This window comes from Zunongwangia sp. HRR-M8, assembly GCF_027594405.1.
Classification (GTDB): Bacteria; Bacteroidota; Bacteroidia; order Flavobacteriales; family Flavobacteriaceae; genus Zunongwangia.
Genome location: NZ_CP115161.1, coordinates 1,680,350 through 1,795,692, shown reverse-complemented (window position 1 = coordinate 1,795,692; position 115,343 = coordinate 1,680,350). Strand labels below are relative to the sequence as shown.

The window sequence follows — 115,343 nt, the reverse complement described above, 5'->3', positions numbered from 1 at the left end:
TAGTGATTCTGTTTCTATATTAGAACTCCAAATTCAGCATAATAGAGAACTTATCATTAATATAGCGGATAATTTATCTAAAACTTATAATGTCAAAAAAGTAATAAAGTATAATGATTCAGTAATATATTTTAATCGTATTTTAACTGGAAGTGAGAAAGAAAAAATAGTTAGCGACTCAATACAAAAGCTTTGGTTAAATTATAAAAAGGATAAATTTAATTTGACCTTATTAGATAAAAAATTATCCTCAGCTAATGAATATTTAAATGAGCAGAAAGATTTGAAAGAGTCTTACATTAAAAATTACTCATATTCGGGAATTATCGGTGGTATATTTTTCTTTTTAGGTATATTACTTTGGATGATTGACGGCGAAAGCAATTCTTCTGTTAGAAAAAAGCAACACGAAAAAATATATGGTTTTTGCCAAAGTTGCGGTGAAAACTTTTCTTCTATGAAAACTTATGGATCAAATAAAGATAAGTCATTCAATTATGCATTTTGTATAAAATGTTATAAAAAAGGTAAATTTAGAGAACCTGATTTAACAAAAGAAGAGGCAAAAAAAAGACTTTGTGATTCAAAAAAGCAAAAAAGTTGGTTAGTGAAAAAGTTATATAAAATTAGATTTTCCAGACTTGAAAGATGGAAATAAAACATTTGCCAACACCGTATATAACAAATAGCTAAGGTTTTTCTTAACCGGAAATTTTGGTATATTTGGTTAGTCGCCAAATCTTTTGATTTGGCTTTTTGAACTAAAATTAAAAATCAAAATGCAAAAGTTTTGGCTTGTCACGAATCGAAAATTAACTCCAATTTGCTCGCTACTTGCCATATACAATCTCGTTGTGCTTAATTTTCAAAATGAGTTATAAGAAAAACATATTACTACTTATCCTAATCTTTTTGTCTGTTAATACATTTGGACAAAAACTAAATGATTTTTACACATCATTCTCAGAAAATGGAATAAAACATAATTTGAATTTCGATGAAAATGGAATAGTTGAAATTGGAAGTATTCGTCGCCATATGTCACCATTTTACGACATTGTTGGAACTTACCACAAAAGAGGCGACTCTATTTATATAGAAATGGAAAAAATCAATTCTCTTGAATTATCAAAAGCGAAAAAATTTGGACTTGAGTCATTTAGTGAAATGAAATTAGTGCTTTATCAAAATGGTTCGGAATTAATTGACATAAAAAACCAAACTGTTTATGTAACATCAAAACGATTAAATAATAAAAAAATAAAACGGAAATCCATAGCTTTTATCGACAACCAAAAATATACTTATGAAAGAATTGTAACAGATGGTTATGGACTAATTAGAAGAGTACCAAGAAAAAACAAGAGATTTGATAAAGCATTAGCTGGGGTCCTGGAAAACCCAGAAAATTATGAAATAAAAGTAATTCGTGGATTAGCAGCTTATGAAAAGTACGGATTGATTGGAATAAATGGAGTTTCAATTATGAATAAAAAAAACTAAGCACAACAACGTATAACAACAATTGCGGCTTTGTGTCCTGCGGACACAACCGCGCAAGCATAAAAGTCGGAGATTTTAGCTATCTTAGTTTCCAAACAATCCGCAACTGATTGTTATACAAAAACGTTAGCCAAAATAACTCCTGACATAAACACCTCCTGAAAACTGAGCTGACCGTAGAATAATAAAAACTCAAAATTCAATAAAAAAAAGAATATTTTTAAAAGGAAAAACGGAAAAACTTGCTGATAAAACCGATCTGGCAGCAAAAAAATTATAATTAAAATTCGATAAAATCGGACTCTATTTTTAAAGACTTCAAGAATAAAAAACAAAATAAATAAAAGCTAATATTGGATAAAATTGACTGTTATTTTTAGAGAATAAAACTGACTTTAAGCGGACAAGCACGAGAAAAATTTCTGAAAATTTGAACTTTTAAATGAAATCTGAACTCTAGAATCTTCAGCGATACGAAAATCATCACGCAGAACCAATCTCTCCCTAAATTCGAATTTAAAATTCAGCTAAAATTGAAAAGCAACACTGGAAAAACTTCAAATTGTAAAATTTCGCTTTAAATTTTAAACTTCAAAACTCCTCTCCCACTCTGAAAACCATTAAAATTTAATCTAAGCCGATATTAGATAAATCTGATAACATTTTCTAAAAGAATAAGAACTAAAAACAAAATTTGGCGTGTCGTTACATTGGCTAACAACGTATAATAGCAATTGCGGCTTTGTGTCCTGCGGACACAACCGCGCAAGCATAAAAGTCGGAGATTTTAGCTATCTTAGTTTCCAAACAATCCGCAACTGATTGTTATACAAAAACGTTGGCAGTAATGTTTTACAGAAACTTATGAGATTAGAAGATTTAGAAAAAAGAGTTAATCAGTTGATCGAATTAGCCGATAAGGTTCTAAAATCAAGACATAATAAATATCCTGAATTATTAAACTCAGAGATGTTTTTTGAGTATCGAACTTCTTCACTTTCATTTACTAAAAGTGTCGTTGGTGAAAATCATCCTTATTATCAAGAATTTGATTATCTAGTAAAAGACATTGAACATTCCGATGCAGAAGAAGGACGTGGAGTTTTAAAATCGATAAAAAAAGAAATTTGAAGAAGGGTATTTGATAACCATAAAAGGAATTATTTCAGCAGAAATTTTTACTGATTTTTTAGAAATGGCAGAACATCTTTTAGAAGAGAATTATAAAGATCCTGCTGCTGTAATGATTGGAAGTGTCCTAGAAGAACATCTTAAACAATTATGTCAAAAAGAATCGATAGAAACTTTTATTATTAAAAACGACAAAAAAATTCCGAAAAAAGCCGATAGATTAAACTCTGAATTAGCCTCTAATAATTGTTATAACAAACTAGATCAAAAATCCATCACAAGTTGGTTAGATTTAAGAAATAAAGCTGCTCACGGGCATTACAGTGAATATTCAATTGAACAAGTAAACTTAATGTATCAAGGAGTTTTAAATTTTATATCAAGAAACTCGTTATAAAACACTACAGCCAACACCGTGTAACGCAAATGGCGGGTTTTTCGACGAAATTCGATATTTTAGAGACCAATTAAAAAACAACTAAGCTGACAAGTCCGCTTCCCTAATCCGCGCCACTTGTCGTTACACAAGACAGTTGCCAAAAATAGCTCCGAAACCAAGTCAGAAGTTTTAATCATTGAATTTACTGAAACTTATCAATCTTTCGGGAAAAGCAGAAATGAAAAAACGGAATGGCTAAAAGTAACGTAAGCAATACGCGGACTTAAACTCACTCGAATAGAAAAAGAAAAAGGATGAATTGTTGCGGATAAAATTTTATCAGCACTACTCTATTTTCTAATCTTTGCGGATTAAAGTCCAATTTATAATTCATTTTCAAAATAATAATTTAATCTAAAAGGACTAAAAAGCTCAGGGACGATAAACAGGAATCGCTTAGCAGTTCGTAATCAGCAGAACGTGTCGCTACATTAGGCAACAACGTATACCAGCAATTGCGGGTTTGTGTCCTGCGGACACAATATCGAATGCGTAAAATTCGTGGATTTTTTCTATCTTAGTTTTCTAAACACCGCAACTGACGGGTATACAATACCGTTGGCAACCATAGATATGAATATTCGAAGATATTTAGAAAATCTTTCACCTGAAGAGATAGAAAAAAACAATTTGGAACATATTGAAGAAACTGATAAAATCTTCGAAGAATTCCAAGATGCTTATTCTAAATCTTGTTGTTCTTTATGTGGAAATAAAATAGATAAATTCATTTCTGACGAACATTGCTTTCATTGGTTTACAATACCGAATGGAATAAGAAAAAAGGATTTTAAAGAATATTTATCTAATCCTATAGGATATTTCAAATTAGAAAGTTATTTCAGATGGATGGCTACAATCGAAAAACCTTTAGCTAACATCAACGACTTGCCAGAAGAGAATTCAAGTAAACTTAAAGAAATAACAATACGATGGAAAAATTTAGAATGGTCTTTAAATTATGGAGAAACTGATTTAAACGGTCATCAAAATTCAAAAAATGCTGATTTTCCTCATTTTCATATTCAGGTTCTTTTGGATGGCAGACCATTTATCAGATTTAATGATTTTCACGTTCCATTTTCAAAAGAAGATCTTTTTACCTTTAAAATGATGAAGGAGGCTGGAGATTTAGTAAACTTTAATGAAGGCATAGGTAGAGGAATGTCGGCAATAAAGGATCCAAAATACTTAGAAGAATTAGATAAAGCAATGAAAATAGCTTATGATGAAAGTAAAGCCACTTTTGACACTTCTTCTATGATTAGTTTACCTGACGGTAAAAAAATGCCAGGAAAAATTTTACAGGAAGCATTCAAAGAAAGTAGAGAAACAGGTACACCAATTAGGCATATAATCCATAAATATTTACCAGATGCTAATATATATACTGAGATAAATCCAGGTAAAGGAGTTCCAGATATCAAAGGAAGGAATAAGCGATAATCTACGGATTGCCAACAATGCGTATAGCCAATTGCGGCTAATTACTTATTCGATATTCAATGTTTTTAGCTATATTTATTTTTAAGTGAGCAACACCTTGCAAACCAATCCACAACTGGCCATACTCAAAACCGTTGTGCCCAATTAAAAAATTCCGTTTCGATTTAAATTCATAAATAAATGATTGTATCTTTGATAATATCAAATGATAGTATCAAAATGAATCCTCCTTACGAAATAACTCCAGAAATTTTAAAACTAATAACTTCAATCTCAGAAAAAATTGGAGAAATTAATGCTACATATCTTAACAAACCTTCTCCTAAGTTAAGAAAGCAGAACAAAATAAAAACAATTCATTCTTCATTAAAAATAGAAGGAAACAGTTTGACAGAAGAACAAATAACTGCTCTTCTTGAAAAGAAAAGAGTTATCGGACCAAAAAAAGATGTTCTAGAAGTTTTAAACGCAATAGAAATCTATGAAAATTTAAATCAGTATAATCCAAATAGTGAAAAATCATTTTTAAAAGCACATCAACATTTGATGAAAAACTTAATTGATGATGCCGGAAAATACAGAAAACAAGGAGTTGGAATTGTAAAAGGCTCAAAAGTAGAACATTTAGCTCCACCATTTGAAAACGTAGCTTTTCTAATGAAAGATCTTTTCAAATATTTAAAAAATTCAGAAGAAATCGAATTAATTAAAAGTTGCGTCTTTCATTATGAGATGGAGTTTATTCATCCATTTTTAGATGGTAATGGCAGGATGGGAAGATTATGGCAGACTTTAATTTTAATGGAAAAATATCCAATCTTTGAGTTTTTACCATTTGAAACGATGATCAGTAATGACCAAGAAAAGTATTATAAAGCATTAGCTCAAAGTGATAAATCGGGAAAATCAACTAAGTTTATAGAATATATGCTAAACGTTATTGATGCCTCAATCAATAAATTATTAGACTTTAATAATCGAACCTTAACTGAAAATGATAGACTGGAATATTTTATTTCATTAAATAAAAATGAGTTTTCTAGAAAAGACTATATGGATATCTTTAAAGATATTTCTTCCTCTACTGCAAGTAGGGATTTAAAAAGAGGATTAGAATTAAACTTTTTCGAGAAACTCGGAGAAAAAAATAAAACGAAGTACAAAATAATAACTGGGCACAACAAAGAACTGAGGTAAAAACCAAGTTTTTCTACATTAAATTTGAGACATAAATGATCCACGCTAAAACCTGTATCATCAGATCTTAACTGTTTCATTTTTTGTTTTTTCTTGACCTATACTTTTGCTAAAACAGACACATGGTTTTCATCGTAGGGTAAACCTGATTTAGCAATAGCAAAGGCTTGTTTTAAAAGCTTATTGGCCACGGCGATCAAAGCAAGTTTCTTGCTCTTGCCCTTGGCTACAATACGATCATAAAGAGCCTTACACGCCCTATTGTGCTTGCAAGCATTGAAGGCACACAAAAACAGAAGATTCCGGAGCTTCTGGTTACCTACTTTACTAATCCTGCTTTTGCCTCTTACACTACTCCCTGATTCACGGATCGTTGGGGTAATTCCTACATAACTACAGAGTTCTGATGCCTTCTCAAACTTAGTGAAGCCATCGGTAATCACTACTAAAAATAAAGCAGTCTTGATTCCTATTCCAGGGATACTGGTAAGTAAACTCAGTTGCTGTTGCTGCTCCTGTTTGACAAGCGCAAGTAGACGCTCTTCAATACCCTTGACCTCTTTGTTTAAATGCTTGAGATCTCGCTGTAAAGACCTATAAACATATTTAGAGGGAATACCCAATGATTCTTCTCCGTGAAGTTTATTCTTGGTAGCCGTACGCTTCTTAAGATAACTATCCATAAGTCTGAAGAGTTGCAAGCATTCTGCCTGTACCTCTGTAAGAGAATTATACAGTGGAACTTCAATGGACAACCCATAATGACAGATAGCCTTGGCATCGCTTTTATCTGTCTTTACTTTGGCCAGTTTCATCTGGAGAAAACGCTTGACTGACAAAGGGTTTACTACCGATACCGGTATACTGCTTTTGTAAAGAAACTGTGCAAGTCGATAGTGGTAATAACCTGTGGCTTCCATCACTACAAGGCTATCTTGAGATAATGACTTTAGAAATAAATTAAAGCCGGAAGTGTCATTCTTAAATTGAGAATAACCACAAACACTACCATTAACATCAAAGACATCCTTACTGATGTCAACTCCAAAAGTTTCTTTATATTTATTCATAAGAACTGATTTATGAAAGAGCATACTACCTTTTGCACAACAACTTGAAAACGAGGTCTGGCCTCATAGAACTGAACGTGTTTGAAGTAGTTAAAGAGAGGGGATTATCATTGTTGACGAAGTCTAACGCTTCCACGTATATCTTAACCTTAATCCTCTCTTTGTTCTTTCTGATTTATACTATAAAATTAATGAGAATCAAACTTAAGACGTATAACAACAATTGCGGCTTTGTATTCTGCGGACACAACAGCGCAAGCATAAAAGTCAGGGATTTTAGCTATCTTAGTTTTTAAACAACCCGCAACTGATTGTTATACAAACGAGTTGGCAACAAGCAAAATTGAAAATATTATGAAGACAACAAATTTTATTCTACTCTTTCTTATCCCTATAATTTCTCAAAGCCAAAATTTTAATCTTAAAGGTGAATTTTCAGGAGAAAATACTGATCAAATTGTTTTGTTTTATACCGGTATTAACGGAAAAGTAGTGACTGATACTTTACAAGTTAAAAATAATAAATTTCAAACATCTGGAAAGATAAAAGGAATTCAAAGAATATCTGTAGTTGGAAATATGAAGACCAACAGAATGGAAGACCCTAATTTAGGTCATTTCTTTATGGAGCCAGGAAATATAAAAGTTAATTTAAAAGAAAATCAATTTAAAGATTTGATTGTGATCGGTTCAAATTCTCAAAATGAATTTGAGAAAGTTCAAAGCAAAACTAAATCAATCCGCTTGGAATTAGACAGTATCGCTAAAAATAGATCTCAAAATTCTACAAATTTACTTACCTCGGGGAATTATAAAATTCAAAAAATAGAATTGAATTATGCTATTAAAAATCCTGAATCCAGCATAAGCCCATATTTCCTTCATCATTACCAAAGAAGAATTCCCCTCGATTCGGTAAAAACTATATTCAATTCATTCTCTGATCAAAATAAAAATTCAATATATGGAAAGATTATTTATGATCTTATTGATAAAAAAATTCCGCAGGTAAATGATAATGCTCCTGATTTTAAAGCAAAAGATATAAAAGGAAATGAAATTTCACTTGCTAACTACAGAGGTAAATATTTACTAATAGATTTTTGGGCAGATTGGTGCAAGCCGTGTACTGCAAAATTTCCTGAAGTAAAATCATTAATTGAAAAGTATAAAGCCCAAGATTTGAAAGTACTTTTTGTTTCATTTGACAAAACCGAAGAAGAATGGAGAAAAAGTGTTGAAAAACGTAATATAAAGAATTGGGATAATACTTACATTGGATTACGCAACCTAAGTAATAAAGAATCTATTAGTTATAAGTACGATATTCAACCTATTCCTGCGTATATCTTAATAAACAAAAATGGAAAAATAGTTGGTAGATATGATGGTACTTCTAAAACAAACAAAGGTTTTGATGATTTAAAAAATAAGCTCCAAGAATTAATGAAAAGATAGGTAGTATTTGCCAGTTGCCAACAATGCGTATGGTCAATTGCGACTAAATACTCAATCGATATTGGATATTTTTAGCTATATTTATTTTAAGCGGACAAAACCTGGCTAATCAACCCGCAACAGTCCATACTCAAAACCGTTGGCAACAAGCTGAAAATGAAACACGGAATCAAGATTTTATATGGAATTTTAATAATTGGAATATTAGTTTCAATTTTTCACATTTCAAATGACCAAGGTGGTTCGGCTTTAGGAAATATAATAGACGCTTTAACTATTACTTCAATAATTCTATTTCTTTCAACAATCATTTTCATTTTTCTTTCATTTAAAAAAAATATCAGAAAAATAAGCGTTTGGATTTTTCTAATTTTAAGTTGTCCACTTGCACTGATGTCTATGACTCATATGACAAAAGAACTTTCTTTAAAAATGACTGTAACTACAACACCAGATGAGTTTGTATATAGTGTAAGTGTTTCGAAAGATAAATACGAACGAGATAAAATCAGACTTGAAAATCTTGTTGATAGCCTAATAAAAGTTAAGACTGTTCAAAGAACATCAGAATTGACTTTAAGATATTTTAGTGGGAAAACTTATAATGATACAATAGAAAGAGATTTGGCAATTGATTTACCAACAAAACTTAAATATAAAAAATCAATTATCGACACACTATTTTACTCAAAGAATGGAAATGAAATTGTCGCAGGATTACTTATAAACAAAGTGTTAAATGAATATATGGACTATCCAAATGGCGGAATCGAATATTTTGGAAAAGGATTTGAATTTGATAGAAACAATTGGAAACCATTTAAAATGCTGAAATATTCAGTGTCAGGATATGACAATTATAAAGCTTGTTCGGAAAATTTGAGATATTATTACCTCAAAAAAATCGGAACATACGAGAATGAATTTAATATGAACGATATTAGATTTTTAAATCGAACAGAATAGAAAAGCCAGTTGCCAACAATGCGTATAGCCAATTGCGGCTAAATACTTAGTCGATATTCGATGTTTTTAGCTATATTTATTTTAAGCGGACAAAATCTGGAAATCCAGCCCACAACTGTCCATACTCAAGACCGTTAGCAAACAGCAGCAAAAACAAATCACTTGGAGAGAATCAAAAAATTATATATTCAAATAAGAGAGATAGCTAAAAGTAAGGAATTTCTTGAATTGAGATATATTAATCATTTAAAATTGATTTATCCATTGCAAAATTTAAAGTATACAGAATGGGAAAAATTAAATAGAATTATTCCTGATTTGACTCAAAATGAAATGCAAGTTATTGCTGATTCAATAATGGAAATAAAAAACAATAAAAAATCGAACTTCGATACGACCACAATTTATGCACAAATATTTACTCTTTCGGATGATTTAATAGCTGAATATATGCTCGAAAATTTTGATTTTATTGACAATGATTTGCCAAAAAGGATAGAGTTAATCGATGGACTTGCAAATAGATTGAAAATGTTGGAAGGAAAAACAAAGGCGCATACGGAATTTACTAAACAATATGCACTGATTAACAAACTGTATGATAAAGCCGTTTGCTAACAACATATATAACAAATAGCTAAGCTTTTTCTAAACCGGAAATTTTGGTATATTTGGTTAGTCGCCAAATCTTTTGATTTGGCTTTTTGAACTAAAATTAAAAATCAAAACGCAAAAGTTTTGGCTTGTCACGAATCGAAAATTAACTCATTTTTGCTCGCTACTTGCCATATATAATCCCGTTGGCAAACATTATGAAAAAGATTCTGCAAATAACTATACTTCTAATTTCTATATTGACTTTTTCTCAAGAGAAGCTAAGTGGAAAATATTGCTCAATTCCAATTGGAGAGTCAGATGTTGCTTGCATAGACTTTAAAGAAAATAATCAGTTTGAATATTCTGTTGCTGGTTGTTTAGGAACTTCTCATATTGGAACCGGAATTTTTGAATTAAAAAACAAAACTCTAAGATTGACATTTGATAAAAAAGAACAGCCGACAAGAAATATAGTTAATATCAAAGAGGTTAAATCAAATTCTGAAAACATAAAATTTAAATTTGTAATAAAAGATGAAAATGGATTTTCTCTTTACGCAAACGTAGTTGAACAACCTAACATCAAAGGATTTGAAATTTACAAAGAGAAGAATACGATTGAGGTTGAGAAAAAAGATTCTAAAGTCAAATATCATATATTTTCATTGGGCTATGAAATCGTTGAATTGGAATTGGAACATAATTCAAGTAAGTTAATTGAAATTACTATGTTTCCAGTTCAAGCAAAAGTAATTTCAGAAAAAGTGTTTGAATGGAATTTGACAGAAATCAATGATGGTGAATTTAAAACTGGACCAAAAATTTGGAATACATATCGAAAAATAAAAAGATAACGATTTGCCAACAACGTATAACAACAATTGCGGCTTTGTGTCCTGCGGAAACAACCGCGCAAGCATAAAAGTCGGTAATTTTAGCTATCTTAGTTTCCAAACAATCCGCAACTGATTGTTATACAAAACCGTTAGCAACAAGCTAAAACTTAATAGATGAGAAAGAAAATTGGAGAAATTTTAGTACAAATAATACCCGTTATGATTGGCGTTTATTTGGGGTTTCTTTTATCAAATTGGTCGGAAACGAATAAAAGGAAATCTCAAACAAAACTCTTAAGAAAAAATATTAGAACTGAAATGAAATCAAACAAATCAAAAATTTCCGAGGTATTAGATTATCACATAATGCTTAGAGATAGTTCACGAATTATTCAAAATTCAGATAATATTGAAATGGTAACATTGCCGCCGTTTTTTAAGGGAACTCGGACCGTTATTTTAGGTAATGGTGCTTTTGACACAGGAATTCAAACTGGGCTTATCAACAATTTAAAATTTGAAGAAATTCAGGATATTAACGAGGTCTACACTATGCAATCAGCATATAAAGATTTTACTCAACTCATACTGTCAAGTTTGATGATGAAAATTGATTTTAAAGAAAACGATAATGGTGATAGAAAATTTTACGGTTTTTTAGCTGTAACAATGTCAGACATTGTAACTCAAGAAAAGAGACTAATAGAGAATTATAAAAAATTATTGGAAGAGATTGATACGGAATAAAGCCAGTTGCCAACAATGCTAACAACAATTGCGGCTTTGTGTCCGTCGAATAATTTACTAATGATCATAGAAATAAAAAATGAAGAATAAAATCGGTTTCAATATAATTTTTGCAATTTTGGCTTTGCCAATAGGAATGGCATTGCTTCGTGAATTTGATTTCCAAACATTTAGGTTTAGAAAGACGGTTTTAGGTATTATTTACTTAGTTACATTTATTGCCTGTATTTTTTTAATGCTTAAGAAAAAGAAAACAAATAAAAATAATTAGAGAAAAGCCAGTTGCCAACAACGTATAATAGCAATTGCGGCATTTTGCCCTGAGGACAAAACCGCGCAAGCATAATATTCAGTAATTTTAGCTATCTTAGTTTTAAGCAACCCGCAACTGACAATTATACGAAGCCGTTGTACACAATACCCGAAAAATGCCAAGAATAGAACTTCAAACCGAAATAAAAGCTGATAGAAATATCGTGTTTGATCTATCTCGAAGTATTGAGTTACACAAAATATCGACCGGACATACGAATGAAGAAGCAATTGCTGGAAAAATAAGCGGATTAATTGGGATGAATGAAAGTGTGACTTGGCGAGCAAAACACTTTGGAATTTATCAAAAACTGACTTCAAAAATAACGGAATTTGATAAACCGAATTACTTTGAGGACAAAATGGTTAAAGGAGCGTTTGCGGAATTTAAACACGAACATCACTTCGCGGAATCAAATGGAGGAACTTTGATGACCGACTTTTTTGATTATAAATCGCCCTTGGGAATTTTAGGAAAGTTGGCTGACAAGCTCTTTCTCAAAAAATATATGACTGAATTACTGACCGAAAGAAATCGAATTGTAAAAGAGTTTGCGGAATCTGACAAATGGAAAGAGGTGATAAACGAAAAAAGTACTATATGAAAAGAATCAAATCAGATATCCTTTTAGTTCTATTAACAATGTTTACAATCATTAATTGTGGAACTGCAAATGATTTCACTCACAAAAATGGAAATCAAAAAGTCGTACTTGAATTCGAAAACGGAAAAAAGTATTTGGAATATGGAAAATCCACAAAAATTGACTTTACTCTAACGAATATAAAAATTGCAGATTTCAAAGTTATTGGAGTTGGTGTGAGAATTATTGGAATGATGAAAGTACACTAAAAACTGAAATCAAAGTTGCTGAGAAAGAAAGAAAAGATAACATCCTGAATGAACGAATAATGTATGGAGAAAATAAAAAAGAACACAATTTTAAAATTCCAATTAAGTAATTATCAATAAAGTACTGTGTACAACAATGCGTATAGCCAATTGCGGCTAAATACTTATTCGATATTCGATGTTTTTAGCTATATTTATTTTAAACATACAAACCTGGCAAACCAAACCGCAACTGGCCATACTCAAAACCGTTACCACACATTCTCCACAAAAGAAAAACCTGTTAATTTCTTGAACTAACGACAAAAGAAAAAGATTAAAAATGTTAAAGAGAACAGAGAAGTTCAAAAAAATTAACTAATTGATAATCAATAACTAAATTTGACGTTAGTCAGAATTTGAAAACCGCTACTTGAGAATAACTATTTATATATCGATTTTGACATTTTTACTACTTGGATGTTCAAACCCAAAACAAAATTTAATTTTTGTAGAAAATGATTATGAAATTGACCTAACCGACTTGGATTCTGTGCGTGAAAATTTAAATGGATTTTGGATACCTAATAACAATATAAACGGGGAAGAAATTTTATGGTTGAATTTTCATAGAACTAAGAACTTTTCGGAATGGGAAACAATACCCTATACGGAAGAAATTGAACAGACCGAAGAACTTTTTATGGGATCTTGTCCGACATTAGCTGGATTGATAAAACTGAATGGTAAAATCCAAATAGAATTTGTAAGCTTAGGAGGTTCGGATACAACAGAAATTGAATCTTTGAGTAAAACGAAATTCAAAATAGACGGAACAACATATTTAAGACATAAAGGTTATGATTTTTTAAAAACTTGGAATGTTCACGAATATGATTCTGAAAAATAAAAAACGTGTGGTAACAACGCGTATGGTCAATTGCGGCTAAATACTTAATCGATATTCAATGTTTTTAGCTATATTTATTTTAAGCAGACAAAATCTAGCTAATCAAACCGCAACTGGCCATACTCGGAGCCTTTAGCCAAAATAACTTCGGACAAAAACACTCCCTGAAGACTGAACTGACCGCAGAAAAATCCAACACTCGAAATTCGATAAAAACGAAGAATATTTTTAAAAAGAAAAGCGGAAAAAAATCGCTGATAAAACCGATCTGGCCGCAAAAAATTAAAATCAAAATTCGATAAAATCGAACACTATTTTTAATAATCTCTAAAAGTAAAAAATGATTAATTGAAATCCGATATTGTATAAAATTGACTGTTATTTTTAGAGAATAAAGCGGACAAGCACGAGAAAAAATTCTGAAAATTTGAACTTTTAAATGAAATCTGAACTCTAGAATCATCAGCGATACGAAAATCATCACGCAGAACATATCTCTCCCTAAATTTGAATTTAAAATTCAGCTAAAATTGAAAAGCAACACTGGAAAAACTTCAAATTGTAAAATTTCGCTTTAAATTTTAAACTTCAAAACTTCTCTCCCACTCTGAAAACCATTAAAATTTAATCTAAGCCGATATTCGATAAATCTGATAACATTTTCTAAAAGAATAAGAACTAAAAACAAAATTTGGCGTGTCGTTACATTGGCTAACAACGTATAATAGCAATTGCGGCATTTTGTCCTGCGGACAAAACCGCGCAGGCATAATATTCAGTAATTTTAGCTATCTTAGTTTTAAGCAACCCGCAACTGACGATTATACGAAGCCGTTGTAGTGCATTATAAAAAATTGAAAAAAGAATAATAATGAAGAAAAAGAAAATATATTTTGCCGGACCACTTTTTAGTCAAGCAGAAAGAAATTTTAATATTGAACTTACTAAAAAAATTGAAAAATTTAATTTCGAAATATTTCTGCCTCAAAGAGATGGTGCGGAATTAGATAAGCCTCCATTTATAAACATGACTCAGAATGAAAGAAATAATAAAATTTTTGAACTCGATATAAAACAAGTATCAGAATGTGAAATTTTCCTGTTCATATTAGATGGTAGAGTTCCAGATGAAGGTGCTTGTTTTGAATTGGGAATTGCTTATAATCAAAATAAAAAAATAATTGGTCTTCATACAGATATGAGAGCCTCCTTTATTGACTCAAAATTAAATGCAATGATAGAAGGTGCTTTTTATAAAATCTTTACTTCAGAAAAAGAATTATTAAATCATATTATCGAGTTACAAGAAAATGAAACTGAACATTGTTCTAATCAATATTAATACGAGAGATTTTACGTAAAACGCACTACAACAAAGAACTGAGGTAAAAACCAAGTTTTTCTACATTAAATTTGAGACATAAATGATCCACGCTAAAACCTGTATCATCAGATCTTAACTGTTTCATTTTTTGTTTTTTCTTGACCTATACTTTTGCTAAAACAGACACATGGTTTTCATCGTAGGGTAAACCTGATTTAGCAATAGCAAAGGCTTGTTTTAAAAGCTTATTGGCCACGGCGATCAAAGCAAGTTTCTTGCTCTTGCCCTTGGCTACAATACGATCATAAAGAGCCTTACACGCCCTATTGTGCTTGCAAGCATTGAAGGCACACAAAAACAGAAGATTCCGGAGCTTCTGGTTACCTACTTTACTAATCCTGCTTTTGCCTCTTACACTACTCCCTGATTCACGGATCGTTGGGGTAATTCCTACATAACTACAGAGTTCTGATGCCTTCTCAAACTTAGTGAAGCCATCGGTAATCACTACTAAAAATAAAGCAGTCTTGATTCCTATTCCAGGGATACTGGTAAGTAAACTCAGTTGCTGTTGCTGCTCCTGTTTGACAAGCGCAAGTAGACGCTCTTCAATACCCTTGACCTCTTTGTTTAAATGCTTGAGATCTCGCTGTAAAGACCTATAAACATATTTAGAGGGAATACCCAATGATTCTTCTCCGTGAAGTTTATTCTTGGTAGCCGTACGCTTCTTAAGATAACTATCCATAAGTCTGAAGAGTTGCAAGCATTCTGCCTGTACCTCTGTAAGAGAATTATACAGTGGAACTTCAATGGACAACCCATAATGACAGATAGCCTTGGCATCGCTTTTATCTGTCTTTACTTTGGCCAGTTTCATCTGGAGAAAACGCTTGACTGACAAAGGGTTTACTACCGATACCGGTATACTGCTTTTGTAAAGAAACTGTGCAAGTCGATAGTGGTAATAACCTGTGGCTTCCATCACTACAAGGCTATCTTGAGATAATGACTTTAGAAATAAATTAAAGCCGGAAGTGTCATTCTTAAATTGAGAATAACCACAAACACTACCATTAACATCAAAGACATCCTTACTGATGTCAACTCCAAAAGTTTCTTTATATTTATTCATAAGAACTGATTTATGAAAGAGCATACTACCTTTTGCACAACAACTTGAAAACGAGGTCTGGCCTCATAGAACTGAACGTGTTTGAAGTAGTTAAAGAGAGGGGATTATCATTGTTGACGAAGTCTAACGCTTCCACGTATATCTTAACCTTAATCCTCTCTTTGTTCTTTCTGATTTATACTATAAAATTAATGAGAATCAAACTTAAGACGTATAACCGCAATTACGGCGGATTCGACTACGTCCGAATCCACTCGGAATTGCTAACGTCAGTGCTTAACCGAAAAATTTGCGTACTTTAACCCGTAACTGACGGTTATACAAGCCCGTTGCAAAGCATTGCTCTTAACAAGATTATATACTTTAAATTGCCAAAAAAACGCTTTTCAATAAATTTTAAATTATTTTAAAAAAAGAAATGGACAAAAAAACTAAAATAACATTAATAATAATTGGGATTCTGAGTGTATTAGCAGGGATTGGTTTTTATTTCGAAAAACAAGAAAGTATTAATGCTCTTTTTGCTATTTTTATCGGATTTGCTTTAATTGGAACAGTTTTTTTTATAAAGAAGGAGAAATGATGAATAGTTGCAAAGATTGCAATTTAGTTATGGAAGGCAATTTTTGTCCTAATTGTGGAAAACCTAATGAATTAAAAAGAATAAACAAAGAGTACATTTTAAATGAAATTAAAAGTGTATTAAATTTTGACAAAGGTTTTTTTTATTCAATTAGAGAGTTACTCGTAAGACCCGGAAAAACAATTAGAAAATTTATTTTAGAAGATAGAAATCGACTAGTAAAACCCATTGTTTTCATTATAATTTGCTCACTAATTTATACAATTTTGCAACAAGTTTTTCAATTTGAGGATGGATATGTAAATTATAACAATTTGGAGAAAAACACAGTAACAGTAATTATTGATTGGGTTCAAAATAATTACGGCTATGCAAATATTATTATGGGAATTTTTATTGCATTTTGGACAAAAATTTTATTCAGGAAATATCATTATAACTTCTATGAAATTTTAATTCTTTTGTGTTTCGTTATGGGAATGGGAATGCTCATATATTCAATATTTGGAGTTTTAGAAGGATTAACCAGTCTAAAAATTTTACACATAGCAGGAATTATTGGTTTTATCTATATCACTTGGGCAATAGCACAATTTTTTGATAAGAGAAAGAAAATGAATTATCTCAAAGCTTGTTTAGGCTATCTTGTAGGAATGACAACATTCACTGTTTCTGTGGTAGGTTTAGGCTTATTTATTGATTTTATAGCAAATTGAAGGTGAAAATATTCAAGAATTTAAAATATTTAGAACTATCGCAACGCTATGCAACATCGGTTATAGCAAATAGCGGGTTTTTCCGAAAAATTGTAATTTAGGAAATCAAGAAACAAAAGATTAAGCCGACAAATTTGCGTACCAATTCCCGCTACTTGTCCATAACCGTAGCCGACGTCAGGCACAAGCTAAAACAATACGAACAGAAATGACACCGAAACAACAATTAGAATCAATCCTTTCTAACAAATACGAATCGGAAGACGGAGATTTTTATAAGGTAGAATTGTTGGACGGAATGACTGAAAGCAAAATAGAAAACCTGAAAGGTCAGCTTCCGAAAAACAACCTACCCACTGAAATTGAAGAACTACTGAAATTTAGCAAAGGTTTTGAATTTTATGGACTCGAAGAAATCCGTTTTGATGCTTACGGACATTTTGGGTTCGAAGAAATGTTTCCTAACTCAATTCAACTTGCAGGTGATGGATTTGGCAATTTTTGGATTTTAGACATAGACTCCGATGGAAATTGGAATTCAGTTTATTATGTCTGTCACGACCCAACTGTAATTGTAAAACACTCTGAAAATTTAGCTGAATTTATAAAACACGTTGATGAGTTCGGACAAAAAGGAAATGAATCCACCTTAGACATTATTCACGAACAGACCGTAATGGACATTTGGAGCGAAAAAGTTGGAATAATGGAAAAAAATGAAAAGGACTATAACTTTGAAAACAGACAAGTTGAATTGCCAGAAATGTTTTTAGTAGCAGACTTGACTGATAAACCAATAAAAACGGGATTTCCGTGGGGCAAATCAGGACCGAATACAAAAATTATAAGACCGAATGACGAACCGATTTGGATAGTTGAGAAACGAGTAAAACAAAGTTTTCTATCGAGACTTTTCGGTGGAAAGAAATAAAAAGCCAGTGCCTAACACCGTATAACAACAATTGCGGCTTTGTGTCCGGCGGACACAACCGTGCAAGCATAAAAGTCGGTAATTTTAGCTATCTTAGTTTTTAACCAATCCGCAACTGATTGTTATACAAGACCGTTACAAGCAATATAGACAAACTTTATGGTAGAAAAGGAACTTAACGAATTTGACTTTGAAAAAAAATCTGTTCAAGAAATTGAGAAGTTCTTTTCTGAAAAAATTTTAGGACATAGTCGTCCGACAATCAATATTTCTCCAGACGGATTATTTAGAGCAAGAATAATTACTAATACAAAACAAGAAGATTTAGCCACAGTTAAATCTATTTGGTATCCTGACTTTAATGAAATCGATGAAAAATATCATCGCCTGAATAGATGTAGCAATATTGGACAAAACTTTTTTTATTCATCAAATTATTTAGGAGCGACAATTAAAGAATTAAATCCAAATAATGATGATTTGATAATGATTGGCATTTTCCATAAAAAATTTGACGACACCAAAATTCGTTCTCAATACGCAGGGATTGAGGCTTTAAAAACAAATGATAATAGAAATTCTGAATTGAATAAATACAAGTATCCGAGTAAAAAGGATGAACTGATTGAAAAATTTATTTCTTCAAAGTTTCAAGAGAGAGTTAAGAAAGGAGAAGAATTTAAATACAAAGCAAGTATTGCGTTTAGTAATATACTTCTAAAAAATGACGGAATTGATTGTATTATTTACCCAAGTGTTGCATCAGATCTAAAATTTGAAAATTATGGAATAAAAGCAAAATTTGTAGATGATCATTTATATTGTGACAAAGTTTATATTTATCGTGTAATTAAGAACTCAACAGGATTTGAATTAATTCCAATTAGATTTGGAAAAAGAATTTTAGTTGACCGTGAAACACCAAAAAAATCTGTTATTGAGTGGCAAGAAAATTCGGATTTAGATAGAGACAGAAAAATAAAATACTGCTTGTAACAATGTATAACCGCAATTACGGCGGATTCGACTACGTCCGAATCCACTCGGAATTGCGAGCGTCAGTGCTTAATCGAAAAACAGTAACTTAAAACCCGTAACTGACGGTTATACGAGACCGTTAGCCAAAATAACTCCTGACATAAACACCTCCTGAAAACTGAGCTGACCGTAGAATAATAAAAACTCAAAATTCAATAAAAAAAAGAATATTTTTAAAAGGAAAAACGGAAAAACTTGCTGATAAAACCGATCTGGCAGCAAAAAAAATTATAATTAAAATTCGATAAAATCGGACTCTATTTTTAAAGACTTCAAGAATAAAAAACAAAATAAATAAAAGCTAATATTGGATAAAATTGACTGTTATTTTTAGAGAATAAAACTGACTTTAAGCGGACAAGCACGAGAAAAATTTCTGAAAATTTGAACTTTTAAATGAAATCTGAACTCTAGAATCATCAGCGATACGAAAATCATCACGCAGAACATATCTCTCCCTAAATTTGAATTTAAAATTCAGCTAAAATTGAAAAGCAACACTGGAAAAACTTCAAATTGTAAAATTTCGCTTTAAATTTTAAACTTCAAAACTTCTCTCCCACTCTGAAAAGCATTAAAATTTAATCTAAGCCGATATTCGATAAATCTGATAACATTTTCTAAAAGAATAAGAACTAAAAACAAAATTTGGCGTGTCGTTACATTGGCTAACAACGTATAATAGCAATTGCGGCATTTTGTCCTGCGGACAAAACCGCGCAAGCATAATATCCAGTAATTTTAGCTATCTTAGTTTTAAGCAACCCGCAACTGACGATTATACGAAGCCGTTAGCAAAAATTAAAATCGAACTAAATGAGAAAAATTATTCCTATTACATTATTGATTTTATTACCTATTATTTCTTATTCTCAAAAAAAGATGGGAGTTTTAATTGGATTAAATAATTCATCTATATCAGAGGGAGTTTTAGGGCAAGTTTCAATAACAGATAATATGGGGTTTCATTTAGGTGGATTTTATGAATTTGACTTAAATGAAAAGATAAAGTTTAGACCTAAATTAGTGTATTCTCAGCAAGGAAATCGTGATGGAGGTTCTAGTAGTATTGAACATATCGATTATAAATCTAATTATTTTAATATTCCTCTAAATTTTAAATTCTATGAATCAATATATATTCTTGCTGGACCTCAAATTGGAATTTTAGTATCTGAAGAAAAATATTCCCCCTTTATCGAGGGAGAAACTTTTGATTTAGGAATAAACCTAGGGATTGGACACAAAATTAAAGACTTTTTTCTAGAACTAAATTTATATCAAGGATTAACAAAGGCAATTGACAAACCAAATTATGATGGTGAGTTAGTAAAAGGAACAAATACGTTAATTCAAGCTAGTATCGGATATTATATATTTTAAAAATAACTTTTGCTAACAACGTATAATAGCAATTGCGGCATTTAGCCCTGTGGAGAAATTCAAGCAAGCATAAAAATCCGGAATTTTAGCTATCTTAGTTTTCAAACAATCCGCAACTGACGATTATACGAAGACGTTGTAAAAAATAGCTCCGGAACCAATCTCCCGTCAAAAAAAGAACTAATAGCAGATGACTAAAATTCGATAAAATCGTATAAGATTTTTAAAATAAAAATAACAAAATCACGCTCTGAAAAACGATGTGAAAGCAGAATAATAATACTCGAAAATTGATGAAATTTGACTATTTTTTTTAAATCATAAATCGACAAAATCGCTCTCTTAAATTTCAGCAAAACAAATTTCTAACTTAATAAATGAGCAACTCCGCAGATCAGAAATTAGAAAAAATAGTAGTGAAATTGTACAAAATAAGCTACCATTTTATTAGTTTCAGCAGCAACGAATAAAGCTTCTTCCTGCAAACAGAATTAAAAAAGATAATTGAAAATTAAAAAGCCAATAATTACGCTGAAACCGATCGCTCTCAAAAATTATAATTAAAAAATTAAAAAGCAACGCTGAAAAACTTTCAAAAGCTTCTATCCCACTCTGTAAAATACTAAATACATCAAAACTCCTGAAAGCGCATATTCAATAAATCTGAATATAATTTTTAGTTTATTAGAAAAGCAGAAAATAAATATCAGAACGTGTCGCTACATTTTACAACAACGTATAATAGCAATTGCGGCATTTCGTCCTGCGGACAAAACCGCGTTAGCATAATATTCAGTAATTTTAGTTATCTTAGTTTTCAAACAATCCGCAACTGACGATTATACGAAGCCGTTAGGCACAATACGAAAAAATGTACTTTCCTGAAATAGGTTGACTAAAAATTAAACCTTTTAGTACTATACCTAATGAAAGAACAAAATCAACACTGTCGAAAAAATTCCTACAAAAAAGTAGGTTATGATCTCAAGCTACTGATCATTGATCAGATTCAAAATGCACAGATTTCGATCAATCATGCTGCACATAAATATCAAGTTTCCAGAGCTTCTATCTATTATTGGTTAAAAAAATACAGTACATTAGAACAAAAGAAACATGCCATGAGTAAAAAAGAGGAGATTAAAAAACTTAAAGAAAAAATAGAAGAATTAGAGTTTGTAAAAGACTTTCAACAAGACATTATTGCTGATATGGAACTTATCACTGGGGTTGATATGGCAAAAAAGTCTTTACCCAAAACATTAGCAGACGAGATCGAAAAAAAGAAACTAAACCGTTCAAAAGAAAATGGTTGATCCAATGTTTTGGGATTTCTAAACAAGCTTTTTATAAACGATTAAGATCTCACAAAACCAAACAATCGCAACAACAGTTGATCATTCGGCTTATAAAAGAGTACCGAAGTAAGTATGGAATACGTACCGGTGGGATTAAGCTCTATAAGGAATTAAAGGATGATATGAACCGACTCGGTATTAAAATAGGAAGGGATAAATTCTATCACGTAATGCGTATCAACAATCTTTTAGTACCTAAAACAAAGCGATTCCATATCACAACCGATTCAAAACATCGATTCTTTAAATATAAAAACATGATAAAGAATAAAGTACCTAGTAGACCTGAACAACTTTGGGTAAGTGATATCACCTATATCAAAACACAGAGTGGCCATAGTTACCTGGCTCTGGTCACAGACGCCTATTCAAAGCGAATTATGGGGTACAAACTAGCAAGCCATATGAAAACCTCCCTGTGTGTAGATGCACTTAAAATGGCGCTTAAAAATAGAAAATACAAGAATCAGAAACTCATCCATCATTCCGATCGCGGAATCCAGTATTGTAATCCACTATATACCGGTTTCGCTGAGCAAGAAGGAATACTTATGAGTATGACCGAAAAGTATGATCCCTATGAAAATGCGATAGCAGAACGCATTAACAGAACACTCAAATATGAATACGATCTAAAACGTACCTTAAAAAACACTAAATTAGCCAAGAAGATGGTCAAACGAGCAGTGGAAATTTATAATAACAAAAGACCACATTTTAGTCTCAAATTGAACACCCCTAACTTTGTTCATTTGAATAAAAATGTAGACTATCATTCCTACAAAAGAAACAAACAAAATTTAGAAGTATTGACCATTTAAACTGTCAAAAATTAAAGCAAAAATGGTCAACCTATTTCAGTATAATTCACAAAATATGGAAAACAAAGCACACATTGATGGAAATGGGAATATTGTCATTCAAGGAGTAGACGGTGCTACTATAACTATTAATCCAGATAATTCAAAAGAGCTACGTCAATTGATTATGGACTTGGGTTCAAGATTAACTGATTTACCAAAAGATATATTAGAAATGATTCAAGAAAATCAAGATGTAAATTCTGAAGTTGAAAACGGAGCCAATATGTACTTAACTGTCTTGGCGGAAATGCATATGTCAGGTTATAAAAGATTAAAGTTTGGATTAACAATAACAAACTTGACTAAAGAAAATAGATATTTTGGCCAACCTTTTTTTAAAATATACCCAAAATATGAGTTTTCAGAAGGGTTTGAACACGATACCTTTATTATGATTCCCGAAGCCAATAATAATTTTCCTAAAAAACTGGAATATGGAGAGCAAGTATCATATAGTTACGAAATTAAAGATGGAGCATATGATATGTATCAAAGCATTTTAGACAAAGATGATTCTGCCAACATTCAGGCTTTTTCAAATACGACTGTAGGAGAATTATATGAATCAAATCAATTTAGTATAAAAAAACTCTTCGAATATAAAAACTAATAATCTATGATAGAATACGAAGAAATAGCAAGAGAAGCCATTTCTACAATAGCGCCTTATTTGGCTGTTGGTGGTACAGAGATAATAAAGGATGTTTCATCAGATTTATGGAAATCTATAAAAGGTGTTTTCAAGAAAAAAGACGAAGAAAAGTTATTGTCGGAATTTGAGAAAAACCCAACTGACATTTCAACAAAAGCTAAAATAGAATATGTTTTAGAAAGTGAATTAAAAGAAAATAAAGAATTAGCTGACAAAATATCGGAATTGACTAAATCTGTTCAAAGTACAGAGGAATATAAAAATTATGTTTCGCAAGTTGGAGACAATAATATTTCCATTCAAGGAAAAATATCTGGTTCAAAAATTAACATAAAGAAATAACTGTGCCTAACAATGGCTATAAGTAATTGCTTGTTCTCGCCCACTTCTGAAAATCCTCACGGATTTTCAATTTGGTGTGTACTTGCAAAGTTAAGTACTAACCCACGCAACTACTCATAGCCGAGACATTACCCAAAATAGCTCAAGACAAAACTGACCGAAGAAAATTTAGAATCAAAATTCGTTAAATTCAGAGTAAATTATTTTAGAAGATCAAGAAATATCAAGCAATAAAATCGCGCACTTAAAATCCTTTAAATCAAAATTCTAACTTAAAAGGATTAGCAACATCGCGCACAAATAATTAGAAAAATACATGGAAAACTATCAAATCTGCGCGGTAATTTTTGGGATTTAAAGCAATGCGGAAAACCAATTTTAAAAAACTTCAATTTAAATTCGGACTTAAAAAGCTAATGTTACGCGGAATCAATCTTTCTTAAAATTAAATTAGAAAAATTCAACTTAAATTTCATCGCAAAGCTGGAGAAACTTCAAATTGTAGAATTCTATCATCAATTTTGAAGCTCAAATCCTTCTCTTCCACTCTGAAAAACTTAAAAAGTCAAATCACATTTAAACCAATATTCGCTAAATCTTACCACAATTTTAGAAAAGGATAAGAACAAAAAACAAATCAAAGCGTATCGCTACATTGGGTAACATCGGTTATAATTCATTGCGGCGGAATTTTCTGCCGAAAATTCCAGGAATATTTGCTAAATTTCAGCCGTAACCGAAAAGTCCTAGCGGACTTTTCCGCAACAAATCATAACCGGAGCCGTTGGCACACATATAAAAAACACTTTTTAAAATTGAAAAATAAGGTAATTTTAATATTTCTACTACTAATTTCATTTAGCGGATTTACTCAAAATCTGACTGAAAAAGAATTCGTGATTCTGACTTTTGAAATGGACAGAAATAAAGATTCTCACGGAACTTTTATTTACTATTGGGTTGCGGAATTAAAAAAATATGAAAAAGTGGACGAATATAAAGAACCGAAAATTTATTCTCTTTTTTTACACGAATTTTACGGAAGTGAACAATTAGAATCTTGTTGTTTAGGAAATGTTTCTTACCCATACACAATGACAACGGCAACGGCAACGGAATTTAATTTTCCAGAAAACCATAGTGAATATCTGACTGAACTACGTGAATTAGTTAAGAAAAACAGAGAGAAAATACAAGTAATCAAGAAAGAATGGAAAAATGGCTACAAAGAAAAGGTAACCGTTTACGCAACATCAATTCGAGGAAAATTATGTGAGTGCGAATTTGGTGGCGACACTTATTTGACAAAAGGCGACCGAATTAGTTTTCCAAAAGGAGATTATGAAATAATAAAAGACTATTTGACTAAAGAAAAACGGATTTTACTTTTTAAAGACTTTTCCGATTTTGACTATTCAAATACCGACTATAGAACTGGAAAATGAAAAAAATACGTGTGCCAACACCGTGTAAAATTAATTGCTTGGTACAAGCCTACTTACGAAAATCCTCGAGGATTTTCTATTCGGTTTGTATTTGCTAAATTAGGTGCTTAAACTACGCAACTAATCTTACACAAACCCGTTGGCAGCAATACGGAAAAAATTGTGAAATTCATATTTTGTACATATATTTGTACTTAAATAAGTATTGAATTATGCAAATCACAACTGTTTCTGACTTTAGAAAAGATATCAAAACATACCTGGACAGAGTTATCAAAAACTTTGAAACCTTAATAATTAACCGCGGAAAAGATTCTGGAATTGTTGTTATGTCTCTAGAAGAATACAATTCTCTAATGGCTACCAATCACGAATTATCTTCCCGAAAAAATGAATTACGTTTAGATTCTGCTATTGACAAACTAAAAAATGGTAAATCATTTTCAAGAGACTTAATCGAAGACTAATATGAAATATACATTTGTTGACGAATCTTGGGAAGATTATTTATATTGGCAAAAAACAGATAAGAAAAAACTCAAAAAAATAAACGAACTTTTAAAGGATATATCAAGAAATCCATTTGATGGAATTGGAAAACCAGAACCTTTAAAACATAAATACGCTGGATTTTGGTCAAGAAGAATTGACAGTGAACATAGATTGATTTATCAATATAAAGAGGGGGAAATTTTAATTGCAAAATGCAGATTTCATTATGACTAGAAAAGTACAGCTGCCAACAATGCGTATAGCCAATTGCGGCTGAATACTTATTCGATATTCAATGTTTTTAGCTATAATTTATTTTAAGCTGAGAAAACCTTGCAAACCTAATCGCAACTGGCCATACTCAAGCCCGTTACCTGCAAGCTGAATGAACAACACGCTGAAAAAAATAACGCCATTTCTGATTTTAGCATTATCGTCTATAATTTATGCGATATTCATTGTAATTAAGGAAAGAAATTTAGGTTGGGGATTATTTGCCGTTATTGCTCTAATTGTAATTGGAATTTTACTTGTTGGAATTGACTTTGGATTAAAAAAATGTCTTAAGAATTACAAAAAGATATTTCTGACTGAATTAGCTTTAGTGCTATTAGTAATTACGCTTTACGGCTATAAGTTTAATCGGACAAAAACACTCATTATACCAACCGAATTTGACAAAGGTTATGTGACCATAATTTATGGAGTTGAAAACTCAAAAGATTTGTCAATATCAGCTTTGACTTGGAACAAAAGTATAGAAATCCCAATAAGCGGAATTTTGTTAACGTCTTCTGACTATAATGAAAATCTACGTGAAACTGGTATGAAAATGGGTTCTGGAATATATTTAAACTCTGACGAAACCGAAAAAGGATTTACTCAAATGGCGGAATCTGAATTTGAATCTAATGGTCAAGTTTATAAATTCAGAACTTGGAAAATACAAGACGGATTTTGTTGCGGATATTCGACAAAAGAAGTTGAGAAATATAAAGTAGAATTGAAAAACGAATTTGAAAAAATAAAAGCCAGCAGGTAACACCGTGTATAATTAATTGCTTAGTTCTAGCCTGCTTGCGAAAATTCCTGCGGAATTTTAACGGGTTCGTAAATGTTTGCTAACTTAGTTGCCTAACCATGCAACTAATCATACACAAACACGTTACCCAACATTCCCTACACAAGAAAAGCCTGTTAATTTCTTGAGCTAACGACAAAATAATAGGATAAAAAAGTTGATCGGAATGAAAAAATTAAAAAAATATAAATACCTAATAATCAACAACTAATTTGACGTTAGTCAGTATTAAAAAACAAATGACCGAATTTAAGCCTCCAATGTCGGACAGAGAAACCGAAGAATTAATTGAAATAGCAAATTGTTCGGACGAGGATATTTGGCAGCGTGAAGCAACGTTGCAAGCCAAAAAAGAATTGATAAAAAGAAATATATCACAAGAACAACAGAATGAAGTAATAGAAAAGTGGAATAAAGAAGCCGAAGAATACCTCAAAAAAGAAGCGGAGAGATTAGAAAGAAACAAAACCGAGAGTTATGGAAAATGCCAAATGGTTGTACTCTTTTTATTCGGACCGATTTTATTTATTAAACCATATTTATTTAACTCTCATACATTATTTACGTTAAGAGGAGAAAACTATTATTTAAAATTTAAGCAACGAATTATAATATTTGGATTAAGTTTTATCGCCTGGTTTTTCTATGTAAATTTGTCTTTCCAACAATCGGAAAAGAAAAGACTTGAGGAAATTGATAAGATTGACATTTCTGACTGGAAAAAGAAACACGGATATGAATAAAAAACGTTGGGTAACAACGTATAAGCGCAATAACGGCTGAATTTCCTAATCGGAAATTCCTCCCATTTTGCTATCTTTAGTGCGTTAGCGGAAAATACTCGCGCATTTTCCCGTTACTGACGCTTATACAAAACCGTTGTACCAAATTATTTTAAAGAAAATTCTCCTATGCAAGCTCCAAAATTCATAACTCTTCTTTCAATTTTACTTTTAACTTCAAATAACTATGCTCAAAGTAATTCAGTAGAAGAAAAAATAGACTCATTTCTAAATGAATTAACAGCTGATGAGTTTTCAGGAACTATACTGGTAGCCAAAAATGATAATATAATTCAAAAGAGAGCTTATGGGCTTGCTAGTAAAGAGTTAAATGTTGAAAATGAAATTGACACTAAATTCAACATTGCTTCAATTACCAAAACATTTACGGCAGTTGCTATACTACAATTATTCGAAGAAGAAAAAATTGATTTAAATAAACCAATAGGCCTGTATTTAGAAAATTATCCCAATAAGAAAATTAAAGAGTCGGCAACTATTTCTCAATTATTAACTCATACAGCCGGACTACCTAACTTTTATGTAACCAACTTTTTAGATAGATGTAAGTTTGACTTTAAAGAAGTTAAGGACTTTTTACCACTTTTTGAGAATGATACATTGCTCTCAGAACCAGGAGAAGAATATAATTATGACGCCGCAGGCTATGTATTACTTGGTTTAATTATAGAAAAAGTAACAGGGTCAAGTTATTATGATTACTTAGAAAAAAATATATTCCAAAAAGCAAAAATGCCAAATACTGCGGCCTATGATGTTGATGCTATCATTGAGAATAAAGCCGATGGATACACTTTTGCAGGTGACACAACTAAACCATTAAAGAATAATGTTTTCTACTTGTCAAAAGCTTCTCCAGGAGGATTTCATTATTCTACAGTTGAAGACCTTTTTAATTTCAACCAAGCTCTTTTCGATAATAAATTGATTAACCAGAAAACATTAGACTTAATGATCAAACCTAGGGTCAAAGGTTACAATACTCATTTAGGATATGGGATTGATGTAGATCAAAGATATAATGAAAAAAATCCTTGGCCATAGTGGAGGCTGGTATGGGATAAGTGGTGAGATAATTTATCTTCCAAAATCAGATTATACCATAACTATTCTATCCAACGTAGATTCAAATATGGATTCAGGTAAAGCAATGGTATCTGATTTCTTTAAATCCCTACTGGCAGGAAATATTTAGAAAAATAAACTTCAAGCTTTAAATATGCTACACTTTAGAATAATCTTTTTTACCCTTAGCTTAATACTCATATTACCTAATTCCTATTCCCAGAATAATCATAATCTTGATTCGGAAATTGTTTCATTTTTAGACACATTAAAGCCAGAAATATTTTCAGGAATAATCTTAGTAGGAAAGAATGATAGTATCATCCAAGAAAGAACATACGGATACTCCAATATCGAAAATAAGACCAAAATTGATAAAAACACTAAGTTTCATATAGCTTCCATTACTAAATCGTTTACAGCTGTTGGAATTCTCAAACTCTATGAACAAGGAAAAGTTGATTTAAATAAACCAATTGGGAATTATATAGAAAACTATCCAAACCAACGGGTTCTAGATTCGGTTACAATTAACCAATTACTTACCCATACAGCTGGAACAAAAGCAATCTATGGGGAAGAATACCAAAAGTCAAATAAAAACAGATACAGAGAACTTGAAGATTACTTACCTCTATTTGCTAATGATTCTTTAAACTTTCCCCCAGGAAGTAAATATGAATATAATGGTGGAGGTTTTGTTTTATTAGGATTAATCATTCAAAACGTAACGGGAGAAAATTATTATGATTACCTAAAAAAGAACATTTTTGATCCTTTGGGGATGGATCAAACAAAAGCATTAGAAATAGATGGTGTAAACTATAACACCGCAGATGGTTATTCTATTTATTTACGTGAAGATAAGTCTATAGCTAAAAATGATTACTTAATATCGAAAGCTTCAGGAGCATCAGGTTATTATTCAACAGCCGAAGATCTTTTTAAATTCTCCAAAGCTTTAAAAGAATTTAAATTACTAAATAAGGAAACTACTGAACTAATGCTTGAGCCTAAAGTTAAAGGTTATAATACACATTTAGGATATGGAATTGATATTGATCAAAGATATGAAGAAACAATTATCGGACATAGTGGTGGCTGGTATGGTATAAGGTGTGAATGGATGGATTTTAAAGATTCAAATTATACTGTAATCATTTTATCCAACTTTGATAATGACGGTCAACAAGATGTTTCTGATTTTTTTAAATCTAAGATTTCAAGAAAATTAGAGGTAAAATAACTTGGTACAACAATGGCTCATCGCAAATAACGGGTATTGCCGAAAAAGTGTAATTTTAGAAACCATGAAAGAAAACAATTAAGCCGACAACTCCGCGTCCAAACTCCCGCAACTTGCGATAGCCGAGACCGTTAGCAGAAAACTGAAAATAATGAAATCTAGAATAAATTTAATTTTGACAGTTTTATTTTTTTGTAACTTCAGTTTCTCACAACCAAAAAACACTTCAAATTCAAAAGAATTTTTTTACAATATTAGTATAGGTGCTGTAATCGGTACTGTTGGTGCAATTATAAATAAAGAACCTAAACAACAATTTGGCAAAACTTTTTTTAAAGGTTTTTATCAGGGTGCATTGGGCGGTTACATAACTTTTGAAAGTAAACGATTAATTAGAACAGCAATGGAAAATAAATCTTGGGAAATCTTTTGGGCTGCTAAAGTTGTAAATGCTGGTGGAGTATCAATAAAAGAGAATGCTGCATTAAACAAAAATTTTTGGGAAAAATGGCATATCAATATTGGCTTCAATAGAATAGAATTTGAAACAAAAGATAATTTTAAGGTTAATTATAAAGTTATGCCGATAGCATTAGTTCATACAATAGGGATTTCGGTTCAAACTAAATTTGAATTGGAAAAAACATTAAAAACAGGAGAATTTATATTTTCTAGTAACACAAGTAGATTTCCCGAAACAAATTCAATAGGTAGAGCATTTCCTGGTAATATAGTTCTTTATACTCCATATAAAAATGATTTCGAAGTAATTTCTCACGAAATAATTCATCTCTATCAGTCTAATGATTTTTCCCAACTAGAAACTTTTTTGAACAAACCTATAAATCACCTAAATGCAAAAAGTGATTTTTTAAACTCTATAAACAATTATATTCATTATGACTTTCGCTATATACCAGAAAAAACCTTAAATATTATTGAAAATAATAATGCATATTTTTATTACGATAATTTTTTTGAAAGAGAAGCTGGGTTTTATTCAGGTAGTTTTAACAATTATTATTTAAGATAGAAAGTCTTCTGCTAACATCGTATATAACAAATAGCTGTGTCTATTTTAAACCGAAAATTTTAGTATATTTGGTAAGATCGCCAAATCTTTAAATTTGGCTTTTTGAAAAATAAGATAAAAACAAAATACAAAAGATTTGGCTTGTGCTTGGCGGAAAGTTACTCGTGTATTTGTCCGCTACTTGTCATATACAAACACGTTGTGCAACATAATGAGACAAACTTTTTTCTACATACTAATTTTAGTTTCAACCTTTGGATATTCTCAAGAATTCTATGATTCAGATATGAAAAGAGAAAAACCGAATCTGAAAAATTACTACCTGAAAACAACTGTCTTAATCGACTCAACGAACCAAATACCTTTTACCTCTTTAATTGAGATTTATGATCAAAAAGGTAGACATAAAGTCCAATATGAACTGAATAGACAAGGAGACACAATTGAAACAATAGAATCGACTTATCCGGATAAGTGGACAGAAATAGAAGTTCATAGCTACGTTAAAGAAAAAAGTGATACAGCCATTTTTCACTACAACAAAAGGAATTTACAAACTGTAGAAATATGGAAATGGGGTGAAGATTCTACAATTGACACAACGAAGTTTTTTTACGACAAAAAAGACCGACTTATAACTTCAGCTGACATTTATGATTTTGGCTCAGCAATAGATAGTTTGTTCTATCAAAAAAACAGATTATCCTACTCAAAAAGTTATGAAACAAATCAGAGAGAACGAGATTCTGTAATTTACATTTACGATAGAATTGGATTTGTAGAATTAAAGAAATATGATAAAAACAATGTTTTAAAATCAGAGTATGAAATTGAAATTGGAAAATTTAAAAATCCTAAAAGAATAGTAAATAGTTATAAAACATTTGCTTCAAAAGAATTTGACAGAAAGACTATAACCGAAATAGAGTATTTCAACAAAACCACTTTGAAATGCAAAAAAATATATTGGTTTTCAAATGGAAAACTTGAAAAAATAACGGAAAAATTCTATTCAAAAAAAGGTTTTTTAGAACGGAATATCGTCAAAGACGGGAATGGAAAAACGACCTATGAAAATAAAATTACGTTGCACAACAAAGAACTGAGGTAAAAACCAAGTTTTTTCTACATTAAATTTGAGACATAAATGATCCACGCTAAAACCTGTATCATCAGATCTTAACTGTTTCATTTTTTGTTTTTTCTTGACCTATACTTTTGCTAAAACAGACACATGGTTTTCATCGTAGGGTAAACCTGATTTAGCAATAGCAAAGGCTTGTTTTAAAAGCTTATTGGCCACGGCGATCAAAGCAAGTTTCTTGCTCTTGCCCTTGGCTACAATACGATCATAAAGAGCCTTACACGCCCTATTGTGCTTGCAAGCATTGAAGGCACACAAAAACAGAAGATTCCGGAGCTTCTGGTTACCTACTTTACTAATCCTGCTTTTGCCTCTTACACTACTCCCTGATTCACGGATCGTTGGGGTAATTCCTACATAACTACAGAGTTCTGATGCCTTCTCAAACTTAGTGAAGCCATCGGTAATCACTACTAAAAATAAAGCAGTCTTGATTCCTATTCCAGGGATACTGGTAAGTAAACTCAGTTGCTGTTGCTGCTCCTGTTTGACAAGCGCAAGTAGACGCTCTTCAATACCCTTGACCTCTTTGTTTAAATGCTTGAGATCTCGCTGTAAAGACCTATAAACATATTTAGAGGGAATACCCAATGATTCTTCTCCGTGAAGTTTATTCTTGGTAGCCGTACGCTTCTTAAGATAACTATCCATAAGTCTGAAGAGTTGCAAGCATTCTGCCTGTACCTCTGTAAGAGAATTATACAGTGGAACTTCAATGGACAACCCATAATGACAGATAGCCTTGGCATCGCTTTTATCTGTCTTTACTTTGGCCAGTTTCATCTGGAGAAAACGCTTGACTGACAAAGGGTTTACTACCGATACCGGTATACTGCTTTTGTAAAGAAACTGTGCAAGTCGATAGTGGTAATAACCTGTGGCTTCCATCACTACAAGACTATCTTGAGATAATGACTTTAGAAATAAATTAAAGCCGGAAGTGTCATTCTTAAATTGAGAATAACCACAAACACTACCATTAACATCAAAGACATCCTTACTGATGTCAACTCCAAAAGTTTCTTTATATTTATTCATAAGAACTGATTTATGAAAGAGCATACTACCTTTTGCACAACAACTTGAAAACGAGGTCTGGCCTCATAGAACTGAACGTGTTTGAAGTAGTTAAAGAGAGGGGATTATCATTGTTGACGAAGTCTAACGCTTCCACGTATATCTTAACCTTAATCCTCTCTTTGTTCTTTCTGATTTATACTATAAAATTAATGAGAATCAAACTTAAGATGTATAACCGCAATTACGGCGGATTCGACTACGTCCGAATCCACTCGGAATTGCTAAAGTCAGTGCTAAACCGAAAATTAATATATATTAACCCGTAACTGACGGTTATACGAGACAGTTGTGCCCAATATTTCAGATAAATGAATAATTCAAAACAGAGTTTTGACTATCTATTAAAGGATTTTAAACCAAACATAAATTACAAAGATATCTTGGTAGAAAATTACCATGGTGGCCATACATTAACAAGATATCCAGTCGAGATTCCCGAAAAATTGAAAATTCAATTTCCATTCATGGTATATTTAATTTTCGTTGAAATTCTGAAATATCCAATACTTCCATTATTTGAAAAAGTAAAATGGGAAATCCCTATTTTATATAAAGGTTTTCCGTTCGTTTTAGCTCACCGTAAATTTGGTTTTGACATGACTACCCAAACTCCCAAAAAGAATTATAAAAAACTTGCAATTGAGGCAATTGAAAAAATTTCAAAAGCTATTCCTCACGCTGAACCGCAGTTAAGTAATCTCATTCAATGTAGAGTTTCCGAAGGAAAAATTACAATTGAAAGTCAATATCAAGAAATAAGAAATAGATACATTTTCTTTAAGGAAAAGTTCTTTGAAATTAATGAAACAGATCAAAAGAAATTACACAATTCTATTGAGAATTTTAATCCGAAAAAACACCAAGATAAAGACACTTTCTTAGAAAATTATAAAAGGATACAACGGTTAAAATCTGCTAAAATTTACTATATTTTTTCTATGGTTGACGCTTATTTCAGCCTATTAGAACATGTTTCTGTTTTATTACTTCCATTCATATCTCATATAAATATCAAGAAGATAGATATTGAGAGTTTTATGAGAAAAACCTGGAAAGATAAATTGAAAATTGTCATCAATCATCCTTCTGATCAATAAACAACTGATTTTCTTAATTTATTAGACCAAATTAAAGAACAAGTCAGAAATCCGATTGCTCACGGCCATTTTCTAAAAGAAGGAAATTCTTTGTATGTACAAATTGATGGGCTAGGTTCAATTCCATACACTTTGATTAAATCCCAATATAAGTTCAGCAATGGATATTCAAATCCGCCAATTGTTCCTTTATCAAAAATAATTAGAACGTTTGATGAATTCGATTCCTTTTTAGAAAGAACACATACAAGATTCGGGATGGAATATATAAAACGTGATTTACCAGTTGGATTTGACAAGAAATCCTCAGCAGAATATAGAAGAAGAATGAGAACAGAAAAATCAACAAAATGTTATATTGACGAAACAATAAGAGATTTAGAGAATCAAATAAATATGGATTGGTGAGAAATACTGGGCACAACAACGGTTAATCGCCAATAGGCAGCACCGTTAGAAAGAAAATAATTAACTTGACCAAAAAATCAATACCAAGCCGACAAATACGCGTCCCGCACTCCGCCAACTGGCGATAACCGAGACCGTTGTACTGCATTTAGGAAATGAGAAAACCAATTAACATTTTAGACAAAAACAACAATTGGAATTACCTGTTGGAATCTACAGTCTAAAAGTTTTGGGTGGCTGGAAAGTAATTACAAATAACTTTTCAGTAGTTCTACGAGAAGTAAATGGAGAAATTATAATAAAACCAAAAGAAACGTTTTGGAAAATTCAATCCTTTGCTTTTGGAAAAAGAGCAAAAAAGATATCTTCAATTGACATTCCTAGAAGAGCAATATACGAAATTGAATTTTTAAATCCATCGGACTTAAAAGTCAAAAAATCAAACCTTATTACATTAGGTTTTTTCCAAAATTTTCTACCAACCAATGAAATTCAAGTTTGTATCGAGTGAAAAAGACTTACGACGTAAAATTAAACGGAGTAAAATAGGAACGACTGATTTTGAGTTTGCGGATACACCAATGGGAGTTGTCTTTGGCAAAGTCAAATTTGAAAATATTAGCTCACCTTACGAGTTGATTAAAGAACATTGCTTAAAAAATGGAATTGCAATTAATGATGATTATCCAGAAGACAAGTTCATCAATACAATGATAATTCCCGAATTAAAAGTTTTCGACAACAAGCAAACTGAATTGAAAGGTTGGGGAGCATATTTTATTGGAATGGACAGCGACGGATTTGAAATACAATTTGGTGGAATAACATCTGACTTAATGCAATCTGAATTTAAACATCATTATGACGAATATTACAAAACTGAATAAAAAACGCAGTACAACACCGTGTATAGCTCATTGCGGCTGAATTCCTAATCGGAATTCATTGCAATTTGCTATCTTTCGGTTACGGCGGAAAATCATAGCTGATTTTCCGCAACGAGCCATACACAAACCGTTCTACGCAATTTAAAAAAAATGACGACCGAAAAATTAAATATCACATTCTCGGAATTAAGGCGAATTTACTCGGCGGTAATTTTATTTACGGAAAAGCGAGCTTCTTGGTATAAAAAACCGAATAGCAAAACGCGAATAGAAGAGGATTTAGGATTTTACGGAATGGATAACGAACAATTCCTATTAGATTTCTCAAAGGAGTTTAACGTGGACTTTGAAAATCTAGAATATTCTGAGTATCTAACATCTGAATGGGAAGTTGCAAATCCGAAGTATTTAATTTATTTGCCAATCGTAGTACCTTATAATCTGATTAAAATTCTATTACGAATTATAATATGGTCTTTAGATAATAAACTAAGCGGAAAAATAAAAAAAAATAAACTGCCAATTAAGGATTTGAAACCGAAAAAAGATATTACAATTGGAGATTTGATTTCAACGATTGCGAAAAAGGAATTTACCGAACGAAAAACAATACATTACGAAATAAAAACTGCGTAGAACAACGTATACAACTCATATCTAGTCAGTTGATTAACCGAAATTAAGGTGTATTTGTGAGTCCGCCAAATTTTTAAATTTAGCTTATTAAGTAAAAAGGTAATAAGAAAAATTTAAAAATTCGGCTCGTGCTTCATCCGAAAATAATTGTTTAATTTGCACGCTACGAGCCATATACAAAATCGTTACCCAAAATAGCTCCTGACAAAACTGAGCGAAGAAGATTTAGAATCAAAATTCGTTAAATTGAGAGTAAATTATTTTAGAAACTTAAGAAATAATCAAGCAATAAAATCGCGCGCTCAAAATCCTTTGAATCAAAATTCTAACTTAAAAGGATTAGCAACATCGAGGACGCGTAATTAGAAAGATATAAACAAAAATTGTAAAATCTGGACGGTACTTTTTGGGATTTAAGCAATACCTAGAACCAATTTTAAAATAACTTCAATTAAAATTTAAACTTAAAAAGCTAATATTACGTGGAACCAATCGCTCTCAAAATTAAATTAGAAAAATTCAACTTAAAATTTAATTGCAACGCTTGAGAAACTTTAAATTAGAGAATTCTATAATCAATTTTGATGCTCAAATCCTTATCTCCCACTCCCGAAAACTTAAAAAGTCAAATTACACTTAAATTAATATTCGATAAATTTGAAAACATTTTAAAAAAGGATTAGAACAAAAAATAATCAAAGCGTGTCGCTACATTGGGTAACATCGGTTATAATTCATTGCGGCGGAATTTTCTACCGAAAATTCCAGGAATATTTGCTAAATTACAGCCGTAACCGAAAAGTCCTAGCGGACTTTTCCGCAACAAATCATAACCGGAGCCGTTAGCACCAATTTGATGAAAAACCTGACTGTATTTTTAATTTTCATTTTAGTTCTAAGTTGTAACAGCAAAAAGTCGAATAAGACTGATTTAAAATCTGAAATCGAAAAAACGATCAAAGAAAAATCTTTGAAAAACAAGATTACTTTGGACTCTTTTCAAATTCAGGTAACTGAACCAAAAAATGAACCTTTTTTATTTGCAGACGTATTAATAAAATTCAATAATAGTAATGAATACTACATCACACTGAGTTTTGAAAATCAATATTCAGATTCAATTGCTAACATAATTCAAAACTCTTTTGGAAAGACAGTTTTTAAAAATGAACTAGAATCAAGAGTCGAAATACCCGAGAATATTGCCCAAAAATATTTTTCTACAGCCGGCCTTGATAAGCTTATTGTAATTAACAAAGAACAAATCGTAATAGACACGATTTATAGAAAAAACTATGAGTTCTACGACGCTTCAATGGAATCTTCTTATGTTGCAACCTATGAATCCCCGAATCAATTAGGTGATTCAATAATGGTTATATCAATCAACTCAAGTTACTATTTAAATTTAACTAAAGTTCCTGAACCGCATTCTGATTTAGTCAAAAAAGAAAAGTTGCTTAAAAGTGTTCAGCAGCACTACGATGAAATATTTTCGCGAAATTCTATGATATATAAATCCGATACAATTTCTATTCTATCTTTTGGAAAATACGCAAAACCTGAAAACTATTTATATTTATACAAAAATGGCAATTTGACAGATTCAATAATAAACGATTACTTGGCTGTTTACTCGTTGACTGGTATTCCATTGGGAACTGAAAACGAATTAACGTATATCTATGAAGGATTCAAACCCGATACCGATTTATTTTGGATCGGTTTAATAGGAATTGATTTAGAGAATTGGAAATTCAAAATTTATGAGAGAAATAGAATAAAAAGATAAAACTGGTGCTAACAATGCGTATAGCCAATTGCGGCTAAATACTTAATCGATATTCAATGTTTTTAGCTATATTTATTTTAAGCGGACAAAATCTGGCAAATCAACCCACAACTGGCCATACTCAAAACCGTTAGCCACAAGCTGAAAAAAAACGATGGACAAAGAAAAAGCCGGACTTCCAATATTGACGGAAGAAGGAAAAGGTTATTATATTATGGAAGGTTTAATTGTTAATCAATGGTCGAAAATATTTGAAATGGAACTGAATAGAACCTATGATGCAGACTTTGAAATTTTCGGAGAAAAAGCACAAAATCCATCAAATGCCGAAGTGGATTTTTATGTAGGTATAAAAAAAGAAATGAATGGGTAAACTAACCTTAAAGACAGACCCAAGAGTAAATGAAGTTTTTGCGAATTATCCCGAATTTGTTCGAGATAAATTGCAACATCTTCGGGAGTTGGTAATAGAAACAGCTGAAGAAACCGAAGGAGTGACTGTTTTGGAAGAAACATTGAAATGGGGAGAACCCAGTTTTGTCACTAAAAACGGTAGTACTTTACGAATGGATTGGAAAGAAAAAACACCTGACCAATATGCAATGTATTTCCAATGTACAAGTAGATTAGTTGATACCTTCAGGTTGGTTTTTGACCACAAATTTCAATACGAGGGAAAACGAGCAATCGTTTTTCAGTTAAACCAAAAAATCCCTGAATTGGAACTAAAAGAATGCATAAAAGCATCTTTGATTTATCACAATGTAAAGGAACATTTTACATTGGGAATTTGAGGAATGAATAAAAAAGCCAGTGGCTAACAAAGAACTGAGGTAAAAACCAAGTTTTTTCTACATTAAATTTGAGACATAAATGATCCATGCTAAAACCTGTATCATCAGATCTTAACTGTTTCATTTTTTGTTTTTTCTTGACCCTATCCTTTTGCTAAAACAGACACATGCTTTTCATCGTAGGGTAAACCTGATTTAGCAATAGCAAAGGATTGTTTTAAAAGCTTATTGGCCACGGCGATCAAAGCAAGTTTCTTGCTCTTGCCCTTGGCTACAATACGATCATAAAGAGCCTTACACGCCCTATTGTGCTTGCAAGCATTGAAGGCACACAAAAACAGAAGGTTCCGAAGCTTCTGGTTACCTACTTTACTAATCCTGCTTTTTCCTCTTACACTACTCCCTGATTTACGGATCGTTGGGGTAATTCCTACATAACTGCAGAGTTCTGATGCTTTCTCAAACTTAGTGAAGCCATCGGTAATCACTACTAAAAATAAAGCAGTCTTGATTCCTATTCCAGGGATACTGGTAAGTAAACTTAGTTGCTGTTGCTGCTCCTGTTTGACAAGCGCGAGTAGACGCTCTTCAATACCCTTGACCTCTTTGTTTAAGTGCTTGAGATCGCGCTGTAAAGACCTATAAACATACTTAGAGGGAATACCCAATGATTCTTCTCCGTGAAGTTTATTCTTGGTAGCCATACGCTTCTTAAGATAACTATCCATTAGTCCGAAGAGTTGCAAGCATTCTGCCTGTACCTCTGTAAGAGAATTATACAGTGGAACTTCATTAGATAACCCATAATCACAGATAGCCTTGGCATCGCTTTTATCTGTCTTTACTTTGGCCAGTTTCATTTGGAGAAAACGCTTGACTGACAAAGGGTTTACTACCGATACCGGTATACTGCTTTTGTAAAGAAACTGTGCAAGTCGATAGTGGTAATAACCTGTGGCTTCCATCACTACAAGGCTGTCTTGAGATAATGACTTTAGAAATAAATTAAAGCCGGAAGTGTCATTCTTAAGTTGAGAATAACCACAAACACTACCATAAACATCAAAGACATCCTTACTGATGTCAACTCCAAAAGTTTCTTTATATTTATTCATAAGAAATGATTTATGAAAGAGCATACTACCTTTTGCACAACAACTTGAAAACGAGGTCTGGCCTCATAGAACTGAACGTGTTTGAAGTAGTTAAAGAGAGGGGATTATCATTGTTGACGAAGTCTAACGCTTCCACGTATATCTTAACATTAATCCTCTCTTTGTTCTTTCTGATTTATACTATAAAATTAATGAGAATCAAACTTAAGATGTATAACAACAATTGCGGCTCTTTTTACTGTGGACACTACCGAACAGACATAAAAGTCGGTAATTTTAGCTATCTTAGTTTCTAAACAATCCGCAACTGATTGTTATACAAAACCGTTGGCAAACATTTAAACCAAACCGAAAATGGGATTAGATTCTGTAGAATTATTGATGTCAGTTGAGGACAAATTTGGAATACAAATTGAGGATTCCGAAACGGAAAAAATTTATACCGTTCAAAATTTTGTGGATTCTGTTTACGACAAAATTATTACCGATCCGAATGAAAAATGCTTAACTCAAATCGTATTTTATAAAATTAGAAAAGCATTTCAGAATCTAAAATTGACCGATAAAGAAATTAAACCCGAAAGAAAAATATCGGAATTGCTTACTCAAACGAAACTGAAAGAAAAATGGTACCTTTTGAAAACAGAAATAGAACTTGAATTACCCGAAATGGTTGCTCTTGACTTTAATCCAAATTTAGGTTCTCACGTCAAAATTTTCGGAATTAAAACCATAAAGCGGACAACACCTGTTTCGAGCGGAACGATTCGTGACTTAATTGATTGGACAATTGCATTGAATCAAGAAAAACTCATTCACATCGAAAATGTAACAAGTAAATATGAAGTTGAGCGTATAATAATTGGAATTATAAACAGAAATATGGGAATACCAATTAGTGAGATTAAATTGGAACACTCAATAACAAATGATTTAGGAATTGACTAAAAAAAACGTTTGCCAACAACGGCTATAGTTCATTGCTTCTGACTTTCCTCACGGAAAGTCCATGCAAATTTGCTATCTTCGGTTTACGGCGGAAAATCCTAGCGGATTTTCTCGCAACGAAACCATAGCCAAACCCGTTGGCACTAATTTAAAAAAAATGACCCGGATTCAATAACTCAACGCAACAAATCATATCCTTAGATTTGTTCAAATGAAGACCAAAAAATACAAACGATTATCTTTCAAAGAAAGAGTCATTATCCAGACACTGATCGATGAAGAAAAAACGAAGGCCTGTATCGCCAAAAAGCTGAACAGAGCTAGATCTACCATATCCAGAGAAATCAATAAGCTTGTCGTTAATAAAGATGATAAATACGATGCGACATTAGCCAATTGGTTAGCAAAAGACGACTATCTCAACAAAAGAAACCTTGATAAAATTAATACGCATATAAAACTTAAGTTCTTTGTTTATAAAGGATTATTACAAGGTTGGTCACCAGATCAGATATCGGGTAGACTCAAAGATAAATACCCAAACGATCCCGTGATGTCCATTTCTTATGAAGCTATCTATATGCATATCTACAGGCATAGACAGGCCAGTTTAAACAAAAAACTAATCAAACTACTACCCTATCAAAAATCACAACGCAGAAGAGCTAATGCAAAGACCAAAAGAGGTTCGAAAATAAAAGGTATCATTAACATCAAAGACCGACCTAAACACATTGAAAATAGACTAGAGATAGGACATTGGGAAGGTGATCTGGTTATCGGTAAAGGACAAAAAAGTGCCATAGGAACTATCGTTGAAAGAAAATCAAGATTCGTATGTATCATAAAGCTAAAAGACAGAAAATCAGCAACAGTAACAAAGCAATTTGCTAAAGTATTACAGGGCTTTAATCAACATTTAATTAAAACAATGACCTACGATAATGGAGTTGAAATGGCTAAACATAAAGACTTTACCAAACAAACAGGAATCAAAGTTTATTTTGCAGATCCATACGCTTCATGGCAAAGAGGTACCAACGAAAACACCAATGGACTTATCAGAAGATACTTCCCTAAACGAACTGATTTTAATAAAGTTACAGCTAAGCAACTAAAGTATGTTCAGGATAAACTCAACAACAGACCCCGAAAAATTATTAACTATAAAACTCCCAATGAGATTTTTAAACAAAATGCCGCATAAATTTTGATATTTATACTAAATTGTCCTAAACCAAAAATAGCAACAGTTGTTGCGTTAGAACCTTGAATACGCCCTAGCTTATAAATAAAAATTATGAGAAAATCAATCAGTCTGTTCATAATAATCTTCACACTTATTTTAATATCTTGTGATAAGGATGATCTATCAGATAATATAATTGAAGAAGAAGTTATAAAGGTTCCTGAAATTAAAACTTATGAGGTATCTGATATAAATGTGTTTTCAATAAAAATGGGATGTGAAATTATTGACCAAGGTGATTCTGAAATAACGGAAGTTGGATTAGTTATAGGTACGTCTACTCAAGCTACTGTTAAAAATAATTTTAACAAATTCACTTTTACCATTAATGATTCAGGAGAATATATAACTACTGTAACGAGCCTACCTGAAGCGAAAACAACGTTTTACATTAGAGCTTATGCAATTAATAACCAAGGAATTGGATATGGTAATGAAGTACAATTTTCTTCTTTAGGAAATAAAACATTTCATGGTAGCATAACTCTTTCTACTCAAGAAGAAGTAATTGAATTTGGCTCGAACAACTATAACACAATTGATGGTGGCTTGAGGATACATGGTTCAGTAACGGAATTAACACCTTTAAAAGACCTATTTGTAATAAACAATGATTTTGAGGTAACAAATACTTCAAATTTAAAAAATTTTAAAGGGTTAGAAAATTTAAAACGAACGGGAGCTGTTTTTCCAAATGGGTTTTTAATTAAGAATAATCAATCATTGAAAAGCTTTTTAGGGTTAGAAGGCCTTGAAATAACAAGAGGCGATTTTTATGTTCTAAATAATAAAAACCTAATTAACCTAGAAGGTCTGGATAGTTTCTACGCAGCAAGTGCTGGTAGTTTAAGAATTCAAAGCTGTGAAAATCTAATTGATTTAACTGGTCTAGATAAATTGGAATTTATTGGAGATGGATTAGCTATTGCTAATAATTCTAGCCTCAAAGAAATTTCTGCATTAAGTAATTTAAACTTTGTGCCTAGTATAATTTATATTGGAGAAAACCAGACTCTAAAAAATTTAAATGGATTAGGAGCTATAAAAAATATTGATTTTTTATATTTAAACGATAATCCATCTCTTTCAAGTATAGACGCAATTAAAGATTGTGAATCTTTAAATTCGATTAAAATAGATGGTCATAGTAGCTTAACCCAATTACCTTTTTTTGAGAATTTAACAACGATTAACTCAATTCAAATTAGATATGGCGGATCTCTTACTAATTTATCAGGCTTTAAAAACTTAAAAACCATTGGTTCAATTAATTTTTTCCAATCGAATATTCTAAGTTTTGAAGGTTTAGATAATTTGGAAGATATAAGCTCTAAATTGGAAATAATGTCTTGCGAAAACATAAAGGATTTCCACGGACTTGAAAATTTAAAATCCATCGGAAATGGCAATTATTACTCAGGGTTAGTAATTAATGATAATCAAAATCTCTTAAGTTTTAATGGTTTACACAACTTAACAAATTTAAGAGGATCATTTAATGTCGCTTCTAATAATTCTCTTTTAAACTTTGATGGTCTCGAAAATTTGATAACAATTGATGAAACTATGCATTTACATAATAATGAGTCACTTAACAATATAAATGCCATAGCCAATTTATCTTCATTAAATGGTTTTGTTTTAGAAGGCAATAACAGTTTAGCAAAATTGCCCATTTTTAATAATTTGACCCATTTGGAATATATTCATATGGCATATGGTGGGGGTTTATATAATTTACAAGGCCTTAATAATTTAAAATCCGTTAGATCAATTTCTTTTGAAGAATCAAATATTGTCAGTCTTGACGGCTTAAATAGTTTGGAAAACATTGAAAAACTATTGAAAATTCAAAGATGCCATAACTTAGTTGATTTAAAAGGTTTAGAAAATGTGACATCTATAGGTAATGGATATTCAAGCCAAGGAATAAGCATAAATTATAATTCAGGTTTTAAAAATTTAAGTGGTATAAATAGTCTAACCCAAATTAAAGGAACTTTAGAAATTAGAGGAAATGAGTTAATGAGTAACTTAGATGGACTCGAGCGTTTAACAGAGATTCAAAATGATATTCAAATAATTGGTAATAAAGCTCTAACCGACTTTTGCTCTCTTTCTTCTTTTTTCAAAAATTATTCTTTTGACGGAAATTATGGAGTTGCAAACAATTTAAAAAATCCAACAATTCAAGATATAAAAGATGGGAATTGCAATTAAAACTATTGCCAACATCGGTTCATCACAAATTCCGGGTATTATGGAAAAAGTGTAATTTTAGAAACCAGGAAAGAAAATGGTTAATCCGACAATTCCGCGTCCCTACTCCCGCAACTTGCTATAACCGTAACCGTTGTGCATAATATTGACCCGTCCGGAAATAAGGCTACATAATTTTAATGATTATGTACAAAAATGACAAAGTAATTAGACGCTACAGCGAATCGTTTAAATTAAAAATTTTAGACGAACTTACCACCGGAAAACTTAACAAGAACCAACTTGGCAAACTCTACGGTATTAACCCTACCACCATCAATGAATGGATCAGGAAATACGAACGTAAAGACCTAATGAATACCCGTATTAAAGTGGAAACAAAAAACGAAATTACTCTAATCAAAGAGCTTCAAAAAGAGATTGAACAGCTTAAAAAGCTTTTATTAAAAAAGGATCTGGATGCTATGGTATTGGATTCCTATCTAGAAGTAGCTGCCGAGAAACTAGGTTATAAAAACGTAATAGAGCTCAAAAAAAAACTAAATATCTAGCCTTAATCAAAGCTAAAACAAAAAGTAAAGGATTTGCATCGCTTAGCACTGTTTGCGAGTGTTTTGAATTAAAACGTGATGCCTATTATAAGTATGTAAACAGGGAAAATCAACGTTTGAAACTAGAAAAACAGATTATTCAGATCGTTAAAAAGCGACGCAAGTCCTTACCCAGAGAAGGTGTTCGAAAAATGATTAAATCATTAGAAAATGAGTTTAATAAAGCCAATGTAAAAGTAGAAAGAGATACCTTGTTTAAGGTACTCAGAGACCATAATATGTTGACATTACGCAAGAAATATAGTGTAAGAACCACCCATTCTTTACACAGGTTCCGCAAGTACAAAAACATTATGAAAGACGTTGTGGTGACAGCTCCTAACCAAGTTTGGGTAAGCGATATTACCTACATAAGAACCTTAAATGGATTTTGCTATCTGGCTTTAATTACAGACGCTTACTCCAGAAAAATAGTGGGTTATGACCTGAGTGACAGTTTAGAACTTAGCGGCTGTGTAAGAGCTTTAAACAAAGCATTGATGGACTTATCCTTCATTCAGACAGAGGCATACAATATTGTAGCAATGTATACACTCAGATACTGAAAAGAAAACAAATAGATATTAGCATGACCGAAGAGAACCATTGCTAAATATCATTAGTTATATCGATACGGTAGTTATTCAATTTACAAACACTACAAATTTTGACGGTTACGAATGAAATTTAAATGAAATAGTGTATAACAGAATCGTTAAAATACATAGAAAGTAAAAAAATATACCATTCTTCTTCATCATGCTATAATTGATAGGAAAATATATTATATTTAGTTTTCAATTAACGACGCCATCAATCAAACTCATTTGCTATGTTTCAAAAATTAGCTATTAAAATTTTTGCTTACAGCATCATTGTTTCCTTAGCTTTTGCTTGTAAGAATGACGTGAAAATTTCAGAAGATGCATATCAAATAGCTTCAGACACTATAAATTTTCAATGGCTTAAACTGAAACAAGATGGTTTCATTATTAATCACGGCGCTATACTGTTACCAGTTAAATTTGAAGGTATCGATAAAACTTTCAAGATGCAGTTGGATCTTGGAATTAATCACAACGTAATTTATGGTGATTCGTTAGAAGTAATTACTTCAGCCTATCCTAATTTGAGTGAGAATATTCAGCATCGAGATAGTTATAATGTATTTTACAATAAATTAGCTTTCAGAAATGATCAAGAATTAAAATCTGATAATCTACTTATTCAGCAGAATTTTGGAGATAATGGAGATCTTAATGATTTAGATCTAATTGGAACAATTGGGGCCAACGAAATTAAAGGAAAGATTCTTATAATCGACTTTAAATCTCAAAATCTAGTTATTACCGATAAACTTGAAACCTGGGAAGAACAGAATTTTAGTTTTACGCCATTAAAGTTCAAAAATAATCAGCTGTATTTAGATCTAATCGCTGGTGGCAATCGCCATCGTTTTATGTATAGTACTCAGGCTAGTCTGTTTCCACTAACCACTGTAGATAAAAATTTATTCGATAAATTAACCAATAAGAGCATCAAAGAAAATAAGCAACTCAAATCCTTCGGAGAAAAAATAAGTTTTACAGGAAGCGATATAACAACAGCAGTTAGAATTGCCGATTTAAATCTACCGATAAACAACAAAAAAGCCTTTTTTACGGAAGCAAAAACAGCAGTAAAAACTTTAGAATCTGAAAATATAAAAGGTGTTATAGGGAATGACCTTTTTCTGAATAATACGATAGTAATTGATTTGGTGAATAATAGATTTGGAATTCAATAATTCAAGCCAAGATTAGTCAGCAGCAATTTTACTCTTCAAAAAGGATTGAAACCAAACCCAAAAACTTCAACTACAATTATCTAAAATCACTTGAAATCTTGTAGTTTTTTATCTGTAATTTTACCTTACCTGCATTGGTATCTGAGTTTCGCATGGTTTTACGGTCGATTTTGGTATCACTTCCCATAAAATTAAGCGGAATCTTAAGATTCTCGATAGCAAAAGAAACTTCAACATAATTTGGCAATATTTCTTCGGAATTGTAATTCATATCCAGACGGTAACTTCCCTGTTTTTTTGTTGTAATTTCTGAAGTAATTATATTCTTATTTTCAGTATCCAAATAAAGTGTTACCATAGCCATATCTGCTTTATCATCTTTCGGAATAATACTTAAAACTTTCAATTCTCTATTTCCGACCGTTTGTAAGCCTCGATCTACGCTTATAAATGGATGATCAAAAATTTCTGAAAACGTAAAATCCAATCCGCGTTTGGGAAAAATAAGAAAGTCAGTACTAGAAAACTTTATTTTCTCACCACGATTGTAATTTATAGTAGCCGTCTTTGTTGGCATATTTATAAAAGGGGCTTCCACATCAATTACAATATCAGCAGTAAAATGGGAAATCTGATCCATTTGTTTTTTAATCACAAATAGATCCTTGTCTATTTCCTGGGCTTCTAAAGCTGAAGTAACACTAAGTAAAATGTAAAAAATTATTCTTAATTTCATCCAATGTCGCTTTTACTAAATTTATAAATCCCAAAACCAGCAAACAACAACGTATAGATAAAAAGGAATAAATTATTAAAAGCGATTTTCTTTACATCTAAGTTGTAATTGAAAAACTGCTGCCAGGAATTAGTTAATTTCGGAAATAAAAGATCATTAATCATTCCAAAATCTGCTTTTAAGATAAAGGAGCACAGAATTAGGAAAAGCGCAGATGCTATCCAGGTCTTAGTTGGCTCCTTCAGAAAAATTCCTAAAGTTATGCTTACGGTAGTGAAAAAAATCATACTTAATGTTCCTGAAGCAAAAGCACAGGTTATTCGAAAAATGGCTTCTTCCGAAGAGAAAAAATTTAAAGTTCCCAGATAAACTACTAAATCTCCATCACCAAAAATGCTGTAAGCCAGTAAAAAACTTGTAAGCATTAAAATTCCCAACATCAAAATAGTAAATATAAGAGAGGTTATATACTTGGCTATAATTAGCTTTTTTTTGCTCACTGCCTGTAGTATTAGCGTCTTCAGCGTTCCCGTTTTATATTCCTCAGTTATTAATGCTGAACTCACGATCATCAAAATTAAAGGAAGATTAAACCAAAGTGAATTCAATACGATATAAAGTAAAAGGTTGCCATTAAGCAAATTTCCTTCAAAATAAAAAGATTGCCTTAAATTATCTAATAAGAGTTCTAAAACAGTTTTTCCCTGATAATAAGCCGCAAAAAAGATTATGAATTCTATGATTAGTACCGCAGCAATGGCATACCAGGTTTTTGCTTCTTTGAAGAGCTTAAATAATTCGATCTTTAACATCCTATATAACATTGCGGATAGGATTTAAAAGTTCATCTAAAGTTACTTGAGGGGTGCAGCTTGAAATTAAAAACTCTTTTTCAAGTAGCATTCGTAAAACCTCTGAGATTTCAGAAGTTGTACACTTAATAGTTATTCTATTTACTTCTACAGAAATTAGATTTGGTAAAAATTTTTCCGCTTTTTCTATTCCATCTCCTTTAATTATATATGTCGAAACACAATTTTCAAATAATACATTGGTCTCTCCTTGATTAACGATTTTCCCACTATCGATTACGTATAAATAATTACAGCAATTCTGTAATTCATTCATTAAATGCGAAGAGATAAGCACTGCTTTATTATTTGCAGCAAGTGATTTTATAAGCTGAATCAAAGAAGAAACTCCGGTAGGATCTAATCCTGAAAATGGCTCGTCTAAAATAATAATTTCAGGATCATTTAGAAGTGCAATAGCAATTGCTAACCGTTGTCTCATTCCCATAGAAAAATTACGTACTGCATCTTTTCTATCTATTGGAAGTCCGACATTTTTTAAATATTTCTGAAGACTTACTTCCTTTCTTGGGGCATTTTGAACTTCAGCAAAGATCTTTAGATTCTCGTAAGAATTTAAATAACTATACAAGCCGGGATTTTCGATGATTGCACCAATAGGCTTCAATTTAGCTGAGTTGATTTTTAGAAAGCCTTCATCTGGTGTAATTAGGTTTGTTAATAGTTTGAATAATGTGGTTTTACCAGCACCATTTTTACCTAGCAAGCCATAAATTCCTCCTGACTTTAGCTGAATAGAAATGTTATCTACTGCATTACCAGATTTGTATCTTTTAGTTAAATTGGTTGCCTTTAAAATCAATAAAGTAGATTTTGTTGGTTTCTGAAATCAAATTTAGGAGTATAATAACGTTCCAAAAATGTACGCGACCAAAAATATCTTCGGAAAAGAAATAAAGGATCTTTAAGCATAAATAGAGGAATAAAATGGTACCAGGCTACGCCACATTTTTGATAAAACCGTTTAACATCATTATCCAGACCAAGCTCTTTCGCCGCTGCAAAAAATGCCATTCGCTGGCACTTACTTCCCATATAATTTTTGGCAATTTTTGAACTAAATCCATGTCGAAATAATTGATCTTTTACCCTTTTATAGTTTTGAAATCTGGACCAAACATCTGCCAATACCAAAAACATATGGATAAAAGAAAACATTAAACACCACAACCAAAAGCTAATAATCAGTAGATCTTCAGAATCTAATGATTTATGAAATTCAGAATAATAGAAAAGAGTTTCTATAATAAATAATAGAAGTGCACCGTATAAGAGTTTCCCTACATTCCAATAAGATTCTAAAATTGTAGGCTGTTTTGGTAAATCATGGAAGTTCATACGGGAAATGCAATAACAATCCTTGCAAATATAAAATCATTGATTCATACAAGTACATTCATTAATTCGCTTTAACTTAAATTTATAATCGGTGAAATAGGTCTCTTTTTCATAACATTGTCAAACTTCTAAAGTTTATTTAAGAACCATTAAATACGGCTTTTTTGGTTCTTCACTAACGCGTAGCAGATGAATCTCGTTCGTTTAATGTCGTAGAAAGAACTTTTTGACTGCTTATGGGCTTACCGCTAGGATCCTTCAACATTTTTAGCATGATATTCATCACTTCCTGCCCTATTTTCTCCATAGGTTGGGATACGGCGGTAATAGACGGCGAATAAATTTCAAAGAAGTCGTTATCATCAAAAGTGCTTATACCTATTTTATTCATCAAATCAGGAAAAGATTCTGTGATCACCTCTAAGCCAATCTGAGTTAAATAATTGGTTGCAAAAAATAGCGCGTCTACATCCTCTTTGTTTAGAAAATTTTGAATGAGTCCTTTAATTTTCGACTTATTATTTTCATAAAAAGGAACTTCTAAAATGAACTCATCAAGATTGTTATCTTCTAAAGCTAATTTGTATCCATTTTTTCTATCTTGCATTTGGGTTTGCTCTGATGCGATAGTCACAAATGCTATTTTTCGAAACGAATTTTCAATTAGACGATTGGTTGCATTCTTAACTGCTTCAGCATTATTTACAATTACATAGTTCGTCTCGAAATCAGGAAAGTACCGATCAAATAAAACTACAGGAATATCATCTTCTACTAAATCCTGAATTTCACCTTGTATACCGGGTGAAGGTACTACTATATAACCATCTACTTGACGCTCCCTAAATAAATTGATGAGTTCCCTTGATCTTTCATCATCATTTTCATTACTACAAAACAATACTTTGTAACCTTTTTCGTAAGCGATATCTTCAATTATCCGAGCAACTTTAGAAAAAAAATAGTTCGAAATATCTTCGACCATCACAACTATAATTTTACTACGCCCCGTACGTAAACTTTGTGCAAGTAAATTAGGTTTGTAATTAATAGATTTGGCATATTCGATAATTTTATCGGCCACTTGATCTGAAATGCGTTTTTCTTTAGCCTTTCCATTTAAAACGAATGAAACCGTAGTTACAGATACATTAAGAGCTGCGGCGATATCTTTTATGGAGTATCGTTTATTTTTCATTTTAGGGTAGTGTTAGAATATATCGAATTATAGTTTATATAGTTAGTATTAGTTTTTTAAAATTATTATACATCCCAATACACTTTTAACTGCGCACAATGAATATAATTTTAATTAAATGACATTTATAATAGCTATAAATAAGGTTATTTATTTATAGCATAAATTTTCTTAAAAGAAACGAAAATTATTCCATATTTCACCAAAATATCTAGGTAAATACAGCTAATTTAGAATTATGACAGCCATTTAACTATCATAGTATCATTAAAAAAAATCGGACTTAAAGATTACTGAAGTTATCTTTTGAATATACAGTCATATATTTCAAAAAAAAGGGAGAGAGACACTACCCTCTCTCCCATCCATGTAAAATTCACACTTAAAAAACTCAAGCGTAATACTAAAAAATTATGCTTCTAATATACGTAAATCCTTTTAGCAAAAAATACTTATTGTGATATAAAAAATTAGAATAAAAAAAAACCGATAATTTAGAATTATCGGTTTTTTTTATTTAAGGCTGTTTTACCAAAAATACCAGTAAAATGCTCCTGTTAATCCAAGAATAATTACCGAATGTATAACATCCCAATGATTCCAACTTTTTCGGTCTTCATCATCATCTTCTTTAGTGGTAGTTCCGAAAACTAAACCTTTAATTTTTGCAGCTTCCGGCGCTTCAGTTAATAAACTAACGATTACCACTACCAGTATACAAAATAAGAACATCCAACCGCAAAAGTAAAGCCAATTTAGATCATAAAACACGTATTGGAACAGTGAGTCTCCAGATACTTCTAAATTGCTATAATAAACTTTTGCACCTAAACGAGTCAATCCAATAATTAGTCCTGTAATCAATCCCCACATACCACCTTTTGCACTGGTACGTTTCCAGGTGATTCCCAACAAGAAAGCCGCAGCAATACCCGGGGCTAAAACCGATTGTACATCTTGTAAGTATGTATATAATACATCACCAACGCTTCGCATAATAGGAATCCAAAGAATACCCAGTACTACAATTACTAAAGTAGCAATTTGTCCTATTCTTACTAATTTATTTTCAGGCGTTTCCGGTTTTAATTTCTTATAAAAATCTATTGTAAACAACATCGCAGAAGAATTAAACAAAGAAGCCAAAGAGCTCATCAAAGCTGCTAGAATTCCGCAAACTACCAGTCCCTTTACCCCTGCTGGTAATAATTTAGCTACCAAGGTTGGAAATGCTGCATCGGCATTGGCTACACCATTATCTAAAAATGGTAAGAAGCCTTCTCCTCCTGCGGATACGTTTTGATAATGAAGCGAAAATGCAATCATACCCGGAATTAAAAATAAGAACACCGGTAATAATTTCAAGTATGCTCCAAATATAGTTCCGCGTCGAGATTCTTTAAGATTTTTTCCTGAAAGAACTCTTTGAACAATATATTGATCTGTACACCAGTACCAAAATCCAATTATTGAAGATCCGATTAATGCGCCCAACCAAGGAAAATCTTGATCTTTATTACTTCTTATAAGATTTACCATAGAATCTCCATAATCATTCACTTCTACAGCACTGGTTATGGCCATCATTTCATCCCAGCCTCCTAATTCTTTAAGTCCTAATACTACAATAATCGCTGAACCTAAAAGTAAAATTGGTGTTTGCAAAATTGAAGTATATAAAACCGACTTCATTCCTCCGAAAATAGTATACAAAGCAGTAATTAAAACTAATCCAATCGCTGCAATCCAGAAGAAATCAATTCCCCATAAGGTTTCAATTCCAAAAACTTCCTGAAAAACTAATCCACCAGCATAAACGGTTACGGCAACTTTGGTAAGCACATAACTAATTAAAGAAATCACAGAGAGAATCGTACGGGATTCCTTATTGTACCTTCTTTCTAAAAATTCGGGCATAGTGTACACCATACTACGACTATAAAAAGGAACAAACACCCATCCTAAAATAAGTATCATCCACCCCTGAATTTCCCAATGTGCCATTGCCATACCGCTTGACGCTCCGGCTCCGGCGAGACCTATTAAATGTTCAGAACCGATATTGGAAGCAAATATGGATGTACCGATTGCAATCCAACCAGCATCTTTTCCTCCTAAAAAATAATCGGCTGAATTATTCGATTTTTGACTTACAACATATAGAATCACACCTATAAGTAAAAGACAAAAAACACCAATAACAACCCAGTCTAATAATTCGAATGTTTGCATAGTATTATTTTACAGAGAATTTAAATGTAGTTTTCGAATTGTACTTCTCTCCAGGATTTAGCACTACTGAAGGAAATTTTTCCTGATTTGGTGAATCTGGATAATGTTGTGTTTCTAAGCAGAAACCTGAACGTTGTGCATATGTTCCTTCTCCACCTTGGCGCGGTAAAGTTCCATCTAGAAAATTACCTGTATAAAACTGGATTCCTGGCTCGGTAGTAGAAACTTCTAAGAAACGACCACTTTCAGGATCATAAGCTGAAGCTGCAAAATGCATATTCTCAGACTGGTCATTTAAAACCCAACAATGATCGTAGCCTTTACCTAATTGAAGTTGCTCATTTTCAGTTTCAATTTCTTTTCCTACTTTTTTTGCTTCCGTAAAATCAAAGGGTGTACCTTCAACTTTTCTTAATTCTCCTGTTGGAATCAACGTCTCATCTACAGGCAAAAATTCGTCGGCATTTATAACCACTTCGTGATCTAAGATAGTTTCTTCAAAATTACCGGTTAAATTAAAATAAGAGTGTTGGGTAAGATTAACAATCGTTTTCTTATCGCTTTCAGCTTCATATGCTACATCAAGAGAATTATCTTCATTCAAAGTGTAAGTCACAGTAACATCCAGATTTCCCGGATACCCCATTTCTCCATCTTTACTAGTGTATTTTAATATTAAAGAAGTACTATCAGAAGGAACTTCTGCAGTCCAAATCACTTTATCAAAACCTTGATCACCACCGTGAAGAGAGTTTTCTCCATCGTTTTGCGGAAGTTGATATTCCTCACCGTCTAAGCTGAATTTCCCTTCGGCAATTCTATTCCCATATCGACCAATTAAAGCACCAAAATAAGGATGTTCTGAAGTGTATTGGCTCAATGAATCGAATCCTAAAATTACATCTTCAAATTCGTCATTTTTATCTGGAACTTTTAATGATGTTATACGACCACCATAAGTAATAATTTTTACTTCCATCCCTGCTTCGTTAGTTAAGGTATACTGTTCTACCTTTTCGCCGTTAGCAGTTGTACCGTAATTCTCTTTAGACAAGAAATCGATTTCGGATTTGGTTGTGGATATTTCTTCTTCTGTTTTTTCAGACTTTCCGTCTCCCTTACAATTAGTAAGGGAAAACAGAAAACTGAATAAACATAGGAAATAAACCGTATGTTTTATTTTTTTCATAATTAAGTATAATTACATTTTATGTTGAAAGAGATGGTAGTACGCTTCATTTGCATTCAAGGTATCTTTAAACTCTCTTAATCGGGTATTTTCATCGATTACCAGAAGTTCTACTCCTGCAATATCTGCAAAATCTTCCATATATTCTGTAGTTAAAGCCTGAGAATAAACTGTATGATGCGCGCCACCCGCCAAAATCCATGCGGTAGCAGCTACCTCTAGATCTGGTTTACAATCCCAAAGAACTCTAGCTACTGGTAATTTTGGCAATTCTTGCTCGGGAGCAACTGCTTCAACTTCATTAACTATAAGTCTAAAGCGATTTCCCATATCAATCCAAGTAGCGTTTATAGCATCTCCAACTGGAGAATTAAAAACTAAACGTACAGGATCTTCTTTTCCTCCAATCCCTAAAGGATGAACTTCACATGAAGGTTTCGCATCTGCAATACTTGGACAAATCTCTAACATGTGCGATCCCATTACTAATGATTTTTCTGGAGTAAAATGATAGGTATAATCTTCCATAAAAGAAGTTCCACCTTCCAGGCCATGAGCCATAACTTTCATTACTCGTGTTAAGGCAGCTGTCTTCCAATCACCTTCGCCTCCAAAACCATAACCATCGGCCATAAGACGTTGTACGGCAAGACCTGGTAATTGTTTTAATTCGCCAAGATTTTCAAAAGTATCTGTAAATGCTTTAAAACCGCCTTCATCTAAAAATTTACGTAAACCTAATTCGATTTTGGCAGCGTCGATTAAAGATTGTCTTTGATCGCCGCCTTCTTTAAGGCTTTCGGTAAGATTATAATCTTTAGCGTAAGTTTCTAAAAGTTGATTTAGTTCCTCATCGGTAATTTCATTAATCTTAGCTACAACATCAGAAGAATCGTATGCATTTACAGCAACTCCAAACTTCAATTGTGCTTCAACTTTATCACCTTCAGTAACGGCTACATTACGCATGTTATCACCAATACGAGCAACTTTTAAATTTTGCATTTCGTCCCATCCTAAAGCTACACGAGACCAAATACCAAGTTTCTTTTGTACCCTTTCAGATTTCCAATGTCCTACTACAACTTTGCGTTTTTTACGCATTCTGGACATCATAAAACCAAATTCGCGATCACCATGAGCCGATTGATTCAGATTCATAAAATCCATATCGATATCACTCCACGGCACCTCAGCGTTAAATTGTGTATGTAAATGGCAAATTGGCTTACTTAATAAAGTTAAACCTTTAATCCACATTTTTGCTGGAGAAAAAGTATGCATCCAAGCAATTAAACCGATACATCCTTCTGAATTGTTTGCATCGCGCATCACTGCAGCGATTTCATCCTCAGTTTTTACTGTATCTTTATAAACAATTTTAACCGGAATTTGTGAAGAAACATCTAATCCTTCTACAATTTCTTTTGAATTTTTTGCTACCTGCTCTAAAGTTTCAGGTCCGTATAAATGCTGGCTTCCTGTTATAAACCAGATTTCTTTACTTTCTATAGCAACCATTGATTATTTTGTTAGGGTTATTAGTTTTGACCGTAATAGGCATTTTTACCATGCTTACGCTCGTAATGTTTTTTAATTAAAGAATCTTTTAATCTTGGGGCATTAGGATTAATTTGTAAAGTTAGATAAGCCATTTTACCAACTTCTTCTAAAACCTTACTGTTGTAAACTGCCTTTGCCGCAGTTGGGCCCCAAGTAAAAGGACCGTGGTTTCCTAATAGAACCATTTGAACCTCCTCGTAAGACAAGCCTTTATCCTTGAAGCAATCCAGAATCTGAATACCGGTATTATATTCGTAATTACCAGCAATCAACTCATCCTTCATTGGTGGGGCACATGGAATATCGGCTGTTAAATGATCTGCATGGGTCGTTCCAAAAATTGGAATATCTAGCTGTGATTGCGCCCAAGCTACAGAGTATGTTGCATGGGTGTGCGCAATTCCTCCAATATTTTCCCAGTTTTTATATAAATAAGCATGAGTTTTTGTATCTGAAGAGGGACGCATCTCGCCTTCGATTACATTATTATCGAAATCAAGAATTACAATATCTTCAGGCTTAAGCTCTGCATACGGTACACCGCTAGGTTTAATAGCAAAAACCTTCTCTTTGCGATCTACTGCACTCACGTTACCAAAAGTATAAATCACTAGATCTAATGCATCCAATTGCATATTTGCCTCGTAACATTCCTGTTTCAGTGCTTGATATTTAGAACTCATTATTTATGTTTTTTTGTGATACTTTCTTCAACAAAATGACTTAATTCTTTATAAGCTGCCATTTGTTTTTCGTACGCTACCAGCATTTCTGGTTGTGGATAATATTCCGCTTCAAAATCGCTTCCTAAAGTTTTGCTGGCTGAAATAACGTCGTCGTATAAACCAGCAGCGACTGCAGCATAAACAGCAGATCCTAAAGCTGGTGCTTCGTCTGAAGCCGCAACTTTTATAGGCATATTTAAAGCATTCGCAAGAGTCTGCATGATATAAGCAGATTTTCTAGCAACTCCTCCAATACCAATAACTGTTTTTATTTCTACCCCTTCTTCTTTAAAACGATCTACGATTTCTTTTGCTCCAAAGCAAATAGAATTAACCAATGCCTTAAAGATATGTGGCGCTTTACTTCCTAATGAAAGATTGCTAATTGCGCTTTTTAATTCCTGATTTGCATCTGGAGTACGACGACCATTAATCCAATCTAAAGCTACCGGAATACTATCGCTAATATCTATAGCCTCTGCTTCAGCAGATAATTCAGCAATAAATTTTTTATCAACTTCAGTTTTTAATGCTGCAATTTGTTCTTCAGAAAGAATCTCAGAATTGTATACAAGATGGTTTAATGGCCATGATAATACATTTTTGAACCAGGCCAGCACATCACCAAAAGCAGATTGTCCAGCTTCTAAACCAACCATTCCCGGTATTACAGATCCATCTACCTGTCCGCATATTCCTTTAACCGTATTATCACCTACTACATTATAAGGTGAAACAATAATATCACAAGTTGAAGTCCCCATAACACGTACCAAAGCATGCTCTTCTACTTTTGCACCTACGGCACCAGAATGTGCATCAAATGTACCAACAGCGATAACAGTATCTTCAGAAAGGCCTAATTTAGAAGCCCATTCTTTACTGATTTTACCAGCAACTTCATCTGAGGTATAAGTTTTGTCGTATAATTTTGACCTTAAATCTGCACAATATGGATGTAATTTTCCTAAAAATTCTTCTGAAGGTAAACCTCCCCAGCTCTCGTGCCACATTGCTTTATGTCCTGCACCACATCTACTTCTTTTAAAAGAAGCTAGATCGGTATCTTCAATAAGAAGATAGGTCATGATATCACAATGTTCCATCCAAGAATATGCAGCGTTTTTAACCGCTTCATCTTCTCTAACGATGTGTGTTATTTTTGCCCAAAACCACTCTGAAGAATAGATACCTCCTTCGTATTTTGTATAGTTCTCACCACCCCAGTTTTCTGCTAACTCATTAATTTCGTTGGCCTCTTTAATGGCTGTATGATCTTTCCATAAGATCATCATGGCATTGGGGTTATCTTTAAAACCATCGGTTAAAGCTAGAGGTGTACCGTCTTTAGTAACTGGTACAGGTGAAGAACCTGTGGTATCTATACAGATACCTTTTACAGCTTCGCCATTTATACCACTTTTTTCAATGACTCCTTTTATTGTTTTTTCCAGACCTTCAATATGATCTAGGGGATGTTGCCGAAATCGATTGAGACTTGCATCGCAGAAAAGCTGTTTTTTCCAGCGCGGATACCAAAACGTGTCTGAAGCAAGCTCCTTTCCACTTTTACTATCTACTAAAACAGCTCTTACAGAATCTGTCCCGTAATCAAGTCCTATTACATAACTTTCCATGTATTCTAACTTTTTGTCTGAAACAAATATATAATTTTTGTTTTATTAAGTGTAATAGAAACACTTATAATTTTAAGATTTCTTTAATTTCCTTGGTGTCAAAAAAATAAAGCAGCAATTAAAGTTTAATTTTTAAATGAAATCTAGCCTTATTCTCAGTAAACTTTGTTTTGAAGACTTTAGAATACTATCCTATCTAAGCCTTTCATATATAAGATAATAGATTAATACAATTCAAAAACTGGTCTTCCACTATCATCAAATTTCACCTCCATCAATCTTGCATGACGGTTAGGATCATACAATGGATCTGCTTTAATTTCTTCTAAAGATCTTTTATCTGATTCTGGAACCATTTTAGGATCACCAACTGCCTTTTCATAATCCCTGGCGTGATAGATCATTAATGGATCTCCATTTTCATCTATGGTAAAGGAATTATGGCCTGGGCCATAAATGTTTTTTTCTTCATTCGTTTTTAAAACTGGATATCTTGATTTTGTCCAGGAATTTCTGTCCAATAGATCTGCATTAGCATCAGCTTCCATTATTCCCATGCTGTAAGAAGCTCCTGTGGCACTTGCAGAAAAAGTAATAAAAATCTTACCATCATTTTTGATTACTGCAGGACCTTCATTTACCCAAAAATCTACTCGCTCCCAGTCGTAATCTGGTGTTGTTAGCATAAATTGAACCGTTTTTAATTTGATTGGTGATTCCATTTCAGCTAAATATAAATTTGAAGCCGCAAATTGTCCGCCGGTTTTTTCGGCCCAGCAGAAATAACGTTTCCCATTATTTTCGAAAACAGTTCCGTCTAAAGAAAAATCAGTAAAACTCATCGGATCATTGTCTGCCGCTTGCATCATTCCAAGTTCTTTCCAATCATCTTCTAAGGGATTCTGGCCGGTACATTCTAAAACATAAGGTCTTAATTTCCAGATATCACTTTCTTCGCTTCCTGCAAAATACACGTACCATTTTCCATCTAAAAAATGGATTTCTGGTGCCCAAATATGCCGACTCATAGGTCCACTTTCATGTTTTTCCCAAACCCGAACCGGTTTAGCATCCTGCAAACCTTTAATAGTTTTTGCTCTTCTTATTTCGATAGCATCGTAAGTAGGAACAGATCCTGTAAAATAATAATATCCATCTGTATGTTTATATACAAATGGATCTGCTCGTTGCAACACAATAGGATCATTAGATTTTACAAAATTTTTATCTTTTGATGGATCAGCCTGGGCATTGATCTGAGAATAGTTAGCCACCCCAAGAACAGAAACAGCTACCAAAACCATATTTAAAAATGATTTCATTTTCATATTATTAATTTTTCGTGAGAATTTTAATTCAATTTTAATTGTTTTGGCCATTCATTTTCCCAGCTTAATTCTTTGATCCTTAATTTTGGCTTGGCTCCGTCTTGAGCATCATAAGCATGGAAAAACATATAATCTTTACCATCAAAAGTATATACGCTATTATGCCCTGCTCCATACCAGTTTTCATTTCCTTCTACTACCAACGTACCTCCGCCGTTGGCCAGAGATTTACCCGATTTATCTAAATAAGGCCCTTTAACCGATTTTGATCTTCCTACTACCACTTTATAAGTACTGTCTTCCCCACGACAACACAGATCCCAAGAAATAAATAGATAATACCAACCACCTTTCTTAAAAATAAAAGGAGCTTCTAATGCCGCATCACCAGGATTTTTATCTGGAATATCAAAAGAGCGCTCTCTTCTGGCAATGGTATACCATTCTTCCGGTTGCGCTACAGATTTTAAATCTTTGCTTAATTTCACTAATTTGAGTCCGTCCCAAAAAGAACCAAAGTTTAACCAGGCCGTACCTTCTTCATCAAAAACAATATTGGGATCTATGGCATTCCACATATCGCGATTAGGAACAGATTGCACAATAATCCCCTGGTCTTCCCATTTATAATCCGGGCTATTTGGATCTAAAGTTGAATTGATCGTTAAGCCGATTGCTGAAGTATTTTTAGCAAATGCCGAAACAGAATAATACAAATAGAATTTACCTTCATGCTCAACAATATCGGGTGCCCAAATATGATTTCTGAATTCAGGAACTACCTCATCGGTCCATGAAGGTTTTTCTTCAAAAACCGGAGCTTCATGTTTCCATTCTTTTAAATCTTCCGAAGAAAACATTGAAATCCCTCTACCGGTACAAAACATATAATATTTTCCTTCAGCTTTTATAGCTACCGGATCATGTACCATGGTTTCGTTAGTTGGAGTTATCATTTGTGCTGAAGCTAGAAACCCATTCAGCAATAATCCTAATAAACAATATCTTAAATTTTTCATACTATTCTTGTATGCCTTCTGAAGTCATTATCACCCTTTTTAGTGTATTATCATCATTATAGTACAAACGATCGATACAAACAGATCTTCTAAAGCTACCACCATGAGTTGGGATGCTTCCGTTATGATATACGAAATACCACTTATCTTTAAATTCAATAATTGCCTGATGGTTGGTATTAGAATTTCCGGCAACTTCGTTCAATATTCCTTTATATTCCCAAGGACCTTCAATAGATTTACTCATTGCGTAGGCTGTTTTCTCAGGAAATTTATAAGCATAAGAAAGATAATACCAATCGCCTTTTTTATGAATCCATGGAGCTTCGGTAAAATGGGGTAAATCTACCGTTTGAATTTCACCTTCAAATTCGACCATATTGTCTTTTAATTTTACCCAATATAATTGTGTATTTCCCCAATACAAATAAGCATCACCATTTTCTTCGATCCAAACCGTTGGATCGATATCGTCCCAAGAAATGTTAGTATACTCGGTTGTCATGTCATTAGTGATAATCGCACTTCCTCTGGCATCTTTAAAAGGACCAACCGGCGAATCGGACACGGCAACTCCAATAGCTTTACCGGGATGGCTATCATCATGTTCTACAGTTACATACCAATAGAATTTACCATCTCTTTCAATAACCTGGGCAGCCCATGCCGAGCCTTTAGCCCATTTAAAATCTGTTGCTTTTAGCGGAACTTTATGTTCTTTCCAATTCACCATATCTGCAGAGCTGTACACCAACCATTCATCCATTTTATAAAAGTTACGGTCTAAAGGTGCTTCATCGTGCCCTGCATAAATATAAACTGAATCTTTATACACCAATGCAGCAGGATCTGCCGTGTATTTATCAGTTATAATTGGATTATTAAAATTTTCTTCCTGTGCTAGTCCTACAGCTGAAGTAGCCATAAATGCACCACATACTACTAGTTTTGCAATTTTTTTCATTGTTTTTTCATTAATCTAACGCCATAAATACCGGCTGTTCTTGAATTTTCAGCAGCTTCAAAGCGTATGGTTAGGGTATTATTTTTTTGTTCTACAATTTTCTTTGGCAGTTCGTAGTCTTTCGTAAAAAATTCAGCTCCATTTTCACCTTTTAGATGTTCATTGGCAACAAGCTCTCCATTCAGCAAAATCTTAAATTTTCGATTGCTATCTTGTCCAAAATAGGTTAATCTAATTCTGGCGGCTTCGTTAGCTGCATCCTGAAACTCGTAGCTAAACCAACCACTAGCATCTCGCCAGTGACGATCTTGATTTACGCCTGCATTAGAATTTTCGGTTTTAATAAAATGATCTGATTCAGGCTGTTGTTCACCGGGGCTCACATAATCAATCGTTTTTTCCTCTAGCTCACGTTCGGCAATTTCCTGTTCTTTTCTTTTTTGCTGAATAGCCTCAAGACTTTCTGGAGTTTGTACCGGCAGATAAACTATATACCTAGAGTCGTGTATTTTATAAAACGGCTCGAATTCTAGATCTTTAAATTCTGAAGGATATAAAACCGATTTTGCTGAAAACTGAAGTTCTTTTTTAGAATCTACCTTAACTTTAGAAGCCAGATTATCTAAATTATCTAAAAGAAATATTGGTGTTTCTGAAAGTGGGATCTTTTTACCTTCAGCTATATGTCCACCTCTACTGGCATCAGCAAAAAGACCTTTTAAATCATCCTTTCCGGTTTTTGCAGCTAGTACTAATGGACCATATTTCAAAGATTCGTAATTAGAACCATCCGGCAATCTTTCCGAAGAAATACTCATCGGTAAATGCATCGAAATTTGATCTCCGTCTTTCCACTTTCTATTAATCGAAATATAAGAGCCCGGTTTTTTATCGAATTTTACTTTTTTTCCATTTACCTCAACATTAAATCCTTTGCCAGCCCAAGAGGGGTAACGAAAATTTATAGTTAATTTTTGCGATTTTCGGATTTCAATTTTAAACGAAGTCTCTTCTGAATTTGGGAAATCGGTTTCCTGAATCAATTTGAAATTCTTGGCTGACCAATTAACTTCTGAAGCTATAAAAAGATTAACATACAGCTCATTTTCGCTATGAGCGTAGATCATTTGGTTGTATTTACCATGATTTTCTAAACCAGATCCTACACAACACCACATACTAGTTTCAGGCTGAGAATACACTCGATAATGGCCGGGACGCATTGGCGTAAAATACACAAAACCTCCTTCTGGATGCTGGGACGATAGAATATGGTTGTACAATCCCTGCTCATAAAAATCCATATATTTTTCTTCAGCATCAGCTAAGAACAGCTTTTCACTTAACTTCAGCATATTATAAGTATTACAGGTTTCTGGTCCCTGTACGCTACTCATCATACTTGAAAAGTCATTTGCGGGATGAAAATGCTCCCGAACGCTATTTCCTCCTATTGAAACGGTTCTATTATTTACAACGTTTTCCCAAAAATAAGTAGCCGCATTGTGATACTCTTTATTGTGATCTAAAGCAGCAATGGTTTCAAAACCAATAACTTTCGGAATCTGCGTATTCGCATGCATTCCATTTAAAATATCTTCCTCGTTTTCTAAAGGATTCAGGATTTGTTTTTGGGTAAACGCATAGGCTAAATATAAATATTTTTTATCTCCAGTAATTTTATAGACATCTGCGAAGGTTTCGTTCAAACCGCCATGCTCTGAAATAAGCATTTCCTGGATTTGTTCTTCGGAAAGATTTGCAGTAGTACCAAGCATCCAATCGGTAAGATCGATAAGCATCTGCTTTGCCTGTTTGTTACCGGCGATAAGATAGGCATCTCGTAAACCTGCATAAGTTTTATGAATATTATAAAGTGGCACCCAACCACCGTTAAGACTAAAACCACCTGCATTTATTTTTCCTTCTGAAATTTCTTTCCAAATTCGGTCGCTTTCCGGAATACCACCTATGTAACCATTTCCATTAGCATCCTGAGCTTTTTTTAATTCAGCGATCATATAATTTAAACGCTCCAAAGCTTCCTCGCTACCGGCTGAAGCATACATTTGGGCAAGTGCAGTTAAGTAATGCCCGCCAATATGTCCATCGAGACCTGTATTTTCCCAGTTTGGATAACTTTCGGCTTTCGGCTCTAAACCGGCTTCGCGTAAAAAAGGAACTAAAAGCCTATCTGGATCTAATTGCATAATATAATCCAAATCGGTATACATCGCTTTTTCAAAAATACTTTGATGAAGTTTTACATCATTAAGTTTGAAAATTGATAGTTTGTTTTGCTGTGCGAGTAAATTTGTGGATAAAAATACAATTCCAACAATTAAAGCCTTTCTAAAACCTGGAAGTTTAATTTTCATTGATACTTTTATTATCTGGATTTTTTGCCCCAAACAGAATAGCCGTTATTTGCTATACCTGCGTAGGTAATTGTTGTTTTTCTAGGAGATGCTTCCCAATCCCAAGCATTATCTAATATAAAACTATTTCCGTTAATACTTAATGTCTGAGAATCTTCATCAAAAGACCAAGATCCACTGATAGCTCCGCCAAGCTTGTTATCTTCGTTAAGAATTACATCTACAGAAGTTTGCATGGTTCTATATTGATATTGCAAGGTGATCTGTTCCCAAGTTCCAATTAAATCTTCTTTAACTATGGTTTCGTCTGGTACTGCTGCATATCTCTCAGGTGCTACTAACGGCCAACCATCTTCTGTCCAATAAATTTCACGAACATGCCCCATCATAACAGCATTAGAGGCATTAATCCCCTCAACACCTTCCGGCAACCTTCCCTGAGAGGAATAAAACCATTTTCCGGTTTCTTCATCTCTAAATACCGTACAATGCGCAATACCCACCCATCCCGGATGGTTGTCAAATTGATAAGGATGTGTTAAAACAGGGAAGGCTTCTGCTCCATTAGTCACATTCCCTCCATCAATCCCATAATAAGGACCTTCAATATTTTCTGAACGGGCAACACGAGTGTTATACGCTACAGATAATTCATCATAAGCCAGAAATAAATAATAATATCCGGTATCTTCATTATAAACTATTTCTGGTCCCTCCAAAGCCTGCCAACGATTTTGGGTCACATTACCACGACCCGCAATACGGGTACCATAATCTTCTAAAGAATTTAATTGAAAAGGTTTCCCTGTAGACGGATCTACTTCAACTGCTGCAATCCCAGAATGCCAAGAACCATATATTAGCCAATGATCACCATTATTGGTTTGGATAAAACTTGGGTCGATAGCATTATATTTAAAATAACCACTCCAATCTCCACTTCCGGTTCTAGTATAAGTCTCTAAACCATCGGAAATAGAACTTATAACCATTCCTTTATCTTCCCAATTATTAGAAGCAAGATCATCGGTTTCAGCTAAACCAATAAACGCTCGCTCTGTCCAGGAAGTATTGTTGTCATTTCCTACAATAGGATTAGTAACAACTACGCTATAATAAAATCTATATTTGCCATCAACCTCCGCTATTTCTGGGGCCCAAAATCCATATTCTGGATTTTCAATGGCAGGCAGTGGCGGATCCATTTGTGCTCGCATACTATTTAATGAATCTTTGATCCACGAAGGCACTTCAGAAAATACCATTCCCTGGAAATCCCAATTTACAAGATCTTTTGATCGTCTATAAGGAAAATGCCCATTACCCGCGTGTGCATTGCCATAAGAAGCATCGGTTTGAACCATATAAAAATATTCACCGTCTTTGGTTATACTAGGATCATGAACATTTGCCAGGTTCCAGGAAGATCGATCTCCCCATGATGCCGTCGAGGTATAATCATCACTGTAGTTTGGACCATCAAAATCTGATTCTTCGTCTATGGTTTCTTCTTCCTCTTCTTCAACTTCGTCTACAAAACCTCCAGAATCATCATCGGAGCAACTATATGCTCCGATGATGATTAATATTGCTATTAATCCTTTTAAATATAATTTTTCATTAATTGTTCTCATAACTTTTATTTACTCTCCAAAACAACTACAGAAAAAGGAGGTAAAGTAATCTTCAAATTCCCTCTTTTGAATTTAAAATCTTTAAATTGTTTCGGAATTATTTTTTCTGGACTATCAAAAGTATTGTGATCCTGAAGATTTTCAGAAACCAATATTTCTGCATTAAAATCATCGATATCAAATCCTGAAAGATCAAATTCAACTTCGTTCTCTTTTTCAGAATCTATATTCACCGCGGAAATATGAATAACATTCTTATCGTCTTTAGACGCAGATACTGATACTGCAGGTAGAGATTCTCCTTCATAAGAATATTGAGGGGAATCAAATGAAACCGGAAGTAATTTAGCATCTTGATGAACTTTATACATTTCCATTACATGGTACGTAGGTGTCAATAACATCTTAGCTCCGTCAGTTAACGCTACTGCTTGTAATACATTAACAGTTTGAGCCAGATTTGCCATTTTTACACGTTTACTGTGATTATTGAAAATGTTTAAAGACACTCCCGCAATCATGGCATCACGCATTGTATTTTGCTGATATAAAAATCCAGGATTCGTACCATCCTGAACGTCATACCATCCACCCCACTCATCTACGATAAGCTCAATATTTCCTTTAGGATCATATTTATCCATTATCGCACTATGTTTAGTTACCAGCTCTTCCATTTTTAAAGCTGTTTGCATAGTAGAAAAATACTGTGCTTCGTTAAAATCTACAGCATCTCCTTTATCACCCCATTCTACAAAAGAATAGGAATGTAAAGCCACACCTTCAATTAAATTATGAGGAACATCACGCATTAAAACTTCTGTCCAATGATAATCGTCTACATTCGCACCAGATGCGATACGATACAATCCCTTATCGTTATTCCAACTGGTCATAAAGGTCGCATATTGCCGATAGAGATTTGCGTAATATTCTGGTGTCATGTTTCCACCACAACCCCACATTTCATTGCCTACACCCCAGTATTTAACTCCCCAAGGTTTTTCTCTTCCGTTTTCTTTACGAAGATCTGCCATAGGACTTGTACCATCATGATTTACATATTGGATCCAATCTGCAAACTCTTTTACGGTACCACTACCGATATTCGCCGCTAAATAAGGCTCGGCTCCAAGCTCTTCGCATAGATTAAGAAAATTATGCGTACCAAAGCTATTATCTTCGGTAACTCCGCCCCACCATTGATTTACAATTGTTGGGCGATCCTCCTTAGGACCGATCCCGTCCATCCAATGATAAGTATCCGCGAAACATCCACCTGGCCATCTTAAAACTGGAATCTGAAGATTTTTTAAGGCTTCGATCAAATCATTTCTTACACCATCGGTGTTTGGAATATCACTGTCTTCTCCAACATATAAACCATCATAAATACTACGCCCTAAATGTTCTGCAAAGTGCCCATAAATATTACGGTTAATTCTTAAAGAATCTTGATCCTCAATTTTAACTTCAGTTTGAGCACTAAGTCCTGTAAATCCGATTAAAAATAAAACTATCGATAATATTGTTAAGCTGTTTTTCTTCATAGTCAATTAAAAATGGTTTATTAATTAGCTGAATTTGGTTCAGCATTTGGATTAACATCAAGTTCAGATTGCGGGATAGGTAAATATTCTTTACCCGGTCTCCAAGAATTGAATTCATTATCACGTTCTCTAAGTTCAGCTAACTTTTCAGCATCGTATAACCATCCCCATCTTCTAATGTCGTGCCATCTGATACTCTCAAGAGCTAACTCCAGTGCCCTTTCGTGAGCTATTTGATCTCTCATTTCTTGCTGAGTAAGGTTCGGAGATACCGTTTCTAAATCTGGTAAATTTGCTCTATTTCTAACCTGATTAATATATTGATAAGCATCCTGAGTCTGCCCTAACTCGTTTAAAGCTTCTGCATACATAAGTAAAACGTCAGCATATCTCATTAATCGATAGTTAATTTCAGACAGCTCTGCACTTCCTTGGCTTTCAGATTCAAAACCTAGTCCATCATGTGTATATTTTCTTGGGTAAATAGCTTCATCAGCATGTGGCCATTCCACTCCACCATAAACCGTTGTTGAATTTGCGTCTGGTTCGTAAGAAGCAATCGATACAAGTAATCTTGGATCTATGTTATCATTTGCTGTCTCTTCTTCTTTATACTCGCTATAAATCCAACGTGTAGGCAGAAAATCTGAATAACCAAATCCATCCTGCGCATACGTATGACCAACTGACGAAACTTGCATCCATGAATTTTGAGGCTCTCCACCATAATTTTTGGCAGATCCACCAACTTGATCTGGATTAGCAAATTGAACTTCAAATAAAGATTCTGCATTATTTTCACTAAAAGGACTAAAATTATCTCTATAATCATCCATCAATGAATATATATTTACATCTGGACCATCAATCAATTTTTTGAATTCTGCAGCGGCTTCACTCCATTCTTCTTGATATAAATGCGCTTTACCTAAAAATCCCGTAGCTGCACCTTTTGTGGCTCGTCCTAACTGACTACGATCTGGTCCAGTAACGTTCGAATAATCAACCGGTAACATGGTTTGAGCCTGTGAAAAATCAGATTTTATTTGTGTCCATAATTCTTCTTCGGTACTAGTAGGTATATAATAATCCTCCTCTCCCTCGGCAGCTGTTAAAGGCACAGGTACTCTTTGAAAGTTTATGGCCAAATGAAAAAAGGCTAAACCTCTTAAAAAATATGCCTGTCCCATAATTCTCTGTTTCAGATCCTCATCCATTTCAATATCCGGAGTGTTTTGTATTACCTGGTTGGCTCTAAATACCTGTTGGTAATAGGCTTCCCACATCCATTGTATAGGAGCTGAAGTGGGTAAAATAGTGAAATTTGAAATTTGACCTAAATCCGGCCACGGACTATCTGCTCTAAAATCATCTGCACGACCATCTGTTAAAGCAGGCGTCATTCTCATATAATAACCATCATTAATTAGTGGCGTATATGTTGCATTTACTCCTGCTAAAGCCTGATCTCCATCAGCCCAATATTCATCAGCAGTCATGTTGTTAGGGTTGTATAAATCGAGTTCGTCTTCACATCCTGTTAATGCTAGCAAGCCCAACGAAAAAGTTAAAATTTTATATAATTTCATGATATTTTTTTTTAAAATGATAAATCAACACCAATCATAAACGTTCTTGGCCTTGGATAAGTTCCATTATCAAAACCAGGCTCTAATATTCCCGAATTAAAATCTGGATTATATCCCTTATAATGTTGGAAAGTATGCAGGTTCTGAATTGTTGTATATACTCTAAATGAATCTAAAGTATCAGTAAAAAGATTCTCTGGTAAAGTATACCCTAAAGACAAGGTGTTGATTCTAAGATAATCTCCTTTTTGCAACCAACCTGGTCTGTTGGAGTCTCGTGCATTGTTATTAGGGTCATCTGCAACAACACGAGGTATATTCGTATCTGTGTTATCCGGTGTCCATCGATCCAATATATCTTCATGAGCATTTATGTATCCAGTGGAAAGCATTAGCGATCTATATAATCTACTATTTATATAATAACCTGCTGCTCCCGAGGTAAATAATGTAAAATCAAAATTTTTATAATTAGCTGCAAAGTTCAATCCAAAAGTTACACTTGGAAGGGCGCTACCTAGAAATGTTCTATCATCAGCATTGATTTCACCATCACCATTTAAATCTTGAAACCTTACATCCCCGGGCGCAGCTCCTGGTTGAAGTGCATGATCATCCACTTCTGCCTGAGTTTGAAAAATACCGTCATAAACAAATCCGAAATGCTCACCAACCTCTCTACCGATCTGTGTTCTAGATCCTGCACCTCCAATAGGTTCCTGATTTCCTCCTAATGCTAATACTTCATTATTTATTGTACTTGCGTTGGCAGATATATCGAAATTTAAATCATCACTTGTATAATGATAAGTTATTTCTCCTTCAATACCAGAATTCCGAATTCTTCCAGAATTCACCAAAGGACGAACATTAACAGAGCCCGTAGAATAAGGAATAGGAACTCCTACTAAAATGTCTTCTGTTTCTCTGTTATAATAGTCAAGAGTCAAATCGAACTTCCTATTAAATAAGGTTGTTTCTATACCGATATCCAAAGACTTTGTTGTTTCCCAAACAATATTATCATTTATTACACTAGTTTGAAGTCCACCTAGAACTCGTTCTAAATTGAAGTTATAAGGTACAGTTCGGTTGATAACAGCCTGATATAAATAATCGCCAATATTTTGATTTCCAAGCTCTCCATAACTTGCTCTTAATTTCAAATTACTAACTAACCCGTCTGAAACATTGAAAAATTCTTCATTATTAATTCTCCAACCTAACGCCAATGAAGGAAAAGTACCCCATCTATTAGCTTCTCTAAATCTAGAAGAACCATCCCTTCTTATGGTAGCGGTAAGTAAATAACGATCATCAAAATTATAGTTAAGTCTACCAAAATATGACGCAATAGAACTTTCAATTTGCTGACCTCCTACTGTTTGGTTAATACCGTTAGAAAGGATTGGATAATAAGGCTTAGGTAAGTCTTCAGAATGCGCAGTTCTAATTACAGTCTTATTTTCTTGATATGTTTGACCTAAAATAAGATCAAAAGTATTTTTACCTAATGTAGTTTTATAATTTAAAGTATTTTCAATAAGACCTACGGTGTAAATTGTAGAATTATCGTCTAAACGAGATATTCCAGATCCAAAGAAATAACCCATCTCAAATTCTGGCACAAAAGAAAAACTTCTTACATGAGTTTTGTCATAACTCGTGTTCAACTTATAGGTTAATTCGTGATTATCGTTATCAATAATCTTAAATTCCGGATTAACAATCGCAAAGATTCTATCTACTTCTACGTTATTTGTAAAAAGGCTGTTGATTCCTGGCACATTCAAAACAATTTCTTTGTGAATGTCAGAAGAAGTTCCGGCGTAACCACCTTCATTGTTTTCATCATAAACTCCTAAAGTTGGTATTGCGTTGATTAGATCATTTATTAAAGGAGGACGACCTCCAGTCAAAACATCGTCTCTAAAAGTTAATGAATTTTCAAAGCTATGCGTATAGTATAAAGATGGAGATATCTTAAATCTTCCTTTCTCCATTACGGTATTAATTCTTCCAGAATATCTTTCATAATCTGGTCCATTACCTACGAAAACACCTTCATTTTCAAAATAATCAATAGAGGCATTATAAGTTATATTTTCACCACCACCAGATAATCCAATGTTATGGTTTTGCCTGTGTCCACTTTTCAAACCAACTTCTTGCCAGTCTGTATTAATATCATCTACAAATAAATCTGAATTTGGGTCATTTCCTGGTATTAAATCCTGACCTGCATTACTTCTTTTTTCGTTAGAAATCATCTGATAATCTTCTCTACCCAAAACAGGCATTCTTTGAGCAACTTCATCAATACCATAATATCCGCTATACTGAATTTTTAATGGCGAATTCTTTCTACCTTGTTTAGTAGTAATAATAACAACCCCATTAGCAGCTCTAGATCCATAAATTGCCCCTGCAGAAGCATCTTTAAGAACCTGAATACTTTCAATATCATTTGGATTAAAATCCCTGATCGATGTTCCAACTGGCACACCATCTACAACATAAAGTGGCTGGCTATTACCAAAAGTAGCGACTCCTCGAATTCTAACATTTGCTCCAGCTCCTGGCTGTCCATCGGCAGTTACCGTAACACCGGCCGTTCTACCTTGTAGCATTTGAGAAACATCACTGTTAGAAACTTTTTGCATTTCGTCGGTGTCTATTACACTAACCGATCCGGTAAGATCTTCCTTACGTTGAGTACCATATCCAACTACAACGACATCATCTAAAGCATTCAAATCATCAGATAATGAAACATTAATTTCAGTTTGGGTACCAACTGAAACCTCCTGCTGCTTATATCCAATAAAGGAATAAACAATTACATCGTTTGCGTTAGCCTCAATAGCGTAATTACCATCGATATCGGTAACTGCTCCATTGTTTGTACCCTTAATAATAACGTTAACGCCGGGCAGTGGAAGACCATCGCTTTCAGAAGTTACAGTACCAGTAATCAACTGGCCATCTTGCGCATTAGCAGAAAAGCCTATAAATATAAAAAAGGCTAAACAACGAAAAGGTTTTCGTAGTGTACTAATTGCTCTTAAAAGTAATTTTAAAATTAGCATAAGTTAAACTTTAGTTTATAAGTGTGAATTTTACATTTCCAAATATAATTAAAGTTTACTTAATTTAGCAAATGTTTTTTTACATATTTTTAACTTTACCTCTTAAAATAAACGAATTTAATAATTATAAACCGCTTAAAGTGTAGTATCCTGTGGTATCATGCTTTAAATGTTAAAATTTATTATGTTTTAAAAAAGTTAAGGCTATTATGATTTATTTTTGAAAAAACCTAAATTGCCCAACTAATTCCAACCAATGATTCATAGTTATAGTTCCGAAGATAAAATTCTGCTCGCTGTAGACTGTATTATTTTTGGCTTCGATGACGAAGAGCTAAAAATATTACTGATTAAACGTGATTTTGAACCAGAAAAGGGAAAATGGTCACTAATGGGTGGCTTCTTAAAAAAGGATGAAAATTTAGACCACGCAGCAAAACGAATTCTACATCATTTAACAGGGCTAAATAATGTATATTTAGAACAGTTATATAACTTTAGTAAGGTAGACCGAGATCCTGTTGAAAGAACTCTATCCGTATCTTATTTTGCTCTTATAAATATTACTGAGCACGATACAGAGCTTACAGAGAATTATTCTGCTAAATGGTTTTCCTTATCTGAAGCACCATCGTTAATTTTTGACCACGGTAAGATGGTAAAACATGCCATAAGTCGATTAAGATATAGAGCTTCCAATGGTCCAATTGGATTTGAATTATTACCAGAAAAATTTACAATGCGTCAGTTACAAAAACTTTATGAGGCGATTTTAAACGAAGATCTGGATAAAAGAAATTTTATTAATAAGATAAATTCATTCGATATACTGGTAAAGCTAGAGGAAAAAGACATGAGTTCTTCCAGAAAAGGTTCTTTTTTATACAAATTCGATCAAGAAAAATATAAGAAAAAAACAGATGATGGCTTTTCTTTTAAACTTTAATTTTAAAATTAAGGCAATTTCTTATTGATTTTACTAAAAGTGTCCGCCTTAAAATACTCCATTTAAATGTTGAGCAATTAAAAAGCCAGACGTTTCGGCCTGGCTTGTTTCAAAATATGTTTGGGAGCTTTCTTATCCTAAAGTTATAGTTTTTGTAATAGTATGCCCTGCTACGTTAAGAGCAATCACATAGTTTCCTGCAGGAACTTCAGAAAAATCGAATGTTTTCTTAACTACTAAATCGTTACTTGTAGAAGATGTCATTAGATTACCTGCTTGATCGTAAACCTTAAAAGTTGCGTTATTATAGCTTGGGTTTGTAAAAGATACTAATACCTTGTCTTCTATTGTTTTGTAAAAAGGTTTAAAGAAAATTTTTGATGCGCTCTTATTTACTTTAACTCCTTCAGCATCTTTAGTTATAACAGTAGTAAGAATACTATCGTCTTTCTCAAAATTTAAAAAATATGTACCGGTAGGAATTGTATGAAGATCTAATGCTTTTTTATAAGAAGTCTCCATAAGTGCATCTTTAAAAAGAACTTCACCATTAGTATCTGTAAGAACCAAAGTAGATCCTTTTTGGCTATGATCTAATTCAACTACTAATTTATCATTGTTTATTTTAACTTCTATATCTTTAGCGCTCAAAGTATTAGTTAATACTAATGCTAAAACCAAAACTGCTATTCTAGATAGATTTTTCATAATTTTCGGGATTTTTGTTAATTCTCTAATTATTGTTTAGCAAATATAAAACGAAACTAAGCTGTAGCTAAGTAGAAAATATACTAAAACATGTTCTATATTAACCGAAAATATTATCGTAAATCTATTATATTGCAAATTGAACACATATGGGTTAATTTTAGACATAATTAATTATTCATAAAAGATACCCTAAATTCCACTAAAACGTTATCGATATGATAAAATCACAAAGAGCAGCTTTTCAAAAGATAGAACCTCAATTTGGTAGTTCTTTTAAATACGAAACTTTCGATTATCACCATCAAAATCAAAATAATAACTTTTGGCATTATCACCCTGAAATCGAACTTGTATACATAAGCAGTGGATCTGGAAAGCGACAAATAGGAAGTCATGTTTCTTATTACCGTCAGGGAGACCTTATATTAATAGGATCTAATTTGCCGCATTGTGGTTTTACTGAGAAACTAAATAAATATGAACGAGAAACTGTAATTCAAATTCATCCAGAGTTTTTAGGAGATACTTTTTTTAATATTCCTGAAACAAAAAATATAGTAACCCTTTTGGAAACTGCTAAAAAGGGTATTGTATTTCACGGAGAAGACAAAAGATATATAGGTGAAAAAATTGAAGAACTTAAGTATCGTACACCATTTAGTAGACTTATTGCACTCTTAGAAATTTTTAATCATCTGGAAGAAGCCAAAAATTACACCATTTTAAATGCTAAAGGCTTTGTTTTAGAAACAGAGCTTCAGGATAATAATCGTATTAATCTAATTTTCAATTTTGTAAAAGAAGAATTTAAGCGTTCTATAGCCTTAGAAGAAGTAGCAGAATTAACCAGTATGACGGTACCGGCTTTTTGTAGGTTTTTCAAAAAAATTACCGGAAAAACCTTCACGCAATTTGTAAACGAATATCGACTTTCTCACGCTGCTAAACTTTTACACGAAGAACAAATGAGTATTACTGATATATGTTTTGAATGTGGTTTTAATAATTTTAGCCACTTCAATAAACAGTTTAAAAAATTCACAGGAAAGTCTCCTTCTATCTATAGAAACGAATTACGGGTGCAGATTTCATAAAAAAAGTCCGCCAAATAGCGGGCTTAATATTTTTCAGAATAAAATAATTCCTTAATCGTGCATAAACTTTTGCTTTTCTAGCAATACTTCTTCACTTTCTACGTGATCGTCATCTGGTACGCAACAATCTACAGGGCATACCGCTGCACATTGCGGCTCTTCATGAAAACCTTTACATTCTGTACATTTATCTGGTACAATATAATAGTATTCATCACTTACCGGTTCCTGCGCTTCTTCTGCATTTGCCTCGGTACCCGATGGTAAAACGATATCACCAGAAAGATCGGTACCATCTGCATAGCGCCAATCATCTGCTCCTTCATAAATCGCAGTATTAGGACATTCTGGCTCACAAGCGCCGCAGTTTATACATTCATCTGTTATAATGATTGCCATAGCTGTTTTTTTAAGTTGTAAAAATAAAACGAATCTTATTTTCTGTCCCAGCTTTTAGGAAATTTTATAGTTTTTCCAGCTAGGAAGTTTTAATTTCGCTTTTACAAATTTAACGTGAAGCCTTTTCATAACCAAATCTAGGAATGACAATAAAAGAACGGATTTCATATTTTTCCAAATTAGGCGATTTTCTTAAGAATTTTAAAGCGGAAGACACTTCTGCTTTAAATCTTTCAGAAATAGATAGAAAATATTTTGATAAACTTCAAGAAAAAGTAAACTCAGCTGTACATTACAATGGCTGGTTTACTAAAGAAAATGTTTTATTCTCTTTAGACCAGTGGAGTAAAGCATTAACTTCAGAAAATCTTGAGACCTGGATGGCTCCTTATAATTTTCAAGAAGAAGAAAATCCAAAAACGATTGCCGTGATTATGGCGGGAAATATTCCTTTGGTTGGATTCCACGATTTTCTAAGTGTTCTTATTAGTGGGCACAATGTGCTTATTAAGCAATCTGATAACGATAAGCAGCTTTTACCGATTCTATGTGATTATTTAGTTGAGTTAAATTCAGAATTTGAATCTAAGATCAGAATTACAAAAGATCGCCTGGAAGATTTTGATGCAGTGATCGCCACTGGAAGCAACAATACCGCGAGATATTTTGAATATTACTTCAAAAATAAGCCGAATATTATTCGTAAAAATCGAAATTCAGTCGCTGTAATAACCGGTGAAGAATCCAAAGAAGAATTGAAATTGCTTGCAGAAGATATTTTTAGATATTTTGGTTTGGGATGTCGCAACGTTTCAAAATTATTTTTACCTAAAAATTACGATTTTGATCATTTCTTTAAAGGAATTTATCATTGGAACGATATTATCAATCAAAATAAATACGCAAATAATTACGATTATAATAAAGCGGTTTATTTAATGAGTCAGTTTAATATTCTAGATAATGGATTTTTAATGCTGAAGGAAGATGAAAACTACGGCTCCCCTATCTCTGTGTTATTTTACGAATATTATGACGACCAAAACCAACTTCAGCAACGTTTAAATGATGAGGCTGAAAAGTTGCAGTGTATCGTAAAAAAGGAAACTTCAGCAAAAAATGAAGTGAAATTTGGAGAAACACAGCATCCCAAATTATGGGATTATGCTGATGCTGTAGATACCATTCAGTTTTTAATTAATCTAAACTAACTAATTTTGGGCATATTATAAAATTTGAAATTGCGTTAAAAATCATCAAATTTTATAAGCCTTAAAAAATTCCTTCTAATAGGACAAACTTGAAGTTACTATGAAAAAACATAATTTTAGCGCCGGCCCATGTATTTTGCCACAAGAAGTTTTTGAAAAAGCATCTCAGGCGGTTTTAGATTTTAACGATAGCGGACTTTCAATCTTGGAAATTTCACATCGTAGTGATGCGTTTGTGTCGGTAATCGAAGAAGCGCGTTCTTTGGTTTTAGAACTTTTAGGACTTCAAAACAAAGGCTATCAAGCGCTATTTTTGCATGGTGGCGCAAGTATGCAGTTTTTGATGGTGGCGTACAATTTACTTCAGAAAAAAGCAGCGTACACCAATACCGGTACGTGGAGTTCTAAAGCTATAAAAGAAGCTAAAATGTTTGGCGAAGTTGCTGAGGTTGCTTCTTCTAAAGATAAAAACTTTAATTACATTCCAAAAGATTACCAAATCCCTGAAGGCATAGACTACTTTCACTGTACCAGTAACAATACTATTTATGGTACCCAAATGAAATCTTTTCCCAAAACTACTGCTCCACTTGTTTGTGATATGAGTAGTGATATTTTATCTAGAACTTTAGATTTTTCTCAATTTGATTTGATCTATGCCGGTGCGCAAAAAAATATGGGGCCTGCGGGAGTAACTGTTGCAATCGTCAAAGAAGATATTCTAGGCAAAGTAGAGCGCCAAATCCCTTCGATGATGGATTATAAAGTACATATCGATAAGGATAGCATGTTTAATACGCCTTCTGTTTTTGCAATTTATACTTCTTTACTGAATTTAAGATGGTTAAAAAATAAAGGCGGAATTTCAGGAATTGAAGCTCAGAACGATGCAAAAGCAAAATTACTTTATACTGAAATAGATCGAAACCCGCTATTTAAAGGTTTTGCTGAAAAAGAAGATCGCTCTACTATGAATCCTACTTTTAATCTTACTGAAGGAACAGATAAAGCAAGTTTCGACAAACTTTGGAAAGAAGCTAATATCAACGGTATAAACGGGCATAGAAGTGTGGGAGGATATCGTGCTTCTATGTATAACGCCCTACCTCTAGAAAGCGTACAAACACTTGTTGATGTAATGCAACATTTCGAAAAAATCTCTTAAAAATTAAAATTAAGCAATACATGAATATTTTAGTTACCGATGGACTTTCACAAGCCGCAGTTTCACAATTAACCGAAGCTGGTTTTAATGTATTATCGGTTAAAGTAGCCCAACCTCAACTAAAAGAATATATCAACGCTAAAAAAATTGAAGGCATTATTTCACGATCTACTTTTATTGAAAATGAAATTGTAGATCAATGTCCACAACTTAAGTTTATTGCGGTAATTGGTGATCAAAAAATAGTTGATTCTGTAGAACGCACCGAAAAAAATGGAATACAAATCATCACATCGAATGTTGCAGCAACAAGATCTGTAGCCGAGCTTGTGTTTGCACATCTACTGGGTGGCAGTCGTTATCTGCATCATGCCAATAGAACCATGCCTTTAGAAGGTGATATGAGTTTTAAAGACTTGAGGAATTTCTATGCAGGCGGAATTGAACTTAAAGGTAAGACGCTAGGAATTATCGGTCTAGGAAAAGTAGGTCACGAAGTGGCTAAAATAGCTTTTGGTTTTGGAATGAAAGTTATCGCTACCGATCCTAATGTTGCGGAATCTAATATTCAGCTGCAAATTCAGGATCAAACTGTAAATATTAAGCTTGAAACCGTTTCTTTAGAAGAAGTTTTAAAAACTTCAGATTTCATAAGTATAAGCGTTTCTACTCAACAAAAACCACTAATTGGCACCAAGGAGATTGCCATGATGAAACCTGAAGCAGGAATCATTAATATTTCTAACGGAAATGCAATAGATGAAGAAGCCTTAATCGCAGCCTTAGAAGATGCTAATCTGAAATTCGCAGGTTTGGACACTTTTGATAACGAACCGAAACCAGCCATAAAACTTTTAATGAACGAGAGAATTTCATTAACGCCACATATAGGTAGCCTTACCAGTGCAGCCACCGAAAGTGCCGGAGATTTAATTGCGCAAGAAATTATCTCTAAATTCCACGGAAAATCGGGAATGGATTTTTTTAAATAGCTTTTTATCAGGATTATAATATTGCTTTAACAGCCCGGCTAGAATTTATTGATTACATTCAAACAAATGAAAAATTATGGCCTCAATCTTAGATATATTAAACACAAATCTTGGTAACGAGCTTATAAGTAAAGCTTCAAATGAAACCGGAGAATCTTCAGAAAAAGTTTCTTCGGTTTTAAGTATGGTACTGCCTATTATTCTGGGTAATTTCAAAAATAAGATACAGGAAGGTAGTATTGATAGCTTATACGAATTACTAGAAGAAGCTCCAGATCCTTTTAAATTTTTGAAAATATTTTCAGAAAAAGACAATAAAGAGCTTATTAAATGCGGAGAGGATTATAGTGAAATTATTTTAGGTGAAAATTTAGAGAATATCGCTAAAACCATTAGCGATTCTTTGAGTATACCACCAAATTTGGTGCAAAAAATCGCGAAACTTGCTATCCCTGTGACCATTGCTGTCTTAAGTATCCAAAAACAAAAAGAGAATTTAAAGAATGATGATATTGAGTTGTTAATAGATAGCGCACTTGGATCTTCTTCAAAATATAATAACTCTTTTTTAGAGGTTATTTTGGATCATCAGGAAGGTGCTAATATTATAAATGAAGCTTCTGGTATGGTATTAGGCAAGCATAATAAAAAAGAAAGTGTTTTAAAAGGATACACCGGTGGCAAATAAATATCTTTTTAACTAAATTGCCCTAATGAAAAACGTACTTTATTTAGTCTTAATGGTGCTGTTTGTATACAGCTGTGGTTTAACCAAGAATAACGGCAGAAGCGGCAGAAACGCCAATACTAAAAACGATACCGTTCGCATTGCAAATGATAGTTTAGAATATGAAATTATAATTATAGAGCCTGGTTTTAATCTTTTTATAAATAGTATTGCAAGGCCAGAAGGTTATTATTCTCAAAATTACTTAGAAAATAAAAACCGCATTTTAGTAACAGATTATAATAACCGCGTGCTCCAACCGATGCGTTATAACGATAATCTTTACGTGCAGCAAATTAATTACGATCCTCAGATCGATTATGGGTACGAAGTAAATTATCTTCTATACTATTATTTTGTTTATTTAAGCCGGCAATATAATCAAAGGTTTAGCGTCCCTACTCGCATTTAAGAGTTGAACTCTTTATAACTTCATTGGTTTTCATATCTTTGCACTATGGAGAAATTAAAAGAACGCTGGGGATTAACTTCTAACCGCCAGCTTATTGTAATCTTTATAGTTTTTGCAATTACCGGATCCACGGCCGCAAAATTAGCAACACCGGTTACAGCTTTTCTAGGCATTACTTCAGAGCATGGATGGTATATCTACTGGCCCGCAAGAATCTTGCTTATATTTCCTATTTATCAGGTTTTGCTAGTAGTAATTGGATGGATTTTTGGCCAATTTGAGTTTTTCTGGGCTTTCGAAAAAAAAATGCTAAGCCGATTGGGATTGGGTAAATTTTTTAAGTAATAGATGATTAAAACCCTTAAAAATATCCTCATAGTTTTTGCGGCGTTTATTATCGTATTCCCGGCAATTGCTAATTGTGCACATATTTTTAGCGGTCATCATCACGGTCTTTGTGATAATTATGCGAAACAACACATCCATCAGTCCGATTTAGATTGTAATCTTGCAAAATTTCATCAAAGTCCTTCTTTTAATTTCGGTGTTTTCACATTCGAGCCTGTTGTGATTAACACGCAGGTTAAACATATTTTTAGTGTTTACGATTTTTTAAGTGATTACCAAAAACTCTCTTTTGAGCTTCGAGGCCCTCCTGGCCTATCTTAATTAAAGCTCTTAATTTTTCGATATTCTTTCTTCGGAATTAATTTTTTCGTCATCCATTTAAAAACTTCACAATGAGAATGTTACTCATTACATTGCTTTTTACGGCAATGGCTCCCATTATATATGCTCAAAATCAATTTAGCGGAAATATAACCAATCAGGAAACCGGTGAACCTGTTTTTAGTGCCACCGTTTATTTTCCTAGATTAGAAAAAGGTACAACTACTGATATTGATGGTAACTTTACAATTAAAAATTTACCATCAGGAAATTATAAATTAGTGGTTTCTTCAATTGGTTTTACCTCGTATTCTAATGAAGTAAACATCCCTTCATCCAACTTCAAGCTTCTTTTAAATCCTTCCGCAGTAGAAATGGAAGAGGTTATTGTTTCTACACCTTTTCATCAATTACAAAGTGAAAATGTGATGCGTGTAGAACGCGAGAGTGTTTCTGAACTCAACAAGAAAGGTGCGGTAACGCTTGCTGACGGAATTTCACAAATTGCCGGAGTAGAAAATTTAAGCACCGGCGTAGGGATTGGAAAACCTGTAATTCGAGGATTAAGCTCAAATCGAGTGCTTACGTATACTCAAGGTGTTCGTATGGAAAATCAGCAATTTGGTGGCGAACATGGTTTGGGAATAAGCTCTAAAGGTATTGGTAGTGTAGAAGTTATTAAAGGCCCTGCTTCTCTTCTCTACGGAAGTGATGCATTAGGTGGAGTTCTTTATCTAAATCCCGAGCAATATGCTTCTGCTGGGGAAACTAATGCTGAAGTCAACGGAGATTATTTCAGTAATACTTTAGGTTATCAAGCCAGCGCTATGGCTAAAACCTCGGGAGATAAATTAAAATTTATCGCTCGCGGAAGTCTTGCAGAACATTCAGATTATAAAGCTGGTAGCGGTGAGCGTGTTACCAATACGAGATTCAACGAAAAAGATTTAAAAACCGGAATTGCATATCAAAATGCTAAATTTAAATCTGATTTGAGATATAATTTTAATCGTAGCGAGCTAGGAATTCCCGAGGAAATTGCTGAACAAACGACATCGAAAACTCTTGTGTTGCCATACCAACAAATCGATAACCATATTCTTAGTTTAGACAATAAAATCTATTTTGCAAATTCGAGTATCGATGCAAAATTTGGTTATCAGTTTAACAATCGAAAAGAATTTGAAGATCATCACGAGCATGGCGAAGAACATGAAGATCATGCTGATGAGGAACATGATCACGAGGGAGAGCATGAGGACCACGACCATGAAGAGGAAAGCGAAGAATTGCATCCTGCTTTAGATATGGAATTAGAAACCTTCAATTATAATATTAAATACAATCTTCCTAAGCTAGGCAATTTTGAAACTATCGCCGGCATACAGGGAATGTGGCAAGAAAATAAAAATACGGGAGAAGAAGTTTTAATACCTAATGCTGAAACGGTAGACTTTGGAATATTCGCTACAACGCATTTTCACTTAACAAAGTGGGATTTTCAGGCGGGTTTAAGATACGATACCAGAAACATCGATAGCGATGTGTATGGCGATACAGATGATGCTGAATATATTCAAGCTGTAGATCGTGACTTTAATAGTTTTAATGGTGCCTTTGGTGCGAAGTATCAGTTTAATAAACATTTAAATGCTCGCCTAAATTTAGCAAGCGGATTTAGAGCACCTAATTTAGCTGAACTTACCAGCAATGGTTCTCACCACGGCGCAAATCGTTATGAGGTTGGAAATGCTAATCTGGATAACGAACAAAACTTTCAGATAGATTTTTCTCTTGAGTGGAGAAATGAACATTTTGAAGCGTTTGCAAATGCTTTTCATAACACGATTAACAATTACATCTATCTAAATCCCACAGGTGAAACAATAAATGAAAATCCTGTTTATGATTATGTGCAAGATGAGGCTGAACTTTATGGTGGTGAGGCTGGTATCCACATACACCCGCATCCCTGGGATTGGTTGCATATAGAAAGTAGTTTTGAAACTGTAACCGGCAAAAGAAGTGATGATGCCTACCTTCCGTTAATTCCGGCTAATAGCATTACAAATACGTTTAGAGTTGAATTTAATGAAGGCGAAATTATCGAAAATAAGTACGCTTTTATTCGCTTAAAGAATGTTTTCGATAAAGAGAACACCAGCGCTTTTGAAACTAGAACTGGTGGTTATTCATTATTAGGGGCAGGTTTTGGCGGCCGTGTTCAATTAGAAAAATCTGAAGTGCAGATATCGGTTAACGGCAATAATCTTTTAGATAAAACATATATATCGCACTTATCCCGACTTAAAACCGACGGGATTGCCAATATTGGAAGAAATATTATGGTTTCTGTGCAGTGGTTTTTATAATCCTGAATTAAGATTTCATTATAAAGAAAAAGCCTGTTTGAGAGTTCAAACAGGCTTTTTTGTTATTTTATAATTGATGATGTTACCAGCTTTCAACTTCGATAGTACGTACTTGACCAACAGTGTCTTTTTTATAAACATAAGTATACAAATACATCAAGGTGAATGTTGGAACGATATCGGTAAATGGTAGAATCTCTTCTATAAACACAATAGCCGAAGCTAATTTTCCTTTTTTACCGGGATACATTTCTCTCATTTTTCGTGCAGCATAAGGTGCCCACAAAATATCCAAAAAAGGCCCGATTAATGGAACTCCCATAGTAACCATACCAATACCATCTAGCAATAGTCCTTTTAAAAACAATTTATCTTTTAGCATCTTTTTTTTGTATTGATTCAGTTAATTAAATCAAATAAAGTGCCAGTTTTCAGATACTTACTAATATTATATAATTATTTCTTAAGTTTTTCGGCAAAAAGCGCATTTAATTTCTGAATTTTAGGATCGATAATATATTGGCAATAAGGTTGTTCTCGATTCTGATTATAAAAGTCGAAATGTTCCGCTTCGGCTTCATAAAACGCTGAAGCTTCGGTAACTTCAGTAACAATAGGGTCTTGAAAGACTTCCTGCTTTTCTAATTCAGCAATAACCTGCTCTGCTATTCGCTTTTGTTCTTCTGAATGATAAAAAATAGCACTACGATATTGTGTTCCTCTATCGTTTTGTTGACGATTTAAAGTTGTGGGATCGTGAGTAGAAAAGAAAATCAATAATAATTCCTGAAAACTTATAATTTCAGGATCAAATAAAAACTGAATGCCTTCAGCATGCCCAGTTCTTCCTGTCACTATTTCGCGATAAGGAGGATTTTGAATAAACCCGCCGGTAAATCCAGATTTTACATCACTTACACCTTCCAGCCGTTGAAAAACAGCTTCGGTACACCAAAAACATCCTGCAGCTAATGTGGCCAACTCTTCATTTTTCATAAATAGCAAATATTTATCTCAAATGTAAGATTTACAATAGCAAAGGCATAGCCCGTTCACGTTATTTTAATAAAAATTGAACGATCGAAACCTCTTAAAATTTCAGAAAATAATTAAAAGATGTTATACTTGGGGGTCGCGATTAAATTAGCTAATTTTCGAGCTCTTTATAGACGTTATGATTACAATTGAAAATATTCATAAGTATTACGGCGATTTACACGTATTAAAAGGTGTCGATCTTCATATCGCAAAAAGCGAAATTGTTTCTGTAGTTGGTGCCTCGGGTGCCGGGAAAACAACCTTGCTTCAGATTTTGGGAACACTAGATTTGCCTGAAAAAAATAAGGAATCTAAACTTATAATCAACGAAACTGATATTTATGGTCTAAATGCTAAGAGCCTTGCGAAATTCAGGAATGATCATATTGGTTTTATATTTCAGTTTCATCAATTGTTACCAGAGTTTACTGCGTTAGAAAATATTTGCATTCCAGCGTACATTAAAAATACTCCAAAAGCCGAAGCCGAAAAAAGAGCGATGGAATTATTAGGATTTCTAGGACTTAAAAATAGAGCGAATCACAAACCTTCTACTTTAAGCGGTGGAGAACAACAACGAATTGCGGTAGCCAGAGCATTAATGAACAACCCTGCTGTTATTTTTGCTGATGAGCCTTCAGGGAATTTGGATAGTGAATCTGCTGAAAATCTCCATAAACTCTTCTTTAAACTTAGAGATGAATTTGGACAGACCTTCGTAATTGTAACACACAACGAAGAGCTTGCCGATATGGCCGATAGAAAGTTGACCATGGTTGATGGTGAAATTGTGTAATCTTCTAAGTAATTTTCGACTAAACATCGCCTCTAAAAGATTATATTTTTGAAGAAAAGCGAATTAAAAGAGTTTCTAGATTTTAAAGTCAATCAATATAACACTCCAGATTTTATAGGTACAGATCCTATTCAGATTCCACACCAATTCAGTAAAAAAGAAGATATTGAAATTGCAGGTTTTTTGGCTGCAACTATTGCCTGGGGAAATCGAAAAAGTATTCTGAAAAATGCGAATGATCTTATGGAACGCATGGAGCGATCTCCGCATGATTTTATCCTGAATTTCCAAGAAAAAGATTTAGAAACCATGGAAGGTTTTGTGCATCGCACTTTCAATAGTATTGATCTTTGCTATTTTATGCGTTCGCTTCAGAATATTTATAAGAATCATGGAAGCCTGGAAGAAATCTTCAGTAATCATGCTACTGCAATTTCGCTTCAGCCAGCAATACATGAGTTTAAAAAGATTTTTTTTGAACTTCCGCATCAAAAAAGAACAGAAAAGCACGTAAGTGATCCGCTAAAAAATTCTGCAGCTAAACGTATAAATATGTTTTTACGCTGGATGGTAAGAAAAGATAACTGTGGTGTCGATTTTGGTATTTGGGGGTCGATTTCTTCTTCGCAACTCTCTTGCCCGCTCGATGTGCATTCCGGCAACATTGCAAGAAAATTAAAGTTACTTAAGAGAAAACAAAACGATGCCAAAGCTTTAGCCGAATTGGATACCGCACTTCGTAAATTAGATCATCAGGATCCAGTGAAATATGATTTTGCATTATTTGGTCTTGGTGCTTTCGAAAAATATTGATGGCCTTATTTGCTTGATTTCGATCTAAAATTGTTAAATTCGTCTTAACGTTTCGCGCAATTTCCGTTTTTTCAATCAGAAAATTGTGAAAATTCAATGATTCAACCCGCTACACCTCTTAACGAAAAAGAACGTTTAAGTTCTCTCAATTCTATAGAACTTCTAAAAGGAGTTTCTGAGGAAGAATTTGATAACATTACGCAACTTGCATCTTATATCTGCAAAACGCCGATCTCACTAATCACTTTGGTTGAAACCGAAAAAAACTGGTATAAATCTAATCACGGTGGGCCTTCCATTACTGAATCTGAAAGAAGACTTTCGCATTGTGCCCATGCCATTTTAGAACCTGGCGATTTAATGGAGGTTCAGGATTTGCGTGAAGATTTACGATTTAAAGATAATCCCTTCACCTCTAGCCCAGAGTCGCCAATTCTCTATTATGCCGGTATGCCCTTGCTTGATAATAATGGTTATGCACTAGGGACCTTGTGTGTGCTAGACACAAAAATTAATAAGCTAGACGAGGATCAAAAAATGGCGTTAAAAGCTTTAGCAAAGCAGGTAGAGAAATTATTCGAATTACGACGTAAAAATCTATATCTAGAAAAGATAAAACAAGAATTAGACGATCACAACTCTTTACTGAAAGATTTTGCCGGAGTAGTTTCTCACGACATGAAAATGCCTTTAGCAAACATGATTATTACTGCAGATTTAATTAAAGCCAGATACAAAGATCATGTAGATAAAAAGGGGCAAGAACATCTCGCTAATTTAAAAAAATCGGCCTTAAAGCTTAGCGACTATATTAATGGAATATTAAATCACTATGAGAGTGATCGCATTGTATCTTCTGATCTTGTTGAATTTGATTTACATCATCTGCTAGAGGATATCATCGATTTGATGAATATTAATGATAAATGCGAAATTAATTTCCCTTCAGAAAATATTATGCTGAATTGTAATCGATCTGCCTTAGAGCAGATTCTAATTAATCTAATAAACAATAGCATTAAATATAACAATAAGGAAGAGATTATTATTGATATTGAAAGTTTTGAAGATGAAAATTTTTACTATTTCACCGTAAAAGATAACGGAATTGGTATCCCCCAAGATCAGGTTTCCAATATTTTTCAGCTATTCAAAACACTTTATATTACCGACAGACAAGGAAATCAAGGAAATGGTATTGGACTTTCTACCGTTAAAAAATTGGTGACCTCCCTTGGCGGAAAAATTAGCGTACAATCAGTTTTAGGAGAAAGCACTTGTTTTGAATTTAGTATAAAAAAGGCGATTAAAATCAACTAAGCACTCTCTATAAGCCTATACCAATTAATTTAAACATCCCGGGTTCTTAAACATCAGTGATAGAAAGAACCAATATTAGACAAAACGAGAAAAAATTCTCTGAGCATTTAATCTCGATTATCAAGTTTCCCTGCCACACAATTTCTTTATATTTGAGAAATCTTTAAAAGCGGTATGCAGTTTAGACATCCAGAACTTCTTTATGCTTTAATTTTACTGGTAATTCCATTTATTGTTCATTTGTTTAAGCTTCGTAAATTTCAGAAAGAAGCATTTACCAATGTAAAATTGCTTAAGAAAGTAGTTCAGGAAAACCGCAAAAGCAATCAGCTTAAAAAGTGGCTGATTCTTATAGCGCGGACTTTAGCTTTGGCTTTTTTGATTCTCGCTTTTGCGCAGCCATTTATTCCTTCAGGAAAAACAGCTAAACAAAGCACTTCTACCCTGCTCTATCTGGATAATTCGTTTAGCATGCAATTGCCAGGCGATCACGGACCAATGTTACAACATAACATTCAGCAATTATTGGAAAATAGCCAGCAAAATGATCATTTTGGCTTGTTTACCAATAATAAAGACTTCGGAATTATCTCTCCTTCAGAAGATCAATCTGAACTTCAGGATATCGATTACAGCTCAAATTCGATGAATTTTAACCTGATCAATTTAAAAGCTCGACAGTTTTTTAATGAACACCCGGCAGATGTACAGCGACTGGTTTTAATTTCAGATTTTCAGCAAAATTTTGGGAATTTAAATAAGCTTGAAAATGTAGCATATCATTTCGTAAAAAATGAAGCGCAAAACATCTCGAATATTAGTGTAGATTCGGCTTATGTGATCGATAAAAACCTGAATCAATTTAGCATAAAAGCCAATTTTAGCACTACTGAAAAATTAGATCGTGATATCCCTATTAGCCTGAAAAACGGCGAACAGATTTTGGCTAAAAAGAGCATCAATTTTAAAGAAAATAAGCAACAAGAAGTCGAATTTCGATTACAGGCTGAAGAAATTGAAAACGGAATTATTTCGATTGAAGACAACGCACTTGTCTACGATAACGAACTGTTTTTTACTTATGCTGAAACACCAAAAATCAATGTTTTAAGTGTTTCGGGTAGCGATGCCGACTTTCTTCACCGAATTTTCACTAAAGACCAATTCAGCTATACCAATTTTAATGAAAATGAAGTTGATTTTAGTGCTTTTAGCAATGCAGATTTGATCATTTTAAACGAAGTAGAGCAAATTAATAACGCTTTACAAAACCAGGTGCTGGAAAAAGCAAAAGAAGGCACGCCTGTTTGTATTATCCCAGCTTCTAATCTTCAGCTTCAAAATTATAATTCACTTTTATCGAATCTTGGCTTACCAATTATCAAGAATAAACAAAACAAGGAATTATTAATTACTGAAATTTCTTTTGAGCACCCACTATTTGAGAATGCATTCGAAAAAGAGATCAGCAACTTTCAATATCCTGAAGTACAAAGCTTTTACAATTTTAATAAGGATGCTTCAGCCGCATTAGCTTATCAAAATAATAATGCTTTTTTAATGAATTCTGGCAATAGCTATTTATTTTCAGCACCAATCAGTCAGGAAAATTCTAACTTTCAAAATTCGCCGTTAATCGTTCCTGTTTTCTATAATTTGGGAATTTCAGCTTTAAAAACGCCAAGCTTATATTTTGAAGTCGGCCAGGAAAATACCTTCGATTTAAATATAACAGGAAATGGTGATCACGTAGTTGAAATTCAGCAAAACTCTACCGATAGTTTTATTCCGCTTCAACAAAATACCTCAGACAAGATCACGGTAACCACCACAGAGCTGCCTGAAAATGCTGGAAATTACATGATAACATATCAGGAAAATAGAATTTTACCAATTAGTTATAATTATCCAAGAAACGAAAGTGATCTTAATTATCTGGATATTAACGAATTTGAAAATATCGAAAAGCAAACCGACCTAAATACATTTTTTGAAAGTGCAAAAGCTGCGCAACAAATCGATGTGCTTTGGAAATGGTTTATTATTTTTGCACTGATCTTTTTAATCATAGAGATGCTCCTCTTAAAATTTTTTAAATGAAGCTACTTATAAAATCTGCCACAATCGTAGACCAGCAAAGCGATTATCATTTAAAACAAGCCGATATTCTTATTGAAGATGGCCTTATTAAAAAAATCGGAAATGCTATTGAAACTAAAGCTGATAAAGAAATTAGCATTGAAGGATTACACGTTTCACGGGGATGGTTTGATAGCAGTGTGAGTTTTGGAGAACCAGGTTATGAAGAACGTGAAACAATCGAAAACGGGCTAAAAACAGCAGCATTTAGCGGATTTACCGATGTGGTCTTAAATGCGCAAACCAATCCTACTATTGATAATAGTTCTGCCATTTATTCGGTAAAAGCAATGGCACAAGGAAATGCAGTTAACCTTTTGCCAACGGGCGCCTTAACAGTAAAAACTGAAGGTGTTGATCTTGCTGAACTTTTTGATATGGGAAATGCCGGTGCGGTAAGCTTTGCAGATTATAAAAAACCGGTGAGTAATCCTAATCTGCTTAAAATTGCTTTGCAGTACGCACAAAATTTTGATGGATTGGTGCAATCCTTTCCGTTAGAAAAGAAAATTGCGGGAAAGGGAATTGTAAACGAGCATCATAACAGTACCCTCCTAGGCTTAAAAGGAATACCTAATCTGGCTGAAGACCTGCAAATTGCACGTGATCTTTATCTTTTAGAATATGCTGGTGGGAAACTGCATATCCCAACCGTTTCTACAGAAAAATCTGTTGCTCTAATTAAGGAAGCTAAGAAAAAAGGTCTGGATGTGACCTGTAGCGTTGCTATCCACAACCTTATATTGACCGATGATCTGCTAAACGAGTTTGATACTCGAGCAAAAGTGCTACCTCCGCTAAGGACAAAGAAAGACACCAAAGCCTTAATTAAAGGATTGAAAGAAGGCACGATCGATTTTGTGACCAGTGATCACGATCCAATCGATATCGAAAATAAAAAAGTAGAATTCGATAACGCCAATTACGGAACTATTGGTTTAGAAAGTGCTTTTGGTGCTTTACAAACTATTTATTCTACAGAAGAAAGTATTGAAATCTTAACTCGTGGTAGAGATCGTTTTAAAGCTGAAAGTTCTATAATTGCTGAAGAAGAAATGGCAAAACTATCTTTCTTTTTACCTGAAGAGAAATACACTTTCCAGAAATCTGATATTCTTTCAACCTCACAAAACAGTATATTTTTAGGGCAGAATTTAAAAGGAAAAGCGATTGGTATTTTTAATAACAATCAATTAATCATTTCCGAAGATTTATAAAACTATGACTCAAAATACCCCAACTAAAACTAAAGATGGTAAAACTGCAGCGATTACAGCCTATATAACCATATTTGGCTTTATACTTGCCATTTTTTTTAATATGGAAAATAAACATAAATTAGCTAGTTTTCATATTCGACAAGCTTTTGGGACACATATACTGTTTTACGTGCTAGGAGCTATAGCATCAATATTCACTAATTTTTTTATACCAACTGCTTTTTATTTAGTTTATGTTGTTTTAGCTATTTATGGTCTCGTAGCTGCAATACAGGGGGAGTTTAGGTTGATTCCTTATATTGGCGAATATTTTCAAAAATGGTTTAAATCGATTACCTAATGCAAACAGCGAATCTTTCTTTAGAACACGTTATAAAACAACCAAAAGGTCAAACTGAAAAAGCTTCCGTAGTTTTTATGTTTCATGGCTATGGTAGTAATGAACAAGATCTTTTTAGCTTTGCAGGCGAGTTACCCGAAGAGTTTTTTGTAATCTCGGTGAAAGCTCCATATCCCATGCAGCCAAGTGGTAATGCCTGGTATGCAATATATTTTGACGACGCTAGCGGAAAATTTAGCGACGACGAGCAAGCCATTAAATCACGGGATTTAATCGCTCAATTTATCGATGAAGCCATTGAAGCTTACCCAATAAACAAGAATAAAGTTACGCTACTAGGTTTTAGCCAGGGCAGTATTTTAAGTTATGCCGTTGCACTCTCTTATCCAGAAAAAATTAAAAATATTGTTGCTCTAAGCGGATACGTAAATAAAGACATCATTAAATCTGGTTTCGAAAATAATGATTTTAAACATTTAAATTTCTATTGTTCCCACGGAACTGTAGACCAGGTTATCCCAATCGATTGGGCTAGAAAAACCAAACCTTTCCTTGATCAATTAAATATCAAAAACATCTATTCTGAATTTCCCGTTGGTCACGGTGTAGCACCACAAAACTTCTTTGAACTTAAGGAATGGCTGGAGAAAAATGGGTAATTAATTCTCAAAGCTCTTCCAACCTATTAAAGTTCTTTTAACTTTATAATATGACATTTGTTAGGTTTCATGCTCAAAAATACTGGTAAATTTGTACCACTTCTTGCAAATAAAGAAGCATTTTTTGGAAACTAATTTAATTGTTAATAACCTCGCAAAAAACGAGAATTAACATCAAGAACTCACTTTTAGGTGAGCAAAAAATAAGTATTATGAATAAAGGTATCTACATTGCTACAATGGAAGAAGACAGTGGAAAGTCATTAATATCCCTGGGGCTGATGCAAACTCTTTTAGGAAAAACAGATAAAGTAGGATATTTTAGACCAATAATCGATGATTTTCCCGAAAGCCAAAAGGACAATCATATCGAAACTGTTCTATCTCAATTTGATATTGAAATTCCATACGAAGAAGCCTATGGAGTAACCAGAAAAGAATTGGTTGATAAAAGAAATGACGGTAAAGCAGGCGAAATTATAGACGTCATCATTCAGAAGTACAAAAAGCTAGAAGAAGAGTTCAATTTTGTTTTAGTGGAAGGAACCGATTTTTCTGTAAAAGGAAATGTTTTTGAATTCGACACCAATGTAACCATCGCAAAAAATCTTGGTCTGCCTACCATAATTATCTCAAGCGGAAAAGATAAAACGCAAAAGGAACTTGTTGACGCGCTAAATTTTGTTTACAGCTCTTTTAGTAATCGTGATGTAAAAGTAATTGGAGTTGTTGCCAATAAAATTGAGGAAGAAAATGTTGATCACGTTAGAAAAGATCTCAATAATTTTTTTCCAAAAGAAGTAGAAGTTTCTATTGTTCCTATGATAAAAAGCTTACTTCATCCTACCATTAAGGAAATTGTAGAAGAGCTTGAAGGCAAAGTAATTTTTGGAGAAACACATTTAAATAATCAAACTGGTAATTTTGGGGTTGGAGCAATGCAATTGCGTAATTATCTTACAAAACTTAAAGAAAATAGTCTTGTAATTACTCCTGGGGACCGTGCAGATATTATTCTTGGTGCTTTACAAGCGCATATTTCTGCCAATTATCCTCCAATATCTGGAATTATTTTAACCGGCGGACTAATCCCTGAAGATAGTATCTTAAAACTTATCGAAGGACTTTCACAAATTGTTCCTATAGTTTCAGTACAGGGCGGAACTTTTAGTGTTACTAATCGTATTGGTAATATTAAGTCCAAAATTTATAAAGACAGCAAACAGAAAATCATGACGTCTTTGGCTGTTTCAGATAAATACTTAAATCTTGATAGTCTTACTGAAAAACTCTTCAATTTTCAGCCAAAAGCGCTTACACCAAAGATGTTTCAGTATAGTCTTTACAAACGTGCGCAGCAATCCAGAAAACGTATTGTACTTCCAGAAGGTACCGACGAGCGTATATTAATTGCTACAATGCGTCTTATCGCACTTAATATTGTAGACATTACGCTATTAGGAAGCATCGATAAAATTAAAAATAAGATCGCAGATCTTGGGTTAAATATTGATTTGAGCAAAATTAATGTTATCGATCCTGTACATTCAGATAAATACGACGAATATTCAGAAACTTTTTATGAACTAAGAAAACATAAAAATGTAAATATGGATATGGCTCGTGATATGATGGCCGATGTTTCTTACTTTGGGACCATGATGATCCATAAAGGTGATGCAGACGGCATGGTCTCGGGTGCCGCACATACCACCCAGCATACCATTAGACCCGCGCTTCAGTTCATCAAAACAAAACCAGGCGTATCTGTAGTTTCGTCAGTATTTTTTATGTGTTTAGAAGATCGTGTTTCAGTATTTGGTGACTGTGCGATTAATCCTAATCCTAATGCTGCTGAACTTGCTGAAATTGCAATTTCTTCCGCAGAGAGTAGCCTTGCATTCGGTATCGAACCAAAAATTGCGATGCTTTCTTACTCTTCAGGAACTTCGGGTAAAGGTGAAGATGTAGATCGTGTTCGTGAAGCGACCGAGATCGTTAGAAACAAGCGTCCAGACCTTAAAATTGAAGGACCTATACAATATGATGCTGCGGTAGATGCTACTGTAGGAAAAAGTAAATTACCAGGTTCTGAAGTTGCGGGACAGGCAAGCGTACTTATTTTCCCAGACCTTAATACCGGGAACAACACCTACAAAGCCGTACAACGAGAAACCGGCGCATTGGCTATAGGACCAATGTTACAGGGACTTAATAAACCGGTTAACGATTTAAGTAGAGGATGTACCGTGGACGACGTTTTTAATACAGTAATTATAACCGCAATACAAGCACAAGGATTTTAATATGAATATTTTAGTTATAAACTCAGGTAGTTCTTCTATAAAATACCAACTTATAAAAATGCCCGAAGAAACCGTTGCCGCAAGCGGTCTTGTAGAGCGAATAGGTTTAGATAAGGCTTTAATTCATTATAATGCAGGTGAAACCAAACTTAGTAAAGAAGTAGAAATCCCAGATCACGAAACCGGATTAAAAAGAATTACTACTTTTTTGATGGATAGCGAAGTTGGTGTAATTGAGGATGAAAATCATATTCAGATTGTTGGACATCGTGTGGTTCATGGCGGAAAAAGTTTAACAAAAACAGTTGAAGTTACTGCGGAAGTTAAAGAAGAGATTAGAAATGTATTTCCGTTGGCTCCTCTACACAATCCTCATAATTTAAGAGGAATTGAAGTGGCTGAAAAAGTTTTTGCAAATGCGAAACAAGTGGTCGTTTTTGATACTGCTTTTTTCCATACCATGCCGCAAAAAGCGTATCAATTTGCTATTCCTAAAAAGTTTATGGAAGAAAATGCGGTACGATCGTATGGATTTCATGGAACCAGTCATAAATATGTTTCTGAAAAAGCAATTGAATATTTAAATGAAAAAGGGCTTCCTTCAGAAAAAATAATCACAGTACATCTTGGTAATGGATGCAGCATAACCGCAATTAAAGATGGAATTGCTATCGATCATTCTTTGGGAATGGGACCGGCAAACGGGCTTATAATGGGAACTCGTGCTGGTGATATCGATCAATCTGTAATCTTTTATCTAATCGATAAGCTTGGTTACACACCACAACAAGTAAATGATATTTTGCTGAAAGAAAGCGGAATGTTAGGTCTTACCGGTTATAGCGATATGCGCGATATAGAAGAAAAATCGGCTGAAGGTGATGAAACCTGTCGATTGGCGCTTTACATGAACGGGTATCGTATAAAAAAATATATTGGTTCTTATATCGCAGCTTTAAATGGTGTTGATGGTATTGTATTTACAGCCGGAATTGGTGAAAATAGCAGTGTAATTCGTAAAATTGCTCTAGAAGATATGGAATATTTAGGGCTTCATTTGGATCATCGAAAAAATGATGTTCGCGGAAAAACAATTCGTCCTATAAATCCGCCAGAAGCAAAAACAAAGATTTTGGTTGTGCCTACAAATGAAGAATTAGAGATTGCCAAGCAGTCTTATGCTTTGGTAAACTAAATTAGTTTTCTGTAAAGTTGATAAAGCTCAGATTCTAAGAATCTGAGCTTTTTTTATCTAATTTGAAATTTGAAAAATTATTTATTATCAGTTAACGCTATCACTTTGGGGAGTTGTTCGTAATATTTTTCAAGACTCCACTTCATCTGAAATCCTTGCTGAAGGTAAGTTTGCATATCAGGCAGACCTACTTCTGCTCTTAAGCTATCAACTTTTTCAGGATTTTGTATTGGCCGTACATATTTTTCGCCAGTAGCATTATCGATCCAAACCTGGCTACCATAAATTTGCTTCCCTCCTTCCCTTAGTGCTATTCTATCTTTTAATAATGCAAGATTCGATGCGAAAGTTTTACCTTCTTCAACGGCAGATTCGATAAGAGGAAGATATTTTTTCTGCTTACCCAAATCGGCGTGCTGAATGACTAAAAACAGGGTTTGATTTTGCTGTAAATTCAGGTTTTCTGGCCATCCATTTTGTAAGATTTCAATCACTTTTTTTTGATTGATCGAATCCTGAGTTTTCATTTCGCCAATAAGCTCCTTGAATTCTGAAGTATTCGTTTTTCCCTGTTGCTGAAGTTGAATGAGTTCCATTCTAATCCCCTGATCGGTTTTCCAAATGGAATCTAATTGTGCTGAAATTTGCTGATTTTGGGCAAAAACAGATTGAAAAATAAATAATAAAGAAACTAAAATAACTGATGATAATCTTTGCATGATTGATCTCTTTATTTAAAGACGAATCACGTAAAAATTTGTTACTCATAAATAAGTATAAAATTATTCAGTAGGATATAGAAAAGAGTTTAGTGGCTCAAATTCTACTTTTCCATTTTCGCTAATAAAATACTTCAATAAAACTTCGCCCCAATGTTGTCCATCAGTGAATTCAGCGATTACCCATTTATGATTAAGCAATTTGATTTTATTGATACGCATAGGATCTTTCATGCCTTCAAAAGGAACCATCTCGTTATCCTCTTCCGCTTTATTCATATCAATTAAAGCATCCTGAACTTTCTGCTCTACTTCAGCCGCTTTAAAACCATTATTTTCAAAATAAGTGATTGCAGGTTCATTTCTTTTCAGACTAAAATCGTAGAAATTTTCAGGTTTAGTAGTTTCTTCATTTTCCTCTTCAGCTTCTAACTTATCTAATTTCTTTTGCAAGCTTACAATTCTGCTTGTTTGATCGTCAAGAATTTTCTTGTCGTTCACATAAATAAATATAGCAAACAACGCAGCGAATATGAATAAATATAGTAGGATCTTATTTTTCATCAATCGTTATTTTCAAATTATCATAAGCTAAATGTACATTTTCGGGTAAAGATCGTTCTACCTCTTCGTGAAAACCAAGCAAATGACTAATATGAGTTAAGTAAGTTTTCTTAGGCTTTATTTTCCCAATAAACTCTAAAGCTTCAGCAAGATTAAAATGCGAATGATGAGGCTCTATTCGCAGCGCACTAACAACGACAACATCAAGATTATGCAGTTTTTCTGCTTCTTTTTCAGAAATAGATTTAATATCGGTTAAATAAGCAAACTTATCCATTCGATAACCATAAACCTGTAATCGATTATGCAGATAGCTTACAGGAGTAATTTGTTTTCCTTCAACTTCAAAATTATTATCGGTAACTATATGCTGTTTTACACCAGGTGCGCCTGGATATTTATTTTCGGTTACAAAAATATAATCAAAACGCTTTTTTAATGAATCCAACACGCGATTGTGAGCATATATAGGAATATCTCCCTGTCTAAAGAAAAAAGGACGTATATCGTCTAAACCAGCAACATGATCATTATGTTCGTGGGTAAAAAGAATGGCATCCAGCTTTGTAAAATTGTTTGCCAGCATCTGCATTCTAAAATCTGGACCACAATCTATAAGTATATTTAAATCGTCCCACTCTACCATTACCGAAACCCTTAAGCGTTTATCCTTAGGATTTTCGCTTAAACAAACGGGGTGATTACTACCAATTATTGGGATTCCTTGTGATGTGCCTGTACCTAAAAATGTAACTTTCAAGAATGTTATATTTGTGACAAAGTTAATTAATATTTTTTGTTTACCTTGGTGTTTTAGTACCTTTGACAGCGTAAAAAAGGAATTCATCTAAAAGGAAAAATATGCCAATCACCATAATGGGCGACAAGGAATTTGAGAATGTTCCTTCAATAAAAAGTAAAGCGCTACGTATAAATCTAAACGAAAATATTTATGGTACTTTTTCTGAAATTGGCGCAGGACAGGAAACCGTAAGAAATTTTTTTAGAGCGGGTGGTGCATCGGGTACGATCGCAAAAGCAATGAGTGCTTACGATAAAGATTTTAGTGATGCTATCTACGGTGTTGAAGATGACAGAAGGTACGTTACTGAAGCCCGACTAAAAAAAATGCTTTCTCACGAGATTAAATTAATCGAAGAAAGAATTTCCAGAGAAAAACACCCCAACAAACTCTTCTTTAGCTATGCAAATACTGTAGCTACAATCGATTTTGCAAAAAAATACAAAGGTCATGGTTGGGTTGGAATTCGTTATCAGGTAAGTCCAGAGGAAGATTATAACGAAATTAGTCTTCACATTCGATTTAAAGAAAACGATGCACGCCACCAACAAAATACGTTGGGAATTTTAGGAGTTAACTTAATTTATGGTGCTTATTATAAGTATGATAATCCTAAAAAATTACTTCGATATTTATACGATCATATCGATAAAGATCAATTAGAGATTGATACCATCAACTTTTCGGGACCAAGATTCGATAAAGTTGATAATAGATTGATGAGCTTACAGTTAGTTAAGAACGGAATGACCGATGCGGTAATGTTTAGCCCGAACGGAAATAATGTTTTACCAGCAAAAATTCTTTACAAGAAAAATATCCTCGCCCTTCGTGGTAGCTTTAGACCAGTAACTAAGGTGAACATGGATATGTTTGAAAAATCTAGAGAATTATTCTTTAGTGAAAATAGAGTTTCTGAAGAAGATACCGAGGTTATTTTTGAAATTACGCTATCCAACCTAAGAGCAGAAGGTGAGATCGATGAAAGAGATTTTATGGATCGCGCCGAGCTTCTTTGCTCATTGGGACAAACGGTAATGATTTCTAATTTCCAGGAATATTATAAAGTAGTAGAATACTTTAGTAAATATTCTAAGATGAGAATGGGTCTTGCCATGGGTGTAAACAACCTAGTAGATGTGTTTGATGAGAAATACTACCGTCATTTAAGCGGTGGAATATTAGAAGCTTTCGGTAAATTATTCTTTAAAGATTTAAAAGTTTATCTGTACCCACTTAAAGATTCTGAAACCGGAGAAATTACTACCAGTGAAAACTTAATGGTTCACCCACGTATGAAAGAATTATATAAATTCTTTAAATACAATGGCCGTGTAGAAGATATTGAAAATTATAACCCAGAAATTCTGGACATTTACTCTAGAGAAGTCTTACAAATGATAACCGACGGTAAAGAAGGCTGGGAAGATATGCTACCTGAAAAGACGACTGGCATGATTAAAGAACAAAATTTATTTCATTATAAAGAAAATAAAGAAAAGGCTCAGAAAGTCTAAAATTTGCAATTATAATTTAATAAAAAAGCGATCAGATTATTGATCGCTTTTTTTTATGTTTTGAAATATACATTTACACTTCTTTATTTAATTTTGAATAATTAGATTTTCTTACCAAAATTAAACTTCCCTAATTCAGATGCTTAAAGCGTCCCATCGTATATTTCATTCCGAAGATATTATTTAGATTGATTAAAAATTACGTTCAAATTTCTTGTGAATATCCGTTTTGCTTTAATACATTTGTGATATTATTTATAATCAATCTAAATAAAAATTAAATGAAAAAAGCATTACTCATTGTTATTCTTGTTCTGAGTAGATTTTATGTCGGATTTTCACAAAATCAAGACATAGAACTTAGAGGATTTGTTTTGGATGAACAACAAAATCCAGTTAATAAGGCCAATGTATATTTAAAAAATTCTACCTACGGAACTTTTACCGATCAAAATGGTTCTTTTAGTATTAATGGAATTGAAAAAGGGGAATATACCATCGTTATTTCTGAAATAGGGTTTATAAAAAAAGAACTGAAAATTAACCTGCAATCGAGTCAAAATATAAATATTGAACTGCGGACAGAAGTTAATACTCTTTCAGATGTTTGGCTTTCCGGAGAAAAAGACAAAGGCTATACTAGTAGGAATGTTTCTTCTTCATTAAAATTGGATCAGGAATTAATCAATATCCCACAAAATATCCAGATTATTACCAACGATGTTTTACAAGACCAGGCAACCATCTCAATGATGGAAAATATTACCCGAAATGTTAGTGGCGCTCAAATGATCGAACATTGGGGCAATTTTGCCAGGATTAATATGCGTGGTTTCAGGATTCCGCCTTTTAGAAATGGAATGAATGTATTATCTACATGGGGACCAATGGCAGAAGATCTTGCACTAGTTGAAAGAATTGAAGTAGTAAAAGGCCCCTCGGCTTTTATGCTCTCCAGTGGCGAACCAGGTGGATTATATAATGTGGTCACAAAAAAGCCAACCGGAAGAGAGCGTGGTGAAATAAGTTTACTTACCGGAAGTTACAGTACGCTTAGAGCAACTGTAGATTTAGAAGGTAAATTATCTAATGATAATAAATTGCAATATCGATTTGTTGGCGCTGCATCTACAAAAGAATCACACAGGGATTACGAGCCTGAAAACCGTTATACCTTTGCCCCTTCCTTAAAATATCAAATTGACGAAAAAACTTCGGTAACAGCACAATATACTTATCAGTATTACAAAACCAAACTTATAGGATCGGCTTATGTTTTTGCCCCAAACAAATATGCCGATTTAGATAGGGATTTTACACTTTCAGACCCACGTTTAGGACCATCTGTAATGAAAGAGCACTACGGTTTCATTAATTTCGAGCACCAGTTGGCTGATAACTGGAATTTAACTGCACAATTAAGTTATATTAATTATCAACATGAGGGACAAAGTTTATGGATAGACGGCAATTTTGGGGTTAAAGAAAATGGTGATCTATTAAGGGATATTAGTATTTGGGATGCCCATGAAGAGCAAAAGCTGGGACAGGTATTTATTACCGGTAAAGAACAAACCGGTAGTATTTCCCACAATATTCTGGCTGGTTTAGATTATGGAAACAAAAAATATATTGCCGATTGGTCGCAGTCGGTTACTATAGATACCATAGGAAACCCTTTTAATATTTATAACCCTCAACCGGCTGCCATCCTACCTGATTTTGATAGAGAAACAAGCTTAGAGCAAAGAGCTGATGGAATAATTACCTCACAATATTTGTCTTATTATCTTCAAGATGAATTAGGGTTTTTAGAAGATGATTTACGAATAACATTAGCAGGAAGATATACTGAATTTGAAAGTAGTTACAATGCGAAATCAGATGATAATGTTTTTACTCCACGCGTGGCATTAGCATATTCGATTTTGGATAATCTTACCATTTATGGAATGTACGATCAATCATTTTTACCAGAGCAGGGAACAAACAGGTTAGGAGATCCTTTTGATCCTGTTACTGCTGAGGATATTGAAGGTGGCCTAAAATTCCAATTTATGGATGGAAGATGGAATGCTACCGCTACTTACTTCAATATTCATAAAGATAAATTTTTAGTTATCGATCCTGAAGATGCCAATTATTCCATTCAGCAAGATACCGATATCACATCTAAGGGATTTGAATTTGATACTCGTGGAGAAATTACAAGAGGTCTGAGCTTAATCCTCAACTATGCTTACACAAATTTAGAAGACGAAGATGGTAATCCTATTGCCGGTTTTTCTAAACATGTTACCAATGGTTGGCTAAATTATAAATTCCAGGATGCAAAATTAAAAGGATTTGGAGTTTCCCTTGGTTATCAATATCTGGTTGACCGGTCGTCATGGGTTTGGGCTTCAGAAGGACAAACCGATTTACCTGATTACTTCAGGATGGATGGTGCATTAAGCTGGGAGAACGAAAAATTCCGTGTATCACTTAACCTTAATAACCTTCTTAACGAATATCTTTACTCTGGTGCCGATTACGGAAGTTATGTATATTGGCAAAGTGAACCTGGTAGAAATTTTAGACTAAGCCTTAACTATAAATTTTAACCCTCGTGAAGGGATTCAAAACAGCAAACCAAATAACCTCCACCTCCCAGATAGCAAAACTATAGTGGAAGTAATCAGAAAACGCTAAACCCAAATGATCTTTTCAGAGATTTAAAAAATTGAAACTAAATATTTTAAATATGAAAAAACTAAGTCTTATTTTACTATTCTTACTATGTTACACATCTTCTTTTGCCCATTATTTATGGATCGAGACCAATCCAACAGGTAAACTGAATAAAGAGCAGGAAATAAAAATTCATTATGGCGAATACACCTACGGAGTTCTTGAAAAAACCGATGGTGAGGCTTTTAAAAGCGTTTCGAAGTTTGAGGTTTGGGTAATTAATCCTGATGGAACTTCGACCAAACTAAATTTAGACAAAAAAGAAGATCATTATTTAGGTTATTTTACTCCTAAAAATGAAGGAATATTTACCATTCAGCTTAAAAATGATAATATCGATGTTGTTGATTATACTGAATATGACTTCGGAATTTTTAAAACCTATTATCAGTCTTTCGCAAAAGTAAAAGTGGGAAAAGGAGAAAAAGCTTCAGAAATAACCGAAAAAGGATTAAGCATCAGAGAATTACCGTCTGAGAATGAAGAAAAAAACCTTCAGGTGTTTTATAAAGGACAACCGATTAGCGAACAGGAAGTAAAAATCTATGTTTCAGATCTTTGGTCTAAAACATTAACTACCGATGCTGAAGGTAAGATCTCATTTAAACTTCCGTGGAATACAAAATATACCGTAGAAACCACTAAAAATGAAAATGTCCCCGGCACTTATAATGGTGAAGACTACGAATTTATCTGGCATTGTGCTACATATTGCTTTCCGCAAAAATAAATAACTATTTATCGAAAATAACCTATTCGCTGGCCATCCATATTTTTGATGATAAACATCAATCAGCAGCAATAAAAAAGCCTCGAAAAAATCTCGAGGCTTTTGTTTTATAAATGAAAATCTTAATTCTATTCAACACGTTCAATTTTAGCTCCTATACTTTTTAATCGTGCTTCAATATCTTCATATCCCCTATCGATCTGCTCGATATTATGGATGGTAGATGTTCCTTTTGCAGAAAGCGCCGCAATTAATAGGGAAATTCCCGCTCTAATATCTGGAGATGTCATTGTCGTAGCCTTCAAGGTCGATTGAAAATCATGACCTATTACGGTAGCTCTATGCGGATCGCAAAGGATAATTTTCGCACCCATATCAATAAGCTTATCTACAAAGAAAAGTCGACTTTCAAACATTTTCTGATGGATAAGCACACTACCTTTAGCCTGTGTTGCCACTACCAAAATAATACTCAGCAAATCGGGTGTAAAACCAGGCCAGGGTGCATCGCTAATATTCATTATAGAGCCATCTATAAAACTTTGTACCTCGTAACCTTCAGTATGTGCAGGAATAAAAATATCGTCACCTCGCCGCTCAATTCTAATTCCAAGTTTTTTGAAGGTAGTAGGAATCAAACCTAGCATCTCCCAGTTTACATTGGTAATAGTAATTTCACTTTTTGTCATTGCCGCAAGACCAATCCAAGATCCTATTTCTACCATATCTGGTAAAATAGTATGCTCGCAACCTCCTAATTCTTTTACTCCTTCAATAATTAATAAGTTGGATCCTACGCCACTAATATTAGCTCCCATAGAATTCAACATTTTACAAAGCTGTTGTAAATATGGTTCACAGGCAGCATTATAAATTGTTGTAGTTCCTTCTGCCATTACTGCAGCCATCACGATATTAGCAGTACCTGTTACCGATGCTTCTTCTAAAAGCATGTACTTACCTTTAAGTCCGTTTGGAGCTTCCACTCCATAAAAACGGTCTTCTTTATTATATCGGAAAGTAGCTCCAAGATTTATAAAACCTTCAAAATGCGTATCTAAACGACGGCGACCAATTTTATCACCACCCGGTTTTGGAATATACCCCTTACCAAATCGTGCTAAAAGAGGCCCTACAATCATAATAGAACCACGTAAACCACTACCGTCTTTTTTAAATTGTTCGCTTTGTAAATAATCAAGATCTAATTGATCACTTTTAAAAGAATAACGCCCTTTTCCTAATTTTTGAATTTTAACACCTAGATTCTTCAGTAAGCTAATTAGCTTATTAACATCAATAATATCGGGTATATTATTAATAATTATTTCTTCTGAAGTTAATAAGACAGCACAAAGAATCTGTAAGGCTTCATTTTTCGCTCCCTGAGGCTGAATTTTCCCCTGAAGCTGATGCCCTCCTTCTATTTGAAAAGTTCCCATTAAAATTGGTTAAATTTTAGTAACGTTTACGGGGTTTGCGACCCGATCTTTTAGAATTATTATTTTTGGTAAATTTCTTTTTACCACGCATAAGATTAGAAGAATCGCTTAAATCTTCGTCAGAATTTTTCAGATTTAATTCGCCACCACTCAACTCTTTCAAATGCTCAAAAATCACATTATCATCTACAGTATCACGATTCCAATTAAGAAAAGATTTCTTCATGTGGTTAGCAATCGCTAATACTAATGCATCCTTAAATTCACCCTCCTCATATTTTTTAGCCTCATCGATCATCCTTTTAATATTGTTACCGTAGAAACGATATTTCGGAAAATTTTGTGGGTAATCAAGAGTATCAGGGCGTTCCTCTAGCTTTTCACGACTAGGTTTAGGAAACGGAGATTCTACATCTAATTTAAAATCACTGATTATAAAAAGTTGATCCCATAATTTATGTTGAAAATCTGCAACATCACGAAGATGCGGATTCATATTTCCCATTACCGAGATAATAGAATTAGCAACACGGTTTCTCTCTTCATCATCCTCAATACTTACAGCATGCTCTACCATTTTCTGTAGATGTCTTCCGTATTCAGGAATTATCAACGTACTCCTTTCAGAGTTATATTCTAATGCGTTTGTCAAAAAAATAGATTTAAATTAGGTAATATTTAATTGCAGAAGTTTATTCTGCCTGCAAAATAAGAAATATTAACTAAGTTGAATAATAATAACGGCTTTTTAGCAATAAAAGTGTTATAGCGAGATTACGCCTTCTACTTTTTGCCCTACTTCTTTATACTTGGCAATTACTTCATCAGGATTTTTCATCGTAACATTTACAGAAACGCTGGTGTATGTACCCTTTTTAGATTTTTTAGTAGTAATAACCGCCCCCATATTGTCAAAAACATCCTCTACTCCTTTTATTTTCTCTTCGCTTGAAGGAACAATAAATTTATATAAATATTCTGAAGGCCAAATGGCTGTATCCTGAAGTTGAGCTTTTAGTTTTGCGTAAAATTCGTCAGGATTTTTAGATTCACTCATAATTCTTTGTTCAAAAATTTAAGGTAACAAAGATACAAGCTTTATACCATTTTTATAATCAAAATCAAATGTCGAAATTTGCAGGGTGAAAGCAAAAAAAATTGTAATAACCGGGGGACCGGGAACGGGAAAATCTTCGATAATTTTCGAATTGGAAAAAAGAGGCTACACCTGCCTGCATGAGATTTCTAGACAGGTTACTTTAGAAGCTCAAAAAGAAGGGATAGATCAATTATTTTTAGAGCAACCTCTCTTATTTAGTGAGAAACTTTTGGAAGGAAGAGATGCGCAATATCAAGAAGCAGAAGCTTTTGAAGAGGATCTTATATTTATAGATCGTGGCGTACATGACGTAGTGGCATATATGGATTATTTTAATACAAAATACGACGAGCCTTTTATTTCTATCTGCAAGAAAAGGAAATACGAACAGGTTTTTATGTTACCGCCATGGGAAAAAATTTATAAGAGCGATAATGAACGATATGAAACATTCGCTGAAGCTGAAAAAATATCACTTTTTTTAACTGATACGTACAAGAATTACGGATATAAACCCTTAATTGTACCTACCGGAACAGTAAAAGAAAGAGCTGATTTTATTTTAAAGAACATCGAGCCCTAATAGTGCAGGAAGCTTTAAATATATTAAATAAATATTGGGGGCATAAAGCGTTTAGATCGCTGCAATGGCCTATTATCTCTTCAGTTCTTGAAGGGGAAAATGTACTTGCTCTAATGCCTACGGGGGGTGGAAAATCTATATGTTTTCAAGTACCTGCTCTTTTACAAGATGGCATTTGTATTGTAGTTTCTCCACTAATTGCTTTAATGGAAGATCAGGTAAGCAGTCTACAATCCAAAGGGATAAAGGCTATGGCGATTACCGGAGGAATTTCCTTTGACGATTTAGATAAAAAACTGGATAATTGTATTTATGGAAACTATAAATTTCTATATCTCTCACCAGAAAGATTACAAATGGAGCTTGTACAGGAGCGCATCCGATTAATGAATGTAAACCTAGTCGCAATAGACGAAGCACATTGCATCTCGCAATGGGGACATGATTTTAGACCAGCATATAGAAATATTTCAATTTTTAAGGAGTTAAAACCTGAAATTCCATTAATTGCGTTAACAGCAACCGCAACTCTGGATGTTATCGAGGACATAAAGGATCAATTAGAGTTACCCGACTTAAAGCTGCACAAAAAGTCCTTTTATCGTCCCAATATTGCCTATAATGTTAAGGTTGCTGAAGATAAATTCTATGAAATCTCTAAGCTCTTAACTTCGGCTGAAGAAACAGCTATCATTTACGTAAGAAGTAGAAATGCAACTACAGAAATTGCAAACTATCTAAAAACCCAGGGATACCAGGCTGAAGCCTTTCATGGCGGAATGAAACAGCAAGAAAAAAAGCGAAAACTGGAAGATTGGTTAAACAATAAATTTAGGATAATGGTCGCAACAACCGCCTTTGGTATGGGAATCGATAAACCCGATGTGCGCCACGTGATTCATTTAAATTTACCAGAAAATCTAGAAAGTTATTTTCAGGAAGCCGGGCGTGCCGGTAGAGATGGAAAGTTTGCAACGGCCACAGCCATTACCAATAAAGGCGATATTCCTGTTTTAGAGAATCAATTTTTGGCAAAATTACCTTCAGTTTCCGAAATTAAAGAAATCTATAAGAAGTTATTTAGCTATTTTAGAATAGCATACGGCGAAGGTGAACAAGAGATATTTAACTTTAACTTCAACTCTTTTTGCAAACAATACTCATTCAATATTCATAAAGCCTATTCAGCTTTGCAAATATTAGAACGCTGTTCCATACTGAAACTGAGTGAAGAATTTCACAAAAAGACACTTGTAAAATTTGAAGTATCGCCAGGAAGTTTAAACCATTATTTGCAATCACGCCCTGAAATTTCTGAATTTGCAAGAGCTATTTTACGCACCTATGGTGGTGTTTTCGAAAATCTCACTGCTATCAATATTTCTTCCTTATCGCAAAAGACAAATCTTACTGAAGACAAAGCACTGCACTTACTTCAGAAGTTAGAGAAAGATGAAATTATTGAGTTTGATTATGCTCAGCATGATGCTTCTGTTACGTTTTTAGTACCAAGAGAAGACGAGCGAACTTTGATACCGCATACTAAATTCATTCAGCAATATCTTCAGAATAAAAAAGAAAAAATAGAGCAGGTTTTAAACTATATCGATAATAACAAAAGCTGTAGAAGTAAACAGCTTTTAAGTTATTTTGGAGAGAAAGAAATAGATGACTGCGGAATTTGCTCGGTTTGCACACAACAACAAACCGGTAAATTAACTCGGAATTTAATGAATATGATTTATTTGGAAATCATTAAAAAATTGAGACATTCTGAAAAATCATCGCGCGAATTGGTAGCTGAATTAGCTTTTTCTGAATCTCATATTTTACAAGTTTTACGCCTTTTAGTTGAAAAAAATAGAATTATAAGAACACCAACAAATACCTACAAAGCCAATTAAAATGAAAGATTTACGAATATTATTTATGGGAACACCAGATTTTGCAGTAGAAGGTCTTGCAAAAATTCTCGAAGCGGGCTACAACGTCGTTGGTGTGGTAACTGCACCCGATCGACCAGCAGGACGTGGCAGAAAACTAAACCAGAGCGCCGTTAAAAAATTTGCACTTGTTAAAGGTTTACCTGTTTTACAACCCACTAATTTAAAATCTGAAGAATTTGAAAATCAGCTCAAAGAATTAAAACCCAATCTACAGGTTGTAGTAGCATTTAGAATGTTACCAGAAAAAGTATGGAAGTTCCCAGAATATGGCACTTTTAATTTACATGCTTCTCTCCTACCCGAATATCGTGGCGCCGCACCCATCAACTGGGCTGTAATTAACGGCGAAAAGACAACTGGTGTAACTACATTCTTTATTGACGAAAAGATAGACACTGGCGCCATTATTAAATCTAAAGAAGTAGATATAAAAGTAACAGAAAACGTTGGTGTGGTACATGATCGATTAATGCATTTGGGAGCAGACCTTATTTTAGACACCTTAACGCTAATCGAAAATGGTGAAGTAGAAACAATTCTACAAAACAAAGAAGTGGAGTTAAAACCCGCTCCAAAATTGACCCGGGAAAATACCAAAATCGATTGGACACAAAATACTACTGCTATTTACAATCTTATTCGCGGCCTCAACCCCTATCCTGCAGCTTGGTGTTATTTTATGAATGGAAAAAAGATGAATGTAAAGATTTTTGATTGTGAAATGCTTTTAAAAGAACATCAAGAGTCTTTAGGAAAAGTAAGTGTTGAAGATAATCAAATTAAAATAGCAACATCAGATGGATTTATTTTCGTGAACGAAATTCAGTTACCTGGGAAACGCAAAATGAGAATAAAAGATTTGCTAAACGGTTTAACTTTAGAGAAGGATGCCTATATGCTCTGAACCCTGATGAATACTGAAATCATAAAAAATCAATAATTTTCTTAATCAATTATTAACATTTTGCCAAAGTTATCAACAAAGTATCCGTTTTCCCTTGCTATTACTTGCACGGCTGAGAAATCCATATAAATTTGTAAGAGCAATTGAACAAAGTGTTTAACCAACAATTATTTAAATTTAAATTATGAACAAAACAGATTTAATCGACGCAATGGCTGAAGACGCAGGGATTTCTAAAGCGGCAGCTAAAAAAGCATTAGAATCATTTTTAGGAGGAATTGAAACTTCTCTTAAAAAAGGAGATAGAGTTTCATTAGTAGGTTTTGGATCTTGGTCTGTATCTAAAAGAGCAGCACGTGAAGGTAGAAATCCACAAACTGGAAAAACAATTAAAATTGCTGCTAAAAATGTAGTAAAATTTAAAGCTGGTGCAGATTTACAAAAAGCCGTAAACTAACAATTTTCAGCTTTTAAGTTAAAGTATTAAGGCTTTCCTATCGGAAAGCTTTTTTTATTATTTTTTTTCAATATTTTTTTTGTATGCCTAATAATTATTAGTTAGATTAGTTAAAAAGTATGCCTATGATTGCACTAAAACCCTCTAAAGGCCACCTTTTAATAGCAGAGCCTTCCATAATAGGAGATGTCTCTTTTAACAGATCGGTCGTTTTATTAGCTGAACATTCTAATAATGGCTCTGTTGGATTTATCCTAAATAAGGTGCTGGATTTCACACTTAAAGATCTTCTGCCCGATTTGAATGTAGACTTTCAAATTTATAATGGAGGTCCCGTAGAGCAGGACAACCTCTATTTTATACATCGCATACCAGATTTGATTCCCGATAGTGTAGAAATTGCAGATGGCATTTATTGGGGTGGAAATTTTGATGCCGTAACCACTTTGATCTCTCAAAATTTGATTGATGAGAAGCAAATTCGATTTTTTCTTGGGTATTCAGGTTGGGATGCGGAGCAATTAAATGTTGAGCTAGATGCAAATTCGTGGATCGTGGTAACCAACGAAGATCAGAAAAATGTTATCGAAAGGCCATACGATTCTTTCTGGAAAGACCAAATGATGCAATTGGGTGGTGAATATGTTTTATGGTCTAACGCACCAGAAAACCCTAGTTACAATTAGGAAATTCCGCAATTGACGATTTTTCCCTAGCCTAATCTTGCTTTTGCATTTAACTTGGCAAGCAGATCTCTGGCTATTGCATTTTTGTATTCTTTTTTACGGTATTTTGAAATGGGCTGAATACCTACAATTACATTACTTATAAAAAGCTCATCTGCTTTTTGCAATTCGAATGGAGAAATAGATTTCTCTTCAAATTTATATTCCTGCAACTTCTTTAGAATACTTATTAATTGTTTTCTAGTAATGCCGTTTAGAGCTCCATCTGTTAGTGGTGGCGTCTTAATTGTATTTCCCTTTACAAGAAAGAGATTTCCATTTAAAGCCTCTACTATAGATTTATTCTCGTTTATCAATAAACAGTTGTCGTAATCATTTTCTTTAGCGAATATACCACCCAAAACATTAACTGCTTTGTTATTTGATTTGATGGTAGACAACAATCCCGAAGTCACATAATGATCCTTAAAAAGTTCCACCTCATAAAAATCATCATTCAGCATATAAAATGAATTTTTAATTTCTGAAGTAAGAATAAAATATTCAATATCTCTAACTTCTGGAGTATACAAGCCTCCTTCTTTTCTGAAAACTGAAAATTTAACGCGAACAGATTTCGTCTCAAGTTTATTCTCTTTTATTAAACTAAGAATTTCTTCTTCTAGGAACTCAGGTGAAAATTGGTTTGGAATTTCCATTCGCATTATTCGCATAGATGCCATCAATCTAAAGTAATGATCTTCCCAAAACATTACTTTTCCGTTAATAACTCTTATTGTTTCGAAAACTGAATCACCATAGGCGTAACCACGATTGGTAATTGATAAATTAGCTTTATTTTCTTCTATTAGAGTTCCGTTAAAATTGATCATAAAAAAAGCCCCGTTTTATAGCGGGGCAAAGGTAAGTTTTAAATATTGAATATTAAACCGATCCCAAAACCTGTTTAAGATCTGAAATCATATTTTCCCAAAGCATTTTTCCTTCTTCCACTTCGTCTTCATCTTCAGCAAAGTCAGTAATCATTATAGATACATCTTTGGTGATATCATCTACTTGTATACGAATTTCAAAGTAAAATGGGGTGTCTTCTTCTTCCATCCATCTAAATTTCACACGCTCATCACTTTTTTTACTAACAAGCTTAGCTTGTTCTTCACTACCTTCCCATATAAAGGTAAATAATTCGCCTCGCGAATTTACATTGTCGGCATACCATTCACTTAATCCTGAAGGAGTTGAAATATATTGATATAGCAATGAAGGAGAAGCATGTATTGGAAATTCCATTTCGTACTTTATCTTATCTTCCATTTTTCGATTTATTAGTTTCGAGCAATATATATATTAATTAGTAACATTAAAAGAAAACAATTTAAATATTTTTGAAAATAATGTTTGCAGCATTTCAAATTGTTTATATATTTGCACCCGCATTTGCAGATCACCGCAAATGTCTTGTATAGCAGTAATACTGCAAGATATGGCGAGGTAGCTCAGTTGGTTAGAGCGTCGGATTCATAACCCGGAGGTCCCGAGTTCAAATCTCGGTCTCGCTACTAGGAAATCAAGGCTTCACAGAAATGTGAAGCTTTTTATTTTTACACCTAGTACAGAATAAGTACAGAATTTTAGCTATTTCGAATAAATTGAAGAGAGTAACTTAGAATGATCTCATTTGATAGCAATTGGAACCAAATTCAAAGTTTTATTCCGAAAATTTAATCGAGAAAATAACTATTACCTCATTTTCTAAGTTTAATATTTAACATTATTTTTAATTGTTTCACCAGTAAGTAGTGGCGGATTTCTGAATTTTTGCCAAAATTTAAAGTTTCTTTTTTCTTTTATAAGACTATATCAATAACTGAATAATTGAAAATTTAGGGGTTTCTCAATCCTCTTATTTTTTAACCGTAACTAATTATTCAAGGCTCATAAAGAATAACTAGATCTAAGCAAGACAAAAAGTAATTGCTAAAAATTTAAATGAAACTTAAAATGGAACAGTTCCACTTCTAATTTTCAAACATTAATATTCGGTATATAACTAATATCTTTCTAAGTCAGGTTTTGTTTGGATTTAGTCCGATAAAGGCCTTGTCAGCATTAATAAATAACTGGTATAGGGTTCGAAGCTATTTTAACACCCCTAGCAATTTTTAATTTAAAGTCAATAACTTTTTTTTAGAAAAAAATATCAAAAGTGTTGATATCTGGAAACTGAATCGGATAAAAGCGTATTTTTATGATGATATAACGAGTTGTGCCTCATTTAAAGAAAAAAATCTGAAAATTAAGAAAATGATTAGTAAAGTAGCATATGTTGATGAATTTGGGAATAATTCCTTTAAGTTTGATTCGCAAGGTAGCCATTTTATTGTCGCTTCAATAATATGCAAACCAGACAAAGTTAATGATCTAGAAAAGTCAATAGATGAAATAAGAAAAAAACACGGTTTTCAAACGGGAGAAATAAAATCTAGTAAGGTTTCTAAAAATCATAAAAGAAGAATTAGAATACTAGAAGATATTGTAAAACTTGACTTTTCCATCTACGCTGTAATTATAGATAAAAGAGAATTAATTGGTCAAGGTTTTAAATACAAAAAATCATTTTATAAATATCTCAACAATCTATTATATAAAGAATTATTTAGAACATTTCCTGAATTAGATTTATACGTTGACGAGCACGGAGGAAATGATTATATGTTAGAGTTTAAAAAATACGTGCATAAACATCATACAAAGAATCTTTTCTCTGGGAGTGATTTTGACATAAAAAACAGTAAAAATGAAAAATTAATTCAGTTAGCAGATTTTATAGCTGGAACATTAGGGTTTATATTCGATATAACAAAAGCTAGTAAATACTCAGATGAATTTAAAAAAATTATTGAACCTAAATTAAGTGATCTTAATTTCTTCCCCAAAAAATATTCGTTTGAAGAAGTCAAACAAGCGAATACAGATAATGAATTTGACCCATTAATTGCAAAAGTAAGCCTTCAAAGAATCAATTCATTTTTAGACAATTGCCTTGGAGATGAACAATATAAAGTTGATCAAATTAACTTTTTAAAATTATTACTACTCTTTCAAAGAGTTTATTATAAATCAAAATTTGTTTTAACAGATGAAATATTCAAACATCTAAATCAAAGCAGAGATTCTGATTTAAAGAAAGAGTATTTTAGAACAAAAGTAGTTGGAAATTTAAGAGATCAAGGAGTTTTGATTTCGTCAAGTCGGAGTGGATATAAAATACCAACTACACGAAAAGATCTAGAATCTTTTGTTAGTCACGGCAATGGAATAATTTTACCGATGCTCAATCGAATTAATGAGATGAGAAAAGCGATAAAATTAGCATCAGGAAAAGAGTTAGATATATTAGAAAATTTTGATGAATTAAAAGATATAATTGATAAAAACAAATAAAAACGAGGCACAACAATGCGTATAGCCAATTGCGGCTAAATACTTAATCGATATTCGATATTTTTAGCTAAATTTATTTCAAGCGGACAAAGCCTGTAAAATCAGCTCGCAACTAGCCATACTCAAGACCGTTGTAAAAAATAGCTCCGGAACCAATCTCCCGTCGAAAAAAGAACTAATAGCAGATGACTAAAATTCGATAAAATCGGATAAGATTTTTAAAATAAAAATAACAAAATCACGCTCTGAAAAACGATGTGAAAGCAGAATAATAATACTCAAAAATTGATGAAATTTGACTATTTTTTTTAAATGATAAACCGACAAAATCGCTCTCTTAAATTTCAGCAAAACAAATTTATAACTTAATAAATGAGCAAATCCGCAGATCAGAAATTAGAAAAAATAGTAGTGAAATTGTACAAAATAAGCTACCATTTTATTAGTTTCGGCAACAACGAATAAAGCTTCTTGCCGCAAACAGAATTAAAAAAGATAATTGAAAATTAAAAAGCCAATAATTACGCTGAAACCAATCGCTATCAAAAATTATAATTAAAAAATTCAACTTCAAATTAAAAAGCAACGCTGGAAAAACTTTCAAAAGCTTCTCTCCCACTCTGTAAAATACTAAATACATTAAAACTCCTAAAAGCGCATATTCAATAAATCTGACTATAATTTTTAGTTTATTAGAAAAGAAGAAAATAAATATCAGAACGTGTCGCTACATTTTACAACAACGTATAATAGCAATTGCGGCATTTCGTCCTGCGGACAAAACCGTGTTGGCATAATATTCAGTAATTTTAGTTATCTTAGTTTCAACCAATCCGCAACTGACGATTATACGAAGACGTTGTGCATAATATTTAAGAAATGAAGAAACTCCTATTGATTGGAATATTTTTATTAAGTTTCTCTTGTAAAAGCCAGTTCAAAACTAATGAATTAGAACATAACTTTACCTCTTCACAAATTCAAGATTTGAAGAAAATTAAAGATTTCTTTGAAAGTGAAATTTGCAACAATAAAAATTCTGATTTTGAGAAATGCTTTTTAACAATATTACCTGAGCTAATTGAATATGGATGGCAACCAATTTTAGATAATATAGATTTTGATAAACAAAGAGAATTATATAATTCTATATCTAATTCAACATTTGACCAAATATGGCAGCTTGAAAAAGCTACAAATTTAAGAACTGGATTAAAGTATTTTAGTCTCGGTTCGAAATATAACGGAAAATATCAAAAATATGTTGAGGAAGTTGGAGCAAAAAATCCAAAAATAAAAGAGTACTCTGAGAGGTTAATCGCGAGTGGAGATTTTGAATCGATGGATTTACTACAAAGATGGATATATCATAATCCAGAAAATTTTGATTTAAGTGACCCTAATATCCAATTGATAATTTCAATACATTACTTAACCCAAAACGATCAACAAAAAAGAAAAGATAAATGGAAATCGGAGTAAATAAATTTATAATATTTTTAATCTTTAATTTAACAGCATTCAATTCTTTCGGGCAAGTTTTAAAATGCTCAGACTTTAAAAATGGGACATTTACTTCACCTGCAACAGAGGAAGCCCCTTTGAGCTATAAAATAATTAGAAATGTAAATTCGCAAATAGAAATTACAGAAGACCCAAATGGAATTTTACCAACTGACTTTCAGAAAAAACAATATGTCATTATTGAATGGATTGATGAATGTAGCTATCGAGTAAAATACGATGAATCCAAAATGAAAATGGGCCAATTCCATAGATTGGTAAATGATAATGGCGGAATTTTAACAGAAATGATAAAAATTGAAAATGGTTGTTTTTTCTATAAATCTTTTCTCACCGTAAATGGAAAAACTGAAAGATTAGACGGCAAAATGTGTATAGAATAAATACTATGCACAACAACGATTAATCACAAATAGCGGTTTTCGAATAAAAAGTGTAATTTTAGAAACCAATCAAGAAAAGGTTAAGCCGACAAATACGCGTCCCTAATCCCGCAACTTGCGATAATCGAAGACGTTGTAAAGCATTAGAATAACAAAAATGGATAAAGAAATTTGGAATAATTGGATAGAAAGAATCGAATGGATTCTAAATATTGCCAAAAGAAGAAATTGGGATTATTCAGAATTAAGAATAAAGGAGCCTATTTCGGAAAAAGCATTCGAAATTCTGGAAAAAGACTTAAATCTTGAGTATCCTGCTGATTTCAAAGAAGTGTTGACCAAATATTCATCTGGAATTTTAATGGATTGGCAAATTGAAGGAGAAGAAACTGAAGGAGAATTTCGAGAAATTTTCGGTGGTGCTGGGCGTGGTTATTTATGGGATTTTGAAACACTGAGAGACGACTATAAAAACATACAAAGTTGGATAACAGAATGTTTTTCAAATCCAGAAGATGATTATGATAAGATTTGGTATAATAAAATACCTTTTTTGGATGTCCCAAATGGAGACGTTATCGCATTTGGAGATAAAACTGAAAAAGGAAATCAAGTTGTTTATTTAAGTCACGAAGGAGATGATTTTCACGGACAAATACTTGGCGACAACTTTATTGACTTCATAAATAAATGGACTCAATTAGGTTGCGTAGGAACTGAAGATTGGCAATTTGAACCATTCTATGACTATGAAACTAAAACTATGCTATCCGACAAAACAATATTAGAAAAATGGATAGAATGGTTAGAAAATAACGCTTTACAACAACGGCTATAGTGCATGCCCTGCGGGACACGCACCATAGCCAAACCGTTGGCGTACATTTATAAAATGAATAGAAAAACTAAAATAATTTTATCATTATTAATAATAATTAGTTGGTTAATGATTGGAATAGGATTTATGACAGAAATCGGACATCCAATAAGCACTATTCTTTTTTTATCTGGAATTGGATTTGTATTTTTTGGAATTATCTGGTTTCTAACTTTAATAAAATCTAAAATGCGGTCTAAATCATAAAATGACAAATACAAAAGGATACACATACTTTGCAATAAAAACGGAAAATGAAAAATTCGGACTTTCTGAATTTGACTCATATCTAACCATAAAACCTTCGGATTTTAAAAAGAAATTTGAAAATGGAAAAACTCCTATATGCACAACCTGGGAATTGTCTTCTGGAAAACTTATAAATCCATACTATTTTGAAGAAATCGAAAAATTAATTGACAAACTCCAAAAACATAAAACCGAATTAATAGGATTGAAAACTAAAAACCCTGAGTTTAAATATGTTTTAGAAGTTGTGATTTTTCTTGGAGACGAAAGCCCAGGGCTTCATTTTAGTAAACGGACAATAAATTTTATGAAAGATATTGACGGAGAAATAGATTGCGACATATATAATGAAAAATAAAAAACGACACGCCAACAATGAGTATAGCCAATTGCGGCTAAATACTTAAATGATATTCGATGTTTTTAGCTATATTTAATTTTA

At 33.2% G+C, this 115,343-nt stretch carries 115 protein-coding genes and 1 tRNA gene (1 of these 116 cut by a window edge); 82 read left to right on the top strand and 34 right to left on the bottom strand.

The genetic code is table 11. The features are described 5' to 3' along the window. The 6 genes from PBT89_RS07720 to PBT89_RS07695 form a co-directional block, all read left to right on the top strand. Window positions 1-658 carry the 3' portion of a zinc ribbon domain-containing protein gene (locus PBT89_RS07720; protein ID WP_270064135.1) on the top strand. Its footprint begins 134 nt before the window's first position, so only the last 658 of its 792 coding nucleotides appear in the window; its start codon lies off the left edge, out of view; its stop codon occupies window positions 656-658. A 212-nt stretch (window positions 659-870) separates the two neighbouring features. Then, window positions 871-1,503: a hypothetical protein gene (locus PBT89_RS07715; protein ID WP_270064134.1), complete on the top strand. Its 633-nt coding sequence runs from the start codon at window positions 871-873 to the stop codon at window positions 1,501-1,503. A gap of 864 nt (window positions 1,504-2,367) precedes the next feature. Further along, window positions 2,368-2,634 (top strand): hypothetical protein, encoded by a 267-nt coding sequence (locus tag PBT89_RS07710; RefSeq protein ID WP_270064133.1) that lies wholly within the window; start codon window positions 2,368-2,370, stop codon window positions 2,632-2,634. Window positions 2,635-2,698: 64 nt separating this feature from the next. Next, window positions 2,699-3,031, top strand: a complete 333-nt coding sequence (locus PBT89_RS07705) for a HEPN domain-containing protein (protein WP_270064132.1) — start codon at window positions 2,699-2,701, stop codon at window positions 3,029-3,031. Between the two features lie 615 nt (window positions 3,032-3,646). Beyond that, a complete protein-coding gene (locus PBT89_RS07700) occupies window positions 3,647-4,519 on the top strand; it encodes a hypothetical protein (protein WP_270064131.1) in 873 nt (290 codons plus the stop codon). Window positions 4,520-4,738: 219 nt separating this feature from the next. Next, window positions 4,739-5,716 carry a Fic family protein gene (locus PBT89_RS07695; RefSeq protein WP_270064130.1) on the top strand — a complete coding sequence of 326 codons (978 nt, stop codon included), beginning with the start codon at window positions 4,739-4,741 and terminating at the stop codon, window positions 5,714-5,716. A 98-nt stretch (window positions 5,717-5,814) separates the two neighbouring features. On the opposite strand, the gene PBT89_RS07690 is transcribed toward PBT89_RS07695, so the two are convergent. Continuing rightward, window positions 5,815-6,786 carry an IS110 family transposase gene (locus tag PBT89_RS07690; RefSeq protein ID WP_270064036.1) on the bottom strand — a complete coding sequence of 324 codons (972 nt, stop codon included), beginning with the start codon at window positions 6,784-6,786 and terminating at the stop codon, window positions 5,815-5,817. A gap of 354 nt (window positions 6,787-7,140) precedes the next feature. Here PBT89_RS07690 and PBT89_RS07685 point away from each other — a divergent pair, with 354 nt between their 5' ends. The 10 genes from PBT89_RS07685 to PBT89_RS07640 all read left to right on the top strand — a co-directional run bounded on the left by PBT89_RS07685 (window position 7,141) and on the right by PBT89_RS07640 (window position 14,786). Next, window positions 7,141-8,244, top strand: a complete 1,104-nt coding sequence (locus PBT89_RS07685; protein WP_270064129.1) for a TlpA disulfide reductase family protein — start codon at window positions 7,141-7,143, stop codon at window positions 8,242-8,244. A gap of 156 nt (window positions 8,245-8,400) precedes the next feature. Then, window positions 8,401-9,210: a hypothetical protein gene (locus PBT89_RS07680; RefSeq protein WP_270064128.1), complete on the top strand. Its 810-nt coding sequence runs from the start codon at window positions 8,401-8,403 to the stop codon at window positions 9,208-9,210. A gap of 162 nt (window positions 9,211-9,372) precedes the next feature. Then, entirely contained in the window at window positions 9,373-9,828 is a 456-nt protein-coding gene (locus tag PBT89_RS07675; RefSeq protein WP_270064127.1) for a hypothetical protein, read from the top strand. Between the two features lie 194 nt (window positions 9,829-10,022). Continuing rightward, a complete protein-coding gene (locus PBT89_RS07670) occupies window positions 10,023-10,661 on the top strand; it encodes a hypothetical protein (RefSeq protein ID WP_270064126.1) in 639 nt (212 codons plus the stop codon). Window positions 10,662-10,817: 156 nt separating this feature from the next. Continuing rightward, on the top strand, window positions 10,818-11,390 hold the full coding sequence (locus PBT89_RS07665; RefSeq protein ID WP_270064125.1) for a hypothetical protein: 573 nt from the start codon (window positions 10,818-10,820) through the stop codon (window positions 11,388-11,390). 79 nt (window positions 11,391-11,469) lie between these two features. Next, the gene (locus tag PBT89_RS07660; RefSeq protein ID WP_270064124.1) at window positions 11,470-11,661 is read left to right on the top strand and encodes a hypothetical protein; all 192 of its coding nucleotides are present in this window, start codon (window positions 11,470-11,472) and stop codon (window positions 11,659-11,661) included. 157 nt (window positions 11,662-11,818) lie between these two features. Next, window positions 11,819-12,307, top strand: a complete 489-nt coding sequence (locus tag PBT89_RS07655) for an SRPBCC family protein (protein ID WP_270064123.1) — start codon at window positions 11,819-11,821, stop codon at window positions 12,305-12,307. Next, window positions 12,304-12,555 carry a hypothetical protein gene (locus PBT89_RS07650; RefSeq protein ID WP_270064122.1) on the top strand — a complete coding sequence of 84 codons (252 nt, stop codon included), beginning with the start codon at window positions 12,304-12,306 and terminating at the stop codon, window positions 12,553-12,555. Before PBT89_RS07655 ends, PBT89_RS07650 begins: the two co-directional genes overlap by 4 nt. A gap of 439 nt (window positions 12,556-12,994) precedes the next feature. Then, a complete protein-coding gene (locus tag PBT89_RS07645) occupies window positions 12,995-13,444 on the top strand; it encodes a hypothetical protein (protein ID WP_270064121.1) in 450 nt (149 codons plus the stop codon). An 871-nt stretch (window positions 13,445-14,315) separates the two neighbouring features. After that, the gene (locus tag PBT89_RS07640) at window positions 14,316-14,786 is read left to right on the top strand and encodes a nucleoside 2-deoxyribosyltransferase (RefSeq protein WP_270064120.1); all 471 of its coding nucleotides are present in this window, start codon (window positions 14,316-14,318) and stop codon (window positions 14,784-14,786) included. 145 nt (window positions 14,787-14,931) lie between these two features. Here the strand turns inward: PBT89_RS07640 and PBT89_RS07635 are convergent, their stop codons facing one another. Further along, window positions 14,932-15,903 (bottom strand): IS110 family transposase, encoded by a 972-nt coding sequence (locus tag PBT89_RS07635; protein ID WP_270064036.1) that lies wholly within the window; start codon window positions 15,901-15,903, stop codon window positions 14,932-14,934. A 418-nt stretch (window positions 15,904-16,321) separates the two neighbouring features. Between PBT89_RS07635 and PBT89_RS07630 the strand changes: the two genes are divergently transcribed. The 19 genes from PBT89_RS07630 (at window position 16,322) to PBT89_RS07540 (ending at window position 32,045) form a co-directional block, all read left to right on the top strand. Continuing rightward, window positions 16,322-16,486 carry a hypothetical protein gene (locus tag PBT89_RS07630; protein WP_270064119.1) on the top strand — a complete coding sequence of 55 codons (165 nt, stop codon included), beginning with the start codon at window positions 16,322-16,324 and terminating at the stop codon, window positions 16,484-16,486. After that, a complete protein-coding gene (locus PBT89_RS07625) occupies window positions 16,483-17,202 on the top strand; it encodes a DUF3667 domain-containing protein (protein ID WP_270064118.1) in 720 nt (239 codons plus the stop codon). Before PBT89_RS07630 ends, PBT89_RS07625 begins: the two co-directional genes overlap by 4 nt. A gap of 208 nt (window positions 17,203-17,410) precedes the next feature. Further along, on the top strand, window positions 17,411-18,133 hold the full coding sequence (locus tag PBT89_RS07620) for an SMI1/KNR4 family protein (protein WP_270064117.1): 723 nt from the start codon (window positions 17,411-17,413) through the stop codon (window positions 18,131-18,133). A 159-nt stretch (window positions 18,134-18,292) separates the two neighbouring features. Beyond that, window positions 18,293-19,129 carry a hypothetical protein gene (locus PBT89_RS07615; protein WP_270064116.1) on the top strand — a complete coding sequence of 279 codons (837 nt, stop codon included), beginning with the start codon at window positions 18,293-18,295 and terminating at the stop codon, window positions 19,127-19,129. 858 nt (window positions 19,130-19,987) lie between these two features. Continuing rightward, the gene (locus PBT89_RS07610) at window positions 19,988-20,554 is read left to right on the top strand and encodes an outer membrane beta-barrel protein (protein WP_270064115.1); all 567 of its coding nucleotides are present in this window, start codon (window positions 19,988-19,990) and stop codon (window positions 20,552-20,554) included. Window positions 20,555-21,480: 926 nt separating this feature from the next. Then, window positions 21,481-21,870, top strand: a complete 390-nt coding sequence (locus tag PBT89_RS07605; protein ID WP_270064114.1) for a helix-turn-helix domain-containing protein — start codon at window positions 21,481-21,483, stop codon at window positions 21,868-21,870. Then, complete coding sequence (locus PBT89_RS07600; protein WP_270064113.1) at window positions 21,867-22,733, top strand: IS3 family transposase; 867 nt, start codon at window positions 21,867-21,869, stop codon at window positions 22,731-22,733. Before PBT89_RS07605 ends, PBT89_RS07600 begins: the two co-directional genes overlap by 4 nt. A 55-nt stretch (window positions 22,734-22,788) precedes the next feature. Beyond that, window positions 22,789-23,385 carry a hypothetical protein gene (locus PBT89_RS07595; protein ID WP_270064112.1) on the top strand — a complete coding sequence of 199 codons (597 nt, stop codon included), beginning with the start codon at window positions 22,789-22,791 and terminating at the stop codon, window positions 23,383-23,385. 6 nt (window positions 23,386-23,391) lie between these two features. Then, the gene (locus PBT89_RS07590) at window positions 23,392-23,769 is read left to right on the top strand and encodes a hypothetical protein (RefSeq protein ID WP_270064111.1); all 378 of its coding nucleotides are present in this window, start codon (window positions 23,392-23,394) and stop codon (window positions 23,767-23,769) included. An 815-nt stretch (window positions 23,770-24,584) separates the two neighbouring features. Beyond that, window positions 24,585-25,214 (top strand): hypothetical protein, encoded by a 630-nt coding sequence (locus tag PBT89_RS07585; protein ID WP_270064110.1) that lies wholly within the window; start codon window positions 24,585-24,587, stop codon window positions 25,212-25,214. Window positions 25,215-25,426: 212 nt separating this feature from the next. Continuing rightward, window positions 25,427-25,681, top strand: coding sequence for a type II toxin-antitoxin system Phd/YefM family antitoxin (locus tag PBT89_RS07580; protein ID WP_125468736.1), 255 nt, complete (start codon window positions 25,427-25,429; stop codon window positions 25,679-25,681). Between the two features lies 1 nt (window position 25,682). Beyond that, window positions 25,683-25,940, top strand: coding sequence for a Txe/YoeB family addiction module toxin (locus tag PBT89_RS07575; RefSeq protein ID WP_125468737.1), 258 nt, complete (start codon window positions 25,683-25,685; stop codon window positions 25,938-25,940). Window positions 25,941-26,091: 151 nt separating this feature from the next. Further along, entirely contained in the window at window positions 26,092-26,748 is a 657-nt protein-coding gene (locus tag PBT89_RS07570; RefSeq protein WP_270064109.1) for a hypothetical protein, read from the top strand. A gap of 278 nt (window positions 26,749-27,026) precedes the next feature. Next, window positions 27,027-27,530 carry a hypothetical protein gene (locus PBT89_RS07565; RefSeq protein ID WP_270064108.1) on the top strand — a complete coding sequence of 168 codons (504 nt, stop codon included), beginning with the start codon at window positions 27,027-27,029 and terminating at the stop codon, window positions 27,528-27,530. Window positions 27,531-27,698: 168 nt separating this feature from the next. Then, window positions 27,699-28,634: a serine hydrolase domain-containing protein gene (locus PBT89_RS07560; protein WP_270064107.1), complete on the top strand. Its 936-nt coding sequence runs from the start codon at window positions 27,699-27,701 to the stop codon at window positions 28,632-28,634. Beyond that, window positions 28,612-28,785: a hypothetical protein gene (locus PBT89_RS07555; RefSeq protein WP_270064106.1), complete on the top strand. Its 174-nt coding sequence runs from the start codon at window positions 28,612-28,614 to the stop codon at window positions 28,783-28,785. Before PBT89_RS07560 ends, PBT89_RS07555 begins: the two co-directional genes overlap by 23 nt. Before the next feature lie 24 nt (window positions 28,786-28,809). Further along, entirely contained in the window at window positions 28,810-29,901 is a 1,092-nt protein-coding gene (locus tag PBT89_RS07550; protein ID WP_270064105.1) for a serine hydrolase domain-containing protein, read from the top strand. 151 nt (window positions 29,902-30,052) lie between these two features. Continuing rightward, complete coding sequence (locus tag PBT89_RS07545) at window positions 30,053-30,934, top strand: hypothetical protein (protein ID WP_270064104.1); 882 nt, start codon at window positions 30,053-30,055, stop codon at window positions 30,932-30,934. Between the two features lie 211 nt (window positions 30,935-31,145). After that, window positions 31,146-32,045: a hypothetical protein gene (locus PBT89_RS07540; RefSeq protein WP_270064103.1), complete on the top strand. Its 900-nt coding sequence runs from the start codon at window positions 31,146-31,148 to the stop codon at window positions 32,043-32,045. A gap of 99 nt (window positions 32,046-32,144) precedes the next feature. Here the strand turns inward: PBT89_RS07540 and PBT89_RS07535 are convergent, their stop codons facing one another. Continuing rightward, complete coding sequence (locus PBT89_RS07535; RefSeq protein WP_270064036.1) at window positions 32,145-33,116, bottom strand: IS110 family transposase; 972 nt, start codon at window positions 33,114-33,116, stop codon at window positions 32,145-32,147. 350 nt (window positions 33,117-33,466) lie between these two features. On the opposite strand from PBT89_RS07535, the gene PBT89_RS07530 reads away from it, so the two are divergent. The 8 genes from PBT89_RS07530 to PBT89_RS07495 all read left to right on the top strand — a co-directional run bounded on the left by PBT89_RS07530 (window position 33,467) and on the right by PBT89_RS07495 (window position 38,772). Then, the gene (locus PBT89_RS07530; RefSeq protein WP_270064102.1) at window positions 33,467-34,255 is read left to right on the top strand and encodes a hypothetical protein; all 789 of its coding nucleotides are present in this window, start codon (window positions 33,467-33,469) and stop codon (window positions 34,253-34,255) included. Window positions 34,256-34,345: 90 nt separating this feature from the next. Further along, window positions 34,346-34,663: a hypothetical protein gene (locus PBT89_RS07525; RefSeq protein ID WP_270064101.1), complete on the top strand. Its 318-nt coding sequence runs from the start codon at window positions 34,346-34,348 to the stop codon at window positions 34,661-34,663. 193 nt (window positions 34,664-34,856) lie between these two features. Then, a complete protein-coding gene (locus PBT89_RS07520) occupies window positions 34,857-35,174 on the top strand; it encodes a hypothetical protein (protein ID WP_270064100.1) in 318 nt (105 codons plus the stop codon). Then, window positions 35,149-35,550, top strand: a complete 402-nt coding sequence (locus PBT89_RS07515; RefSeq protein ID WP_270064099.1) for a hypothetical protein — start codon at window positions 35,149-35,151, stop codon at window positions 35,548-35,550. The genes PBT89_RS07520 and PBT89_RS07515 overlap by 26 nt, the downstream gene beginning before the upstream one ends. 150 nt (window positions 35,551-35,700) lie before the next feature. Further along, window positions 35,701-36,186, top strand: a complete 486-nt coding sequence (locus PBT89_RS07510; RefSeq protein WP_270064098.1) for a DUF1493 family protein — start codon at window positions 35,701-35,703, stop codon at window positions 36,184-36,186. An 856-nt stretch (window positions 36,187-37,042) separates the two neighbouring features. Beyond that, window positions 37,043-37,978 carry a hypothetical protein gene (locus PBT89_RS07505; protein WP_270064097.1) on the top strand — a complete coding sequence of 312 codons (936 nt, stop codon included), beginning with the start codon at window positions 37,043-37,045 and terminating at the stop codon, window positions 37,976-37,978. Window positions 37,979-38,132: 154 nt separating this feature from the next. After that, complete coding sequence (locus PBT89_RS07500; RefSeq protein WP_270064096.1) at window positions 38,133-38,351, top strand: hypothetical protein; 219 nt, start codon at window positions 38,133-38,135, stop codon at window positions 38,349-38,351. Further along, a complete protein-coding gene (locus PBT89_RS07495) occupies window positions 38,344-38,772 on the top strand; it encodes a DUF1801 domain-containing protein (RefSeq protein ID WP_270064095.1) in 429 nt (142 codons plus the stop codon). Before PBT89_RS07500 ends, PBT89_RS07495 begins: the two co-directional genes overlap by 8 nt. A 143-nt stretch (window positions 38,773-38,915) precedes the next feature. Here the strand turns inward: PBT89_RS07495 and PBT89_RS07490 are convergent, their stop codons facing one another. Next, window positions 38,916-39,887, bottom strand: coding sequence for an IS110 family transposase (locus PBT89_RS07490; RefSeq protein ID WP_270064094.1), 972 nt, complete (start codon window positions 39,885-39,887; stop codon window positions 38,916-38,918). A 354-nt stretch (window positions 39,888-40,241) separates the two neighbouring features. Between PBT89_RS07490 and PBT89_RS16810 the strand changes: the two genes are divergently transcribed. The 6 genes from PBT89_RS16810 (at window position 40,242) to PBT89_RS07460 (ending at window position 46,680) form a co-directional block, all read left to right on the top strand. Further along, window positions 40,242-40,835: a phosphopantetheine-binding protein gene (locus PBT89_RS16810; protein ID WP_333474150.1), complete on the top strand. Its 594-nt coding sequence runs from the start codon at window positions 40,242-40,244 to the stop codon at window positions 40,833-40,835. Between the two features lie 211 nt (window positions 40,836-41,046). After that, window positions 41,047-42,042 carry an IS30 family transposase gene (locus tag PBT89_RS07480; protein ID WP_270064093.1) on the top strand — a complete coding sequence of 332 codons (996 nt, stop codon included), beginning with the start codon at window positions 41,047-41,049 and terminating at the stop codon, window positions 42,040-42,042. A gap of 93 nt (window positions 42,043-42,135) precedes the next feature. Then, a complete protein-coding gene (locus PBT89_RS07475; RefSeq protein WP_270064092.1) occupies window positions 42,136-44,304 on the top strand; it encodes a hypothetical protein in 2,169 nt (722 codons plus the stop codon). A 185-nt stretch (window positions 44,305-44,489) separates the two neighbouring features. After that, the gene (locus PBT89_RS07470) at window positions 44,490-44,855 is read left to right on the top strand and encodes a transposase (protein WP_270064091.1); all 366 of its coding nucleotides are present in this window, start codon (window positions 44,490-44,492) and stop codon (window positions 44,853-44,855) included. Between the two features lie 116 nt (window positions 44,856-44,971). Continuing rightward, window positions 44,972-45,460: a DDE-type integrase/transposase/recombinase gene (locus PBT89_RS07465; RefSeq protein WP_270064090.1), complete on the top strand. Its 489-nt coding sequence runs from the start codon at window positions 44,972-44,974 to the stop codon at window positions 45,458-45,460. A gap of 266 nt (window positions 45,461-45,726) precedes the next feature. Further along, window positions 45,727-46,680 (top strand): hypothetical protein, encoded by a 954-nt coding sequence (locus PBT89_RS07460; RefSeq protein ID WP_270064089.1) that lies wholly within the window; start codon window positions 45,727-45,729, stop codon window positions 46,678-46,680. Between the two features lie 76 nt (window positions 46,681-46,756). Here the strand turns inward: PBT89_RS07460 and PBT89_RS07455 are convergent, their stop codons facing one another. The 18 genes from PBT89_RS07455 to PBT89_RS07370 all read right to left on the bottom strand — a co-directional run bounded on the left by PBT89_RS07455 (window position 46,757) and on the right by PBT89_RS07370 (window position 71,721). Beyond that, window positions 46,757-47,416 (bottom strand): hypothetical protein, encoded by a 660-nt coding sequence (locus PBT89_RS07455; protein ID WP_270064088.1) that lies wholly within the window; start codon window positions 47,414-47,416, stop codon window positions 46,757-46,759. Next, window positions 47,413-48,240: an ABC transporter permease gene (locus PBT89_RS07450; RefSeq protein WP_270064087.1), complete on the bottom strand. Its 828-nt coding sequence runs from the start codon at window positions 48,238-48,240 to the stop codon at window positions 47,413-47,415. The genes PBT89_RS07455 and PBT89_RS07450 overlap by 4 nt, the downstream gene beginning before the upstream one ends. Next, window positions 48,230-49,090 (bottom strand): ABC transporter ATP-binding protein, encoded by an 861-nt coding sequence (locus PBT89_RS07445; protein ID WP_270064086.1) that lies wholly within the window; start codon window positions 49,088-49,090, stop codon window positions 48,230-48,232. The genes PBT89_RS07450 and PBT89_RS07445 overlap by 11 nt, the downstream gene beginning before the upstream one ends. After that, complete coding sequence (locus tag PBT89_RS07440; RefSeq protein WP_270064085.1) at window positions 49,087-49,626, bottom strand: hypothetical protein; 540 nt, start codon at window positions 49,624-49,626, stop codon at window positions 49,087-49,089. The genes PBT89_RS07445 and PBT89_RS07440 overlap by 4 nt, the downstream gene beginning before the upstream one ends. 175 nt (window positions 49,627-49,801) lie before the next feature. After that, on the bottom strand, window positions 49,802-50,824 hold the full coding sequence (locus PBT89_RS07435) for a LacI family DNA-binding transcriptional regulator (protein WP_270064084.1): 1,023 nt from the start codon (window positions 50,822-50,824) through the stop codon (window positions 49,802-49,804). 528 nt (window positions 50,825-51,352) lie between these two features. Further along, the gene (locus tag PBT89_RS07430) at window positions 51,353-53,056 is read right to left on the bottom strand and encodes a sodium:solute symporter (protein ID WP_270058232.1); all 1,704 of its coding nucleotides are present in this window, start codon (window positions 53,054-53,056) and stop codon (window positions 51,353-51,355) included. A 4-nt stretch (window positions 53,057-53,060) separates the two neighbouring features. Further along, on the bottom strand, window positions 53,061-54,245 hold the full coding sequence (locus PBT89_RS07425; RefSeq protein WP_270064083.1) for an aldose epimerase family protein: 1,185 nt from the start codon (window positions 54,243-54,245) through the stop codon (window positions 53,061-53,063). Between the two features lie 12 nt (window positions 54,246-54,257). Next, window positions 54,258-55,766, bottom strand: coding sequence for an L-arabinose isomerase (araA, locus tag PBT89_RS07420; protein WP_270064082.1), 1,509 nt, complete (start codon window positions 55,764-55,766; stop codon window positions 54,258-54,260). 20 nt (window positions 55,767-55,786) lie between these two features. Then, window positions 55,787-56,491, bottom strand: a complete 705-nt coding sequence (locus tag PBT89_RS07415) for an L-ribulose-5-phosphate 4-epimerase (RefSeq protein ID WP_270058235.1) — start codon at window positions 56,489-56,491, stop codon at window positions 55,787-55,789. Further along, window positions 56,491-58,170, bottom strand: a complete 1,680-nt coding sequence (locus tag PBT89_RS07410; RefSeq protein ID WP_270064081.1) for a ribulokinase — start codon at window positions 58,168-58,170, stop codon at window positions 56,491-56,493. The genes PBT89_RS07415 and PBT89_RS07410 overlap by 1 nt, the downstream gene beginning before the upstream one ends. Before the next feature lie 224 nt (window positions 58,171-58,394). After that, window positions 58,395-59,492: a family 43 glycosylhydrolase gene (locus tag PBT89_RS07405; protein ID WP_270064080.1), complete on the bottom strand. Its 1,098-nt coding sequence runs from the start codon at window positions 59,490-59,492 to the stop codon at window positions 58,395-58,397. A 29-nt stretch (window positions 59,493-59,521) separates the two neighbouring features. Then, complete coding sequence (locus tag PBT89_RS07400) at window positions 59,522-60,517, bottom strand: arabinan endo-1,5-alpha-L-arabinosidase (protein ID WP_270064079.1); 996 nt, start codon at window positions 60,515-60,517, stop codon at window positions 59,522-59,524. Between the two features lies 1 nt (window position 60,518). Beyond that, window positions 60,519-61,442 (bottom strand): glycoside hydrolase family 43 protein, encoded by a 924-nt coding sequence (locus PBT89_RS07395; RefSeq protein WP_443089613.1) that lies wholly within the window; start codon window positions 61,440-61,442, stop codon window positions 60,519-60,521. A gap of 35 nt (window positions 61,443-61,477) precedes the next feature. Further along, complete coding sequence (locus tag PBT89_RS07390; RefSeq protein ID WP_270064077.1) at window positions 61,478-63,859, bottom strand: glycoside hydrolase family 127 protein; 2,382 nt, start codon at window positions 63,857-63,859, stop codon at window positions 61,478-61,480. Window positions 63,860-63,870: 11 nt separating this feature from the next. After that, on the bottom strand, window positions 63,871-65,493 hold the full coding sequence (locus PBT89_RS07385; protein ID WP_270064076.1) for an arabinan endo-1,5-alpha-L-arabinosidase: 1,623 nt from the start codon (window positions 65,491-65,493) through the stop codon (window positions 63,871-63,873). 5 nt (window positions 65,494-65,498) lie between these two features. Further along, entirely contained in the window at window positions 65,499-67,043 is a 1,545-nt protein-coding gene (locus PBT89_RS07380; RefSeq protein WP_270064075.1) for an alpha-N-arabinofuranosidase, read from the bottom strand. A gap of 20 nt (window positions 67,044-67,063) precedes the next feature. Further along, a complete protein-coding gene (locus tag PBT89_RS07375) occupies window positions 67,064-68,632 on the bottom strand; it encodes a RagB/SusD family nutrient uptake outer membrane protein (protein WP_270064074.1) in 1,569 nt (522 codons plus the stop codon). 11 nt (window positions 68,633-68,643) lie between these two features. After that, complete coding sequence (locus tag PBT89_RS07370) at window positions 68,644-71,721, bottom strand: SusC/RagA family TonB-linked outer membrane protein (protein WP_270064073.1); 3,078 nt, start codon at window positions 71,719-71,721, stop codon at window positions 68,644-68,646. A gap of 256 nt (window positions 71,722-71,977) precedes the next feature. Between PBT89_RS07370 and PBT89_RS07365 the strand changes: the two genes are divergently transcribed. Next, window positions 71,978-72,667 (top strand): NUDIX hydrolase, encoded by a 690-nt coding sequence (locus tag PBT89_RS07365; protein ID WP_270064072.1) that lies wholly within the window; start codon window positions 71,978-71,980, stop codon window positions 72,665-72,667. 132 nt (window positions 72,668-72,799) lie between these two features. On the opposite strand, the gene PBT89_RS07360 is transcribed toward PBT89_RS07365, so the two are convergent. Then, window positions 72,800-73,375, bottom strand: coding sequence for a T9SS type A sorting domain-containing protein (locus PBT89_RS07360; RefSeq protein WP_270064071.1), 576 nt, complete (start codon window positions 73,373-73,375; stop codon window positions 72,800-72,802). 218 nt (window positions 73,376-73,593) lie between these two features. Between PBT89_RS07360 and PBT89_RS07355 the strand changes: the two genes are divergently transcribed. Then, complete coding sequence (locus PBT89_RS07355; RefSeq protein WP_270058247.1) at window positions 73,594-74,472, top strand: AraC family transcriptional regulator; 879 nt, start codon at window positions 73,594-73,596, stop codon at window positions 74,470-74,472. 51 nt (window positions 74,473-74,523) lie between these two features. On the opposite strand, the gene PBT89_RS07350 is transcribed toward PBT89_RS07355, so the two are convergent. Continuing rightward, complete coding sequence (locus PBT89_RS07350; RefSeq protein WP_270058248.1) at window positions 74,524-74,871, bottom strand: 4Fe-4S dicluster domain-containing protein; 348 nt, start codon at window positions 74,869-74,871, stop codon at window positions 74,524-74,526. 143 nt (window positions 74,872-75,014) lie between these two features. Between PBT89_RS07350 and PBT89_RS07345 the strand changes: the two genes are divergently transcribed. From PBT89_RS07345 to PBT89_RS07310, 8 genes are all read left to right on the top strand, one after another. Then, window positions 75,015-76,082 (top strand): acyl-CoA reductase, encoded by a 1,068-nt coding sequence (locus PBT89_RS07345; RefSeq protein WP_270064070.1) that lies wholly within the window; start codon window positions 75,015-75,017, stop codon window positions 76,080-76,082. A gap of 100 nt (window positions 76,083-76,182) precedes the next feature. Continuing rightward, entirely contained in the window at window positions 76,183-77,247 is a 1,065-nt protein-coding gene (gene serC, locus PBT89_RS07340; RefSeq protein ID WP_270064069.1) for a 3-phosphoserine/phosphohydroxythreonine transaminase, read from the top strand. Window positions 77,248-77,267: 20 nt separating this feature from the next. Then, window positions 77,268-78,239 (top strand): NAD(P)-dependent oxidoreductase, encoded by a 972-nt coding sequence (locus PBT89_RS07335; protein ID WP_270064068.1) that lies wholly within the window; start codon window positions 77,268-77,270, stop codon window positions 78,237-78,239. A gap of 76 nt (window positions 78,240-78,315) precedes the next feature. Continuing rightward, complete coding sequence (locus tag PBT89_RS07330; protein WP_270064067.1) at window positions 78,316-78,927, top strand: DUF937 domain-containing protein; 612 nt, start codon at window positions 78,316-78,318, stop codon at window positions 78,925-78,927. Window positions 78,928-78,952: 25 nt separating this feature from the next. After that, entirely contained in the window at window positions 78,953-79,378 is a 426-nt protein-coding gene (locus PBT89_RS07325) for a DUF6146 family protein (RefSeq protein ID WP_270058253.1), read from the top strand. 45 nt (window positions 79,379-79,423) lie between these two features. Beyond that, window positions 79,424-79,723, top strand: a complete 300-nt coding sequence (locus PBT89_RS07320; protein WP_270064066.1) for a DUF6787 family protein — start codon at window positions 79,424-79,426, stop codon at window positions 79,721-79,723. A gap of 3 nt (window positions 79,724-79,726) precedes the next feature. After that, entirely contained in the window at window positions 79,727-80,047 is a 321-nt protein-coding gene (locus PBT89_RS07315; protein WP_270064065.1) for a hypothetical protein, read from the top strand. A 71-nt stretch (window positions 80,048-80,118) separates the two neighbouring features. Next, window positions 80,119-82,419: a TonB-dependent receptor gene (locus tag PBT89_RS07310; RefSeq protein ID WP_270064064.1), complete on the top strand. Its 2,301-nt coding sequence runs from the start codon at window positions 80,119-80,121 to the stop codon at window positions 82,417-82,419. A gap of 82 nt (window positions 82,420-82,501) precedes the next feature. Here PBT89_RS07310 and PBT89_RS07305 read toward each other — a convergent pair whose 3' ends face one another. Both PBT89_RS07305 and msrA read right to left on the bottom strand, forming a co-directional pair. Continuing rightward, window positions 82,502-82,801 (bottom strand): hypothetical protein, encoded by a 300-nt coding sequence (locus tag PBT89_RS07305; RefSeq protein ID WP_270064063.1) that lies wholly within the window; start codon window positions 82,799-82,801, stop codon window positions 82,502-82,504. A 74-nt stretch (window positions 82,802-82,875) separates the two neighbouring features. Continuing rightward, window positions 82,876-83,415: a peptide-methionine (S)-S-oxide reductase MsrA gene (gene msrA, locus PBT89_RS07300; protein ID WP_270064062.1), complete on the bottom strand. Its 540-nt coding sequence runs from the start codon at window positions 83,413-83,415 to the stop codon at window positions 82,876-82,878. A gap of 178 nt (window positions 83,416-83,593) precedes the next feature. Here msrA and PBT89_RS07295 point away from each other — a divergent pair, with 178 nt between their 5' ends. The 9 genes from PBT89_RS07295 to PBT89_RS07255 all read left to right on the top strand — a co-directional run bounded on the left by PBT89_RS07295 (window position 83,594) and on the right by PBT89_RS07255 (window position 94,245). Then, a complete protein-coding gene (locus PBT89_RS07295; RefSeq protein WP_270064061.1) occupies window positions 83,594-84,253 on the top strand; it encodes an ABC transporter ATP-binding protein in 660 nt (219 codons plus the stop codon). A gap of 48 nt (window positions 84,254-84,301) precedes the next feature. Beyond that, window positions 84,302-85,066: a TIGR02757 family protein gene (locus tag PBT89_RS07290; RefSeq protein ID WP_270064060.1), complete on the top strand. Its 765-nt coding sequence runs from the start codon at window positions 84,302-84,304 to the stop codon at window positions 85,064-85,066. Window positions 85,067-85,162: 96 nt separating this feature from the next. Then, window positions 85,163-86,386: a sensor histidine kinase gene (locus PBT89_RS07285; RefSeq protein ID WP_270064059.1), complete on the top strand. Its 1,224-nt coding sequence runs from the start codon at window positions 85,163-85,165 to the stop codon at window positions 86,384-86,386. Between the two features lie 174 nt (window positions 86,387-86,560). Further along, a complete protein-coding gene (locus PBT89_RS07280; protein WP_270064058.1) occupies window positions 86,561-88,486 on the top strand; it encodes a BatA domain-containing protein in 1,926 nt (641 codons plus the stop codon). Continuing rightward, window positions 88,483-89,742, top strand: coding sequence for a dihydroorotase (locus PBT89_RS07275; RefSeq protein ID WP_270064057.1), 1,260 nt, complete (start codon window positions 88,483-88,485; stop codon window positions 89,740-89,742). The genes PBT89_RS07280 and PBT89_RS07275 overlap by 4 nt, the downstream gene beginning before the upstream one ends. 4 nt (window positions 89,743-89,746) lie before the next feature. Then, a complete protein-coding gene (locus tag PBT89_RS07270; RefSeq protein ID WP_270058264.1) occupies window positions 89,747-90,085 on the top strand; it encodes a hypothetical protein in 339 nt (112 codons plus the stop codon). Beyond that, window positions 90,085-90,744, top strand: coding sequence for an alpha/beta hydrolase (locus PBT89_RS07265; protein ID WP_270064056.1), 660 nt, complete (start codon window positions 90,085-90,087; stop codon window positions 90,742-90,744). The genes PBT89_RS07270 and PBT89_RS07265 overlap by 1 nt, the downstream gene beginning before the upstream one ends. Before the next feature lie 212 nt (window positions 90,745-90,956). Next, a complete protein-coding gene (gene pta / locus PBT89_RS07260) occupies window positions 90,957-93,050 on the top strand; it encodes a phosphate acetyltransferase (RefSeq protein WP_270064055.1) in 2,094 nt (697 codons plus the stop codon). A 1-nt stretch (window position 93,051) separates the two neighbouring features. Further along, window positions 93,052-94,245: an acetate/propionate family kinase gene (locus PBT89_RS07255; protein ID WP_270064054.1), complete on the top strand. Its 1,194-nt coding sequence runs from the start codon at window positions 93,052-93,054 to the stop codon at window positions 94,243-94,245. Window positions 94,246-94,322: 77 nt separating this feature from the next. Here the strand turns inward: PBT89_RS07255 and PBT89_RS07250 are convergent, their stop codons facing one another. The 3 genes from PBT89_RS07250 to PBT89_RS07240 all read right to left on the bottom strand — a co-directional run bounded on the left by PBT89_RS07250 (window position 94,323) and on the right by PBT89_RS07240 (window position 96,288). Then, window positions 94,323-94,964, bottom strand: a complete 642-nt coding sequence (locus PBT89_RS07250; protein WP_270064053.1) for a DUF6624 domain-containing protein — start codon at window positions 94,962-94,964, stop codon at window positions 94,323-94,325. A 63-nt stretch (window positions 94,965-95,027) separates the two neighbouring features. Further along, window positions 95,028-95,528 carry a hypothetical protein gene (locus PBT89_RS07245; protein WP_270064052.1) on the bottom strand — a complete coding sequence of 167 codons (501 nt, stop codon included), beginning with the start codon at window positions 95,526-95,528 and terminating at the stop codon, window positions 95,028-95,030. Further along, window positions 95,518-96,288, bottom strand: coding sequence for an MBL fold metallo-hydrolase (locus tag PBT89_RS07240; protein ID WP_270064051.1), 771 nt, complete (start codon window positions 96,286-96,288; stop codon window positions 95,518-95,520). Before PBT89_RS07240 ends, PBT89_RS07245 begins: the two co-directional genes overlap by 11 nt. A gap of 101 nt (window positions 96,289-96,389) precedes the next feature. Here PBT89_RS07240 and PBT89_RS07235 point away from each other — a divergent pair, with 101 nt between their 5' ends. From PBT89_RS07235 to PBT89_RS07225, 3 genes are all read left to right on the top strand, one after another. Further along, entirely contained in the window at window positions 96,390-97,847 is a 1,458-nt protein-coding gene (locus PBT89_RS07235) for a TonB-dependent receptor (RefSeq protein ID WP_270058271.1), read from the top strand. A 281-nt stretch (window positions 97,848-98,128) separates the two neighbouring features. Continuing rightward, complete coding sequence (locus PBT89_RS07230) at window positions 98,129-100,450, top strand: TonB-dependent receptor (RefSeq protein WP_270064050.1); 2,322 nt, start codon at window positions 98,129-98,131, stop codon at window positions 100,448-100,450. A gap of 140 nt (window positions 100,451-100,590) precedes the next feature. Next, window positions 100,591-101,307 carry a DUF4198 domain-containing protein gene (locus PBT89_RS07225; protein ID WP_270064049.1) on the top strand — a complete coding sequence of 239 codons (717 nt, stop codon included), beginning with the start codon at window positions 100,591-100,593 and terminating at the stop codon, window positions 101,305-101,307. A gap of 128 nt (window positions 101,308-101,435) precedes the next feature. Here the strand turns inward: PBT89_RS07225 and murA are convergent, their stop codons facing one another. The 3 genes from murA to PBT89_RS07210 all read right to left on the bottom strand — a co-directional run bounded on the left by murA (window position 101,436) and on the right by PBT89_RS07210 (window position 103,806). Then, window positions 101,436-102,749 (bottom strand): UDP-N-acetylglucosamine 1-carboxyvinyltransferase, encoded by a 1,314-nt coding sequence (murA, locus tag PBT89_RS07220; protein ID WP_270064048.1) that lies wholly within the window; start codon window positions 102,747-102,749, stop codon window positions 101,436-101,438. A 16-nt stretch (window positions 102,750-102,765) separates the two neighbouring features. Then, window positions 102,766-103,401 (bottom strand): DUF4290 domain-containing protein, encoded by a 636-nt coding sequence (locus PBT89_RS07215; RefSeq protein ID WP_270064047.1) that lies wholly within the window; start codon window positions 103,399-103,401, stop codon window positions 102,766-102,768. A 111-nt stretch (window positions 103,402-103,512) separates the two neighbouring features. Next, the gene (locus tag PBT89_RS07210) at window positions 103,513-103,806 is read right to left on the bottom strand and encodes a DUF493 family protein (protein WP_270058276.1); all 294 of its coding nucleotides are present in this window, start codon (window positions 103,804-103,806) and stop codon (window positions 103,513-103,515) included. 85 nt (window positions 103,807-103,891) lie between these two features. Between PBT89_RS07210 and PBT89_RS07205 the strand changes: the two genes are divergently transcribed. The 5 genes from PBT89_RS07205 to PBT89_RS07185 all read left to right on the top strand — a co-directional run bounded on the left by PBT89_RS07205 (window position 103,892) and on the right by PBT89_RS07185 (window position 108,424). Then, entirely contained in the window at window positions 103,892-104,431 is a 540-nt protein-coding gene (locus tag PBT89_RS07205) for an ATP-binding protein (RefSeq protein ID WP_270064046.1), read from the top strand. Between the two features lie 2 nt (window positions 104,432-104,433). Then, a complete protein-coding gene (locus PBT89_RS07200) occupies window positions 104,434-106,335 on the top strand; it encodes a RecQ family ATP-dependent DNA helicase (RefSeq protein WP_270064045.1) in 1,902 nt (633 codons plus the stop codon). Between the two features lies 1 nt (window position 106,336). After that, window positions 106,337-107,281, top strand: coding sequence for a methionyl-tRNA formyltransferase (fmt, locus tag PBT89_RS07195; protein ID WP_270064044.1), 945 nt, complete (start codon window positions 106,337-106,339; stop codon window positions 107,279-107,281). Window positions 107,282-107,465: 184 nt separating this feature from the next. Next, complete coding sequence (locus PBT89_RS07190) at window positions 107,466-107,738, top strand: HU family DNA-binding protein (RefSeq protein WP_013071944.1); 273 nt, start codon at window positions 107,466-107,468, stop codon at window positions 107,736-107,738. Window positions 107,739-107,863: 125 nt separating this feature from the next. Then, a complete protein-coding gene (locus tag PBT89_RS07185; protein WP_270058281.1) occupies window positions 107,864-108,424 on the top strand; it encodes a YqgE/AlgH family protein in 561 nt (186 codons plus the stop codon). 26 nt (window positions 108,425-108,450) lie between these two features. On the opposite strand, the gene PBT89_RS07180 is transcribed toward PBT89_RS07185, so the two are convergent. Both PBT89_RS07180 and PBT89_RS07175 read right to left on the bottom strand, forming a co-directional pair. After that, window positions 108,451-109,296 (bottom strand): aminotransferase class IV, encoded by an 846-nt coding sequence (locus PBT89_RS07180; RefSeq protein WP_270064043.1) that lies wholly within the window; start codon window positions 109,294-109,296, stop codon window positions 108,451-108,453. A gap of 52 nt (window positions 109,297-109,348) precedes the next feature. After that, on the bottom strand, window positions 109,349-109,738 hold the full coding sequence (locus tag PBT89_RS07175; protein WP_270058283.1) for an START-like domain-containing protein: 390 nt from the start codon (window positions 109,736-109,738) through the stop codon (window positions 109,349-109,351). A 171-nt stretch (window positions 109,739-109,909) separates the two neighbouring features. On the opposite strand from PBT89_RS07175, the gene PBT89_RS07170 reads away from it, so the two are divergent. From PBT89_RS07170 to PBT89_RS07145, 6 genes are all read left to right on the top strand, one after another. Next, window positions 109,910-109,983, top strand: a tRNA-Met gene (locus PBT89_RS07170). A gap of 745 nt (window positions 109,984-110,728) precedes the next feature. After that, window positions 110,729-111,868, top strand: coding sequence for a DUF3800 domain-containing protein (locus tag PBT89_RS07165; protein WP_270064042.1), 1,140 nt, complete (start codon window positions 110,729-110,731; stop codon window positions 111,866-111,868). Window positions 111,869-112,747: 879 nt separating this feature from the next. Further along, on the top strand, window positions 112,748-113,350 hold the full coding sequence (locus tag PBT89_RS07160) for a hypothetical protein (protein WP_270064041.1): 603 nt from the start codon (window positions 112,748-112,750) through the stop codon (window positions 113,348-113,350). After that, on the top strand, window positions 113,335-113,775 hold the full coding sequence (locus PBT89_RS07155) for a hypothetical protein (protein ID WP_270064040.1): 441 nt from the start codon (window positions 113,335-113,337) through the stop codon (window positions 113,773-113,775). The genes PBT89_RS07160 and PBT89_RS07155 overlap by 16 nt, the downstream gene beginning before the upstream one ends. A 157-nt stretch (window positions 113,776-113,932) precedes the next feature. After that, complete coding sequence (locus tag PBT89_RS07150; protein ID WP_270064039.1) at window positions 113,933-114,613, top strand: SMI1/KNR4 family protein; 681 nt, start codon at window positions 113,933-113,935, stop codon at window positions 114,611-114,613. A 247-nt stretch (window positions 114,614-114,860) separates the two neighbouring features. Beyond that, the gene (locus PBT89_RS07145; RefSeq protein ID WP_270064038.1) at window positions 114,861-115,259 is read left to right on the top strand and encodes a DUF4279 domain-containing protein; all 399 of its coding nucleotides are present in this window, start codon (window positions 114,861-114,863) and stop codon (window positions 115,257-115,259) included. The last annotated feature ends 84 nt before the right edge of the window (window positions 115,260-115,343 follow it).

What these genes read in the sequence shown, in the direction of transcription:
- PBT89_RS07715 (WP_270064134.1), top strand. Translation starts at nt 871, where the DNA reads ATGAGTTATAAGAAAAACATATTACTACTTATCCTAATCTTTTTGTCT.
- PBT89_RS07710 (WP_270064133.1), top strand. Translation starts at nt 2,368, where the DNA reads ATGAGATTAGAAGATTTAGAAAAAAGAGTTAATCAGTTGATCGAATTA.
- PBT89_RS07705 (WP_270064132.1), top strand. Translation starts at nt 2,699, where the DNA reads ATGGCAGAACATCTTTTAGAAGAGAATTATAAAGATCCTGCTGCTGTA.
- PBT89_RS07700 (WP_270064131.1), top strand. Translation starts at nt 3,647, where the DNA reads ATGAATATTCGAAGATATTTAGAAAATCTTTCACCTGAAGAGATAGAA.
- PBT89_RS07695 (WP_270064130.1), top strand. Translation starts at nt 4,739, where the DNA reads ATGAATCCTCCTTACGAAATAACTCCAGAAATTTTAAAACTAATAACT.
- PBT89_RS07690 (WP_270064036.1), bottom strand. Translation starts at nt 6,786, where the DNA reads ATGAATAAATATAAAGAAACTTTTGGAGTTGACATCAGTAAGGATGTC.
- PBT89_RS07685 (WP_270064129.1), top strand. Translation starts at nt 7,141, where the DNA reads ATGAAGACAACAAATTTTATTCTACTCTTTCTTATCCCTATAATTTCT.
- PBT89_RS07680 (WP_270064128.1), top strand. Translation starts at nt 8,401, where the DNA reads ATGAAACACGGAATCAAGATTTTATATGGAATTTTAATAATTGGAATA.
- PBT89_RS07670 (WP_270064126.1), top strand. Translation starts at nt 10,023, where the DNA reads ATGAAAAAGATTCTGCAAATAACTATACTTCTAATTTCTATATTGACT.
- PBT89_RS07665 (WP_270064125.1), top strand. Translation starts at nt 10,818, where the DNA reads ATGAGAAAGAAAATTGGAGAAATTTTAGTACAAATAATACCCGTTATG.
- PBT89_RS07660 (WP_270064124.1), top strand. Translation starts at nt 11,470, where the DNA reads ATGAAGAATAAAATCGGTTTCAATATAATTTTTGCAATTTTGGCTTTG.
- PBT89_RS07655 (WP_270064123.1), top strand. Translation starts at nt 11,819, where the DNA reads ATGCCAAGAATAGAACTTCAAACCGAAATAAAAGCTGATAGAAATATC.
- PBT89_RS07650 (WP_270064122.1), top strand. Translation starts at nt 12,304, where the DNA reads ATGAAAAGAATCAAATCAGATATCCTTTTAGTTCTATTAACAATGTTT.
- PBT89_RS07640 (WP_270064120.1), top strand. Translation starts at nt 14,316, where the DNA reads ATGAAGAAAAAGAAAATATATTTTGCCGGACCACTTTTTAGTCAAGCA.
- PBT89_RS07635 (WP_270064036.1), bottom strand. Translation starts at nt 15,903, where the DNA reads ATGAATAAATATAAAGAAACTTTTGGAGTTGACATCAGTAAGGATGTC.
- PBT89_RS07630 (WP_270064119.1), top strand. Translation starts at nt 16,322, where the DNA reads ATGGACAAAAAAACTAAAATAACATTAATAATAATTGGGATTCTGAGT.
- PBT89_RS07625 (WP_270064118.1), top strand. Translation starts at nt 16,483, where the DNA reads ATGATGAATAGTTGCAAAGATTGCAATTTAGTTATGGAAGGCAATTTT.
- PBT89_RS07620 (WP_270064117.1), top strand. Translation starts at nt 17,411, where the DNA reads ATGACACCGAAACAACAATTAGAATCAATCCTTTCTAACAAATACGAA.
- PBT89_RS07615 (WP_270064116.1), top strand. Translation starts at nt 18,293, where the DNA reads ATGGTAGAAAAGGAACTTAACGAATTTGACTTTGAAAAAAAATCTGTT.
- PBT89_RS07610 (WP_270064115.1), top strand. Translation starts at nt 19,988, where the DNA reads ATGAGAAAAATTATTCCTATTACATTATTGATTTTATTACCTATTATT.
- PBT89_RS07605 (WP_270064114.1), top strand. Translation starts at nt 21,481, where the DNA reads ATGAAAGAACAAAATCAACACTGTCGAAAAAATTCCTACAAAAAAGTA.
- PBT89_RS07595 (WP_270064112.1), top strand. Translation starts at nt 22,789, where the DNA reads ATGGAAAACAAAGCACACATTGATGGAAATGGGAATATTGTCATTCAA.
- PBT89_RS07590 (WP_270064111.1), top strand. Translation starts at nt 23,392, where the DNA reads ATGATAGAATACGAAGAAATAGCAAGAGAAGCCATTTCTACAATAGCG.
- PBT89_RS07580 (WP_125468736.1), top strand. Translation starts at nt 25,427, where the DNA reads ATGCAAATCACAACTGTTTCTGACTTTAGAAAAGATATCAAAACATAC.
- PBT89_RS07575 (WP_125468737.1), top strand. Translation starts at nt 25,683, where the DNA reads ATGAAATATACATTTGTTGACGAATCTTGGGAAGATTATTTATATTGG.
- PBT89_RS07570 (WP_270064109.1), top strand. Translation starts at nt 26,092, where the DNA reads ATGAACAACACGCTGAAAAAAATAACGCCATTTCTGATTTTAGCATTA.
- PBT89_RS07565 (WP_270064108.1), top strand. Translation starts at nt 27,027, where the DNA reads ATGACCGAATTTAAGCCTCCAATGTCGGACAGAGAAACCGAAGAATTA.
- PBT89_RS07560 (WP_270064107.1), top strand. Translation starts at nt 27,699, where the DNA reads ATGCAAGCTCCAAAATTCATAACTCTTCTTTCAATTTTACTTTTAACT.
- PBT89_RS07555 (WP_270064106.1), top strand. Translation starts at nt 28,612, where the DNA reads ATGAAAAAAATCCTTGGCCATAGTGGAGGCTGGTATGGGATAAGTGGT.
- PBT89_RS07550 (WP_270064105.1), top strand. Translation starts at nt 28,810, where the DNA reads ATGCTACACTTTAGAATAATCTTTTTTACCCTTAGCTTAATACTCATA.
- PBT89_RS07545 (WP_270064104.1), top strand. Translation starts at nt 30,053, where the DNA reads ATGAAATCTAGAATAAATTTAATTTTGACAGTTTTATTTTTTTGTAAC.
- PBT89_RS07540 (WP_270064103.1), top strand. Translation starts at nt 31,146, where the DNA reads ATGAGACAAACTTTTTTCTACATACTAATTTTAGTTTCAACCTTTGGA.
- PBT89_RS07535 (WP_270064036.1), bottom strand. Translation starts at nt 33,116, where the DNA reads ATGAATAAATATAAAGAAACTTTTGGAGTTGACATCAGTAAGGATGTC.
- PBT89_RS07530 (WP_270064102.1), top strand. Translation starts at nt 33,467, where the DNA reads ATGAATAATTCAAAACAGAGTTTTGACTATCTATTAAAGGATTTTAAA.
- PBT89_RS07515 (WP_270064099.1), top strand. Translation starts at nt 35,149, where the DNA reads ATGAAATTCAAGTTTGTATCGAGTGAAAAAGACTTACGACGTAAAATT.
- PBT89_RS07510 (WP_270064098.1), top strand. Translation starts at nt 35,701, where the DNA reads ATGACGACCGAAAAATTAAATATCACATTCTCGGAATTAAGGCGAATT.
- PBT89_RS07505 (WP_270064097.1), top strand. Translation starts at nt 37,043, where the DNA reads ATGAAAAACCTGACTGTATTTTTAATTTTCATTTTAGTTCTAAGTTGT.
- PBT89_RS07500 (WP_270064096.1), top strand. Translation starts at nt 38,133, where the DNA reads ATGGACAAAGAAAAAGCCGGACTTCCAATATTGACGGAAGAAGGAAAA.
- PBT89_RS07495 (WP_270064095.1), top strand. Translation starts at nt 38,344, where the DNA reads ATGGGTAAACTAACCTTAAAGACAGACCCAAGAGTAAATGAAGTTTTT.
- PBT89_RS07490 (WP_270064094.1), bottom strand. Translation starts at nt 39,887, where the DNA reads ATGAATAAATATAAAGAAACTTTTGGAGTTGACATCAGTAAGGATGTC.
- PBT89_RS16810 (WP_333474150.1), top strand. Translation starts at nt 40,242, where the DNA reads ATGGGATTAGATTCTGTAGAATTATTGATGTCAGTTGAGGACAAATTT.
- PBT89_RS07480 (WP_270064093.1), top strand. Translation starts at nt 41,047, where the DNA reads ATGAAGACCAAAAAATACAAACGATTATCTTTCAAAGAAAGAGTCATT.
- PBT89_RS07475 (WP_270064092.1), top strand. Translation starts at nt 42,136, where the DNA reads ATGAGAAAATCAATCAGTCTGTTCATAATAATCTTCACACTTATTTTA.
- PBT89_RS07470 (WP_270064091.1), top strand. Translation starts at nt 44,490, where the DNA reads ATGTACAAAAATGACAAAGTAATTAGACGCTACAGCGAATCGTTTAAA.
- PBT89_RS07460 (WP_270064089.1), top strand. Translation starts at nt 45,727, where the DNA reads ATGTTTCAAAAATTAGCTATTAAAATTTTTGCTTACAGCATCATTGTT.
- PBT89_RS07455 (WP_270064088.1), bottom strand. Translation starts at nt 47,416, where the DNA reads ATGAAATTAAGAATAATTTTTTACATTTTACTTAGTGTTACTTCAGCT.
- PBT89_RS07450 (WP_270064087.1), bottom strand. Translation starts at nt 48,240, where the DNA reads ATGTTATATAGGATGTTAAAGATCGAATTATTTAAGCTCTTCAAAGAA.
- PBT89_RS07440 (WP_270064085.1), bottom strand. Translation starts at nt 49,626, where the DNA reads ATGAACTTCCATGATTTACCAAAACAGCCTACAATTTTAGAATCTTAT.
- PBT89_RS07435 (WP_270064084.1), bottom strand. Translation starts at nt 50,824, where the DNA reads ATGAAAAATAAACGATACTCCATAAAAGATATCGCCGCAGCTCTTAAT.
- PBT89_RS07430 (WP_270058232.1), bottom strand. Translation starts at nt 53,056, where the DNA reads ATGCAAACATTCGAATTATTAGACTGGGTTGTTATTGGTGTTTTTTGT.
- PBT89_RS07425 (WP_270064083.1), bottom strand. Translation starts at nt 54,245, where the DNA reads ATGAAAAAAATAAAACATACGGTTTATTTCCTATGTTTATTCAGTTTT.
- araA (WP_270064082.1), bottom strand. Translation starts at nt 55,766, where the DNA reads ATGGTTGCTATAGAAAGTAAAGAAATCTGGTTTATAACAGGAAGCCAG.
- PBT89_RS07415 (WP_270058235.1), bottom strand. Translation starts at nt 56,491, where the DNA reads ATGAGTTCTAAATATCAAGCACTGAAACAGGAATGTTACGAGGCAAAT.
- PBT89_RS07410 (WP_270064081.1), bottom strand. Translation starts at nt 58,170, where the DNA reads ATGGAAAGTTATGTAATAGGACTTGATTACGGGACAGATTCTGTAAGA.
- PBT89_RS07405 (WP_270064080.1), bottom strand. Translation starts at nt 59,492, where the DNA reads ATGAAATCATTTTTAAATATGGTTTTGGTAGCTGTTTCTGTTCTTGGG.
- PBT89_RS07400 (WP_270064079.1), bottom strand. Translation starts at nt 60,517, where the DNA reads ATGAAAAATTTAAGATATTGTTTATTAGGATTATTGCTGAATGGGTTT.
- PBT89_RS07395 (WP_443089613.1), bottom strand. Translation starts at nt 61,442, where the DNA reads ATGGCTACTTCAGCTGTAGGACTAGCACAGGAAGAAAATTTTAATAAT.
- PBT89_RS07390 (WP_270064077.1), bottom strand. Translation starts at nt 63,859, where the DNA reads ATGAAAATTAAACTTCCAGGTTTTAGAAAGGCTTTAATTGTTGGAATT.
- PBT89_RS07385 (WP_270064076.1), bottom strand. Translation starts at nt 65,493, where the DNA reads ATGAGAACAATTAATGAAAAATTATATTTAAAAGGATTAATAGCAATA.
- PBT89_RS07380 (WP_270064075.1), bottom strand. Translation starts at nt 67,043, where the DNA reads ATGAAGAAAAACAGCTTAACAATATTATCGATAGTTTTATTTTTAATC.
- PBT89_RS07375 (WP_270064074.1), bottom strand. Translation starts at nt 68,632, where the DNA reads ATGAAATTATATAAAATTTTAACTTTTTCGTTGGGCTTGCTAGCATTA.
- PBT89_RS07370 (WP_270064073.1), bottom strand. Translation starts at nt 71,721, where the DNA reads ATGCTAATTTTAAAATTACTTTTAAGAGCAATTAGTACACTACGAAAA.
- PBT89_RS07365 (WP_270064072.1), top strand. Translation starts at nt 71,978, where the DNA reads ATGATTCATAGTTATAGTTCCGAAGATAAAATTCTGCTCGCTGTAGAC.
- PBT89_RS07360 (WP_270064071.1), bottom strand. Translation starts at nt 73,375, where the DNA reads ATGAAAAATCTATCTAGAATAGCAGTTTTGGTTTTAGCATTAGTATTA.
- PBT89_RS07355 (WP_270058247.1), top strand. Translation starts at nt 73,594, where the DNA reads ATGATAAAATCACAAAGAGCAGCTTTTCAAAAGATAGAACCTCAATTT.
- PBT89_RS07350 (WP_270058248.1), bottom strand. Translation starts at nt 74,871, where the DNA reads ATGGCAATCATTATAACAGATGAATGTATAAACTGCGGCGCTTGTGAG.
- PBT89_RS07345 (WP_270064070.1), top strand. Translation starts at nt 75,015, where the DNA reads ATGACAATAAAAGAACGGATTTCATATTTTTCCAAATTAGGCGATTTT.
- serC (WP_270064069.1), top strand. Translation starts at nt 76,183, where the DNA reads ATGAAAAAACATAATTTTAGCGCCGGCCCATGTATTTTGCCACAAGAA.
- PBT89_RS07335 (WP_270064068.1), top strand. Translation starts at nt 77,268, where the DNA reads ATGAATATTTTAGTTACCGATGGACTTTCACAAGCCGCAGTTTCACAA.
- PBT89_RS07330 (WP_270064067.1), top strand. Translation starts at nt 78,316, where the DNA reads ATGGCCTCAATCTTAGATATATTAAACACAAATCTTGGTAACGAGCTT.
- PBT89_RS07325 (WP_270058253.1), top strand. Translation starts at nt 78,953, where the DNA reads ATGAAAAACGTACTTTATTTAGTCTTAATGGTGCTGTTTGTATACAGC.
- PBT89_RS07320 (WP_270064066.1), top strand. Translation starts at nt 79,424, where the DNA reads ATGGAGAAATTAAAAGAACGCTGGGGATTAACTTCTAACCGCCAGCTT.
- PBT89_RS07315 (WP_270064065.1), top strand. Translation starts at nt 79,727, where the DNA reads ATGATTAAAACCCTTAAAAATATCCTCATAGTTTTTGCGGCGTTTATT.
- PBT89_RS07310 (WP_270064064.1), top strand. Translation starts at nt 80,119, where the DNA reads ATGAGAATGTTACTCATTACATTGCTTTTTACGGCAATGGCTCCCATT.
- PBT89_RS07305 (WP_270064063.1), bottom strand. Translation starts at nt 82,801, where the DNA reads ATGCTAAAAGATAAATTGTTTTTAAAAGGACTATTGCTAGATGGTATT.
- msrA (WP_270064062.1), bottom strand. Translation starts at nt 83,415, where the DNA reads ATGAAAAATGAAGAGTTGGCCACATTAGCTGCAGGATGTTTTTGGTGT.
- PBT89_RS07295 (WP_270064061.1), top strand. Translation starts at nt 83,594, where the DNA reads ATGATTACAATTGAAAATATTCATAAGTATTACGGCGATTTACACGTA.
- PBT89_RS07285 (WP_270064059.1), top strand. Translation starts at nt 85,163, where the DNA reads ATGATTCAACCCGCTACACCTCTTAACGAAAAAGAACGTTTAAGTTCT.
- PBT89_RS07280 (WP_270064058.1), top strand. Translation starts at nt 86,561, where the DNA reads ATGCAGTTTAGACATCCAGAACTTCTTTATGCTTTAATTTTACTGGTA.
- PBT89_RS07275 (WP_270064057.1), top strand. Translation starts at nt 88,483, where the DNA reads ATGAAGCTACTTATAAAATCTGCCACAATCGTAGACCAGCAAAGCGAT.
- PBT89_RS07270 (WP_270058264.1), top strand. Translation starts at nt 89,747, where the DNA reads ATGACTCAAAATACCCCAACTAAAACTAAAGATGGTAAAACTGCAGCG.
- PBT89_RS07265 (WP_270064056.1), top strand. Translation starts at nt 90,085, where the DNA reads ATGCAAACAGCGAATCTTTCTTTAGAACACGTTATAAAACAACCAAAA.
- pta (WP_270064055.1), top strand. Translation starts at nt 90,957, where the DNA reads ATGAATAAAGGTATCTACATTGCTACAATGGAAGAAGACAGTGGAAAG.
- PBT89_RS07255 (WP_270064054.1), top strand. Translation starts at nt 93,052, where the DNA reads ATGAATATTTTAGTTATAAACTCAGGTAGTTCTTCTATAAAATACCAA.
- PBT89_RS07250 (WP_270064053.1), bottom strand. Translation starts at nt 94,964, where the DNA reads ATGCAAAGATTATCATCAGTTATTTTAGTTTCTTTATTATTTATTTTT.
- PBT89_RS07245 (WP_270064052.1), bottom strand. Translation starts at nt 95,528, where the DNA reads ATGAAAAATAAGATCCTACTATATTTATTCATATTCGCTGCGTTGTTT.
- PBT89_RS07235 (WP_270058271.1), top strand. Translation starts at nt 96,390, where the DNA reads ATGCCAATCACCATAATGGGCGACAAGGAATTTGAGAATGTTCCTTCA.
- PBT89_RS07230 (WP_270064050.1), top strand. Translation starts at nt 98,129, where the DNA reads ATGAAAAAAGCATTACTCATTGTTATTCTTGTTCTGAGTAGATTTTAT.
- PBT89_RS07225 (WP_270064049.1), top strand. Translation starts at nt 100,591, where the DNA reads ATGAAAAAACTAAGTCTTATTTTACTATTCTTACTATGTTACACATCT.
- murA (WP_270064048.1), bottom strand. Translation starts at nt 102,749, where the DNA reads ATGGGAACTTTTCAAATAGAAGGAGGGCATCAGCTTCAGGGGAAAATT.
- PBT89_RS07210 (WP_270058276.1), bottom strand. Translation starts at nt 103,806, where the DNA reads ATGAGTGAATCTAAAAATCCTGACGAATTTTACGCAAAACTAAAAGCT.
- fmt (WP_270064044.1), top strand. Translation starts at nt 106,337, where the DNA reads ATGAAAGATTTACGAATATTATTTATGGGAACACCAGATTTTGCAGTA.
- PBT89_RS07190 (WP_013071944.1), top strand. Translation starts at nt 107,466, where the DNA reads ATGAACAAAACAGATTTAATCGACGCAATGGCTGAAGACGCAGGGATT.
- PBT89_RS07185 (WP_270058281.1), top strand. Translation starts at nt 107,864, where the DNA reads ATGATTGCACTAAAACCCTCTAAAGGCCACCTTTTAATAGCAGAGCCT.
- PBT89_RS07180 (WP_270064043.1), bottom strand. Translation starts at nt 109,296, where the DNA reads ATGATCAATTTTAACGGAACTCTAATAGAAGAAAATAAAGCTAATTTA.
- PBT89_RS07175 (WP_270058283.1), bottom strand. Translation starts at nt 109,738, where the DNA reads ATGGAAGATAAGATAAAGTACGAAATGGAATTTCCAATACATGCTTCT.
- PBT89_RS07165 (WP_270064042.1), top strand. Translation starts at nt 110,729, where the DNA reads ATGATTAGTAAAGTAGCATATGTTGATGAATTTGGGAATAATTCCTTT.
- PBT89_RS07160 (WP_270064041.1), top strand. Translation starts at nt 112,748, where the DNA reads ATGAAGAAACTCCTATTGATTGGAATATTTTTATTAAGTTTCTCTTGT.
- PBT89_RS07155 (WP_270064040.1), top strand. Translation starts at nt 113,335, where the DNA reads ATGGAAATCGGAGTAAATAAATTTATAATATTTTTAATCTTTAATTTA.
- PBT89_RS07150 (WP_270064039.1), top strand. Translation starts at nt 113,933, where the DNA reads ATGGATAAAGAAATTTGGAATAATTGGATAGAAAGAATCGAATGGATT.
- PBT89_RS07145 (WP_270064038.1), top strand. Translation starts at nt 114,861, where the DNA reads ATGACAAATACAAAAGGATACACATACTTTGCAATAAAAACGGAAAAT.